108 protein-coding genes and 1 riboswitch (2 of these 109 cut by a window edge) are annotated in these 113,270 nt (G+C 67.2%); of the genes, 70 read left to right on the top strand and 38 right to left on the bottom strand.

From position 1 onward, the window contains the following. The 5 genes from MC380_RS00755 to MC380_RS00735 form a co-directional block, all read left to right on the top strand. On the top strand, nt 1–739 hold the 3' portion of the coding sequence (locus MC380_RS00755; RefSeq protein ID WP_242104571.1) for a cysteine desulfurase. 539 nt of this gene lie to the left of the window's left edge; 739 of the gene's 1,278 nt are visible here — the last part of the coding sequence; its start codon lies off the left edge, out of view; its stop codon occupies nt 737–739. 27 nt (nt 740–766) lie between these two features. Next, nucleotides 767–1,021: a hypothetical protein gene (locus MC380_RS00750; protein WP_242162462.1), complete on the top strand. Its 255-nt coding sequence runs from the start codon at nt 767–769 to the stop codon at nt 1,019–1,021. Beyond that, nucleotides 1,018–1,545, top strand: a complete 528-nt coding sequence (locus tag MC380_RS00745; RefSeq protein WP_242104573.1) for a GNAT family N-acetyltransferase — start codon at nt 1,018–1,020, stop codon at nt 1,543–1,545. Before MC380_RS00750 ends, MC380_RS00745 begins: the two co-directional genes overlap by 4 nt. Nucleotides 1,546–1,565: 20 nt before the next feature. After that, the gene (locus MC380_RS00740; protein WP_242162460.1) at nt 1,566–1,889 is read left to right on the top strand and encodes a non-heme iron oxygenase ferredoxin subunit; all 324 of its coding nucleotides are present in this window, start codon (nt 1,566–1,568) and stop codon (nt 1,887–1,889) included. Nucleotides 1,890–2,010: 121 nt separating this feature from the next. Next, nucleotides 2,011–4,176: a TonB-dependent siderophore receptor gene (locus tag MC380_RS00735; protein WP_242162459.1), complete on the top strand. Its 2,166-nt coding sequence runs from the start codon at nt 2,011–2,013 to the stop codon at nt 4,174–4,176. 278 nt (nt 4,177–4,454) lie between these two features. Here the strand turns inward: MC380_RS00735 and MC380_RS00730 are convergent, their stop codons facing one another. Further along, nucleotides 4,455–5,051 carry a HutD family protein gene (locus tag MC380_RS00730; protein WP_242162457.1) on the bottom strand — a complete coding sequence of 199 codons (597 nt, stop codon included), beginning with the start codon at nt 5,049–5,051 and terminating at the stop codon, nt 4,455–4,457. A 145-nt stretch (nt 5,052–5,196) separates the two neighbouring features. Then, nucleotides 5,197–5,526 (bottom strand): ComEA family DNA-binding protein, encoded by a 330-nt coding sequence (locus MC380_RS00725; protein WP_242162455.1) that lies wholly within the window; start codon nt 5,524–5,526, stop codon nt 5,197–5,199. A 211-nt stretch (nt 5,527–5,737) separates the two neighbouring features. On the opposite strand from MC380_RS00725, the gene MC380_RS00720 reads away from it, so the two are divergent. Next, nucleotides 5,738–7,261, top strand: a complete 1,524-nt coding sequence (locus MC380_RS00720; protein WP_242162453.1) for a M20 family metallopeptidase — start codon at nt 5,738–5,740, stop codon at nt 7,259–7,261. A gap of 140 nt (nt 7,262–7,401) precedes the next feature. Here the strand turns inward: MC380_RS00720 and MC380_RS00715 are convergent, their stop codons facing one another. Together MC380_RS00715 and MC380_RS00710 are read right to left on the bottom strand one after the other, a co-directional pair. Then, on the bottom strand, nt 7,402–9,291 hold the full coding sequence (locus tag MC380_RS00715; RefSeq protein ID WP_242162451.1) for a peptidoglycan-binding protein: 1,890 nt from the start codon (nt 9,289–9,291) through the stop codon (nt 7,402–7,404). Between the two features lie 105 nt (nt 9,292–9,396). After that, on the bottom strand, nt 9,397–10,353 hold the full coding sequence (locus tag MC380_RS00710; RefSeq protein ID WP_242162449.1) for a hypothetical protein: 957 nt from the start codon (nt 10,351–10,353) through the stop codon (nt 9,397–9,399). A 380-nt stretch (nt 10,354–10,733) separates the two neighbouring features. Between MC380_RS00710 and MC380_RS00705 the strand changes: the two genes are divergently transcribed. From MC380_RS00705 to MC380_RS00675, 7 genes are all read left to right on the top strand, one after another. Continuing rightward, entirely contained in the window at nt 10,734–11,024 is a 291-nt protein-coding gene (locus MC380_RS00705; RefSeq protein WP_242162447.1) for a GlsB/YeaQ/YmgE family stress response membrane protein, read from the top strand. 300 nt (nt 11,025–11,324) lie between these two features. After that, nucleotides 11,325–13,133: an assimilatory sulfite reductase (NADPH) flavoprotein subunit gene (locus MC380_RS00700; RefSeq protein ID WP_242162445.1), complete on the top strand. Its 1,809-nt coding sequence runs from the start codon at nt 11,325–11,327 to the stop codon at nt 13,131–13,133. 16 nt (nt 13,134–13,149) lie between these two features. Continuing rightward, nucleotides 13,150–14,886: an assimilatory sulfite reductase (NADPH) hemoprotein subunit gene (gene cysI / locus MC380_RS00695; RefSeq protein ID WP_242162443.1), complete on the top strand. Its 1,737-nt coding sequence runs from the start codon at nt 13,150–13,152 to the stop codon at nt 14,884–14,886. 15 nt (nt 14,887–14,901) lie between these two features. After that, nucleotides 14,902–15,642, top strand: coding sequence for a phosphoadenylyl-sulfate reductase (locus MC380_RS00690; RefSeq protein WP_242162441.1), 741 nt, complete (start codon nt 14,902–14,904; stop codon nt 15,640–15,642). Between the two features lie 247 nt (nt 15,643–15,889). Beyond that, complete coding sequence (locus MC380_RS00685) at nt 15,890–17,692, top strand: GMC family oxidoreductase (RefSeq protein ID WP_242104585.1); 1,803 nt, start codon at nt 15,890–15,892, stop codon at nt 17,690–17,692. Further along, on the top strand, nt 17,692–18,372 hold the full coding sequence (locus MC380_RS00680) for a gluconate 2-dehydrogenase subunit 3 family protein (protein ID WP_242162439.1): 681 nt from the start codon (nt 17,692–17,694) through the stop codon (nt 18,370–18,372). The genes MC380_RS00685 and MC380_RS00680 overlap by 1 nt, the downstream gene beginning before the upstream one ends. 35 nt (nt 18,373–18,407) lie before the next feature. Further along, a complete protein-coding gene (locus tag MC380_RS00675) occupies nt 18,408–19,157 on the top strand; it encodes a DUF1080 domain-containing protein (protein ID WP_242162437.1) in 750 nt (249 codons plus the stop codon). Nucleotides 19,158–19,215: 58 nt separating this feature from the next. On the opposite strand, the gene MC380_RS00670 is transcribed toward MC380_RS00675, so the two are convergent. Further along, on the bottom strand, nt 19,216–20,202 hold the full coding sequence (locus tag MC380_RS00670; protein WP_242104588.1) for a LysR family transcriptional regulator: 987 nt from the start codon (nt 20,200–20,202) through the stop codon (nt 19,216–19,218). A gap of 300 nt (nt 20,203–20,502) precedes the next feature. On the opposite strand from MC380_RS00670, the gene cysG reads away from it, so the two are divergent. Continuing rightward, nucleotides 20,503–21,960: a siroheme synthase CysG gene (cysG, locus tag MC380_RS00665; RefSeq protein WP_242104589.1), complete on the top strand. Its 1,458-nt coding sequence runs from the start codon at nt 20,503–20,505 to the stop codon at nt 21,958–21,960. A 17-nt stretch (nt 21,961–21,977) separates the two neighbouring features. Here the strand turns inward: cysG and MC380_RS00660 are convergent, their stop codons facing one another. After that, complete coding sequence (locus MC380_RS00660) at nt 21,978–23,393, bottom strand: mannose-1-phosphate guanylyltransferase/mannose-6-phosphate isomerase (RefSeq protein ID WP_242162435.1); 1,416 nt, start codon at nt 23,391–23,393, stop codon at nt 21,978–21,980. Between the two features lie 65 nt (nt 23,394–23,458). Here MC380_RS00660 and MC380_RS00655 point away from each other — a divergent pair, with 65 nt between their 5' ends. Continuing rightward, nucleotides 23,459–24,487 (top strand): phosphotransferase, encoded by a 1,029-nt coding sequence (locus MC380_RS00655; protein WP_242162433.1) that lies wholly within the window; start codon nt 23,459–23,461, stop codon nt 24,485–24,487. Continuing rightward, a complete protein-coding gene (murU, locus tag MC380_RS00650; protein ID WP_242162431.1) occupies nt 24,484–25,206 on the top strand; it encodes an N-acetylmuramate alpha-1-phosphate uridylyltransferase MurU in 723 nt (240 codons plus the stop codon). The genes MC380_RS00655 and murU overlap by 4 nt, the downstream gene beginning before the upstream one ends. 4 nt (nt 25,207–25,210) lie before the next feature. Here the strand turns inward: murU and hda are convergent, their stop codons facing one another. From hda to MC380_RS00635, 3 genes are read right to left on the bottom strand one after another with little or no spacing between them, the layout of a single operon-like run. Continuing rightward, on the bottom strand, nt 25,211–25,921 hold the full coding sequence (gene hda / locus MC380_RS00645; protein ID WP_242162429.1) for a DnaA regulatory inactivator Hda: 711 nt from the start codon (nt 25,919–25,921) through the stop codon (nt 25,211–25,213). Further along, the gene (locus tag MC380_RS00640) at nt 25,918–27,111 is read right to left on the bottom strand and encodes an AI-2E family transporter (RefSeq protein ID WP_242104652.1); all 1,194 of its coding nucleotides are present in this window, start codon (nt 27,109–27,111) and stop codon (nt 25,918–25,920) included. The genes hda and MC380_RS00640 overlap by 4 nt, the downstream gene beginning before the upstream one ends. Before the next feature lie 8 nt (nt 27,112–27,119). Next, entirely contained in the window at nt 27,120–28,178 is a 1,059-nt protein-coding gene (locus MC380_RS00635) for a DUF2066 domain-containing protein (protein ID WP_242162482.1), read from the bottom strand. 233 nt (nt 28,179–28,411) lie between these two features. Here MC380_RS00635 and purM point away from each other — a divergent pair, with 233 nt between their 5' ends. From purM to MC380_RS00610, 5 genes are read left to right on the top strand one after another with little or no spacing between them, the layout of a single operon-like run. Beyond that, complete coding sequence (gene purM, locus MC380_RS00630) at nt 28,412–29,437, top strand: phosphoribosylformylglycinamidine cyclo-ligase (protein ID WP_242162480.1); 1,026 nt, start codon at nt 28,412–28,414, stop codon at nt 29,435–29,437. Further along, the gene (locus MC380_RS00625; protein ID WP_242104594.1) at nt 29,437–29,751 is read left to right on the top strand and encodes a hypothetical protein; all 315 of its coding nucleotides are present in this window, start codon (nt 29,437–29,439) and stop codon (nt 29,749–29,751) included. Before purM ends, MC380_RS00625 begins: the two co-directional genes overlap by 1 nt. Further along, a complete protein-coding gene (purN, locus tag MC380_RS00620; protein WP_242162427.1) occupies nt 29,748–30,407 on the top strand; it encodes a phosphoribosylglycinamide formyltransferase in 660 nt (219 codons plus the stop codon). Before MC380_RS00625 ends, purN begins: the two co-directional genes overlap by 4 nt. Nucleotides 30,408–30,459: 52 nt before the next feature. Then, nucleotides 30,460–31,236 carry a DUF3108 domain-containing protein gene (locus MC380_RS00615; protein WP_242104596.1) on the top strand — a complete coding sequence of 259 codons (777 nt, stop codon included), beginning with the start codon at nt 30,460–30,462 and terminating at the stop codon, nt 31,234–31,236. Nucleotides 31,237–31,269: 33 nt separating this feature from the next. Beyond that, the gene (locus tag MC380_RS00610; protein ID WP_242104597.1) at nt 31,270–31,956 is read left to right on the top strand and encodes a DUF3108 domain-containing protein; all 687 of its coding nucleotides are present in this window, start codon (nt 31,270–31,272) and stop codon (nt 31,954–31,956) included. 918 nt (nt 31,957–32,874) lie between these two features. Here the strand turns inward: MC380_RS00610 and murA are convergent. Further along, nucleotides 32,875–34,128 (bottom strand): UDP-N-acetylglucosamine 1-carboxyvinyltransferase, encoded by a 1,254-nt coding sequence (gene murA, locus MC380_RS00605; RefSeq protein ID WP_242104598.1) that lies wholly within the window; start codon nt 34,126–34,128, stop codon nt 32,875–32,877. Next, nucleotides 34,128–34,370 (bottom strand): BolA/IbaG family iron-sulfur metabolism protein, encoded by a 243-nt coding sequence (locus MC380_RS00600; RefSeq protein WP_242104599.1) that lies wholly within the window; start codon nt 34,368–34,370, stop codon nt 34,128–34,130. Before MC380_RS00600 ends, murA begins: the two co-directional genes overlap by 1 nt. A 105-nt stretch (nt 34,371–34,475) precedes the next feature. Here MC380_RS00600 and MC380_RS00595 point away from each other — a divergent pair, with 105 nt between their 5' ends. The 16 genes from MC380_RS00595 to MC380_RS00520 all read left to right on the top strand — a co-directional run bounded on the left by MC380_RS00595 (nt 34,476) and on the right by MC380_RS00520 (nt 47,610). Further along, nucleotides 34,476–35,471, top strand: a complete 996-nt coding sequence (locus MC380_RS00595) for a KpsF/GutQ family sugar-phosphate isomerase (RefSeq protein WP_242104600.1) — start codon at nt 34,476–34,478, stop codon at nt 35,469–35,471. Nucleotides 35,472–35,632: 161 nt separating this feature from the next. Then, on the top strand, nt 35,633–36,226 hold the full coding sequence (locus MC380_RS00590) for an HAD hydrolase family protein (RefSeq protein ID WP_242162425.1): 594 nt from the start codon (nt 35,633–35,635) through the stop codon (nt 36,224–36,226). A gap of 8 nt (nt 36,227–36,234) precedes the next feature. After that, a complete protein-coding gene (lptC, locus tag MC380_RS00585; RefSeq protein ID WP_242104602.1) occupies nt 36,235–36,783 on the top strand; it encodes an LPS export ABC transporter periplasmic protein LptC in 549 nt (182 codons plus the stop codon). Nucleotides 36,784–36,793: 10 nt separating this feature from the next. Next, entirely contained in the window at nt 36,794–37,282 is a 489-nt protein-coding gene (gene lptA, locus MC380_RS00580) for a lipopolysaccharide transport periplasmic protein LptA (RefSeq protein WP_242162423.1), read from the top strand. Next, nucleotides 37,282–38,001, top strand: coding sequence for an LPS export ABC transporter ATP-binding protein (lptB, locus tag MC380_RS00575; protein ID WP_242104604.1), 720 nt, complete (start codon nt 37,282–37,284; stop codon nt 37,999–38,001). The genes lptA and lptB overlap by 1 nt, the downstream gene beginning before the upstream one ends. 45 nt (nt 38,002–38,046) lie before the next feature. Next, nucleotides 38,047–39,465, top strand: a complete 1,419-nt coding sequence (locus MC380_RS00570) for an RNA polymerase factor sigma-54 (RefSeq protein WP_242104605.1) — start codon at nt 38,047–38,049, stop codon at nt 39,463–39,465. A gap of 121 nt (nt 39,466–39,586) precedes the next feature. After that, on the top strand, nt 39,587–39,910 hold the full coding sequence (gene raiA, locus MC380_RS00565; protein ID WP_242104606.1) for a ribosome-associated translation inhibitor RaiA: 324 nt from the start codon (nt 39,587–39,589) through the stop codon (nt 39,908–39,910). 26 nt (nt 39,911–39,936) lie between these two features. After that, the gene (locus MC380_RS00560; protein WP_242104607.1) at nt 39,937–40,398 is read left to right on the top strand and encodes a PTS sugar transporter subunit IIA; all 462 of its coding nucleotides are present in this window, start codon (nt 39,937–39,939) and stop codon (nt 40,396–40,398) included. Continuing rightward, a complete protein-coding gene (hprK, locus tag MC380_RS00555) occupies nt 40,398–41,345 on the top strand; it encodes an HPr(Ser) kinase/phosphatase (protein WP_242104608.1) in 948 nt (315 codons plus the stop codon). The genes MC380_RS00560 and hprK overlap by 1 nt, the downstream gene beginning before the upstream one ends. After that, nucleotides 41,342–42,214, top strand: coding sequence for an RNase adapter RapZ (gene rapZ, locus MC380_RS00550; protein ID WP_343223508.1), 873 nt, complete (start codon nt 41,342–41,344; stop codon nt 42,212–42,214). The genes hprK and rapZ overlap by 4 nt, the downstream gene beginning before the upstream one ends. Before the next feature lie 162 nt (nt 42,215–42,376). Then, on the top strand, nt 42,377–42,694 hold the full coding sequence (locus MC380_RS00545; protein WP_242162420.1) for a hypothetical protein: 318 nt from the start codon (nt 42,377–42,379) through the stop codon (nt 42,692–42,694). 134 nt (nt 42,695–42,828) lie between these two features. After that, on the top strand, nt 42,829–43,221 hold the full coding sequence (locus MC380_RS00540) for a PTS sugar transporter subunit IIA (RefSeq protein ID WP_242104610.1): 393 nt from the start codon (nt 42,829–42,831) through the stop codon (nt 43,219–43,221). A gap of 11 nt (nt 43,222–43,232) precedes the next feature. Continuing rightward, on the top strand, nt 43,233–43,502 hold the full coding sequence (locus tag MC380_RS00535; RefSeq protein ID WP_242104611.1) for an HPr family phosphocarrier protein: 270 nt from the start codon (nt 43,233–43,235) through the stop codon (nt 43,500–43,502). Beyond that, complete coding sequence (gene ptsP, locus MC380_RS00530; RefSeq protein ID WP_242104612.1) at nt 43,502–45,229, top strand: phosphoenolpyruvate--protein phosphotransferase; 1,728 nt, start codon at nt 43,502–43,504, stop codon at nt 45,227–45,229. Before MC380_RS00535 ends, ptsP begins: the two co-directional genes overlap by 1 nt. Nucleotides 45,230–45,434: 205 nt before the next feature. After that, nucleotides 45,435–46,796: a magnesium transporter gene (gene mgtE / locus MC380_RS00525; protein ID WP_242104613.1), complete on the top strand. Its 1,362-nt coding sequence runs from the start codon at nt 45,435–45,437 to the stop codon at nt 46,794–46,796. Between the two features lie 19 nt (nt 46,797–46,815). After that, the gene (locus tag MC380_RS00520; RefSeq protein WP_242104614.1) at nt 46,816–47,610 is read left to right on the top strand and encodes an alpha/beta hydrolase-fold protein; all 795 of its coding nucleotides are present in this window, start codon (nt 46,816–46,818) and stop codon (nt 47,608–47,610) included. A 29-nt stretch (nt 47,611–47,639) separates the two neighbouring features. Here MC380_RS00520 and MC380_RS00515 read toward each other — a convergent pair whose 3' ends face one another. The 3 genes from MC380_RS00515 to MC380_RS00505 all read right to left on the bottom strand — a co-directional run bounded on the left by MC380_RS00515 (nt 47,640) and on the right by MC380_RS00505 (nt 49,738). Continuing rightward, on the bottom strand, nt 47,640–48,581 hold the full coding sequence (locus MC380_RS00515) for an aspartate carbamoyltransferase catalytic subunit (protein WP_242162418.1): 942 nt from the start codon (nt 48,579–48,581) through the stop codon (nt 47,640–47,642). Nucleotides 48,582–48,697: 116 nt separating this feature from the next. Beyond that, nucleotides 48,698–49,171 (bottom strand): Holliday junction resolvase RuvX, encoded by a 474-nt coding sequence (ruvX, locus tag MC380_RS00510; protein WP_242162416.1) that lies wholly within the window; start codon nt 49,169–49,171, stop codon nt 48,698–48,700. Nucleotides 49,172–49,174: 3 nt separating this feature from the next. Continuing rightward, nucleotides 49,175–49,738 carry a YqgE/AlgH family protein gene (locus tag MC380_RS00505; RefSeq protein ID WP_242104617.1) on the bottom strand — a complete coding sequence of 188 codons (564 nt, stop codon included), beginning with the start codon at nt 49,736–49,738 and terminating at the stop codon, nt 49,175–49,177. Between the two features lie 60 nt (nt 49,739–49,798). Between MC380_RS00505 and MC380_RS00500 the strand changes: the two genes are divergently transcribed. After that, nucleotides 49,799–50,356, top strand: a complete 558-nt coding sequence (locus MC380_RS00500; RefSeq protein WP_242162414.1) for a DNA-3-methyladenine glycosylase I — start codon at nt 49,799–49,801, stop codon at nt 50,354–50,356. A gap of 56 nt (nt 50,357–50,412) precedes the next feature. Here the strand turns inward: MC380_RS00500 and MC380_RS00495 are convergent, their stop codons facing one another. The 3 genes from MC380_RS00495 to MC380_RS00485 form a co-directional block, all read right to left on the bottom strand. Then, the gene (locus tag MC380_RS00495) at nt 50,413–50,871 is read right to left on the bottom strand and encodes a peptidylprolyl isomerase (protein ID WP_242162412.1); all 459 of its coding nucleotides are present in this window, start codon (nt 50,869–50,871) and stop codon (nt 50,413–50,415) included. A gap of 133 nt (nt 50,872–51,004) precedes the next feature. Further along, nucleotides 51,005–52,135 (bottom strand): PilT/PilU family type 4a pilus ATPase, encoded by a 1,131-nt coding sequence (locus MC380_RS00490; RefSeq protein ID WP_242104620.1) that lies wholly within the window; start codon nt 52,133–52,135, stop codon nt 51,005–51,007. 21 nt (nt 52,136–52,156) lie between these two features. Further along, on the bottom strand, nt 52,157–53,194 hold the full coding sequence (locus tag MC380_RS00485) for a type IV pilus twitching motility protein PilT (protein WP_242104621.1): 1,038 nt from the start codon (nt 53,192–53,194) through the stop codon (nt 52,157–52,159). Between the two features lie 144 nt (nt 53,195–53,338). Here MC380_RS00485 and MC380_RS00480 point away from each other — a divergent pair, with 144 nt between their 5' ends. The 3 genes from MC380_RS00480 (at nt 53,339) to MC380_RS00470 (ending at nt 55,376) form a co-directional block, all read left to right on the top strand. Further along, nucleotides 53,339–54,028: a YggS family pyridoxal phosphate-dependent enzyme gene (locus tag MC380_RS00480; RefSeq protein ID WP_242162476.1), complete on the top strand. Its 690-nt coding sequence runs from the start codon at nt 53,339–53,341 to the stop codon at nt 54,026–54,028. Nucleotides 54,029–54,049: 21 nt separating this feature from the next. Then, nucleotides 54,050–54,892, top strand: coding sequence for a pyrroline-5-carboxylate reductase (gene proC, locus MC380_RS00475; protein WP_242162410.1), 843 nt, complete (start codon nt 54,050–54,052; stop codon nt 54,890–54,892). Nucleotides 54,893–54,980: 88 nt separating this feature from the next. After that, a complete protein-coding gene (locus MC380_RS00470; RefSeq protein WP_242104622.1) occupies nt 54,981–55,376 on the top strand; it encodes a DUF4426 domain-containing protein in 396 nt (131 codons plus the stop codon). Between the two features lie 157 nt (nt 55,377–55,533). On the opposite strand, the gene MC380_RS00465 is transcribed toward MC380_RS00470, so the two are convergent. Genes MC380_RS00465 through pdxH form a run of 3 tightly spaced genes read right to left on the bottom strand, consistent with a single transcriptional unit; the run spans nt 55,534 to nt 57,412 of the window. Continuing rightward, nucleotides 55,534–56,325: an ABC transporter substrate-binding protein gene (locus MC380_RS00465; RefSeq protein WP_242104623.1), complete on the bottom strand. Its 792-nt coding sequence runs from the start codon at nt 56,323–56,325 to the stop codon at nt 55,534–55,536. Between the two features lie 5 nt (nt 56,326–56,330). Further along, the gene (gene aac(6'), locus MC380_RS00460; protein ID WP_343223511.1) at nt 56,331–56,777 is read right to left on the bottom strand and encodes an aminoglycoside 6'-N-acetyltransferase; all 447 of its coding nucleotides are present in this window, start codon (nt 56,775–56,777) and stop codon (nt 56,331–56,333) included. Nucleotides 56,778–56,815: 38 nt separating this feature from the next. Further along, a complete protein-coding gene (pdxH, locus tag MC380_RS00455; RefSeq protein WP_242162407.1) occupies nt 56,816–57,412 on the bottom strand; it encodes a pyridoxamine 5'-phosphate oxidase in 597 nt (198 codons plus the stop codon). 62 nt (nt 57,413–57,474) lie between these two features. Between pdxH and MC380_RS00450 the strand changes: the two genes are divergently transcribed. Together MC380_RS00450 and MC380_RS00445 are read left to right on the top strand one after the other, a co-directional pair. Continuing rightward, nucleotides 57,475–58,299 carry a kinase gene (locus MC380_RS00450; protein WP_242162405.1) on the top strand — a complete coding sequence of 275 codons (825 nt, stop codon included), beginning with the start codon at nt 57,475–57,477 and terminating at the stop codon, nt 58,297–58,299. A 246-nt stretch (nt 58,300–58,545) separates the two neighbouring features. After that, nucleotides 58,546–58,959, top strand: coding sequence for a hypothetical protein (locus MC380_RS00445; protein ID WP_242162403.1), 414 nt, complete (start codon nt 58,546–58,548; stop codon nt 58,957–58,959). 224 nt (nt 58,960–59,183) lie between these two features. Here the strand turns inward: MC380_RS00445 and MC380_RS00440 are convergent, their stop codons facing one another. Beyond that, the gene (locus MC380_RS00440; protein ID WP_242101239.1) at nt 59,184–59,387 is read right to left on the bottom strand and encodes a dodecin family protein; all 204 of its coding nucleotides are present in this window, start codon (nt 59,385–59,387) and stop codon (nt 59,184–59,186) included. A gap of 90 nt (nt 59,388–59,477) precedes the next feature. Between MC380_RS00440 and MC380_RS00435 the strand changes: the two genes are divergently transcribed. The 4 genes from MC380_RS00435 to hemE all read left to right on the top strand — a co-directional run bounded on the left by MC380_RS00435 (nt 59,478) and on the right by hemE (nt 62,775). Further along, nucleotides 59,478–60,029 (top strand): shikimate kinase, encoded by a 552-nt coding sequence (locus MC380_RS00435; protein WP_242101240.1) that lies wholly within the window; start codon nt 59,478–59,480, stop codon nt 60,027–60,029. Next, the gene (gene aroB, locus MC380_RS00430; protein ID WP_242162401.1) at nt 60,029–61,126 is read left to right on the top strand and encodes a 3-dehydroquinate synthase; all 1,098 of its coding nucleotides are present in this window, start codon (nt 60,029–60,031) and stop codon (nt 61,124–61,126) included. The genes MC380_RS00435 and aroB overlap by 1 nt, the downstream gene beginning before the upstream one ends. A gap of 121 nt (nt 61,127–61,247) precedes the next feature. Next, complete coding sequence (locus tag MC380_RS00425) at nt 61,248–61,505, top strand: WGR domain-containing protein (protein WP_242162399.1); 258 nt, start codon at nt 61,248–61,250, stop codon at nt 61,503–61,505. 208 nt (nt 61,506–61,713) lie between these two features. After that, entirely contained in the window at nt 61,714–62,775 is a 1,062-nt protein-coding gene (gene hemE / locus MC380_RS00420; protein ID WP_242162473.1) for a uroporphyrinogen decarboxylase, read from the top strand. Nucleotides 62,776–62,892: 117 nt separating this feature from the next. Here hemE and MC380_RS00415 read toward each other — a convergent pair whose 3' ends face one another. After that, complete coding sequence (locus MC380_RS00415; RefSeq protein ID WP_242162397.1) at nt 62,893–66,429, bottom strand: two-component regulator propeller domain-containing protein; 3,537 nt, start codon at nt 66,427–66,429, stop codon at nt 62,893–62,895. 117 nt (nt 66,430–66,546) lie between these two features. On the opposite strand from MC380_RS00415, the gene MC380_RS00410 reads away from it, so the two are divergent. The 3 genes from MC380_RS00410 to MC380_RS00400 are packed head-to-tail and all read left to right on the top strand — an operon-like array spanning nt 66,547 to nt 68,427. Beyond that, complete coding sequence (locus MC380_RS00410; RefSeq protein WP_242101244.1) at nt 66,547–67,290, top strand: YceI family protein; 744 nt, start codon at nt 66,547–66,549, stop codon at nt 67,288–67,290. Continuing rightward, nucleotides 67,287–67,883, top strand: a complete 597-nt coding sequence (locus MC380_RS00405) for a cytochrome b (protein WP_242101245.1) — start codon at nt 67,287–67,289, stop codon at nt 67,881–67,883. Before MC380_RS00410 ends, MC380_RS00405 begins: the two co-directional genes overlap by 4 nt. Further along, a complete protein-coding gene (locus MC380_RS00400; protein WP_242101246.1) occupies nt 67,876–68,427 on the top strand; it encodes a YceI family protein in 552 nt (183 codons plus the stop codon). The genes MC380_RS00405 and MC380_RS00400 overlap by 8 nt, the downstream gene beginning before the upstream one ends. Before the next feature lie 28 nt (nt 68,428–68,455). Here the strand turns inward: MC380_RS00400 and MC380_RS00395 are convergent, their stop codons facing one another. Then, on the bottom strand, nt 68,456–68,689 hold the full coding sequence (locus tag MC380_RS00395; protein ID WP_242101247.1) for a glutaredoxin family protein: 234 nt from the start codon (nt 68,687–68,689) through the stop codon (nt 68,456–68,458). 42 nt (nt 68,690–68,731) lie between these two features. Here MC380_RS00395 and MC380_RS00390 point away from each other — a divergent pair, with 42 nt between their 5' ends. The 3 genes from MC380_RS00390 to MC380_RS00380 all read left to right on the top strand — a co-directional run bounded on the left by MC380_RS00390 (nt 68,732) and on the right by MC380_RS00380 (nt 73,485). After that, on the top strand, nt 68,732–70,114 hold the full coding sequence (locus MC380_RS00390; protein WP_242101248.1) for an L-serine ammonia-lyase: 1,383 nt from the start codon (nt 68,732–68,734) through the stop codon (nt 70,112–70,114). 178 nt (nt 70,115–70,292) lie between these two features. Then, nucleotides 70,293–71,840 (top strand): sulfatase, encoded by a 1,548-nt coding sequence (locus MC380_RS00385; RefSeq protein ID WP_242101249.1) that lies wholly within the window; start codon nt 70,293–70,295, stop codon nt 71,838–71,840. Between the two features lie 124 nt (nt 71,841–71,964). Further along, nucleotides 71,965–73,485, top strand: a complete 1,521-nt coding sequence (locus MC380_RS00380) for a sulfatase (protein ID WP_242162395.1) — start codon at nt 71,965–71,967, stop codon at nt 73,483–73,485. A gap of 221 nt (nt 73,486–73,706) precedes the next feature. Here MC380_RS00380 and MC380_RS00375 read toward each other — a convergent pair whose 3' ends face one another. After that, nucleotides 73,707–76,091: a TonB-dependent receptor gene (locus MC380_RS00375; RefSeq protein ID WP_242162393.1), complete on the bottom strand. Its 2,385-nt coding sequence runs from the start codon at nt 76,089–76,091 to the stop codon at nt 73,707–73,709. A 171-nt stretch (nt 76,092–76,262) separates the two neighbouring features. On the opposite strand from MC380_RS00375, the gene MC380_RS00370 reads away from it, so the two are divergent. After that, nucleotides 76,263–77,408, top strand: a complete 1,146-nt coding sequence (locus MC380_RS00370) for a phytase (RefSeq protein ID WP_242101252.1) — start codon at nt 76,263–76,265, stop codon at nt 77,406–77,408. Between the two features lie 16 nt (nt 77,409–77,424). Here the strand turns inward: MC380_RS00370 and MC380_RS00365 are convergent, their stop codons facing one another. Genes MC380_RS00365 through MC380_RS00355 form a run of 3 tightly spaced genes read right to left on the bottom strand, consistent with a single transcriptional unit; the run spans nt 77,425 to nt 80,872 of the window. Beyond that, nucleotides 77,425–78,549, bottom strand: coding sequence for a homoserine dehydrogenase (locus tag MC380_RS00365; RefSeq protein ID WP_242101253.1), 1,125 nt, complete (start codon nt 78,547–78,549; stop codon nt 77,425–77,427). Further along, nucleotides 78,546–79,820, bottom strand: a complete 1,275-nt coding sequence (locus tag MC380_RS00360) for an O-succinylhomoserine (thiol)-lyase (RefSeq protein WP_242162391.1) — start codon at nt 79,818–79,820, stop codon at nt 78,546–78,548. Before MC380_RS00360 ends, MC380_RS00365 begins: the two co-directional genes overlap by 4 nt. Further along, entirely contained in the window at nt 79,817–80,872 is a 1,056-nt protein-coding gene (locus MC380_RS00355; protein WP_242162390.1) for a homoserine O-succinyltransferase, read from the bottom strand. Before MC380_RS00355 ends, MC380_RS00360 begins: the two co-directional genes overlap by 4 nt. A 97-nt stretch (nt 80,873–80,969) precedes the next feature. After that, a riboswitch (SAM riboswitch) is annotated at nt 80,970–81,099 on the bottom strand. A gap of 237 nt (nt 81,100–81,336) precedes the next feature. On the opposite strand from MC380_RS00355, the gene MC380_RS00350 reads away from it, so the two are divergent. From MC380_RS00350 to MC380_RS00325, 6 genes are all read left to right on the top strand, one after another. Then, on the top strand, nt 81,337–82,323 hold the full coding sequence (locus MC380_RS00350; RefSeq protein ID WP_242101256.1) for a phytase: 987 nt from the start codon (nt 81,337–81,339) through the stop codon (nt 82,321–82,323). A gap of 5 nt (nt 82,324–82,328) precedes the next feature. After that, nucleotides 82,329–83,261, top strand: coding sequence for a M23 family metallopeptidase (locus MC380_RS00345; RefSeq protein ID WP_242162388.1), 933 nt, complete (start codon nt 82,329–82,331; stop codon nt 83,259–83,261). A 125-nt stretch (nt 83,262–83,386) separates the two neighbouring features. Next, the gene (locus MC380_RS00340; RefSeq protein ID WP_242162386.1) at nt 83,387–85,006 is read left to right on the top strand and encodes a peptide chain release factor 3; all 1,620 of its coding nucleotides are present in this window, start codon (nt 83,387–83,389) and stop codon (nt 85,004–85,006) included. A 45-nt stretch (nt 85,007–85,051) separates the two neighbouring features. Continuing rightward, the gene (locus MC380_RS00335) at nt 85,052–85,729 is read left to right on the top strand and encodes a hemolysin III family protein (protein WP_343223507.1); all 678 of its coding nucleotides are present in this window, start codon (nt 85,052–85,054) and stop codon (nt 85,727–85,729) included. Nucleotides 85,730–85,835: 106 nt separating this feature from the next. After that, the gene (locus MC380_RS00330; RefSeq protein WP_242162471.1) at nt 85,836–87,767 is read left to right on the top strand and encodes an AsmA family protein; all 1,932 of its coding nucleotides are present in this window, start codon (nt 85,836–85,838) and stop codon (nt 87,765–87,767) included. Then, the gene (locus MC380_RS00325) at nt 87,757–88,158 is read left to right on the top strand and encodes a hypothetical protein (RefSeq protein ID WP_242101259.1); all 402 of its coding nucleotides are present in this window, start codon (nt 87,757–87,759) and stop codon (nt 88,156–88,158) included. Before MC380_RS00330 ends, MC380_RS00325 begins: the two co-directional genes overlap by 11 nt. Before the next feature lie 542 nt (nt 88,159–88,700). Here the strand turns inward: MC380_RS00325 and MC380_RS00320 are convergent. From MC380_RS00320 to mtgA, 3 genes are read right to left on the bottom strand one after another with little or no spacing between them, the layout of a single operon-like run. Further along, nucleotides 88,701–89,129 carry a CBS domain-containing protein gene (locus MC380_RS00320; RefSeq protein WP_242101260.1) on the bottom strand — a complete coding sequence of 143 codons (429 nt, stop codon included), beginning with the start codon at nt 89,127–89,129 and terminating at the stop codon, nt 88,701–88,703. Continuing rightward, complete coding sequence (locus MC380_RS00315) at nt 89,089–90,105, bottom strand: glycosyltransferase family 2 protein (RefSeq protein WP_242101261.1); 1,017 nt, start codon at nt 90,103–90,105, stop codon at nt 89,089–89,091. The genes MC380_RS00320 and MC380_RS00315 overlap by 41 nt, the downstream gene beginning before the upstream one ends. An 18-nt stretch (nt 90,106–90,123) precedes the next feature. After that, nucleotides 90,124–90,843 carry a monofunctional biosynthetic peptidoglycan transglycosylase gene (mtgA, locus tag MC380_RS00310; RefSeq protein WP_343223510.1) on the bottom strand — a complete coding sequence of 240 codons (720 nt, stop codon included), beginning with the start codon at nt 90,841–90,843 and terminating at the stop codon, nt 90,124–90,126. Between the two features lie 95 nt (nt 90,844–90,938). Here mtgA and MC380_RS00305 point away from each other — a divergent pair, with 95 nt between their 5' ends. The 3 genes from MC380_RS00305 (at nt 90,939) to MC380_RS00295 (ending at nt 95,961) form a co-directional block, all read left to right on the top strand. Then, entirely contained in the window at nt 90,939–91,853 is a 915-nt protein-coding gene (locus MC380_RS00305; protein ID WP_242101263.1) for an Hsp33 family molecular chaperone HslO, read from the top strand. 152 nt (nt 91,854–92,005) lie between these two features. Beyond that, nucleotides 92,006–92,839, top strand: coding sequence for a hypothetical protein (locus tag MC380_RS00300; RefSeq protein WP_242102912.1), 834 nt, complete (start codon nt 92,006–92,008; stop codon nt 92,837–92,839). 227 nt (nt 92,840–93,066) lie between these two features. Continuing rightward, nucleotides 93,067–95,961, top strand: coding sequence for a TonB-dependent receptor (locus MC380_RS00295; protein ID WP_242101264.1), 2,895 nt, complete (start codon nt 93,067–93,069; stop codon nt 95,959–95,961). Nucleotides 95,962–96,080: 119 nt separating this feature from the next. Here the strand turns inward: MC380_RS00295 and MC380_RS00290 are convergent, their stop codons facing one another. Genes MC380_RS00290 through MC380_RS00275 form a run of 4 tightly spaced genes read right to left on the bottom strand, consistent with a single transcriptional unit; the run spans nt 96,081 to nt 101,388 of the window. After that, nucleotides 96,081–97,685, bottom strand: a complete 1,605-nt coding sequence (locus tag MC380_RS00290) for a sulfotransferase (RefSeq protein WP_242101265.1) — start codon at nt 97,683–97,685, stop codon at nt 96,081–96,083. A gap of 30 nt (nt 97,686–97,715) precedes the next feature. After that, nucleotides 97,716–98,975, bottom strand: coding sequence for an aspartyl/asparaginyl beta-hydroxylase domain-containing protein (locus tag MC380_RS17985; protein ID WP_242101266.1), 1,260 nt, complete (start codon nt 98,973–98,975; stop codon nt 97,716–97,718). 49 nt (nt 98,976–99,024) lie between these two features. Next, a complete protein-coding gene (locus MC380_RS00280) occupies nt 99,025–100,878 on the bottom strand; it encodes a tetratricopeptide repeat protein (protein WP_242162384.1) in 1,854 nt (617 codons plus the stop codon). Nucleotides 100,879–100,887: 9 nt separating this feature from the next. Beyond that, nucleotides 100,888–101,388 (bottom strand): hypothetical protein, encoded by a 501-nt coding sequence (locus tag MC380_RS00275; RefSeq protein WP_242162382.1) that lies wholly within the window; start codon nt 101,386–101,388, stop codon nt 100,888–100,890. A 103-nt stretch (nt 101,389–101,491) separates the two neighbouring features. Here MC380_RS00275 and MC380_RS00270 point away from each other — a divergent pair, with 103 nt between their 5' ends. The 5 genes from MC380_RS00270 to MC380_RS00250 all read left to right on the top strand — a co-directional run bounded on the left by MC380_RS00270 (nt 101,492) and on the right by MC380_RS00250 (nt 106,930). After that, entirely contained in the window at nt 101,492–102,433 is a 942-nt protein-coding gene (locus MC380_RS00270; protein WP_242162380.1) for a class I SAM-dependent methyltransferase, read from the top strand. Further along, on the top strand, nt 102,430–103,983 hold the full coding sequence (locus MC380_RS00265; protein WP_242162378.1) for a sulfotransferase: 1,554 nt from the start codon (nt 102,430–102,432) through the stop codon (nt 103,981–103,983). Before MC380_RS00270 ends, MC380_RS00265 begins: the two co-directional genes overlap by 4 nt. A gap of 93 nt (nt 103,984–104,076) precedes the next feature. Further along, nucleotides 104,077–104,613, top strand: a complete 537-nt coding sequence (locus MC380_RS00260; protein ID WP_242101271.1) for a hypothetical protein — start codon at nt 104,077–104,079, stop codon at nt 104,611–104,613. Nucleotides 104,614–104,858: 245 nt separating this feature from the next. Continuing rightward, the gene (locus tag MC380_RS00255; RefSeq protein WP_242162376.1) at nt 104,859–105,389 is read left to right on the top strand and encodes a hypothetical protein; all 531 of its coding nucleotides are present in this window, start codon (nt 104,859–104,861) and stop codon (nt 105,387–105,389) included. Nucleotides 105,390–105,826: 437 nt separating this feature from the next. After that, nucleotides 105,827–106,930: a tetratricopeptide repeat protein gene (locus MC380_RS00250; RefSeq protein ID WP_242162374.1), complete on the top strand. Its 1,104-nt coding sequence runs from the start codon at nt 105,827–105,829 to the stop codon at nt 106,928–106,930. A gap of 60 nt (nt 106,931–106,990) precedes the next feature. Here the strand turns inward: MC380_RS00250 and MC380_RS00245 are convergent, their stop codons facing one another. After that, the gene (locus MC380_RS00245; protein WP_242162372.1) at nt 106,991–108,766 is read right to left on the bottom strand and encodes a phosphoenolpyruvate carboxykinase (GTP); all 1,776 of its coding nucleotides are present in this window, start codon (nt 108,764–108,766) and stop codon (nt 106,991–106,993) included. A 10-nt stretch (nt 108,767–108,776) separates the two neighbouring features. After that, the gene (locus MC380_RS00240) at nt 108,777–109,394 is read right to left on the bottom strand and encodes a TetR/AcrR family transcriptional regulator (protein WP_242101275.1); all 618 of its coding nucleotides are present in this window, start codon (nt 109,392–109,394) and stop codon (nt 108,777–108,779) included. A 229-nt stretch (nt 109,395–109,623) separates the two neighbouring features. On the opposite strand from MC380_RS00240, the gene MC380_RS00235 reads away from it, so the two are divergent. Continuing rightward, the gene (locus tag MC380_RS00235) at nt 109,624–112,104 is read left to right on the top strand and encodes an acyl-CoA dehydrogenase (RefSeq protein WP_242162371.1); all 2,481 of its coding nucleotides are present in this window, start codon (nt 109,624–109,626) and stop codon (nt 112,102–112,104) included. A 28-nt stretch (nt 112,105–112,132) separates the two neighbouring features. Next, nucleotides 112,133–112,615: a hotdog fold domain-containing protein gene (locus MC380_RS00230; RefSeq protein WP_242162368.1), complete on the top strand. Its 483-nt coding sequence runs from the start codon at nt 112,133–112,135 to the stop codon at nt 112,613–112,615. 42 nt (nt 112,616–112,657) lie between these two features. Here the strand turns inward: MC380_RS00230 and MC380_RS00225 are convergent, their stop codons facing one another. Further along, nucleotides 112,658–113,008 (bottom strand): DUF1304 domain-containing protein, encoded by a 351-nt coding sequence (locus MC380_RS00225; protein WP_242162366.1) that lies wholly within the window; start codon nt 113,006–113,008, stop codon nt 112,658–112,660. 71 nt (nt 113,009–113,079) lie between these two features. Further along, a protein-coding gene (locus MC380_RS00220) for a DUF4097 family beta strand repeat-containing protein (protein ID WP_242162364.1) crosses the window boundary here: on the bottom strand, nt 113,080–113,270 show its 3' end. The gene runs 715 nt beyond the window's last position; only the last 191 of its 906 coding nucleotides appear in the window; its start codon lies off the right edge, out of view — the gene reads right to left on this strand; the stop codon is at nt 113,080–113,082.

Below are 113,270 nucleotides of genomic sequence, written 5' to 3'. Positions count from 1 at the left end.
GACCCCCGATGTGAAGCTGCTCGGCCTGGCGCATGTCTCCAACGTGCTCGGCACCGTCAACCCGGTGCGCGAGATCTGCCGCGAAGCCAGGCGCCGCGGCATCGTCACGGTGGTCGACGGTTCGCAGGCGCTGCCGCATATGCCCGTGGATATCGCCGCGATCGGCAGCGACTTCTACGCCTTCACCGGGCACAAGATGTGCGGTCCGACCGGGACGGGCGTGCTGTGGGCGCGGCGCGAGCACCTCGACGCGATGCCTCCGTTCTTGGGCGGCGGCGAGATGATCAAGGAGGTGCGCTTCGATGGCACCGTGTTCAACGATGCACCGCACAAGTTCGAGGCCGGAACGCCGAACATCGCCGGGCACATTGGCCTGGGGGCGGCGGTCGACTATCTGTCGTCGCTCGGGATGGCCAACGTCGCCGCGCGCGAGGCCGAGCTGCTCGCCCACTTCCAGGAGGAGCTGCGTGCGGTGGAGGGCCTGCGCATCATCGGCACCGCGCCGGCCAAGGCGGCGGTGGTCAGCTTCCTGCTCGAGGGCACGCACGCGCACGACCTGGCCACCCTGCTCGATCTGGAGGGCGTGGCGGTCCGCTCGGGACACCACTGCGCGCACCCGCTCATGCAGTTCTTCGGCGTGGCGGCCACCTGCCGGGCTTCGCTGGCCTTCTACAATACGCATGAGGAAGTCGAGCGCTTCATCGCCGCCCTGCACAAGGTGCGCAAGCTGCTAGGCTGACACGGACCGCACCGGGGAACGGCCGCCATGACCGATGCAACCGAACTGGATCTGCTGCGCGAGATCCGCGACAACCAGCGCGAGGCGTTGCGCCTGCAGCAGGAGCACATCGATCTGTACCAGCGACATCTGGAACGCGCCGAACGCATCAACGCCCGCGCCGAGGCGTTGCAGCAGCGCGCCGGCAAGGCGCTGCGGTTCATCCTCGTGGTCGCGATTCCGCTGGTGGTCCTGCTGCTGGCACTGATGCTCTGGCCTTATATGTCCGCTCTGATCCGATGACCGCTCCGCTTTCCTTTCGTGCCGCCACCGCCGGCGACGTCCCCATACTTGTCGCGCTGGTGACTTCCGCCTACCGCGGCGAAACCAGCCGTCAGGGCTGGACCACCGAAGCCAATATCCTCGACGGCGAACGCATCGATCCGGACGTGTTGCTGCGCGACATCGAGCGCCCGCGCAGCCGGGTGATCGTGGCCGAACGCGACGGACGGATGCTGGCCTGCGTCCACGTGGCCGACGAAGGCGGCGCCGGCTACCTAGGCATGTTCTCGGTGCAGCCCGAGCTGCAGGGCGGCGGGCTCGGCAAGCAGCTCATGGCCGAGGCCGAACGCGTGGTGCGGGACGAGTGGGGATTGCCGGTCATGCGCATGACCGTGATCGACCTGCGCGAGGAACTGATCGCCTTCTACGAGCGGCGCGGCTACCACCGCACCGGAATCACCAAGCCGTTTCCCTATGGCGATCCGCGTTTCGGCATCCCCAGACGCGACGACCTGCGTTTCGAAATCCTCGAAAAACCGCTCTAGGACTGTCCGCCCCATCCGCCATGCCCGACTGGATCCGCGTCTGCGCCACCTCCGAACTGTTTCCGGGCGAAACCAAAGTCGCCTGGGATGGGGACACGCCGATCCTGGTGTTCAACTACGACGGCGACTACTACGCGCTGGAAGACCGCTGCAGCCACGAGGACTTCGAACTGTCCTCTGGCCCGTTCGATGCGGAGGAAGCGACCATCGAATGCGTATTGCACGGGTCGAAGTTCGACGTGCGGGACGGCCGCGCCCTCAATGCGCCTGCCTATGCGCCGGTAGCGAAGTTTCCGGTGCGGGTCGAAGACGGCGTCGTCTGGACGCGCGACGACCGGGGTTAATACAGCCTGGCCCGCAGAAAGCAAGGAAAATTGGCGTATTCATGTTGTAACTGCGAATAGTTCTCATTAGTATTTCCGGTGCTGCAGCCCTGCTGCCCTATCGAATCGACCGGAACCATCTATGCGTCCATCCGCCCTATCGGCCGCCCCGCTCGCGGCCGCCCTCGCCTCCCTGCTCGCCGCCCCCGTCTTCGCGCAAACCGGTCCCGCCGCATCCGCCGCGACGCCGGCCGCCGATAGCGCCGACCCGCAGCGCGAACCGACCGATCTGGACGGTGTCGAGGTCATCGGCAAGGTCGACTACGGTTACGTGCAGAAGCGCAGCCGGTCCGCCACGAAGACCGATACCGACCTGCAGGACGTTCCGCAGGCAGTGACGGTCGTGACCCAGGACCTGATCAGGGACCAGGCGATGCAGAACCTGGCCGACGTGGTCCGCTACGTTCCTGGCGCGACGATGGCGCAGGGTGAAGGCAATCGCGACACTCCCGTGCTGCGCGGCAACGCGTCCACCGCCGACATGTTCGTCGATGGCATCCGCGACGACACCCAGTATTTCCGCGATCTCTACAACATCGAACGCGTCGAGGCGCTGAAAGGCCCAAACGCAATGATCTTTGGGCGCGGCGGCAGCGGCGGCGTGCTCAACCGGGTAAGCAAGCAGGCCGACTGGGAAACCGTGCGCGGACTCGACCTGCAGTTCGGCTCCTGGAACAAGCGCCGCATCGCCGGCGACTTCGGTCAGGCGATGAGCGACGGGGCCGCATTCCGTGTAACCGGCATGTTCGAGGACTCGGAGAGCTACCGCGACGGTTACCAGGCGCAGCGCTGGGGTATCAATCCAACGTTCGCCTTCGCCCCCGGCGAAAACACGACGATCAAGCTGGGCTACGAGCATTTCGAGGACGAGCGCGTGGCCGACCGCGGCGTACCGTCTTCGCCGACGATGTTCAACGGCCGCCGCTTGCCGGTCGAAACCGATCCGTCCACCTTCTTCGGCGACCCGGATCGCAGCCCGGTCACCGCCGACGTCGATGCCTTCAGCGCGCTGGTCGACCACGACTTCGGCAACGGCCTCAGCCTGCGCAACAGCACCCGCATCGCCGATTACGACAAGTTCTACCAGAACGTGTATGCCGGTGGGCCGATTTCCTTCGACGCCAGCGGCGCGCCTCTGGCAGATATCCGCGCGTACAACAACGCCACCGTGCGCGAGAACGTTTTCAACCAGACCGACTTCGTCTGGAAGGTCGACGGCGGCGTCAAGCATACGCTGCTGTTCGGCGCCGAGCTGGGCCGGCAGGAGACCGACAATCTGCGCCAGACCGGGTATTTCGGCGCCACGGGATCGACGGTCACGTCGGTGCTGGTGCCCTTCGCCAATCCACGCTACACCGGCCCGCTCGAGTTTCGACAGAGCGACACCGACGCCGACAACCATACTGTTGCCAAGGTCGCTGCCGTCTATCTGCAGGACCAGATCGAACTCACGCCGCATTGGCAGGCCGTGATCGGCGTGCGCTACGACCGCTTCGACATCGATTTCCGCAACAACCGCAGCGGCGAGACGCTGGCGGCCACGGACAACCTGTTCTCGCCGCGCGTCGGCCTGGTTTACAAGCCGGTCGAGCCCGTATCGCTGTATGCGAGCTACAGCATGACCCACCTGCCCCGCTCTGGGGAGCAGATGACATCGCTCAGCGAGAGCAACCGCGCCTTCGACCCCGAGGAGTTCCGCAACTACGAGATTGGCGCGAAATGGGAAGTCGTTCCCGGCCTTTCGCTGACCGCTGCGGCCTACCGCCTGCAACGCAAGAACGTCATCGCACCGGATCCCGACGACGCGACCCGCTCGATCCTGATCGACGGCCAGCGCATCAGGGGGCTGGAAATCGGCCTGGCCGGCAACATCACCGAAGCCTGGAGCGTGATGGGCGGCTACGCCTGGCAGGAAGGCGACATCCCCGACAGCGACCTGGAGCCCGCGCAGCTGCCCAAACAAACCGCTTCGCTCTGGAACCGCTACGACTTCAATCAGCGTTGGGGGATCGGCCTGGGCGCGTTCTATCGTGGCGACATCTTCGCGTCCACCAGCAATGAGGTCGTGGTCAAGGGTTACACCCGCTACGACGCGGCGGTGTTCTTCGACATCAGTCCGACCATCGGCCTGCAGCTCAATCTGGAGAACGTGTTCGACAAGGAGTATTTCGTCTCGGCGCACAACGACAACAACATCACGCCAGGATCGCCGCGCGCAGCCTACCTGAGCGCACGCTTCAGGTTCTGAGCGCCATCCGATCGTTGGCCGCCGATCCGCAACGGGGGTCCGTGCGATCGGCGGCCTTGTTCGTCATGGGTGAGTCGCCCATGTCTGCAACATCGCCGCTTCCACCTGGCCTGCTTCGGCCCCCCTTTCCCGGCATCACCGCCGGAATGCGCCGGCGCTTGTGTGCTTTACCGACCGCGCGCCGGTTGCACGGGCGCAGGGCGGGATCGCGCGCATCGACCTGGCGTTTTCCCCGACGGCGACGGCCCGCACTACGTCAGGTCATCGCACGATCGGCGCTACGTCCTCGACCGCAACCGGATCAGCAGCGCCTCGCCTGCCCCCTCCAGCACACAGCGCCGGCGTATGTCGCGAGCCTGCAGCAGCGCGGTGTCGCCGGCCTGCAGGTGGACCCCGTCATCACGTCCATCGAATCCGGCGTGTCCTGACAGCATATGCACCGCCCAGGTTTCGCCAGGATCGATGAACACCACCATCGCGCCGACCATCGGCCGATGCCAGAGCTGGGCGTCGACCGCGTCGCGGCGCCACATCAGATTGAAGTCCGTCGTCGGCCCGTCGATCAGCTCACCCGTCACCCCGGCTTGGCCTTCGAAGCGGATGCTGGCATGCGGGGGCAGCAGTTCGCGAACCTCCCCTGATTCGAACCGCAGACACAGCCCGTTGCCGCTGAGCAGCACCAGCTCGCGATCCACGCCAGGGAATCGGGAGAACGCCGCATCCCGTTCGATCTCGGCGATCGACAACCGCCATATCCACGCGTCGTTGTCGGGAAATCGCACGATCTCCCGGGTCCAGCCCAATCCGTTCTTCCAGCGCACGCGCTGGTACTCGTTGGCGGCGATCACGCGGATGTCGGCGTGCTGCGTCTGCATATCGAAAGTGTAGCGGGGTGCCGCCCGGCCGCGCTTCCCTGCCGGCCGGACAGCGTACTTCCCTGTCGGGCCCTCCGGCCCCTCTCCTGTGAAGCATCCTGCTTCGCAACGGCCGGGCCGCCTCCGTGCGTCCGGCCGAAGTCGGTCAGCGGCCAGCGACCTTCTTGACCGGCGCGCGGGTGGCCGGGGTACGGGTGGCCGGTGCGCCACCGACGGCGATGCGGTCGCGGTTCTTCTCGACCGTCTTCAGGCCGATGCCCTTGACCTGCGCGAGTTGCTCGGGGCTCTTGAACGCGCCGTTCTGCTTGCGGTAGGCGACGATGGCTTCGGCCTTGGCCGGGCCGACGTTCAGCAGCACCCGATCGATGGTGGCCGCGTCGGCGGTGTTGATGTTGACCTTCTCGGCCGCGAAGGCGCTGCCGGCCAGGGCCAGTGCAAGCAGCAGCGAATGGGTCATCAGCTTGATCGATTTCATGACGGTGTCCTTGTCGTTGGTGGATTCATGTCCTGGGTTGGCCGGCTGCCACGTTGTGGGCCGGCATGCGCAGTGTGCTGCGCGCACCAGGTCCGGGGCATCGGTTCACATGGCGGATTTGGCAGGAAAAGTCCGCGGGGCGGCCTAGGAAAACTCCGAGCAAACGGGGCCGGCGCTAGAATCGGCAACCAACGTCATGCAGGAACGCCCCTTGGACGCCAGCAAGATCGACCGCTACGTGGCCGAGAAATGGGACGACGACATCGTCCCGCAGCTCGTCGAGTACATCCGTATCCCCAACAAGTCTCCGATGTTCGATGCCGATTGGGTCAAGCACGGCTACATGGACGACGCGGTCAAGCTGATGGAATCCTGGGCGCGCGCGCAGCCGATCCCCGGCATGCAGCTGGAAGTGGTGCGGCTTGAAAACCGCACGCCGCTGATCTTCATCGACATCCCCGCCAGTGGGCCCGCCGCCGATGCCTCGGCATCGGCGACAAGCACGCTCGGCGACGACTGCGTGCTGCTGTACGGCCACCTCGACAAGCAGCCGGAGATGACCGGCTGGGACGACGACTTAGGTCCCTGGAAGCCGGTCATTAAGGGCGACAAGCTGTTCGGCCGCGGTGGCGCGGACGACGGCTACGCCATCTTCGGTTCGCTGGCCGCGATCCAGGCGCTGCAGCAGCAAGGCGCGCCGCACGCGCGCTGCGTGGTGCTGATCGAAGCCTGCGAAGAATCGGGCAGCTACGACCTGCCCGCCTACGTCGATCATCTGGCCGATCGCATCGGGAAGCCCTCGCTGGTGGTCTGCCTGGACTCTGGCTGCGGCAATTACGAACAACTGTGGTGCACCACCTCGCTGCGTGGCATGGCCGGCGGCAACTTCACGGTGAAGGTGCTGGAGGAAGGCGTGCATTCGGGCGACGCGTCCGGCATCGTCCCGTCGAGCTTTCGCTTGCTGCGCCAGCTGCTTTCGCGGATCGAGGACGAGAACACCGGCCGCATCCTGGTGGACGGCCTGCACGTCGATATTCCCGCCGACCGCCTGGCACAGGCGAAGAAAGTGGCCGAGGTGCTCGGCGACGAGGTCTACGACAAGTTTCCATTCCTGCCAGGCATGACGCCGATGGCCGACGACCTGACCGAACTGGTGCTCAATCGCACCTGGCGTCCGGCCTTGTCGGTCACCGGCGCCGACGGCATGCCGCCGCTATCGTCGGCGGGCAACGTCCTGCGTCCGTTCACGTCGGTGAAGCTCAGCCTGCGGCTGCCTCCGACCCTGGAAGGCAAGCGCGGAGGCGAGTTGCTGCAGGAAACGCTGCTGCGTGACCCGCCCAATGGCGCGGAGGTATCGCTGGCGCTGGAGAAGGCTTCGACCGGCTGGAACGCACCGGCGATGGCGCCATGGCTGGAGCGGGCGATCGACATCGCCAGCGAGGAATTCTTCGGCAAGCCCGCCATGTACATGGGCGAAGGCGGCACGATTCCGTTCATGGGCATGCTGGGCGAGAAGTTTCCCGGCGCGCAATTCATGATCACCGGCGTGCTCGGCCCGCATTCCAACGCGCACGGCCCGAACGAATTCCTGCACATTCCGATGGGCAAGAAGGTCACCGCCTCGGTCGCTCGGGTCATCGCGGAACACCATTCCGCCAGCGTGCGTGGCGAGACCACCGGTGCTACGGTCGCGGCCGACAGCGGGGACCGCCAGGGCGATCACGGCTGCTGTTGAACCGGTTTTCGATTCGCAAAGCCAGGCAGGACATTCCCCGCGCCGGAACCTCGCAGAACGGCGGCAACGCGCAGGAGCAGCCGTTGGCATCTGACACGAGGCCCGCCGAAGCGGGCCTCTGCAGCCCATGACAGTCGCGTTCAGGTGATCATGGAGGGCGACGCCTGGACCTGCTGGCGCTGCCGCTCCTGAACCTGCTGTTCCTGCGCCTGCCGGCCGATGTGCTCGCTCATCGCCTGCAAGTCCGGTGTCGGGGCGTTGAGGTCGACCCGGACCCGATCGCCCGGGGTCTGCCCGATGACCCAGACATCGCTCTTGCTGGCAGGATCCGGCTTCACGCTCTGCAGCTTGTCGACGCCCGTGATTCCGTTTTCCTGCGCCTGCAGGGTGACGTTCGCCACGACCTCCGGCCTGGTCCCTGCCGGGAGCTGCCGGGCGATCGCTTCGTAAAGCGCGTTGCCCGGATGCCGCGCGTCCGTGATCGAAACCTGGGCGCGCTGCTCGCTGGCATCGGTACGCACGTCGGTGATGCGCGCATCGGCGGTCACCCTGCCGTCGGGCAGCTTCTTGCCGATCGCCTCGAGGGTGGCCTTGTCGGCGGTACCGGTCGGCTCCAGGCCGTTGGCGCGCTGGAAGTTGGCGACGACTTCCCGGGTCTTGTCGCCGTAGTAGCCCGTTCCCTGGAGCAACGTGCCATCGTTGGCCCGGACGCCCAATGCGGTCAGGCTCTGTTGCAGGCCCTTCACGTCGGCCCCCCGTTCGCCATGACCGAGCTTGCCATCGTCCAGCGCCTGCGCGCCGACGCTCTGCTGCCGGTCCTGGAGCAGATCGCGCGCCTTCGCCAGCGGGTCGGACGCGTATAGCGTGGCGCCGCTGTACCTGGACAGGAAATCGTCGACCGGGATCATCCGCACGCCGCGGTCGGACTTTCCGCCTTTCGATTCGGTCACCATGAGCGCGCCGCTCTGCGGGTCGCGCACGACCATGGCGACGTGGTCGATTCCCTTCCATTTGTCGTGCGGCGCCGGCCCCGTATCCAGCCCGATCACCATGCCTTCCTTGAGCGTGTCGGCATTGACCTGCCTGCCTTCGAGCAGTGCGCCGGAACGCGCAGCCGCTTTCTGGACGATGGTGCCCGATCCGTCCCAGCCGGGCTTGAACAGATCTTCCCGCCCGAACACGGGAGGCGTACGGCCGGCCTGGCGGTTGATCTCCTCCATGGTCCGGTTCTGCAGCGCTACCACCCAGCCGGAGCAGTCGACGACGCCGCTTTCGACGTTCTTGGCGCCCATCCTGTAGCCCACGGCGTCGTACTTGACCGCCATCGCGTGGGCGGCCGTGAGATGGATGCCGGACGGCGCCTGCGAATCGGCGCGCGTTTGCGGCGTGGGCTGTTGCGTGTCCGGGCGTTGCGTCGTACGGCCGTCGACGACCAGTTCGATGCCCTTCTCGGGGATGCGCACCCGATCGAACTTGGTGTCCCAATACCGGACGAAGGTTTCCGCCATCTGCTTGTCGGACATCGACCGGAATTCTTCCATCGACACGCCGGTCACGGCGCGCATGTCCCGCGCACTGACGTTGTTGAGGATCTTGCTGCGCGTATCGTCGCGACTGAACTCGCCGGTGGCGATCGCGGTCTGGATCGACCGGTATCCTGCGGCCCCCTGCTGGTGCGCCAGGTACATATCGAGCCCGCCCGGTTCCTGCGCACCCGAGAGATAGACCCGGCCGTCCTGCGTATGTCGCCGCACGAGTTGCCGCTGGTTGTCCAGGTACAGCCGGGCCGCAGCGTCGGTATTGGCGACCGGATCGAGTTCCCTGCCGCGGATGCCGTACTGATCGGCGGTCCCGGGCACGAACTGGAACAGCCCTTTCGCGCCGTTGGGCCCCCGGCTGACGCTTTCGTCGAACGTTCCGCCCGTTTCGATGTAGGCGAAGCGCATGAAATCATCGCGCGGGATGTTCCGTTCCTGCGCTTCGCGTTCGATGATGTCCAGGACCTCCGCCCTGCTGTAATCGCGTGCCATGATCATTCCTTTGGGTTGATGGGTTGCGGGTTACCGCGATTCGTCAACCGGACTCCTCCGTGAGTCTCCTGTTCTCGGTCAACCTCCTGCACGAGTGGCTTGCGCCTAGCTGCCTGACTTGGCTACGTACTCCTTCTTCCTGGGGTCATAGGTATAGGTGGAGCGGTCCTCGGGGCCCAACGTGCGCGTCTTGCCCGGGGACGCAATCGTCGTTCCTTGTGGCGTCACCAAGATATCGGGCAGCGCCTGGCCACCTGGCTTGAACGCAAGCGTGCCGGAACTCGCAGCGCAGGGCATGACTTCGCCTTCGTCGCACGCCGCCGAATTGTCCTCTCCGGTCCAGATCGTTCCCAGGTAGCGCCAATGGTGATCGTCGATGTCCTCGAGTTCGCCTGGCTGGAAGCGCAGGACCGCATAACCAGTCAACTCGCTCCCCGACTGCAGCGACGTCGTCGGCACCGCGAGCACGAACTGTCCGTCCCCGGTTTCATAGCTCACCGCATTGCGCTTGGGGTCGACTTCGTCGCCCTTCTCATAGGCGCCGAACTCGCCGCTGTAGGGCTCGGCTCCGACCAGCGACCACGGCTTCTCGGTGCCCGGCTTGCTCAGCACGAACGTGGCGTTGGCCAGCGTGACCTTGCTGCCCGGAGCGGGATTTGGCTCGTCTTCGGCCGCCCCGAACTTTTCTGGCGTGCTGTACGCGAAGCCGGCGAAGTAATGCTTGCCGCGCAGGTCGAACTGGTGCCCGTACCAGTACGTGGCGACGCTGCCGTTCTCGATCTCGTACGAAGTCGCGCCGTCGCCGTCCTTGTTGTAGATGAAATAGAGCACGGCATCCGGTGCAGGCGGGGTCGCGCTCTGCTTTTCATATGCATGGTCGGCCACTTTGCTGTCTTCCTTCTCGTTGATCTCTGGCGTAGGGGTGGCTCGCGATTCTGCAGATTGCGCGGCGTCCTGGGTCGCCGGTGCCGGGCTGCCCTGCCTGCAGGCGGACAGCAGTGCAAGCAGCAGCAGGCACCCCGCCGCACCCGCCAGGGATCGCAGGCTGTCGAGCTGTTTCATGGATGGTTTCCTGGTTGGAGACGAGATGGCCGCGAGGCTCGCGCGTCATCGCGCAACGCACAGTCCGGGACGCAAGCAGCTGCACGGGCTTGCGCTGGCGGGTTCTGGGCGGGGAGTAGGTGCAACGACAATCCTCCTTGAGTCTCGTCCGGTCCTTCCGTGATCCGGGTATTGCGCCATCGAAGTGTTGCGGATCGGCGATTTCGTGAAGTTAATTAATTGTTAAATCAGCTGAGAAGCTGGGCGGCGGACCCCCTGCGCACGCACGCCTGTCCAGCAATTCTTCGCCTGCGATCCGCTGTGCGGCCGTGCTCTTCAAGCTCCGTCCTCGCACGAAGCCACTGCGCTAAGCTCATCGCAACTTTCCAGCGGAGGGCGGCATGGAACTGTTCGGCAGCAGCAACTGGCTTGTCATCATCCTGATCGGTTTCGTCGTGGGGCTGCTCGCCCGGTTCCTGAAGCCAGGCGACGACGGCATGGGAATCATCATGACCACGCTGGTCGGCATCGCGGGCGCGCTCCTTGCGGGCTGGGCCGGACAGAAAATGGGCTGGTACTCGCCCGGACAGCCAGCGGGCTTTGTCGGCGCACTGCTCGGCGCGATCGTGGTCCTGATCGTCGTGGCCCTGTTCCGGCGCAAGCGGCCGACGCGCGACGTGGCCCGCCGCTGACGATCACGGAATCCCACTAGAGGAAGGCGGAGAGCTGCGACTTTCCTGCGTCCGGTGTCGGCCAAGGTCAGGCCCAGGCAATCGACCCCACGGCCATCGCGTGCACTGAGGCCCCAATCGTGCTCCTCGGATACGCCTAGAGGCGCTTCGCAGCGGGCATGTACCGCGCTTGCGTTCCTGGCAGACAGGATGACTCGCGCCAGAGACAACACGCAAAAGGCATGAGCGCATAACCATGCGTCCTTTCCGCCTGGGCACGGGTCTGCCTAGGCTGGAGTTCCCCCCACTCGCCGGTTGCCCATGTCCGCCCGCGCGTCCAGTCCCGCTGCCGCCCTGCCTCTGACCGAAGGCCAGCTGGCACGTGTGCACGAGATCGCCGACGAACTCGACGGAACCGGTCTGGCCTGGCTGTCCGGTTATGCGGCCGGGATCGCACGCGGGCGCATCGCGCCAGGCTCCCGGATCGCGGCGCACCCCGCCGAAACGGTTGCGACGACGCACACGCTGAGCATCGTCTACGGCAGCCAGACCGGAAACGCCAAGCGGGTTGCCGAACAGCTCGCCGCCGAAGCGGAAGCCGCCGGCATCGCAGTGCGGCTGTTGCGCGCAGATGCCTATCCGCTGCGCGAGCTCAAGAACGAGCGCCATCTGTACCTGGTGATCAGCACCCAGGGGGACGGCGACCCGCCGGAGGACGCGCGCGAGCTGTTCGATCATCTGGGCGGAAAGCGCGCGCCGCGCCTGGAGCAGCTGCGCTACGCGGTCCTCGGGCTGGGCGATTCGAGCTATCCGAAGTTCTGTGCCGTGGGCGAACGACTCGACGCGCGCCTGGCCGAACTGGGCGCCACCCGCCTGCTGCCGCGCGCCGACGCCGATCTGGACATCGGCACGGTCGCCGACCCCTGGCGCGCGCAGGCGCTGGCGAAGGCTCGGGAATCGATCAAGCCCACCGCGACCGTCACCCCGCTGCGTCCGCCCGCGGTCACCCCGGCGGCGACGGTGCATTCGCGCGAGCAACCCTTCCAGGCCGAAGTGCTCGCCAACCAGCGCATCACCGCGCACGACAGCGGCAAGGATGTGCGCCACATCGAACTGGCGCTGGCCGGATCGGGCCTGCATTACGAACCGGGCGATGCGCTGGGCGTCTGGCCGCGCAATGCCCCGCCCCTGGTAGAGGCGGTGATCGACGCCCTCGGCTTGGATGGCGACACGCCGGTGCAGCACCGGGAAATGACCCTGCCCCTGCACCAATGGCTGGGCACGCATCGCGAACTGACGAGACTCTCGCGCCCCTTCATCGCCGCGCATGCCGAACGCTCCGGGGCGGCGGGACTGCGCGAGCTGCTCGTTCCCGGCAATCCGGCGCTGGGCGAATGGCTGGGCGAGCGCCAGGTGATCGACCTGCTGCGCCAGCATCCGGGCGCATGGACAGCCGAAGACCTGGTGGCGCAGCTGCGACCGCTGCAGCCGCGGCTGTACTCGATCGCCTCCAGCCAGAAGGCCGTCGGCGAAGAAGTGCACCTCACCGTGGCCCACGTGGACTATCTGCGCGATGGCGACCCGCGCTGGGGCGTCGCCTCGCATTTCCTCGCCACGCGCGATGAAGGCGATGCGCTGCCGCTGTATATCGAGGCCAACGAGCGCTTCCGTCTGCCCGGCGACCCATCGCGCGACGTGATCATGATCGGCCCCGGCACGGGCGTGGCCCCGTTCCGCGCATTCGTCCAGGAACGCCAGACGATAGGTGCGCCCGGCCGCAACTGGTTGTTCTTCGGAAACCCGCATTTCCGCAGCGATTTCCTGTACCAGCTGGAATGGCAGCGGGCGCTGAAGGAAGGCGCGCTCGATCGCATCGACCTCGCCTTCTCGCGCGACCGCGCACCCAAGACCTACGTGCAGCATCGCATCGCCGAACGCGCGCGCGATCTGTACGACTGGCTGCAGAACGGCGCGCATCTGTACGTGTGCGGCGCCATTGCGATGGGTAAGGACGTGCATACCGCCCTGCTGGACACGGTCGCCTCGCACAACGGCGGCAACCGCGAGGCCGCCGAAGCTTATCTCGACGAACTGTCGCGCCAGGGGCGCTACGCGCGGGACGTGTACTGATGTCCGGGTCATTCCCATGAGCGCGCATTCGGTCGAAGACATCAAGGCGCAGAGCGCGCGCCTGCGCGGTTCGTTGCTGGACTCGCTGGCCGATCCGGTCACCGGTAGCCTGCGCGAGGACGACCAGACCCTGATCAAGTACCACGGCAGCTACCAGCAGGACGACCGCGACGTGCGCGACGCACGGCGCCAGGCGAAGCTGGAACCGGCCTACGCCTTCATGATCCGCACGCGCACGCCCGGGGGCGTGGTCTCTCCCGAGCAGTGGCTCAAGCTCGACGCCATCGCCACCGGCTACGCCGAGCGCGGCCTGCGCATCACCACGCGCCAGGCGTTCCAGTTCCACGGCGTGATCAAGACCGAGCTCAAGGCGACCATGCAGGCGATCAACGCCGCGCTGATCGACACGCTGGCCGCCTGCGGCGACGTCAACCGCAATATCGCGGTCGCGGCCAACCCGCATGTCTCGGCCGCGCACGCACAGGTGCAGGCGCAGGCCGCGGCGCTGTCGCGGCATCTGCTGCCCAATACCCGCGCCTACTACGAAATCTGGCTGGACGAGGAACGCGTCGCCGGCAGCGGCGAGGAAAGCGAGCCGATCTACGGCGATCGCTACCTGCCGCGCAAGTTCAAGATCGGCTTCGCCATCCCGCCCACCAACGACGTGGACGTGTTCGCGCAGGACCTGGGCTTCATCGCCATCCTCGACGATCGCGGCGTGCTGCAAGGCTACAACGTCAGCGTCGGTGGCGGCATGGGCGCCAGCCATGGCGACCCGGAGACCTATCCGCGACTGGGCAACGTCGTCGGTTTCGTGATCCCGGAACAGGTGACTGCGGTGGCCGAAGCGGTGGTCACCACCCAACGCGATTTCGGCAACCGCGATGTGCGCAAACGCGCGCGGCTGAAGTACACCATCGATGATCGCGGTCTCGACTGGTTCAAGCATGAAGTCGAACGGCGTGCCGGGTTCTCTCTCCCCCCGGCACGGCCGTTCGGCTTCGATCACAACGGCGACCGCTTCGGCTGGGTCGAAGGCCATGACGGGCGCCTCCATCTCACCCTGAGGATCCCGGCCGGGCGCATCATCGACGGTAAGCTCGATGGACGCGGCGACGAGGTCCTGCATCTGAGCGGCCTGCGCCGCATTGCCGAGCTGCTGCTGCCCGATCCCCGCGCCGAATTTCGGATGACGCCGAACCAGAACCTGGTCGTTGCCGGGATACCACCGTCGCTGCGCGCATCGGTCGACGCGCTGGTGGATACGTATGGCCTGGCTGGCTATCGCGATGCCACGCCGCTGCGCCGCGATGCACTGGCCTGCGTGGCGCTGCCGACCTGCGGCCTGGCCATGGCCGAGGCCGAGCGTTACCTGCCCGATTTCGTGGGCAAGGTCGAAGCGCTGCTCGATGCGCGCGGCATCGGCGACGCTCCGATCCACCTGCGCCTGAGCGGCTGCCCGAATGGCTGCTCGCGCCCGTACCTGGGCGAGATCGCCCTGGTCGGCAAGGCGCCGGGCCGCTACAACCTAATGCTCGGCGCCGATCACCGCGGCCAGAGGCTCAACGCCCTGTACCGCGAGAACATCGACGAAACCCAGATCCTCGCCGCGCTCGATCCACTGTTCGAAGCCTATGCACGCGACCGCGATGCCGGCGAAGGCTTCGGCGATTTCCTCGTCCGCACCTGCGTAGTCGCGATTCCCGGGAAGGACGCGCGCCCCGCGATTCCCGTCGAACTCGTTGCCGCCTGAGCATCAGGTCCTGAAATGAGCCCGCCCGACCCCATCACCGCCGCCGAATCCGCCCAGAGCCTGCGAGAGCTGAACCGCTGGCTCGCCATGCGCAGCGCCGAGGAACGCGTCGCCTGGGCGCTGGAGAACACCGCCGGATCGCACGCGCTTTCGTCCAGCTTCGGCGCACAGGCGGCGGCATCGCTGCACCTGGTGTCGCGGCAGAAGCCGGACATCCCGGTGATCCTGATCGATACCGGTTATCTGTTCCCGGAAACCTACCGCTTCGTCGATGCCATGACCGAGCGGTTGCGGCTCAACCTCAAGGTCTACCGCCCGCAGATCGGCGCCGCCTGGATGGAGGCGCGGATGGGCCGACTCTGGGAAAAGGGCGTCGAAGGCATCGATCGCTACAACAGGCTGCGCAAGGTGGAACCCATGCAGCGCGCGCTCGACGAACTGGGCGTACGCACCTGGATCGCCGGCCTGCGCCGCGATCAGGCCCGCACGCGCACCGGCATCGACTTCCTGGAACTGCGCGACGGCCGCTGGAAACTGCATCCGATCGCCGACTGGACCGATCGTGACGTCTGGAACTATCTGCAACGACACGGTCTGCCCTACCACCCGCTGTGGGACCAGGGCTACGTGTCGATCGGCGACGTGCACACGACCAGGCCGTTGCAGGCGGGCATGGAGCTCGAGGACACCCGCTTCTTCGGCCTGAAACGCGAATGCGGGCTGCATTTCGACGACGAGCCCGGCATCGCGGCATAGTCGGTGCCTGTGGGAGCGAGCTCGCTCGCGATTGCTTCCGACCATCCATACGGCATCAGGAAAATCAAGAGCATTCGCGGCCAAGGCCGCTCCCACGAGCACTGCGTGGGATGTGAGTGGCGTCCTGTTTCTGGCAGGAACGTGTTCGCATTCGGCGATTCTGCGCCCGCGTCGGGCGCGCGCCTGCGTTTGTCACGCGGTGGCGCAACCTGAGACACTCTGCTCCCCGCCCTTTGCCACGCCGGCCATGCCCTTTCTCGATGCCGCAGCGCTGAAGTCCGACTATGACGTGATTGTGGTGGGCTCCGGCGCCGCCGGCGGCCAGACGGCCTATACGCTGTGCATGGAAGGCGCGCGCGTGCTGATGCTGGAGGCCGGCCGCCGCTATACGCCGGAGCAGGAAACGCCGATGTTCCAGACTCCGGACATGGCGCCGCTGGGCGGCAGCAGCACGCCCGACAAACCCTTCGGCTTTCACGACGCCACGGTCGACGGCGGCTGGGACGTGCCCGGCGAACCGTACACGCTGGCCAGCAATGAACGCGGGCGCGATTTCAAGTGGTACCGCGCGCGCATGCTTGGCGGGCGCACGAACCACTGGGGGCGGCTGTCGTTCCGCAACGGCCCGTACGACTTCAAGCCCCGGCGTCGGGACGGGCTGGGCTTCGACTGGCCCCTCGGGTACGAGGACCTGGCGCCCTATTACGACAAAGTCGAAATGCTGATCGGCGTCTACGGCAGCCGCGATGGCCTGGAAAACACGCCCGATTCGCCGCCGGGAGTGCTGATGCCGCCGCCGGCGCCGCGGGTCAGCGATCGCCTGGTCCAGCAGCGCGCCGCCAAGCTGGGGATTCCGGTAGTGGCCGCGCATCGCGCCGTGCTGACCCAGCGGCTGGATGCGGAGAACATTCCCGCGAAGCTGCATCCGGGCAACGCGCACGCGCAGGCGATCCTGCGCAAGGCCATGCAGCGCCGCGCCGCCTGCTTCTGGGCCACGCCCTGCGGCCGCGGTTGCTCGATCGGCGCCAACTACCAGTCGACCACCGTGCACCTGCCGCCTGCGCTGGACACCGGCCGGCTGGACATCGTCTGCGACGCGATGGTGCACGAAGTGGAACTGGGCACCGACGGCAAGGCGCGCGGCGTGCGTTTCATCGACAAGACCAGCGGCGAGCAGCACCGCGTCCGCGCGCGCGCGGTGGTGCTGGCCGCCAGCGCCTGCGAGACGGTGCGGATCCTGCTCAATTCCAAGTCGCCCTCGTTCCCGGACGGGCTGGCCAATTCCAGCGGCAAGGTCGGGCGCTACCTGATGGACACGGTGGGCGCCGGCCTGTCGGGGCAGATCCCGATCCTGGAGGACCTGCCGCCGCACAACGAGGACGGCGCCGACGGCGGGCACATGTACGTGCCGTGGTGGCTGTACCAGGAGCAGGCGGCGGGCAAGCTCGACTTCGCGCGCGGCTACCACATCGAATTCGGCGGCGGCCGCACCATGCCCGGCGTTGGCACCGCTGCCGGGTTGGAATGGCTCACCGGCGGCAGCTACGGCCGCAGCTTCAAGCAGGACATGCGCCGTTACTACGGCTCGTTCGTGGGCTTTGCCGGTCGCGGCGAGATGATTCCCAACGAGCACTCGTACTGCGAGATCGATCCCGCGGTCCGCGACAAGTGGGGCATCCCGGTGCTGCGCTTCCACTGGCAGTTCTCCGAGCACGAGACCCGCCAGGCCGCGCACATGCAGAAGACCTTCGCCCAGATCATCGAAGCGATGGGCGGCAAGGTACGCGGCGAGGTGCAGGCCGACGGGGCCAAGGCTATCGAGCCCGGCGGCTACATCATCCACGAGGTCGGCGGCGCGATCATGGGCGACGATCCCAAGACATCCGTCACCGACCAGTGGTGCCGGACCTGGGACGTGGACAACCTCTACCTCACCGATGGCGCGGTGTTCCCGTCCAACGCGGACAAGAACCCGACCCTGACCATCATGGCCGTGGCCTGGCGCGCCGCCGACCGGATCCTCGAGCGCATGCGCGCAAGGGAGTTGTGATGAGCCCACCCGTCGACCGCCGCACCACGCTCAAGTGGATGCTGTCCGCCGCCGCCACCCTGCCGGTGCTGTCGCTGGCCGGCTGTGATTCGGAGCCGGCATCGCCCGGCGGCGCGGCATCGTCCGCCGATCCGTGGGCCGCGCCCCCGGATGTCACCGCCGACGGCTACGGCAAGGACGCGGACCTGCTGAAAGACTACAAGCCCGGCGACACCTGGCCGCTGACATTCGACCAGGCGCAGCGCGCCACTGCCACCACGCTCAGTGCGCTGATACTTCCCGCCGACGAAGACGGCCCCGGCGCGGTGGAGGTGGGCGTGGTCGACTTCATCGACGAGTGGATCAGCGCACCGTATCCGGTGCAACGGCGCGACCGTGCTCTGGTGCTGCCCGGCCTGGCCTGGATCGATGCCGAAGCGAAGCGGCGCTTCGGCGCTGGCTTCGCCGCGCTGAAGCCAGCGCAGCAGACCGCGATCTGCGACGACATCCGCTATCTGCCCAAGGCGAAGGCCGAGCACCGGCAGGCGGCCGAGTTCTTCGCGCGCTACCGCGATCTGACCGCTGGCGGCTTCTGCACTTCGCCCCAGGGCCGCACCTATCTGCGATACGTCGGCAACACGCCGCTGCCGCGCTTCGACGGGCCGCCGCCGGAGGTCCTCAAGCGTGTTGGCTTGGGCTGATGAAGGGATCCAGTTTCGCAACAGTGGGAGGCGTCATGAAGAATACGGCTGGCTTGTTCGGATGGATGCGTGACGCGCGCCAAAGTCGCGACGCGCGCATTGGCCGCATCGCGCGCGGCGCACACCTCGCCCTGGCCTTGCTGTGTCTGGCGCTCGGCGCCTGCGCCACCGCGACCCCGGCCGCGCCGGCCGCCAACACGCTGACGCAGGCCGAGCGCGACGCGGGCTGGCAGCTACTGTTCGACGGCAAGACGCTCGATGGCTGGCGGGCAAGCGAACAGCCGGGGAGTTTCCAGGTGCGCGATGGCAGCATCGTCGTGCGCGGTCCGCGCTCGCACCTGTTTTATGTCGGGCCGGTGCAGCAGCACGATTTCCGCGACTTCGAGCTGCGACTGGAGGTGATGACCTTCCCCGGCGCCAACTCAGGGGTGTACTTCCACACCGCCTGGCAGGACGAAGGCTGGCCGGCCAAGGGCTACGAGGTGCAGGTCAACAACACCCAGTCCGACCCCAAGCGTACCGGCGGGCTGTACGCGGTGGAAGACAACTTCGAGGCCCCGGCCGCCGACCGGCAATGGTTCGAAATGACGGTGCGCGTGGAAGGCAAGCACGTCACCACGTTCGTCGACGGCAAGCCGATCGCGGACTACACCGAACCGGCCGATCCGCAACGACCGGCCGAGATGGCCGGCCGCGTGCTCGGCAGCGGCACCATCGCGCTGCAGGCGCACGACCCGGACAGCGAGGTGCATTACCGCAACATCCGCATTCGCGCCCTGCCGTAGGTCGGCCCTGCGCGGCCGACGGGCGAATGCCGTGGTATGTCGGGGACCTAGCCCCGACCTACACCGTAATCGGCTGCGACAGTTCGGTCCAGGTCGGCGGCGTGGGCCAGTCTGCTTCCAGATTGCCTTCCAGCACCCGGCGCAGGTCGCGCCGGTCGATCTGCGGGGCGAGCGCGTGCAGTAGAGCGAGCGCGTATTCGCGCAGCACGCGGCCGCGCGGGATCACCGCCCATGTGATGCATTCGGGCAGCGCCTCGGGCGCGGGGAGCAGGCGCAGGTCGGCGTCCTCGCGACTGCCGATGGCCATCTCGGCCAGCAGCCCCGCGCCGAGACCTGCACGCACGTAGGTCTTGATCAGATTCGCGTCGCGCGCGGTCATCGCCACCTGCGGCGCCACGCCCGCGGACGCGAACGTGCGCTGCAGGGATGAATCGGCATTGGTCGAGGATTCGTAGCTGATCAGCGGATGCCGCGCCAGTTCGGCGAGCGTCGGCGCGCGCCCCAGCGAAGCGAGCGGATGCGCGCTGGGTACCAGCAGGACCCGCCGCCAACGGTACAGCGGCACCGCCAGACCACCGGTCGGCACCGCGCCAGCGCTGCTGATCAGGGCAAGGTCGGCATCGTCGTGGGCGAGTTTCTGCAGCACCTCGGCATCGCCCGCGGCTTGCAGGTCCACGCTCACCTGCGGGAATTCGCGCTTGATCGCCGCAATCACCGGCGGCAGGACATAGCGCGCCTGGGTATGGGTAGTGGCCAGCAGCAGGCGGCCGACATGCTCGCCGCGCTCGTTGGCGGCGTAGCTGCGGATGTTGGCGGCCTCCGCCAGGATCCGGCGCGCATGTTCGATCACCTTGGCGCCGGCGGGCGCGATGGCCTCGAGGCTGCGGCCCTTGCGCACGAACAGCTGGAAACCGAGTTCGTCCTCGAGCTGCTTGAGCTGCTTGGACAGCCCCGGCTGGGTCGCATGCACGCGTTCGGCTGCCAGCGTGATGTTGAGGCTGGAATCCGCGATCGCGACGAGGTAGCGCAGCTGGGTCAGGGTCATGTGGAGAGATGCCGGGCGAACGCCACTTCACGAGATTCGGAGGGCAATCGGAGTCCGCCACCCGCCGCAGTGTCGCATCGGCTCAGACGCGCGGCACCGCCATGGCGGGAATGCACCGTCCGGAGGGCGGCACCGATAACGCCGTTTCAACATATCGCTATATGCGTATGAAGGGATAAATATAACGGTGGCCACTCGCCGGTGTCCATCGGCCGCGCGGACCTGGACATGCCCGATCGGCATAAGGACAGGCTTCGCCGCCATTTCCCGGCATGCGCGGGAGGACCTAGCGTCGACACCATGGCTGCCCCTACTGCCCCGCTCTATCCCTTGTTCGCCGACCTGCGCGGCCGCCGCGTGGTGGTGGTGGGAGGCGGCGCGGTCGCGCGGCGCAAGGTCGAGGCCCTGCTGGAAGCCGGCGCCCATGTCGCCCTGGTCGCGACCGAACTGCGCGATGCCACGCTGCGGCGGTGGGTAAGGGACCGCCGCATCGCACGGCGCGTCGGCCGATTCACACGCGGTTCGATCGATGCCGGCCTGCTCGACGGCGCCTGGCTGGTCATCGCCGCCACCGACGATGTCGCCACCAACCGCGCCGTGGTCGAAGCCGCCGACGCACGCCGGATCTGGGCCAATGCGGTCGACGATGCCGAGCATTCGCGGTTCCACGTACCCGCGCGGGTGGAGCGCGGGCCGCTGCAGATCGCCATCTCCAGCGGCGGCGGCGTGCCGATGCTGGCGCGTCTGGTGCGCGAGCGCCTGGAGGTCGAATTCGACGCCTCGTTGGGCGCGCTGGCGCAGTTCCTGGGCGAGCGACGCCAGCGGATCCGCGCACGCTGGCCCGACCTTGGCCAGCGTCGACGCGTGTTTGCCCGGCTGCTGTCGGGCCCGCTTCAGGGCCTGTTGCGCAAAGACAACCGGTTTGCCGCCGAACGCGCGTTCGACCAGGTCATGAACGATGCCAGTGACACCGCTCCGGCGCGCGGCTCGGTGGCCCTGGTCGGCGCCGGGCCCGGCGATCCAGGCCTGCTGACGCTGCGCGCGTTGCGCGTGCTGAACGAAGCCGACGTGATCCTGCACGACCGCTTGGTAAGCGAACAGGTGCTGCAGTTGGCGCGTCGGGACGCCGAACGCATCGAGGTCGGCAAGCAGGCGGGAAATCATCACACCAGCCAAGCCCAGATCCACGACCTGCTGATCCGACACGCGCAGGCGGGCCGGCGGGTGGTACGGCTCAAGGGTGGCGATCCGTTCGTGTTCGGACGCGGTGGCGAGGAGCTCGAAGTGCTGCGCGCGCACCGCATCGACTATGAAGTCGTGCCCGGCATTACCGCTGCGATCGCCTGCGCCGCCTATGCCGGCATTCCGCTTACGCATCGCGAGCATGCGCAATCCGTGCGGCTGGTGACCGTCCACTGCAAGGATTCTGCGGATACCGTCGATTGGGCCACGCTGGCACAGGAGAGGCAGACGCTGGCCGTGTACATGGGCGTGGCGATGCTCGAAACCCTGCAGGCACGGCTGATCGCGCACGGCCGCGAGGCCACCACGCCGTTCGCCCTGGTCGAGAACGGCTCGCGCCCGGAGCAGCGCGTGATCACCGGCACGCTCGCACAGCTGGCGACCGCCGCCCGGGCTCACGGTGTGCAGTCGCCAGCGCTGCTGATCGTGGGCGAAGTCGCAGCCTTCGCACAGACGCTGCACTGGTTCGGCACGCCACCCCTGGCCCCGGTGGCGGAGCTGCCCGCTGCCGCCTGATCGCGCTGCGGCGCCCGCTAGGACCGTCCGTAAACGTCCTCGTAGCGGACGATATCGTCTTCGCCCAGATAGTCGCCCGACTGGACCTCGATCAACTCGAGCGTTTCCGTCCCCGGGTTCTCCAGGCGGTGCTTGGCCCCGATCGGGATATAGGTCGACTGGTTGGCATACAGCTCGAACACGTCGTTGTCGCGCGTGACCCGGGCTGTGCCGCTGACCACGATCCAGTGCTCGGCGCGTTTGGTGTGCGACTGCAGCGAGAGCCGCGCGCCGGGCTTGACCTTGATCCGCTTGACCTGGAAGCGTTCGCCCATGTCGACCGAGTCGTAGCTGCCCCAGGGCCGGTGCACCTCGCGGTGCAGGGCCGCCTGGCTGCGCTGACCGGCCTTGAGCTGCGCGACCACGTCCTTGACCTGCTGCACCTTGTCCTTGCGCGCCACCAGGACCGCGTCGTCGGTTTCAACCACCACCAGGTCGTCCACGCCGACCAGCGCCACCAGGCGCCGCGCGTAGGCATAGTTGTTGCGGCTATCCACCGAAATCACGTCACCGTGGTGCGCGTTGCCGCCGCCGTCCTGTTCGCTCACGTCCCACAACGCCGACCAGGAACCGACGTCGTTCCAGCCGATGTCAACCGGCAGGACCATCGCCGCATCGGTCTTTTCCATGACTGCGTAGTCGATGGAATCCGAGGGGCAGGCGCCAAACGCGTCCTTGTCGAGACGAATGAAATCTCCGTCGCGTTTGCCCTCCAGCAGCGCGGTGCGCACCGCGGCGAGCATCTGCGGATGAAATCGCCCCAGTTCTTCCAGATAGCGTGAGGCGCGGAACAGGAACATGCCGCTGTTCCAGTAGTAACCGCCGATATCGATGTACCCCTTCGCCGTGGCCGCATCGGGCTTCTCGACGAAGCGCAGCACGCGCCGCGGCTCCGTAGCCTCGCCATGGGCGTGATCGGACTGGATGTAGCCGAAGCCCGTTTCCGGCGCGCTGGGCACGATGCCGAAGGTCACCAGGGCGCCGCGATCCGCTGCCGGCATCGCAATCCTGACCGCGTCGCGAAATGCGTCTTCGTTGGCGACCACGTGATCCGACGGCAACACCAGCAACACAGGGTCTGCGCCGTCGCGCATCGCCTGCAGGGCAGCGGCAGCGATGGCCGGTGCGGTATTGCGGCCTACCGGCTCCAGCAGTATCGCCGGATGCTCGACCCCCACCAGGCGCAACTGTTCGGCGGCGAGGAATCGGTGATCGTCGTTGGCGACGACGATCGGCGGCAGGTCGGCGATCGGCGCGATACGCCGCCAGGTCGCCTGGAGCATGGTGTCTTCGCCGACCAGCGGCAGGAACTGCTTGGGATATCCCTCGCGCGAGAGTGGCCAGAGCCGGGTGCCGGCACCTCCCGAAAGCAGTACAGGCTGGAGCAGCGCCATGGACACCTCGTTAAACCGGGTGCTGCAGTTTACCCTGTCATTTCTTTACGCTTTCGGACAGAACTGTGGCACCCGACCCGGATTCGCGCAGTGCGGAGCGGCTGAAGTGGACGAGGGCCGCGCTCGGCGATGCGCGCGTGCAACTCGTCCGCGCCTCCATCGACGCCGGTTTCCGCAGCTACTGGCGCACGCAGGGCGCGGACGGAACATGGATCGTGATGGATTCGCCGCCCGCCCTGGAAGATGTCGGGCCATGGCTGCGCATGCGCGAATTGCTCGTGGCCGGCAACGTGCGCGTTCCCGGGGTGCTTGCGCAAGACGTGGATCACGGTTTCCTGCTACTGGAGGATCTGGGCGGGCCGACCCTTGCCCAGATCCTCGACGCGGACAACGCCGACGCTTATTTCGATGCCGCCATTGCGCAGCTGATCCGGCTGCAGTCGATCCCGGTCCCGCCTGGCACGGCGCATTTCGGCGAGGCGCTGCTGCAGCGCGATGCCGGCCTGTTCGAGGAATGGTTCCTGGGCACGCACCTTGGCCTGGCGTTGGACTGCGGCGAGGCGGAACAGTGGCAACTGGTGCAGCGGCGGTTGATGGACAGCGCGCTATCGCAACCCCAGGTGCTGACCCACCGCGACTTCATGCCGCGCAATCTGATGCCGGTCGCCGATGGTCCGGCGGTCCTGGACTTCCAGGACCTGGTGCTCGGTCCCATCGCCTATGACCCGATCAGCCTGTTCAAGGACGCTTTCCTGAGCTGGCCGCTGGCACGCGTGGATGGCTGGCTTGCGCGCTACCACGCGCGCGCCCTAGACGCGGGCCTGCCGGTTCCCGAATGGCCGAGGTTCCTGCGCGATGCCGACTGGCTCGGCGTGCAGCGACACCTCAAGATCCTCGGCATCTTCGCCCGTCTGCATCATCGCGATGGGAAACCGCGCTACCTCGCCGATGCCCCCAGATTCATCGGCTACCTGGAAGAAGTCCTGCCGCGTCACGCCGAACTGTCGCCATTGCACGAACTGCTCGAGCGCAAGCTGAAACCCGCGCTCGCAGCGCGATCCACATCGACGAAGCCGCGGCGACCGGTGCGATGAAGGCCCTGATCTTCGCAGCGGGCCTGGGCGAACGCATGCGCCCGCTCACCGAACACACTCCCAAGCCACTGCTGCATGCCGGCGGCAAAGCCCTGATCGTGTGGCACCTGGAGAAGCTCGCGGGATGCGGTATCCGGGACGTGGTGATCAACACCTCATGGCTCGCCGGGCAGTTCCCGGCAGATCTCGGCGATGGCGCGCGCTGGAACCTGCGGATCCGCTACAGCCATGAAGGCCCGACTCCGCTGGAAACGGGCGGCGGCATGCTGCATGCACTGCCGCTGCTGGGCGAAGACCCATTCGTGCTGGTGAACGGCGACATCTGGACCGATTACGACTTCGCACGGCTGCCGCGCGAGCCGGCTGGGTTCGCCCATCTGGTGATGGTCGACCGCCCGCAACACGCGACCCACGGCGATTTCGCCCTGGACGACAGCGGTCATGTGCGCGCGGACGGCGCCAACAGGCTCACCTACGCCGGCTTGGGCGTCTACCGTCCGCAGCTGCTCGATGATTGGCGCGGCAGCGTCGGCGACGAGCCCGGCGCGGCGCAGAACCCGCCGCGATTCAAGCTGGCGCCCATCCTCAAGGCCCACATGGCGGCGAGTGCGATCACCGGCGAACACCACCGCGGCCGCTGGACCGATGTCGGCACCCCGCAGCGGCTGAGGGAATTGGATGCAGCCCTGCAGGGGAGCAACGCGACCGAGCCGCGCTGATTCGTCAGCCAAGATCGCCCAGCGTGTCGCGCAGGAACGGCACCGTCACCCGCCGCTGCGCGGCCAGCGATGCACGGTCGAGGCGCTCGAACAGCGCGGCCAGGCTACCCAGGTCGCGATCCACGCGCCGCAACAGCCAGTCGATCGCCGCCGGATCGAATTGCAGGCCACGCCGCCGCGCGCGCAGCTGCAGCATCTCCCGGCGTCCGGCGTCGTCCAGCGGCGCCAGCGCGATGCGCAGGCATTGCGACAGGCGCGAGCGCAGATCGGGTAGCTGCAATGGCAGGTCGGCGGGCCATTCCCGTGCGGTGTACAGCAGCGCCTTGCCGGCATCGCGCGCGCGGTTGTGGAAGTCGAACAAGGCCACTTCGTCGTCGCGACGCCCGGCGATCGCCTCGACTCCGTCCAGCGCGATGAGGTCGCGTTCCTCCATCGCTTCCAGCGCCGCGCGCAGCCGCCCTGCAGCGCTTGCCAACGGCAGATAGGCCGCGGCGATGCCTCGGGCGCCGGCCTCGGCACAGACGGCGATCGCCAGGTGGGTCTTGCCGGTGTTGGCACCCCCGGCCACCAGCACGCATTGCGCCGGCGACGAAACGACCAGTGCGCGCAGCTGCGGCAACACGACCGGATCGGTCGCCACGAAGGTGTCCAGGCGCTGATCCGGCGGGAAACGCAGCGCCAGCGGCAGCTGGCCGGAACCGGTTGCGCCGCTCACGCCGGCGGCGAGCCCTGGTCTGGTTTGGCGTGCCCCCCCGCGTTCCCGGGCAGGATCAGCCCCGACTGCTCGACGTGCTCATCGCCAAGCACGATCGCCGGCCCATCGCCAACGTAGGCGCGACTGGCGCGATAGTGTTCGACCGCAAAGCGCAGCAGCACGTTGGCCACGGCCGCAACCGGAAGTGCGAGCAGCATGCCGAGGAACCCGAACAGCTGGCCTCCGGCCAGGACCGCGAAGATCACCGCGACCGGATGCAGGCCGATACGGTCGCCGACCAGTTTCGGGGTGAGCCAGTAGCTCTCGATCACCTGGCCGATGCCGAACACCGCCAGCACACCCGCCAGATGCTGCCAGTCGCCGAACTGCACCAGCGCGGCGATGCCGCCGAGCACGACCACCGTCGCCGGCCCCAGATAGGGTACGAAGGTCAGCAGGCCGGCGATGATCCCGATCAGGATGCCCAGGTCCAGACCGACCAGCCACAGGCCGAGACCATAGAGCACGCCCAGGATCAGCATCACCAGAAACTGCCCGCGGAGAAAACCGCTGAGCATTTCGCTCGATTCCCTGGCCAGACGAGTCACCGTCGCCTCCTGATTGCGCGGCACCAGGGCGGCGATGCGCTCGACGAAGACGTCCCAGTCGCGCAGGAAGAAGAACGTCAGCACCGGTAGCAGCACCAGGTTGGCGATCCAGCCCAGCACCGCGAAGCCCGAGCGCGACAGGTAACCCAGCAGGGTAGCCGCAAAGCCGCCCGCCTCCTGCCAGTGCGCGCGCACCGTGTCGATGATGCGCCCAGTGTCGAACCAGGCGAGCAACTGCAGTCCAGTGCGGTGCTCCAGCCACGGCAGCGCCGTGCCGATGAACCAGTCGCGATAGCGCGGCATCGATTCGATCAGGGTCAACAGCTGGCGCTCGATCAGCGGCACCAGGATCAGCAGCGCCAGCACCAACAGCAGCAGCATCAGCGAGAAGACCAGGATCACGGCGGTGTTGCGCGAACGACCCGCGGCTTCGAGCCGATCCACCATGGGATCGCCGAGCCAGCCCAGCATGCCCGCGAACACGAACGGAGTCAGGATCGGCGCCAACAGCCACACCAGCGACAGCACCGCGATCGCGACCGCGGATCCCTGCAGACGGCGGTAGAAGCGGGCGATCTCGTGCAGCGATTGCTGCGTCTGCATCTCGGCCATCAGCGCAGCTGGAACACCTGAGGCACCGCATCGCTATCGCCCGATACCAGCACGTCGTCGTCGATCAGGCGCTTGAACCCGGACATGCCCGTGGACAGTTCCAGCATCAGCTCCAGGCCATCGGGCGTTGCGCGCACCGGCACAAACCGCTTCACCACCGATACCTTCTGCAGCTGCGCCGAGAGCCGGATGTAATCATCGGCGCTATCGATGCCCGTGACCAGCACCGCGTAAGTACCGGGCGTCCCGGTTCCTGGGCTCTGCTTGGCGTAGCGCCGCACCAGGGCGTCGGCGGCGCCGTCGGCGCCGCCCTGCATCGCGCGACGGGCATCGCTGTTCTCGGTCGACCAGCGCGACAGCACGCGGCCGCGATCGACGAAGATCCAATCCGCTTTCCAGCCGCCCTTGTTGCGATAGAGCTTGCCGAGCAGTTGCATCGGCGGCTGGTAGCGCGAGGACAGGCGCGCGATCGCCGCGGTATCGCCGCGCCAGATCGCACCGGCCGCGGCCATCTCTGCGGCGCTGCCCGCCGGCAACCCGAGACGATAGCCGCGGGCCTGGGCGCGATCGAGCGCCGCGCGCGCCGCCGCACCCTGTTGCAGCCCGACCAGGCGCGGACCCTTGCCATCGTCGATGGCCAGCCACAGGACCGGCTTGGGTCTGGGCGAAGGCCAGATCGGCAGACCGAGCGCCGACATGATGCCGTCGACCTTGTCCTGGTCGAAGCGCACGATCAGCGTGGTCTGGTAGCTCGGGGCGCCGGACACATCGGAAATGCCCTCGTCCTGGCGGTAATCGTAGCTGCGCACGTATTCGCTGGCGCGGCGCATTTCCTCGCCAACGCCGGGCCGCGCTGCGGCGCTGCGATCACCGGAAATCTTGCCAAGTACCTGCGACAGCGCCCGCGCGAAGGCGGTGTTGCGCTCCGCGGCGCCCTGGTTGCGCACGGGGACTTCGACCTCGTAGGCGCCCTCGGCACGTGCCACGTCGCCTTCCACGCGCTGCGCGGTCGCCACGCCCGCGGCCAGCAGGCACGCCAGCGCCAGCCCGACGCGCAGGCCCGCGTTCCGCACCCTCGAGAATCGCAGTCCCTCGCTCCGCGCTTCTGGCCGCATCGCACATCCCTAATCGCTGGCGAATTGTGAAATGGTGCCGCAGGCGCGCTCCCGCGTCCATGCGAACGCGCGCGCGCTGCTAAAATCGCCGCTCGCCGCGCCCCAGACGCGCTGCCGGACTGCCCGTGAGCCATCCCGCTACCCCCGACCCCGCCGGCCCCGCGTCTTCCAGCGGGATGACCTACCGGGATGCGGGCGTCGACATCGATGCCGGCAACGAGCTCGTCGAACGCATCAAGCCGCTGGTCAGGCGCAGCTTCCGGCCCGAAGTCATGGGCGGCCTGGGCGGGTTTGGCGCCCTGTTCGACCTGACCGGCAAGTACCGTGAACCCGTACTGGTCTCGGGCACCGATGGCGTGGGCACCAAGCTCAAGCTTGCGCAGCAGCTCGGCCGCCACGACACCATCGGCATCGACCTGGTGGCGATGTGCGTGAACGACGTGCTGGTGCAGGGCGCCGAGCCGCTGTTTTTCCTCGATTACTTCGCCACCGGCAAGCTCGATGTCGACACCGCCGTCGCCGTGGTCGGCGGCATCGCCCGCGGCTGCGAGCTGTCCGGCTGCGCGCTGATCGGCGGCGAGACCGCCGAAATGCCCGACATGTACCCGCCGGGCGAATACGACCTGGCCGGCTTCTGCGTGGCCGCGGTGGAGAAATCCCAGCTGCGCGACGGCGCCCGCGTGCGCGCCGGCGACCTGTTGCTGGGGATCGCTTCCAGCGGGCCGCATTCCAACGGCTACTCGTTGATCCGCCGCATCTTCGAGCGCGCTGGGCGCCCGGGCGAACTCGACCTCGGCGGAACCTGCCTGGTCGACGCGCTGATGGCGCCCACCGCGCTGTACGTAAAGCCGGTGCTTGAACTCCTGCGCGGTGCGCAGGGCGATGCCATCCATGCCATGGCCCACATCACCGGCGGCGGCCTGAGCGAGAACATCATTCGCGTCGTACCTGAGGCCCTGGGCCTGGACATCGATGCCGGCACACTGGCATTGCCCCCGGTGTTCGAGTGGCTGCAGCACGAAGGCGGTGTCGCCGACGCGGAAATGTGGCGCACCTTCAACTGCGGGATCGGATTCGTACTGGTGGTCGCGCCCGATGCCGCGGGCGCGGTGGAAGCGGAGTTGTCCGCCCTGCAGCTGTCGCACCGGCGTATCGGCCAGGTGGTGCCCGCCGGGAGCGGCGGTCGCGTGCGCATCGGCTGATGCTGATCGGCATCCAGCTATCCGATCTCAGCCGGCGCAGCCGCTGGCTGCTGGCGGGCGCCAGTGTCGCCTTCCTGGCCTGCCTGACTTTGTTGTTCGTCGCACCCGAACCGGCGATCCGGCTGATGCGGATCGCCCTGCTTGCGGTGGTGGCGCTGGGCGCCTACTGGGTGTCGTTCCTGCTGGATTTCCGCGGCCGCCTCAACCGGTCGCAGGTGATCGTGGCCACGTTGTTCGCGCTGCTGCCCTGGATCCTGGTGATCGTGATCGTGGTGGGCTTTCCGCAGATCCTGATGCCGACGCACGCGGCATGAGGTCGGCGGATTCGACTTCGCGCCGGATCGCGGTCCTGGCCTCGGGCCGCGGCAGCAATCTGCAGGCGATCCTGGATGCGATCGCCGAGGGCCGGCTGGCGGCCGAAATAGCCGGCGTGTTTTCCGACAAGCCCGGCGCGCACGCACTGGAACGCGTGCCCGAACGCTTGCGCTGGAGCGCGGACGCCAAGTCGTTTCCGTTCCGCGAAGCCTTCGATGCCGCCCTGGCCGATGCCGTGGATGCGGTGCAGCCCGACTGGATCGTATGCGCCGGCTACATGCGCATCCTCGGCGCCGATTTCGTGCGCCGGTTCCGCGGCAGGCTGCTCAACATCCATCCCTCGCTGCTGCCGAAATACCGTGGCCTGCACACCCATCGGCGCGCGCTCGAGGCCGGCGACACCGAACATGGCGCGAGCGTGCATTTCGTGGTGCCCGAACTGGACGCCGGCGCGGTGATCGCGCAGGTGCGCATCCCGGTCCTGCCCGACGATTCCCCGGAAACGCTGGCCGAGCGCCTGCTTCCTCGCGAACACCGGCTGCTGATCGATGTCCTGGCGCTGTGCCTTTCAGGTCGCGTGGCTGAACAGGGCGAGGGTGTGCTGCTCGACGGTCATCCCCTGTTTACGCCGCTGCAGCTAGATTGCGGCGCCTAACCGATTGATTCCACGAGATTTGTGGCAACGCCACCCAGGACCTCGCAAGCCCATGCTTCGCCCGTTCGCCCTCACCGCCTGCGCCGGCCTGTTGCTGCTGCTCGCGGGCACCGCCATCGCGCAATCCCAGCCAGCGCCCGCGCCCGGGATGGAAGGCGCGCAGGAGCCGCCGCGGCCGCTCGAACCGTTCGTGGCCAGCTATGAAGTCCACAACAACGGTCGCGCGCTGGGGAATGCGACGATGCAGGCCGTACCGCTGGGCGGCGCGCGCTGGCGCGTCGACCTGAACCTGAAGGGCGGTGGCCTGATGCGCCTGACCGGACTCAATCTGCAGCAGAGCACGCTGTTCGACAACGTGGGCAACCAGTACCGTCCGCTCAGCCAGGCCCTGGTCAAACGGGTGTTCCTGTCCAACCGCAAGACCATCGGTACCTACGACTGGAACGCGCACAGCGCGCGCTGGACCGGCGACGTCAAGAAGACGCGGCAGCGGCCCGTGCCGCTGCAACCGGGCGACATGAGCGGGCTGCTGATCAACCTTGCCGTGATCCGCGACGCCCAACCGGGCAAGACCCTGCAGTACCGTTTCGTCGACGACGGCCGCGTGCGCGACCACTTCTACCAGGTGGCTCCGCAGACCGAACTGGTCCAGGTCGGCGAACTGAGCTACGACGCGATGCGCGTCGAGCGCGTCCAGCCAGCCGGTTCGGCGCCGTCCAGCGAGCAGACCGTGATCTGGGTCGCCGCCGGCGTACCGACGCCGATCCGCATCCTGCAGCGCGAGGATGGCAAGGACACGACCGACCTGCGCCTGACCGAATATCACTGACCCGCACAACAGCTTTCGAGCCTGGAGTACCCCATGGACCTGAAGAAATCCACTCCCCTGCTGATCGGCGCAGCCCTACTGGCCCTGACCGCAAGTGCGTCGGCGCTTGCGGTCAAGCCCTTCACGGCCGACTACACCGCCAGCTACATGGGCCTGCAGGGCGCCGGGCAGATGCGGATCGAACCTGCGGGCAGCAACCGCTGGAAATACACCATGAGCATCCGCAGCAACGTGGCCCAGCTCGTCCAGAGCACCACATTCGAAGACAAGGGCGGTGAGTTCCGGCCGCTCTCGGGAACCGACTCATCGCTGCTGCTGATCAAGAAGTCGAACAAGACCGCCAGCTACGACTGGGCCAAGGGCGAGGCGCGCTGGAGCGGCGACGTCAAGGCCGAGCGCGCCGGGCCGGTGAAGCTGCAGGACGGCGACCTCGACGCGATGCTGGTGAACCTGGCGGTGGCGCGCGACGCCGCGGCGGGCAAGCCCATGAACTACCGCATGGTCGACGACGGCCGGGTCAAGCGCATGACCTACACGGTGAGCGGCAAGGAAACGATCGAGATCGGCGGCAGGCAGCGCGAGGCCACCAAGGTCACCCATACCGACGGCAACAAGCAGTATCTGGCCTGGGTGGTGGACGGATTGCCGGTGCCGGCGCGCATCCTGCAGCGCAAGGACGGCAAGGACCAGATCGACCTAAAGATCAAGTCGCTGAACTGAGCGTCGTGTACCAGATCAAAAAAGCCCGCCGATGGCGGGCTTTTTTCGTTTCGGTGATGCGTTCTCAAGCTCGGCGAGGCTGCTGCAAACATCCGAAGAACGCGTCCTCCCAAGCCCGATTAACGGAGGTCCCAAGGCAGTAACTCTTGTGCATCTGAAGCCAAAACCATGCGCCCTTCGGGCGTAGAGCTTTCGCCTGAATGCGGGTTACTTTCTTTCCTGGTGCGCTCTGCAGCGAATGCTCGCAAGCGCGAATGGCCCACTGATCTCGTCATCCCCGCGTAGGCGGGGACCCAAGGACGCTGCCCCTGCCTTTCGGTGTCTGGATGTCATGCCATTAGGAGCAGAGCTTTCGCCTGCCGGCGAGTTACTTTCTTTGCTGGTGCAAAGAAAGTAACCAAAGAAAGCACCTCAATGGATCCAGATCGCTCAAGGAATGCGGATGCCGAAGCAATTTTCGGACTCGCCATCCATGGCTCGATCCGAAAACGGCGGCCATCCATGGCCGCCGCCCCTTCGGGGTTTCCGGACGCAGGTGGCTACTGGCGGAGAAAGAAAGTCAATGGCGGATGCCACCAACCCACCGATCGCGCTAGCGGCTGATGGCTCGAGCCCTTGACGTTCCCCACTCTGCGTATGCGACTCGTATCCGGGCACCCGGAGGGCGGCCGGCATGGATGCCGGCCGTTTTCGGAGCGGACACGGATGTCCGCTGCGAAAATGGCGACGACACCGCAGATCCCATGAGCGGGTTTGACGTCACGAGGAAGGTGCTTTCTTTTGGTTACTTTTCTTTGCACCAGCAAAGAAAGTAACTCGCCGGCAGGCGAAAGCTCTGTGCCCGAATGGATGGTTTTGCCTCGAAACCACAACGGAGACGTCCACGGGTTCCCGCGGGGACGACGGATCAGCGATTCGCTAATCCAGCCGCCGGATCTTCGCCCCCAACCCCGACAGCTTGGCCTCGATATTCTCGTACCCACGATCGAGGTGGTAGATGCGGTCGATCAGAGTGTCGCCGTCGGCGGCCAGACCGGCCAGGATCAGCGAGGCGGACGCGCGCAGGTCGGTGGCCATCACCGGCGCGCCGCTGAGGCGCTCGATGCCGCGCACCACTGCGGTATGCCCGTCGACCCGGATATCGGCGCCCAACCGCAGCAGCTCCTGCACGTGCATGAAGCGGTTCTCGAAAATCGTCTCGTGGATGATCCCGGTCCCCTCGGCAATGCAGTTCATGGCCATGAACTGCGCCTGCATGTCGGTGGGAAACCCCGGGTGCGGAGCAGTGACGATGTCGACCGCGCGCGGCCTGCGTCCGCGCATGTCCAGGGCGATGCTGTCGCCTTCGACCATGACGTCCGCGCCGGCTTCGCGCAGCTTGTCCAATACGGCGTCGAGCGTGTCCGGCCGCGCATTGCGCGCGACCACGCGGCCGCCGGTCATCGCCGCAGCGACCAGGAAGGTGCCGGTTTCGATCCGGTCGGCCACCACCGCATGGCTTCCTCCACGCAGCGTGTCGACGCCTTCGATGGTGATGCGCGGGGTGCCGGCACCGCTGATCCGCGCACCCAGCGCCCGCAGGCAGTCGGCCAGGTCGACGATCTCCGGCTCCATCGCCGCGTTCTCGAGCACGGTGGTGCCCTCGGCCAGGGTCGCGGCCATCAGCACATTCTCGGTGGCGCCGACGCTGACCATCTCGAAGACATGGCGCGCGCCGCGCAGCCGCTTCGCGCTGGCCTTGATGAAGCCGTGATCGACGCTGATGTCCGCACCCAGCGCTTGCAGGCCCTTGAGGTGCAGGTCGACCGGGCGCGAGCCGATGGCGCAGCCGCCGGGCAACGACACTTCCGCGTCGCCGAAGCGCGCCAGCAGCGGGCCCAGCACCAGCACCGAGGCACGCATCGTCTTGACCAGATCGTATGGCGCCACGTGGCTGTTGACGCCGCGCGGATCGATGGTCATGGCGCCTTCGCTGCGCTCGACGCCGGCGCCGAGCTGCTGCAGCAGCTTCGCCGTGGTCAGCACGTCGTGCAGCTTCGGCACATTGCGCACCTCCACCGGCCCATCGGCCAGCAGCGTGGCGCACAGGATCGGCAGGACCGCGTTCTTCGCGCCTGAAATGCGGACCTCGCCCGTGAGGCTCGGGCCGCCTGTGACCAGGATCTTCTGCATCAGCCGGACGCCTGTGCGGCTTCTTCCGGTGTCAGCGTCCTGAGCGCCAGGGCATGGATCTCGCCTCCCATGCGCTCGCCGAGGGTGGCGTAGACCATGCGGTGGCGCGCCAGTGGCAGCTTGCCGGCGAACTGGGCGCAGACCACGCGGGCCTCGAAGTGCACCCCGTCCTCCCCCTGGACCTCGACCCGGGCCCCGGGCAGCCCCTGTTCGATCAATTGGCGGATGGATTCTGCGTTCATGGGCATCCGGTGGTGGCGCCGGCCGGCAACGACCCGCGTGAAAGACGGGGTGCAGCCTCGTGCGCGTAAAATGAATAGCTCAGTCTAGCGGAAGCCGTCCCTCGCATGTCCTCGCAAGCGATCCCCGAGCCAGGGTTCGATTTCGCCGCCAGCGGGCGCCGCGTGTTCGAGATCGAAACCCAGGGCTTGCAGGCCGTATCGGCGCGCATCGACGGGGCGTTTTCGGCTGCCTGCGAGTTGCTGCTGGCCTGCCGCGGGCGCGTGGTCTGCACCGGCATGGGCAAGTCGGGCCATATCGCGCGCAAGATCGCGGCGACCCTGGCCTCTACCGGCACCCCGGCCTTTTACATGCATCCGGGCGAAGCCGGGCACGGAGACCTGGGTATGGTCACCGATACCGACGTGCTGCTGGCACTGTCGTACTCGGGCGAAAACGACGAGCTGCTGATGCTGCTGCCGGTCCTGCGCCGCCAGGGCAACCGCGTGATCGCGATGACCGGCCGCCCCGCCTCGGCGCTCGCGCGCGAGGCCGACGTGCATCTGGACGTCAGCGTGCCTGCCGAGGCCTGCCCGCTGGACCTGGCCCCGACCGCCAGCACCACCGCATCGCTGGCGCTGGGCGATGCGCTCGCGGTGACGCTGCTGGAGGCGCGCGGCTTCACCGCCGATGATTTCGCCCGATCGCATCCGGCCGGCGCGCTCGGGCGGCGCCTGCTGCTGCATATCACCGACGTGATGCATAGCGGCGACGCGGTTCCGCGCGTCGCCTCGGACACCAGCCTGAGCGATGCGCTGGTGGAGATGAGCCGCAAGCGCCTGGGCATGACCGCGGTGGTCGATGCCGACGGCCGACTGCTCGGTCTGTACACGGACGGCGACCTGCGCCGCACGCTTGACGACCGCAGCGTGGACCTGCGCACGACCCGCATCGACGATGTCATGACCCGCGCGCCCAAGACGATCGCCTCCGACGCGCTGGCGGTCGAAGCCGCACGGATGATGGAGGCACACCAGATCAACGCCTTGCTGGTGCTGGACGACCAGCGCCGGGTGGTGGGCGCGCTCAACATCCACGATCTGCTGCGCGCGCGGGTGGTGTGACTGCGGCGCGTCCCTGCTCCGCGATTGATGCTCGGTAAAGGCAGGTTGCCCGGTTTCCTGTCATTCTGGCCCTGCTTCGATCTGCAGCTGTCCGGCACTGTGCAGGCGTGTCGCGCCACGATCCCGAACCAACCTCGAATCGATCCACAATCCAGAATCCCGTGCGCTATTCCCACACCAGCGATTACCCGTCCGACATCCTCGCGCGCGCCGCGAAGGTGAAGCTCGCATGCTTCGACGTGGACGGCACCCTGACCGACGGGCGCCTGATCTACGACGGCGAAGGGCGGGAATTCAAGGCCTTCCATGCGACCGACGGACTGGGCCTGAAGCTGCTGCAGTCGGCGGGAATCGCGGTGGCGTTCATCACCGCACGCCGCAGCCCGGTGGCCGAACTCAGGGCGAAGGAACTGGGCGTGGCCTCGCACACGTTCGTCCACGACAAGCTGGCCAAGGTGCGCGAGATCGCCGGCGCGATGGGCATCGGCCTGGACCAGGTGGCTTTCATGGGCGATGACCTGGCCGATCTGTCCGCGCTCACGGCCGCCGGGCTGGCGGTGGCACCGGCCAATGCGCATGCGTGGACCCGCGAACGCGTGCATTGGCGCACCGTCGCGCACGGCGGCGCAGGCGCGGCACGCGAACTGTGCGACCTGATCCTGGCGGCGCAGGGGCATGTCGACGCGCTGATCGAACAGGCCACGCAGGGCAGCGGCCTGCTCGACGCCGCCCTGAAACATGGGGCGCAGGCATGAGTCCGCGCATGATCCTGGGCGTTGTGCTGCTGATCGCCGCGGCGCTGTCGGGCTGGTCGCTTTGGCGCGATCGCGTCGTGGAGGAACAAGCGCACGCGGCGTCCGGACGCTCGGGTTACGTGCTGCACGACTTCGAACTGATCGCGCTCGACAACTCGGGCAAGGAATCGTTCACCTTGCGCGCGCCGCTGCTGCAGCAGACTCCGGGGGCTAAGACGATGGATCTCACGACGCCGCTGTTCCTGCTGCCCGACAAGCAGGGCGGCTACTGGGAGGTGCGCTCGAAGACCGGCTGGGTCAGCGACAATCGCGAGGAAATCCGCCTGCGCGGTAACGTCGAGGCCCGGAGCCCCGAAGGGGACGCACGGCCGGTCAACATGAAGACCGAGCAACTGAACGTATTCCCGGATGCGAACCGCGCCACGTCCGCCAGCGCCGTGACCATCACCCAGCCCGGCTCTATACTGCGCGGCCGTGGCCTGGAAGCCGATCTGGCCGACAAGCGCTACACACTCCTTTCGCAGGTGCGTTCCCGCTATGTTCGATCGAACCGCTAATTTTCTGGCGATGGCGCTCGTCGCCGTCCTGGGCGGGCTGGTCGCAACCGACGCCGCCGCGAAGACCTCCGACCGTGGCCAGCCGATGGATATCGACGCCGGCCGCCAGGAAGGCACGCTCGACGACCGCTCGCCCACGATCCTGTCCGAAGGCGTGACCATCCGCCAGGGCAGCCTCGACATCCGTTCGGACCGTGCCGAGATCTCGCTGTCGAAGAACGGCAATCCGCAGCGCGCCGTGCTCACCGGGGGGCCGGTGGTGCTCAAGCAGCAGATGGACGACGGCACGCCGATGACCGCGCGCGCCAGCAAGGTCGACTACAACCTGCAGACCGAAATCGTGGTGTTCACCGGCAACGTGTCCATCGAACAGCCGCGCGGCACCATGAGCGGCGAGCGCGTGGTCTACAACCTCAAGACCGGACAGGTGAACAGCGGCGGCGAGGGCGCGGGACGGGTCAAGATGCGGATCCAGCCGAAGTCGCAGGGACAGGGCTGATGCTGGTCGCGCAGGGCCTGCGCAAACGCTACCGCTCGCGCGAGGTCGTCAAGGATTTCGGCCTGACCCTGGACGCCGGCGAAGTGGTCGGCCTGCTCGGCCCCAATGGCGCCGGCAAGACCACCTGCTTCTACATGATCGTTGGCCTGGTGCCGGCGGACGCCGGCAGCATCACCCTGGACGGGCGCGACATCACCGCCGACCCGATGTACAGCCGGGCCAAGCTCGGCGTCGGCTATCTGCCACAGGAGCCTTCGGTCTTCCGCAAGCTCAGCGTGGCCGACAATCTGCGCCTGGTCCTGGAGCTGCGCAGCGACCTGGACAAGGCAGGCGCCGAGCGCGAACTGGCCGGCTTGATGGACGAACTCCAGGTCGCGCACGTCGCCGACCAGATCGGCGCCAGCCTCTCCGGTGGCGAGCGCCGCCGGGTGGAAATCGCGCGCGCCTTGGCGGCGCGGCCCAGGTTGATGCTGCTGGACGAGCCCTTCGCCGGCGTCGACCCGATTTCGGTCGGCGAGATCCAGCGGATCGTGGGCCACCTCAAGGCCCGCGGCATCGGGGTGCTGATCACCGACCACAACGTGCGCGAAACCCTTGGCATCTGCGACCGTGCGTATATCCTGAGCGAAGGCAGCGTGCTCGCGCAGGGAGCTCCGGACGCGTTGCTGGCCAATCCCGACGTGCGGCGCGTATACCTGGGCGAGTCGTTCCGCCTGTAGCGGTTCGCGGCCGACGTCCTCCCCTGGGGCCGTTGTCGTACGCGAATGAAAGCCAGACTGCAGACATCGCTGGGCCAGCATCTGGTGCTGACGCCCCAGCTTCGCCAGGCGATCCACCTGCTGCAGCTGTCGACCCTGGAACTGGAAGCCGAGATCGCCGAAGCGGTCGAGTCCAATCCGCTGCTCGACTGGTCCGAACCCGAGCCAATCCAGGTCGGTGGTGAAGACCACCCGGAACAGGAGCGCGAGGTGGAGAGCGTTCCGGACCAGGCCGAGCCCTGGGACCGTCTGGGCGAGCCCTGGGAAGAGCGACGCGGCCCGGCGATGGACGGCGACGACAGCGAGGGCGATCCCGCCGAACGGGTGGCCGAGAGCGAGAGCCTGCGCGACCACCTGCTGTGGCAGCTGCACCTCACCCATCTGTCGCCGCGCGACCGCCGCATCGGCGCCGCGCTGATCGACGCGCTAGACGACGACGGCTATCTGCGCGAAACGCCCGCAGCCATTGCCGAGAGCCTGGCACCCGACCTCACCGTGGACGAGGCCCAGGTGCTGGTCGTGCTGCACCAGATCCAGCGGCTCGACCCGGCCGGCGTCGGCGCCCGCGATCTGGGGGAATGCCTGCAGCTGCAGCTGGCGGCCTTGCCGGAGGCGACTATCGGCCGCGAGCTCGCCCTGCGGATCGCTGCCGGGCAGATCGAGCGCCTGCCCAAGCTGGGGATCGACGCGCTGGCGCGCGAGCTGCACTGCAGCCCGGACGCGGCAACCGCCGCGCTGCACCTGTTGCGCACGCTCGACCCCCGCCCGGGCGCCCAGGTCGGGGCCTTGCCTCCGGACACCTACATCACCCCGGACTGCGTGATCTGGCGTCAGCAGGGCGTATGGCGGGTCGCCCTGGCCGCGAACCACCGACCGAGGCCGGTGATCCACCGCGGCTATGAGCAGATGCTCAACGACGGCAGCGCCGGTACCCATGCGGCCTACCTGCGTGGACACCTGCAGGAGGCGCGCTGGCTGCTGAAGAACATCGAAGCCCGCGGCGAGACCCTGCTCAAGGTAGTGCGCTGCCTGGTGCGCGAGCAATCCGGATTCCTGGAATTCGGCGCCCAGGCGCTGCGCCCGCTCACCCTGCGCGAAGTCGCCGCCGCGGTCGGATTGCACGAATCCACCGTTTCGCGCGCGATCTCGCGCAAATACGTGCGCACACCACGCGGCACCCTGCCCTTGCGTGGCTTCTTCGCCTCGGGCATCGACACCGAGGGCGGCGGTGAAGCCTCCAGCACCGCGATCCAGGCCATGATCCGGCGCCTGATCGATGCGGAGAATCCCCGAAAACCGCTTTCCGACGCGCGCCTGGCCGAAACGCTCAAGGCCACCGGCGTGCCGGTGGCGCGGCGCACCGTGGCAAAATACCGCGAAGCCATGAACATTCCCTCGTCGCATGATCGGGTTCGCCTGGAGTGATCACAGTACCGGTTGCCCAGCCTGCGCAACGTTTTTTTCACTCCGACCGGTCCGCCGACGCGCCATGCTTCAGACACAGCCCCTCGCCCATCCGGGCCCGGGCACCCGCAGGAGGAATGCGATGCGCATCGAAACCCATGGCCAGCAGATCGAAGTCACCCCGGCACTGCGCGATTACGTCGAAAGCAAGCTTTCGCGGCTGGGCCGACACTACGAGCATCCCTTGGAGGTGCGCACACTGCTGACCATGGACAAGCCGAATCACCGGGCCGAGGCGACGATCAGCATTTCCGGCAAGGCCCTGCACGCCGATGCCAGCGCCATCGACATGTACGCGGCGATCGACCTGCTCGCCGACAAGCTCGACCGGCTGCTGATGAAGCACAAGGAAAAGTTGACCACCAGCCGCCAGCGCGCCGCCGGCGTCGCGCGCGACTTCGGCTGACCTGCAGGTCAGGGCCTGTCCCTAGCATGCCGCTTTCCGATCTGCTGTCTGCCGACCGCATCGGCCTGCTGGCCGAGCCTGGAGACCGTGACACGGTGCTTGACGCCGCGGCACGCCTGCTCGCGGACGCATCGCCGACCCACACTTCGATCATCGCCGACGCGCTGCGCCAGCGCGAACGCCTGGGCAGTACCGCGATCGGACACGGCGTGGCCATTCCGCATGGCCGCAGCGGCGCCTACGACGACGTACGGGCGGCTTTTCTGCGCCTGGGTCGCCCGGTGGAGTTCGCCGCCGGCGACGACCAGCCGGTGGACCTCGTCTTCGCCATGGCCGTGCCCGAGCATTTCACCCAGCAGCACCTGCAATGGCTGGCGGAACTGGCCGAGCGCTTCGCCGATGCCGGGTTCCGCGCCGCGCTGCGCGCCGCACCGGATACCGACACGCTGCGCGCCCTGCTGCTGTCGCGGCCTGCCGCCGCAGCGTGATGACCCAGAGCATCAGCGCCCAGACCCTGTTCGACCAGCTCGGCGAGCGCCTCGGACTTCGCTGGCTGGCCGGACTGCGCGGTGCGGAGCGAGTGCTCGAATCGGTCGATACCGTGGCCCGCCGGCCCTCGCTGGCCGGATATCTCAATGCGATCTATCCCAACAAGGTTCAGATCCTGGGTACCGAGGAACTGGCCTGGCTCGACGGGCTGGATTCGCGCCAGCGCTGGGAAACGATCGAACGGATCATGCAGTTCCGGCCACTCGCACTGGTGGTGAGCAAGGACCAGGCCTGTCCCGAAGACCTGCGCATCGCCGCCGAGGAATCCGATACCCCGCTGTGGCGCTCGCCGCGCCGCGGGCACGAGTTGCTCAACCACCTGCAATACCACCTGGCACGCACCCTCGCGCCGCGGGTCACGCTGCACGGCGTGTTCATGGAGATCTATTCGATCGGCGTGCTGATCACCGGCGAATCGGGCTCGGGCAAGAGCGAACTGGCGCTGGAACTGGTGACCCGCGGACACCGCCTGGTCGCCGATGACGCCCCGGAGTTCACCCAGATTGCACCCGACGTGCTCGACGGCACCTGCCCGGAGATGCTGCAGGACATGCTCGAGCTGCGCGGCCTGGGCGTGCTCAACATCCGCCAGATGTTCGGCGACACTGCGGTGAAACGGAACAAGTACCTGCGCCTGATCGTGCACCTCACCCGGCCGCACCTGGAGCCCAAGCCCGCCGGGATCGAACGCCTGACCGGCGACCTGGGCACGCGCCACGTGCTCGACCTCGACGTGCCCCTGATCACCCTGCCGGTGATGCCCGGCCGCAACCTGGCGGTGCTCACAGAAGCGGCGACGCGCATGCACATCCTCCGCGCGAAGGGCGTCGACCCGGCAGCGGCCTTCATGGCCCGGCACAGCCATTTCCTGGAACGTTCGACGTGAGCGGCAACGGCACTTCGACCCTGGTCGTGGTCAGCGGCATGTCCGGGTCGGGCAAGACGGTCGCGCTCAACACCCTCGAGGACCTGGACTTCTACTGCGTCGACAACCTGCCGGCGGAACTGCTGCCCGACTTCATCCGCACTGCGACCCATCCGGACCGGGCTTCGCAGAAGCTGGCGGTGGGCATCGACGTGCGCAGCCGCGGGGACCTGGCCAACCTGCCGAAGTCGCTCGCCAGAGTCGGTGCACTGGGCCTGGATCCGCGGCTGGTGTTCTTCGACACCAACGACGACGTGCTGCTCAAGCGTTATGCCGACACGCGTCGGCGCCATCCGCTCAGTCACCTGGGATTGGCGCTGGCCGACGCGATCTCGCTCGAGCGCAAGGTGCTCAAGTCGCTGCGCGCGATCGCCGACGTGGTCATCGACACCAGCGCGCTCAACGTGCACCAGCTGCGGCGTGAAGTGATCACCGGATTCGGCCTGGTCGACGACAGCACCCTGTCGCTGCTGTTCGAATCCTTCGCCTACCGGCGCGGCGTGCCGGCCGATGCCGACTTCGTGTTCGACGCCCGGGTCCTGCCCAACCCGCACTGGGATCCGCAGCTGCGTCCGCTATCGGGTCGCGATGCCGACGTGCGCGACTTCCTCGACGCCCAGGAGGATGTCGCCGAGTATGTGCGACACGTCTCCGATTTCCTCGATGCGTGGCTGCCCAAGCTCAAATCGAGCACCCGGAGCTACGCCACCATCGCCTTCGGCTGCACAGGCGGACGCCACCGTTCGGTGTATCTGGCCGAAAAGCTGGCGGAATTCGCGCGCGCGCGCGGCTGGCCCGAAGTGGCCGTGCATCACCGCGAACTCGATTGACGCAACACGTCGCCCCGGCGAACCCCGGGCCGCACCTGCGACACAGGGCACGCGCAACTTACGCAATTTTTCTGTTGCGATAGCGTTCGCTTTCCATCCACGCGCTTAGTCTCCTGTTGGATCAACCGCCCGGTTGTCATCGCAACAAAGGAGAGTTTTCGCATGAACATGAGAGGATCCACCGGCCTTCGGCTGGCCCTGCCGCTGCTGGCGTTGCTCGCACTCGCCGGCTGCAACAAGCCGGCCGACGATGCCGCCCCGGCGCCGGAAACGATGGAACCGGAGGCCGCGCCGGCCGATACCGCCCCGCCGCCGGAAACCGCCCCTCCCAGCGACACCACGACACCACCTCCCAGCGACGGCACCGATCCTGGCACCAGCAACGAAGCACCGATGCCGCCCCCGGCCGACGCTACCGGCGAGCCGGAAACGCCGCCCGAGAGTCCCGAGGCCAACCCCAGCACGCCTCCGAGCCAGTAAGCCACGCAGGCGTCCCTGCCTGCATCGTGCGGGCAGGCGCCATGTCGCACCCCGCGCTGCGGACCGCACCACGGTCCGCAGCGTTTTTCTTTGGACGCTTCCGGGGCGTCACCCGGCTCTGCTAAGTTGCTGGCATGGCCGTTGGCGTTCTCCTCCTGACCCACGAAGGGCTCGGCACCGCACTGCTGGCGGTGGCCACGCGCCTGTTGCGGCAATTGCCGCTGAAGACCGAGGCGTTCGAGCTGCCGTTCGATGCCGACCCCGACCTGTTGCTACCCCAGGCCAGCAGCGCACTGCGCCGCGTCGACAGCGGCGACGGCGTGCTGGTGCTCACCGATCTGTACGGCGCCTCGCCCAGCAACCTGGCGGCCAAACTCGCCCGCATCGGCACGCCCGTACGGCGCGTGTCGGCGGTGAACCTGCCGATGCTGCTGCGGGTGATGAACTACGCCGAACTCGGCCTGGAAGAATTGCCTGCAGTGGCCGCGGCCGGCGCGCGCAACGGAGTCATCCATGGCGACGCCTAGGGACCGCAACGATGCTTGAACGCGAGTTCATCGTGAGCAACCGCCTGGGGCTGCATGCACGCGCGACCGCCAAACTGGTGCAGGCGCTGTCGTCGTTCCGGTGCAATGCCACGCTCTCGGCCAAGGGACGCGAGGTCAACGCCAAGAGCATCATGGGGGTGATGCTGCTGGCCGCCGGGGCCGGGACCCCGGTGCTGCTGCGGGTGGACGGCGAGGACGAAGCTGCTGCCGCAGCAGCGGTCGCCGCGCTGTTCGACCGCCGTTTCGACGAGGACGGCTGATGAGGCTCGAGCTGCAGGGACATGGGGCCTCGCGCGGGGCGGCGCTGGGCCGCGCGCGCGTGCGCCAGCCGCATGCGCTCGACGTCGCCGAAGAGCTCATCGACGACGTCGACGCCGAGATCGCGCGCCTGCATGCGGCGATCGCCGACGTGCGCGGCGAAATGCGCTCGCTGCGCGACCGCCTGCACGGCGCGCTGGCACACGAAGTCGGCGAATTCCTCGATCTGCACGCCCTGCTCCTCGACGATCCCGAGCTCCTCCAGGGCCTGGACGAGCTGATCAGGAAGGGCCGCTACTCGGCCGACTATGCCCTGCGCCTGCAGCGCGATCGCATCGCCGCCGTGTTCGAAGGCATGGACGATGCCTATCTGCGCAGCCGGATCGACGACATCGACCAGGTCATCGGCCGTATCCATGCCGCCTTGCACAGCCACGACGCCGAACTTCAGGGTGTCGCCGGCGAGATCCTGATCGTCAACGACGTGGCGCCGGCGGAACTGGCGCACCTGCAGTCGCAGGGGGTCATGGCCGTGGTCACCGCCGCCGGCAGCGCGCTCTCGCACAGCGCGATCCTGGCGCGCAGCCTGCACCTGCCGCTGATCGTCGGTGCGGCCGACGCGCTGCTGAAGATCAACGACGGCGATGTCCTGGCAGTGGACGGCGGCAGCGGCCTGATCGTGCGCGAACCCGGGCCTGCCGACCTGCGCGCGCACCGCGCACGGCTGAAGGAGCAGGCACGCGAGCGTCGCCAGCTCAACCGCCTGCGACGCGAACCCTCGCGCACCCTCGATGGCGTCGACATCAAGCTGTATGCCAACGCCGAATCCCTGGTCGACGTGGCCGAGGCCCACGCGTTGGGGTCGGCCGGAGTGGGTCTGTACCGTACCGAATTCCTGTTCCTCAAACGCAACGAGCTGCCCGACGAGGAAGAGCAATTCCGTGCCTATCGCGACCTGGTGCTGGGCATGACCGGTCGCACCGTCACCATCCGCACACTGGATCTGGGTGCCGACAAGGCGGACGGTACCGGCCTGGCGCTGCGGGACGAACCCAATCCCGCGCTCGGCCTGAGAGGCGTGCGTCTGTCGCTGTCGCGGGCGGACCTGTTCGAAACCCAGCTGCGCGCCATGGTCCGCGCGTCCGGCTATGGTCCGGTGCGGATCCTGCTGCCCATGATCAGCACGCGCGAGGAAATCCTCGCGGTCCGCGCCCTGCTCAAGCGCGTGACCCGCGACCTGCGCAGCCAGGGGCACGAGATCGCCGAGTCCATCCCGCTGGGGGCGATGATCGAGGTGCCCGCCGCCGCGATCGCGCTGTCGGGCTTCATCGGCGACATCGATTTCATTTCCATCGGCACCAACGACCTGGTGCAGTACCTGCTGGCGGCCGACCGCAACAACGAGGCACTGGGCGCGCTGTACACGCCGTTGCATCCGGCCATGCTGCGCCTGCTGCACGACGTGATCCGCACCGCGCGGCGACGCGGCAAACCAGCGGCAGTGTGCGGCGAGATGGCAGGCGACGCGACGCTCGTGCCCATCCTGCTGGCGCTGGGCCTGGACGAACTGAGCCTGCATCCGGCAACACTGCTGGAGGTGCGACGCGCCATCCGCGCCTGCGATCACTCCGCGCTTCGCGCGCGGGTAGCCCCGTTGCTGCGCGCACGCAACCGGGACGCGATCGAAAAGTGGCTGAAGTCCAACGGTCCGGCAATGCCTCTGGTCTAGCGCGCCGCGGGCCGGGCGCGACCCGCTCACCACGACCCTTGCTGTCTGCCCCATCGGCACGAGGCGTGGTCGAGCTCGCACGATCCGCCATGCAGGGTGGGCATTCCGCGCAGCAGGGGCGATAATGCGCGCATGAACGCCTGACCCTGTCGCGCCCTCTGTCGTTGCGACGCGACCATGCTTCTTTGAATCCTGGAAGCCCTCCATGGCCGAAGCCGTCCGCCACGACAAGACCGCGCGCCAGCTGCGTCTGCTTTCCGACGCGCTGGACAGCGGGCGTCTCGGACCCGTGCGGCGGCACGTCAACACGCTGTCTCCCGCAGAGATCGGCAACCTGCTCGAATCGCTGCCGCCGGGCAAACGCGAGATCGTGTGGGGACTGGTCGATCCGGAGGACGACGGCGAGGTCCTGGTCCACGTCGGCGACGAGGTGCGCGAAAGCCTGATCGCGGACATGGACCCCGACGAGCTGGTCGCCGCGGTCGAGGACCTCGACATCGACGATCTCGCCGACCTGGTCGAGGATCTGCCCGATACGGTCATCGACGAAGTCCTCAAGTCGATGGACCGCGAGAACCGCGAGCGCCTGGAACAGGTGTTGTCCTACGACGAGGACACCGCCGGCCGCCTGATGAACCCCGACGTGGTCACGGTGCGCGCCGACACCACCGTCGACGTGGTGCTGCGCTACCTGCGCCTGCGCGGCGAGCTGCCCGAGCACACCGACCACCTGTACGTGGTCAACCGCCGTCACCAGCTGATGGGCTGGGTGGCGATCCAGGACCTGGTGACGAGCGACCCGAGCACGCCGATCAACAAGCTGATCGACGAGGAACTCGAGTCGATCCATGTCGACGAATCCAACGAGAACGTCGCCCGCGAATTCTCCGACAACGACTGGGTCTCGGCGCCGGTGGTGGACGAAGGCAATGTGCTGCTCGGCCGCATCACCATCGACGACGTGGTCGACATCATCCGCGAACAGGCCGAACACCAGGCGCTGGGCGCGGCCGGCCTGAACGAGGACGAGGACCTGTTCAGCCCGGTGCCGCGCGCGGCCAAGCGACGCGCGATCTGGCTGGGCATCAACCTGGCGACGGCGTTCCTGGCCTCGTGGGTGATCGGCCGGTTCGAGGGCACTCTCGAGCGGATCGTGGCGCTGGCGGTACTGATGCCGATCGTGGCCAGCATGGGCGGCGTGGCCGGCACCCAGACGCTGACCCTGATGGTGCGCGGCCTGGCCCTGGGCCAGGTGGCGCGCGGCAACCTGCGTCCGATCCTGCGCAAGGAAGTGCTGGTCGGCCTGCTCAACGGCGTGGTCTGGGCGGTGGTGGTCGGCATCGTTGCCGCGCTGTGGTTCCAGGACGCCCCGCTCGGGATGGTGATCGCCGCGGCGATGGTGATCAACCTGGCCGTAGCCGCGCTGGCCGGCGTGCTGGTACCGCTTACCCTAAAGCGCATGGACATCGACCCGGCCCTCGCCGGGGGCGTGGTCCTGACTACGGTGACCGACGTGGTCGGCTTCCTGAGCTTCCTTGGCCTGGCGACCCTGATCCTGTTGCGTTGATGTTCGACGGAGAGATGACATGCCCCTGCCCCGCAAGATCCTTGTCGCGCTGTCGCTGGCGTTCCTGTGCCTGCTGGCGGCCTGCATGAGCGCGCCGCAGCGCAGCGTCGGCGAGTTCGTGGAGCGCAGCGTCGACGTCGACGGCAGCACCTACCGTTACCAGGTGTTCGTCCCGTCCAGCGCCGCTGGCGGGAAGCGGCCGCCGGTGATCCTGTTCCTGCACGGCTCCGGAGAACGCGGCAGCGACAACCACAAGCAGGTGGACGTGGGCATCGGCGGTTACGTGCGCGCGCACCTGTCGGACTTCCCGGCCATCGTGGTGTTTCCGCAGGCGCCGGAGAACATGGAATGGAACCAGGTCGCGGACATGGCCTTCGCACAGCTCGACGCCGCCACGCGCGAATTCAACGGCGATCCGGACCGCACCTACCTGACCGGCCTGTCGATGGGTGGGTACGGCACCTGGGACTACGCCCTGCGCTCGCCGCAGCGGTTCGCGGCACTGGTGCCGATCTGCGGCGGGCTGACCCATCCGGAACGCCCATCGATGAATGTGCAGGGCATCGCCGGCCTGGCCGATCCCTACGCGGCGGTCGCCGCGAAACTGCACGAAATCCCGGTCTGGATCTTCCACGGCGCGAAGGACGACACGGTTCCGCCGGAATTTTCGCGCCGCATGGATGCCGCACTGAAGGCGGCGGGCGCGAAGGACGCGCGCCATACCGAGTTTCCCGATGCCAGCCACAACAGCTGGGATCCCGCCTACCAGGAAACGCCGGCGCTGTGGCCCTGGCTGTTCGCGCAACGGAAGTAGGGTCCGCTCGAGGCGACAGCAGCCCGAACTCAGGAGCCCCCGCGCCCCATTAGCGCTTCGAGCACGGCCATCCGCACCGCCACGCCATTGCGTACCTGGCGCAGGATCAGCGACTGCGGGCCATCGGCCACGGCGTCGTCGATCTCCACGCCCCGGTTCATCGGTCCCGGATGCAGCACCACTGCATCGGGCGCTGCCCTGCGCAGGCGTTGCGGAGTCAGGCCGTAGTCGCGGTGGTAGTCCTCGAGCGAGTCGACCAGGCCTTCGGTCATGCGCTCGCGCTGCAGACGCAGCATCATCACCGCGTCCACGTGCTCCAGCGCGGCTTCGAAATCCTGGGTGACGATGCATCCCGCCAGGGTGTCGTCTTCCGGCAGCAGCGAGGCCGGTCCGCAGACGCGGATCTCGCCCGCGCCCAAGGCACGCAACGCATGCAGATCGGAGCGCGCGACCCGCGAGTGGCGCACGTCGCCGACGATCAGCACCTTCAGCTCGCGGAAATCCGTCCCTTTCGCCTGGCGCAGGGTCAGCATGTCGAGCAGACCCTGGGTGGGATGCGCGCTGCGCCCGTCGCCGGCATTGAGCAGGGCGGTTCCGGGCGCGGCGCTTGCCGCCAGTTCGGCCACCGCGCCATCGTGGGCATGTCGCACCACGAAGCCACGCACCCCCATCGCCTCGATGTTGCGCAGCGTGTCGAGCGCGGTCTCGCCCTTGGTCGTGGAGGACGTGGACGCATCGAAGCCCAGCACGTCCGCGCCAAGGCGCTGCGCGGCACGCTGGAAGCTCAGGCGCGTGCGCGTGGAGGGTTCGAAGAACAGCGTGCAGACCGCGACGCCTTCCAGCGTGGAGCGGTCGTCGATGCCGTCGAGCATCGCCTGCGCCCGGTCGAGCAGGGCCGTCAGCGTCGCCGGCGACAGGCCATCGAGCGTCAGCAGGTGGCGCAGGCGTCCATCTTGATCGACCTGGGGCATCGGAACGTCTCGTTGAAGACTCGTTGCAAACCCCTCTTCCCGGGGCAGGGTTGGGCGGACGCGCCTGTTCGCACGGCCACCACGTGTACCGCCGGCGCCGATGCGGCCGCGCCGCTTCAGACCACCTCGACGCCCTCGTTCGGCGACGCCAGCCAGCGCTCCACGATCACCGCCGCGGCTACCGCATCCAGCGCTGCAGCATCGCGGCGGCGGCGACGGCCTTCGGCACGGTCCAGCGCGAAACGCTGCGCCGCCTCGATCGAACTGGCGCGCTCATCCACCAGCACCACCGGCAGCGCGTAGCGCGCCTGCAGTTCGCGGGCGAAGGCATGCGCACGCCGCCGGATCGGCTGGTCGCCCCCGTCCAGGGTCATGGGATCGCCCACCACCAGCCCGTCGGGGCGCCATTCGCTGCGCAGCCGGTCGATCGCCGTCCAGTCCGGCTTGTCGTGATGCACGTCGATCACCGCCAGTGCGCGTGCACCGTGGCCGAAGGCGCTGCCCACCGCCACGCCGATGCGCCTGGCACCCACGTCGAAACCCAGCACGGTGCCGTCGTGGCGGATCCGGCCCGGTGTGGTCGCGACCATGGCTCAGGCATGCCCCGAATAATCCGCCATCCGCGACAGATCCACGCCGATGCGCCCGGCGGCGCTTTGCCAGCGATGCCCCACCGGCGTAGCGAACAGCAGCTCGGCATCCGCAGGCGCGGTCAGCCAGCTGTTCTCGCCCAGTTCGTATTCCAGCTGGCCGGCGCCCCAGCCGGCGCAGCCGAGCGCGACGGTGGCGTTGGGCGGACCTTCGCCGCGCGCCATGGCCTCGAGGATGTCGCGCGACGTGGTGACATACAGGCCGTCGGCGATCGCCATGCTCGAGTCCCAGGCGCGACCGCCATCGTGCAGCACGAAACCGCGCTCCGGATGCACCGGGCCGCCCGCCAGCACCGCCTGCGCGCACAGGCGCTCGTCGTCGCTGGCGATCTGCATCTGCTGCAGCACGTCGCCCAGGGTGTATTCGGAAGTGCGGTTGACCACGATGCCCATCGCGCCGTCGGCATCGTGCTGGCAGATCAGGGTCACGCTGCGCGCGAAGTTGGGATCGGCCAGCGCGGGCAGCGCGATGAGCAGCTGGTTGGCGAAGGACACTTCCCCGTTCATGACCCCCATTCTACCGGCTAGGATGGTGGCCGGCTTCCCGCCGTCACTGCCGGAACTCCCATGTCGGGTTACTGCGACTTCGCCCCCGGGCACCCCGTCCACGCCTCCTACCATGCGACCGAATACGGATTCCCGCAGCGCGAGGAGTCGGCCCTGTTCGAGCGCCTGCTGCTGGAGATCAACCAGGCCGGCCTGAGCTGGGAAACCATCCTGAAGAAGCGGGACGGTTTCCGGCGCGCCTACCACGACTTCGACGTCGACACGGTCGCGGGCTATGGCGAGCGCGATCGTGCACGGCTGCTGGCCGACCCCGGCATCATCCGCAACCGGCTCAAGGTGGATGCGGCGATCCACAACGCGCAGGTGGTGCGGGGGCTGCGCGACTCGCATGGCGGCTTCGCCGAATGGCTCGACGCGCATGCCCGCAACGATGGACAGACGCGCAGCAAGGCAGACTGGGTCAAGCTGTTCCGCAAGACCTTCCGCTTCACCGGCGGCGAGATCACTGGCGAATTCCTGATGAGCCTGGGCTACCTGCCCGGCGCGCACCATGAGGCGTGCCCCGTCCAGCGCAAGCTCGCGAAGCTGCGGCCACGACCGATGTGGATGCGCCCATAGGGTGCCCCCTGGCGCACCATCGATCGATCGACGGCAGCGGTGCGCACGGGGGCGACTTATTTCACGCCGAACTGGATCTCGTCGGGTGTGGCAAGGCGCACGTCCACGACTTCCACATCGAGCTTGAAGGTCTTGCCCGCCAGCGGATGGTTGCCGTCCACGCCGATGCTGTCCTCGTCGACCGAGGTCACCATCACGTCCAGCGGGCCGCGCGCGGTCCGGGCCTGCAGCCTGCTTCCCACCACCGGCGCCGTCGTACCGTTGAAGGCCGAACGCGGCAGGGTCTGCACCAGCTCAGGATGATGCGGGCCGAACCCATGCTGCGGCTCGACGGTCACCTCGAAGCGGTCGCCAGCCTTGCGGCCTTCGAGCGCCCGCTCCAGCGCCGGGATGATGCCGCCGCCGCCCTGCAGATGCAGCAGCGGTGCATGGCCCTGGGTACTTGCGAGGGTGTTGCCGCTGTCGTCCGTCAGGGTGAAATGGACGGTGGCGACACGGCGATCGGCGATTTCCATGGAACGTCCCTGGTTGCATGCGAAGCCGCGATCATGCGGCCGGCGACGTAAAAGATTCGCATATGCGGAGCTGGCTGCGCAAAAAAAAAGGGGCGCCATGCGCCCCTTTCGACGTCGGGTGCGGCGCGGGGAATCAGCGCACCTCTGCGACCTCGACCCCATCCATGCCCTGGGCCAGGGTCTGCGCGTCGCCGCCCTGGGCCAGTTTGATCCGCAGGCGCACCTCGTTCTGCGAATCGGCGTAGCGCAGCGCGTCCTCGTAGCTGATCTCGCCGGCCTGGTACAGCTCGAACAGGCTCTGGTCGAAGGTCTTCATGCCCAGTTGCACCGAGTCCTTCATCACTTCCTTGAGCTTGTGGATCTCGCCGTCGCGGATGTAGTCCTGGACCAGCGGCGTGCCGAGCAGGATCTCCATCGCCACCCGCCGCCCCTTGCCGTCCGGCGTCGGGATCAGCTGCTGCGCGACCACGCCCTTCAGGTTCAGCGACAGGTCCATCAGCAGCTGGCCGCGGCGGTCTTCGGGAAAGAAGTTGATGATCCGGTCCATCGCCTGGTTGGCATTGTTGGCGTGCAGGGTGCACAGCACCAGGTGGCCGGTTTCGGCGAAGGCGATGGCATGGTCCATGCCCTCGCGGGTGCGCACCTCGCCGATCATGATCACGTCGGGCGCCTGGCGCAGGGTGTTCTTCAGCGCGTTGTCCCAGCTGTCGGTGTCGATCCCGACCTCGCGCTGCGTGATGATGCAGCCTTCGTGCTTGTGCACGAATTCGATCGGATCCTCGATCGTGATGATGTGCCCGGTCGAGTTCAGGTTGCGGTAGCCGATCATCGCCGCGAGCGAGGTCGATTTGCCGGTGCCGGTGGCGCCGACGAAGATGATGATCCCGCGCTTGGTCATCGCCAGGGTCTTGACGATCGGCGGCAGGTTCAGCTCCTCGACGCTCGGAATCTTGGTCTCGATCCGGCGCAGCACCATGCCCACCTGGTTGCGCTGGTAGAAGCAGCTGATGCGGAAGCGTCCCACCCCGGCCACGCCGATCGCGAAGTTGCATTCGTGGGTGCGCTCGAATTCCTCGCGCTGCGGCGGGCTCATGACGTTCAGCACCAGGTCGCGGCTCTGCTGCGGCGTCAACGGCTCCTGGGTGATGGGCGAGATCTTGCCGTGGACCTTCATCGACGGCGGCATGCCCGCGGTGATGAACAGATCCGACGCCTTCTGATGCGCCATCAGCTTGAGGAACGAGGTGAAATCGATGGTGCTCATGGCTGTGCTCCGGTCGCGCCGTCACTCGAACAGGCGCTTGTCCTTGGCGTATTCACGGGCCTGCTGCTTGGCCACCTGGCCGCGCTTGACCAGGTCCTGCAGGTGCTGGTCCAGGGTCATCATGCCGTGCTGCTGGCCGGTCTGGATCGACGAATACATCTGCGCGACCTTGTCCTCGCGGATCAGGTTGCGGATCGCCGGGGTGCCGACCATGATCTCCCACGCCGCGGTGCGGCCGCCGCCGATCTTCTTCAGCAGCGCCTGGCTGATCACCGCGCGCAGCGATTCGGACAGCATCGAGCGCACCATCGGCTTCTCGCCGGCCGGGAACACGTCGATGATGCGGTCGATGGTCTTGGCCGCGCTCGAGGTATGCAGGGTGGCGAACACCAGGTGGCCGGTCTCCGCGGCGGTCAGCGCCAGGCGGATGGTCTCGATGTCGCGCATTTCGCCGACCAGGATGTAGTCCGGGTCTTCGCGCAGCGCCGAGCGCAGAGCCTCATTGAAGCCGTGGGTGTCGCGGTGCACCTCGCGCTGGTTGATCAGGCACTTCTGCGAGGTATGCACGAATTCGATCGGATCCTCGATCGAGAGGATGTGCGCGTATTCGCTCTTGTTGACGTGGTCGAGCATCGCCGCCAGCGTGGTCGACTTGCCCGAGCCGGTCGGTCCGGTCACCAGGATCAGGCCCTGCGGCTGGTCGATCAGGTCGCGGAAGATCGCAGGGCAGCCCAGGTCCTCCAGGGTCAGCACCTGCGAGGGAATGGTGCGGAACACCGCGCCCGCGCCGCGGTTCTGGTTGAAGGCATTGACGCGGAACCGCGCCAGCCCGGGAATCTCGAATGAGAAGTCCACTTCGAGGAACTCCTCGAAGTCGCGGCGCTGCTTGTCCGACATGATGTCGTAGACCAGCGCATGGACCTGCTTGTGGTCGAAGGCCGGGACGTTGATCCGGCGCACGTCGCCGTCCACCCGGATCATCGGCGGCAGCCCCGCGGACAGATGCAGGTCCGAGGCCTTGTTCTTGACCGAAAACGCCAACAGTTCGGCGATATCCATGCGTGCTCCCCTGCACTCGAATGGAACGGCAGCTGATATTTGGGTTGTGTGCCCCCTCGGGCCAGTATAGCGCCGCCACCCCAGCACCAAACTGCCAACTCCATCGTACTCCCAACAGGATGTCCCGACTTGCTCGCGAACGATCTGCACGAGGTCCTGCAAGCTCTTGATAACGCGGCACGGCAGCTGGATCGGCCAGCGCCGCGCCTGCTCGCGGTCTCCAAGACCCAGCCGCCCGAGGCGATCCGCGCCCTTGCCGGACTGGGTCAGCGCGCCTTCGGCGAAAACTATGTGCAGGAAGCACTGCGCAAGCAGGCGGCGCTGGCCGGGCTCGAACTGGAGTGGCACCTGATCGGGCACCTGCAGTCGAACAAGGCCGCCGACGCGGCGCGGGCCTTCGACTGGGTCCAGAGCGTCGACCGGGCCAAGCTGGTGGACGCGCTGGCCCGGCACCGGCCCTCGGACCTACCGCCGCTGAACATGCTGGTCCAGGTGAACATCGATGATGAAACCAGCAAGCACGGCTGCCGGCCGGATGAGGTCGATGCACTGGCCGCCGCCATCGCCTTGCAGCCGCGGCTGACCCTGCGTGGACTGATGGCGATTCCGTCCCCGGGGCCGGACCTGCGCCGGCGTCGGCAGGCCTTCGCCGCGATGAAACGCCTGTTCGATGCGCTTGCGGGGCGCTTCCCGACCATCGACACCCTGTCGATGGGCATGAGCGAGGATTACCTGGCGGCCTTCGAGGAAGGCGCCACCATGGTGCGGATCGGCACCGCGCTGTTCGGCGCCCGCAAAAGACCCGTGTCGGGCCAACCCGATATGCTCGGCTGAATCCAGGCACCATCCGGCACCATGACTCCCAACACCCGACCCGAGGCATCCGGAACCATCGCTTTCATCGGCGGCGGCAACATGGCGCGCAGCCTGGTCGGCGGACTGATTGCGCGCGGGGCCGACCCCGGCGCGATCCGCGTCGCCGAACCGATGGCCGCGCTTCGCGAAGCGCTGGCGGCGGATTTCGGTGTGCGCGCGTTCGACACCGGCTCGCAGGCCGTGGCGGATGCCGCGACCTGGGTGTTCGCCGTGAAGCCGCAGGTGATGCGCGAGGTCTGCGAAACGCTGGCACCCCAGGCCCAGGCTACAAAGCCCCTGGTGGTGTCGATCGCAGCCGGCATCACTGCGGCCCAGCTCGACCGCTGGCTCGGCGGCGGCCTCGCCGTGGTGCGGACGATGCCGAATACCCCCGCCCTTCTCGGCGCGGGCGTCACCGGCCTGTTCGCAAACGCGCGGGTCGATGCGGCGCAACGACTGGCCGCCGAACGCCTGCTCTCCAGCGCCGGCGCGACCGTCTGGATCGAGGATGAAGCGCTGATGGACGCGGTCACGGCCGTGTCCGGCAGCGGCCCGGCCTATGTCTTCCTGCTGGCCGAGGCGATGCAGGCCGCGGGCCAGACGCAGGGACTGCCGCCGGAAGTCGCCAGCACCCTGACCCTGCACACGCTGCTCGGCGCCGCGCGCATGCTCACCGAAGGCGATGCCAATGCGACCGAACTGCGCCGGCGTGTGACTTCCCCCGGGGGCACGACCCAGGCCGCGATCGAAACCTTCGAGGCAGGCGGCTTCCGGGAACTCGTCGCCCGCGCGATCGCCCACGCCGCCGCGCGCGGAGGCGAGCTGTCGCGTGCCAACGACTGACATGCCGACTGGCGGGCCTGCGCGGTTTTCCGTCTTACTGGCGGGCGCGTGCCTGGCCATCCTGGCCGGCTGCGGCAGCGAGCGGACGATGCCGGCGTCCAACGAGGCGGACGCACCCGCCGAGCTGCGCACCGGCGAGGTCACGGTGCGCGCGACGACCCTGCCCACCGCGCGGCTCAACCCGGCCATGGCTCGCCAATACGCGATTGCGCCCGATGCCGACAGCGTGCTGCTGGTGATTGGCATGCGCCGCGGCCCACAATCGCAGGAAGCCTCGGTCGCCGGGCGCGTGAGCGCATCGGCCAGCGATCTGCTGGGCAACCGGCAGACGATCGAGCTGCGCGAGATCCGCAGCGAGGATTTCATCGATTACGTCGGAACGGCGCGGGTGTCGATGCCGGACACCTTGCGGTTCGAGATTGTGGCCAAGCCGGATGGCGCGCCCGTGGCGACCCTGCGCTTCCATCGCGACTTCTTTCCCTGACCTGTAGGAGCGGGGGGGGGGGGGGGGGCGGAAAACCGGAGGTTGAGGAGAGGCCGCCCGGCGGGCCCAACACACATAAACCCGTCCGCGGCCTCGCTCTTCTCCTCACCCCCCCGTTTGTTTTCCCGCCCCCCCCCCCCCCCCGCTCCTACAAGAGTTACCGCGTTGCCCAGGCCCGCACGACCTTGGCGATTTCCTGCACTCCATCGGTCAGCGCCGCCGGTCCGGGCTGCAGGATCAGCGGGGACTTCACCTCGTGCAGCTCGCCGTCGCGCACCGCGGGAATCGCCTGCCAGCCCAGGCGGGCGGCGACCTTGTCGGGACGGAATTTCTTGCCGCACCAGGAGCCCAGGATCAGGTCGGGCGCGCGGCGGATCACCTCGTCCGGGTCTTCAAGGATCCGCGCCTTGGCCAGCGGTTCGAGCGCACGTTCGGGAAAGATGTCGTCCCCGCCGGCGATCCGGATCAGCTCCGCCACCCAGCGGATACCCGTGATCGGCGGTTCGTCCCATTCCTCGAAGTACACCTTCGGCCGGCGCGGCAGGGCCGCGCTTGCGCGTTCGATGTCGTCCAGCCCCGCCCGCAGTCCGTCCGCATAGGCCTGCGCGCGCGGCCCGGCGCCCACCAGCGCGCCGAGCCGCACCACGTAATCCAGGATGCCCGCCACGCTGCGGTGGTTGCTGATCCACACTTCGACCCCGTTGCGGATCAGCTCGGCGGCGATGTCGGCCTGGATATCGGAGAAGCCGACCACGAAATCCGGCTGCAGCTTCAGGATCTCACCGATCTTCGCGCTGGTGAACGCGCTGACCTTGGGTTTTTCCCGGCGCGCGATCGCTGGCCGCACGGTGAAGCCGCTGATGCCGACGATGCGCTGCTGCTCGCCGAGCGCGTACAGCACCTCGGTGGGTTCCTCTGTGAGGCAGACGATCCGCTGCGGACCGGACATCCCGGTCAGTCCGATGCCAGCGGCTTGCGGAAATACACCACGCGTTCGGTTTCCTCGAACCCGCAGGCCGCGTGCGCGGCATGCGATGCGGCATTATCGAGCAGCGCATCGGATGCCAGTTCGCTGCAGCCGCGCTCCTGCGACCAGCATTCCACCGCCGCCACCAGGGCACGGCCGACACCGCGCCCGCGCCATTCCGGCGCCACGTACCACCCCTCCAGAAACCCCACCGGCGAGCTGCCGGTGCCGTTGACGTAATCGTGGCGCAAGGTCGCCTCGGCAAACCCGATGGCGCTGCCGCCGGCATCGCAGGCCAGGAACGCCACTGCGTCGCGCGCGGCGTCAATCTGGCGCGCCATCTCCGCCGTGGCGGCCACATCCGCTTCGTCCGGCCACAGCGCCACGCGCATCGCGCTCCAGGCCGGCGCGTCGGCGAGCGTGGCCGGACGCACGTCGAACCCCGCGTGCGCCCGGGGCGTGCCTTCCGCGCTCACGGAAACAGCATCCGCTTGGTCCACACGCTGGCCGCGTCGCGCTCGTAGAGCCAGCGCTCGTGCAGGCGGAATTGCGCGCCGTACCAGAATTCGATCCGGCGCGGGCGCACACGCAGGCCGGTCCAGCGCGGCGGACGCGGAATCTCGCGGCCTTGGAAGTCGGCTTCCACGCGCTGGCAGCGTTGCTCGAACGTCTCGGCGGATTCCAGGGTCTCGGACTGCTTCGATGCCCACGCGCCGACCTGGCTGCCGCGCGGACGCGAGGCGAAATAGGCATCGGCTTCATCGGCCGGCACTTCATGCACCCGGCCCTCGATGCGCACCTGCACGCCATCGCGCACCCGCGGCCAGTGGAACAGCAGGGCGGCGTGGGGATTGGCCTGCAGTTCGCGGCCCTTGCGGCCATCGAGGTGGGTGTAGAAGGCGAAACCGCGCGCGTCGTGCGACTTGAGCAGCACCATCCGTACCGACGGCCGCGCGTCCAGGGTCGAGGTGGCGACGGCCATCGCGGTGCGGTCGGGCTCGCCCGCGGCCAGCGCTTCGTCGAACAGGCGATCGAACGTGTCCAGCGCTTCGGCGTAAAGGTCGGTCATCGAATCGCGATCCAGTCGTTTTCGGGGCCGCGCACGGCGGCGACGTGGGCTATTGTCGCGCGATGGACCCGACCACGCACCCGACTTGCGGCCATGGCTTCGCACCGGCCTTCGTGGAACGCGTGCTCGTAGACGCGCTGCTGGCCACCCGGAGCGATGCCGCGGCCTGCTACGGCATCACCGGCCTGCAGGGCAGCGGCAAGACCACGCTGGCCCACCAGGTCGCCGCGCTGGCAGCGCTGCGTGGGCGCAGCGTGACGGTGCTGTCGATCGACGACTTCTACCTGGACCAGCCCGAACGCGAATCGCTCGCACGCGAGGTGCACCCACTGCTCGCCACGCGCGGCCCACCGGGCACGCACGACCTCGCACTGGCCTGCGCCACGATCGACGCACTGTGCGCGGGCGAAAGCGTGCCCCTGCCACGATTCGACAAGCTCACCGATCGCCGGATACCGCAATCCGGATGGCCAAACTCCGGGCGTACGGACCTGGTGATCCTGGAAGGCTGGTTCAACCAGGTGCCGCCCCAGACCGACACGGAGCTGGCCCCGCCGGTCAACGCGCTCGAACGCGACGAGGATGCGCAGGGCACCTGGCGGCGCTACTGCAACACTGCGCTGGGCCGCGACTACCCCGCGCTGTGGCGGCGCATCGACCGGTCGCTGTTCCTGCAGGGACCGGGCTTCGAGGTCGTGCCGGCCTGGCGCTGGCAACAGGAACAGACCCTGCAGGCGGCGAACCCGGGGCGCCACGCAATGACCCAGGCGCAGGTGCTGCGTTTCGTGCAGTTCTTCGAGCGGGTCAGCCGGCAGGCGCTGGCGACGCTGCCGGGAATCGCCGATGTGGTGGTGCGGCTAGATGGGATGCGGCGGGTACAGAGCTGAACGTCGCCACGCGCGCCTTGGCTCCTTCGCTGGCCCACCCTGCGGCGTGCGGCCGCGTTGGTTGATGGTTCCCTGGTGCCGTCGTTCCTGCGCAGGCGGGGACCCAAGGACGTTGTCGCTGCGTTGCGGGGCCCGACATTTCGCTCTTAGGAGCAGAGCTTTCGCCTGCGGCGAGTTACTTTCTTTGCTGGTGCAAAGAAAGTAACCAAAGAAAGCACCTCAGTGGATCCACATCGCTCAAGGGATATGGATGCCGAAGCAATTTTCGGACTCGCCATCCATGGCTCGATCCGAAAACGGCGGCCATCCATGGCCGCCGCCCCTTCGGGGTTTCCGGGTACTTGTAGCTACTGGTGGAACAAGAAGGTCAAAGACTTGCGCCAGCAATTCACCGATCGCGCCTGGAGCCAATGGCTCGACCAAGCCTTTGACGTTCCCGACCCTGCGCATGCGACCTGCATCCGGACACCCGGAGGGCGGCCGGCATGGATGCCGGCCGTTTTCGGAGCGGACAGGGATGTCCGCTGCGAAAATGGCAATGACACCGCACACCCCTTGAGCGGGTTTGATCTCACGAGAAAGGTGCTTTCTTTTGGTTACTTTTCTTTGCACCAGCAAAGAAAAGTAACTCGCCGGCAGGCGAAAGCTCTGCTCTTATAGCTGCTGATGCGTCCAGACTTGCGGAACTCAGGCCCAACGTCCTTGGACCTCGTCTTCCACTCGGGCAGGCTCTGCGCGACGACGAGGAAATCAAGGAGTCATCGGGGGCTTGCGGCCACTCGCTGTAGGGCGAACTCGCGAAGATCAACAACGCCCCGTTGGCGCCAGATCACTCCCCAGGCCGCGATGCAGATGCATCGCGGCCGTTGCTGTCGACTCGGCGCCTAGTGCACGATGAAACTGATCTTCATGTTGACCCGCCACTCCTGGATGCTGCCATCCCCATTGGTGACCACCTTGATCTCGTTGACCCAGGCCCCCTGGATGTTCTTGACGGTCTCGGCGCACTTGGCCAGGCCGCCCTTGACCGCATCCTCGACGCTGGTTTTCGACGATGCGCTCAGCTCGATCACTTTCACTACCGACATCCGGGATTCTCCTTGCGGCTGGCGCACTGGCGCCGGAACCGGCAGCGTAGGCGCGCGCGTGTTAATCCCCGGTTGTTAAGATCGCGGCGCATGAATCCCTCCGCCAATCTCGTCCTCGTCGGCCCCATGGGAGCCGGCAAGACCTCCATCGGCAGGCGCCTGGCCGGGCGCTTCGCCCTGCCGTTCGTGGATGCCGACCGCGAGATCGAGGCGCATACCGGCGCCACCGTCGCCACCATCTTCGAGTGCGAGGGCGAGAGCGGGTTTCGCCTGCGCGAACGCACCCTGCTCGCGGAACTGCTGCAGGGTTCCGGCCATGTGATCGCCACCGGCGGCGGCGCGGTGCTCGATCCGGACAATCGCCGGCTGCTGCGCGAACACGGCTTCGTGGTGCACCTGCACGCCGACGTCGCCGCCCAGCTCGCCCGCCTGGCGCGCGACCGCACCCGACCGCTGCTGCAGCGCGAGGACCGCGAGGAGGTCCTGCAGGCATTGGCCCGGAATCGCGCGCCCTTGTACGCGGAGGTCGCCGACCTGTACTACGACACCAGCCACCAGTCCTGCAGCGAAGCCGCTGGCCAGCTCGCCGTGCTGCTGTCCGCACAATGGCAGCGTCGCGCGGCGCCGCAGGATGCCGCCTGATGGGCGCGTCGATCGCAACGGTCGAGGTCGACGGCGCCCAGCCCTACCGGATCGACATCGGCGGCGGCCTGCTGGCGGACAGCGCACGGCTCGGCCGGCATTGGCGCGGGCGCCACGCACTGGTGGTCAGCGACGACCAGGTGGCGCCGCGGTACGCCGACGCTCTGGAAGCCGCCCTTGCGCGTGCAAAGCCGCAGGCGCGCATCGCCCGCTTCGTGCTGCCGGCGGGTGAGGCATCGAAGACGCTGGACACCTTCGCCGGCTGCATCGATGCCCTGGCCGCGCTGGGGGCGACCCGCGATGCCTGCGTGTTCGCCCTGGGCGGCGGCGTGGTCGGCGACCTCGCCGGGTTCGCGGCGGCGTGCTGGATGCGCGGCATCGACTGCGTGCAGCTGCCCACCACGCTACTGGCGATGGTCGATTCCTCGGTGGGCGGCAAGACCGCGATCGACATCCCGGCTGGCAAGAACCTGCTCGGCGCGTTTCATCCCCCGCGCGCGGTGCTGGCCGATACCGACACCCTGCGCACCCTGCCCGCGCGCGAACTGCGCGCGGGGCTCGCGGAAGTGGTGAAGTACGGCGCGATCGTCGACGCGCCGTTCCTCGACTGGCTCGAGGCCAACGCCGACGCATTGCTGGCCATGGACGCCGCTGCGCTGGCCGAGGCCATCGCCCGCAGCTGTGCGCACAAGGCGGCGATCGTGGCGCGCGACCCCCTGGAACATGGCGAACGCGCCCTGCTCAACTTCGGCCACACCTTCGGCCATGCAGTCGAGGCCGAGCAAGGCTATGGCGAAGGCCTCAACCATGGCGAGGCCGTCGCGGTAGGCATGGTGCTGGCCGCGCGCCTGTCCACGCGGCTGGGCATGGCCGACGAGCACGATGCGCTGCGCCTGCAGGCACTGCTGGAACGCTTCGGCCTGCCCACGCGGATGCCGCCCGGGCTCGACCCGCAGGCGCTGGTGGCGCGCATGCGTCTGGACAAGAAGGCCGTCGGCGACGGGCTGCGCTTCATCCTGTGGGATGGCGCGGGCCGGGCCCGCATCGTCGCAGGAGTGGACGAAGCGGCGGTCGCGCAGCTGCTCGCCACGACCTAGCCAACAGGCGCGTCCCCACGCACCCGTCGATGCTGTCGGGCGCGTGCGGCGCAGGCCATGGTCGATCAGCTTCGCCAGCCGCCCAAGCGCCGGAGCCGGGCCAGCCCTACAATATTTCCCCATGCGCCTGCTGCTGCAACAACGTCCCGACGGCCGCGAAGCCCCGCGCTTCGTGCAGCTGATGCTCGAGCCGGACCTGCTCGGCGGCTGGGCGCTGGTGCGCGAAACCGGCCAGATCGGCGGCCGGAGCACCCTGCGTCGCGAGCAGTATCTGGACCAGGCCAGCGCAATGGCGGCGCTGGAACATGCGCGCGATGCACAGCTAAAAAGGGGATTCCAGCTGATGTTCGCGCAGGGTGTCGATGCGCCGAAAAGCTAGGAACCATCGCCTCGCCCCTCCACTCCGTTCGTCCTGAGCGTAGGCGCGCAGCGCCGAAGTCGAAGGGCGCCTTTCGCCGAACCGATCGACCAGCTCGAAATCCTGTACCCAGGAAGTCACATGCAAAGAGCGTCCTTCGACTCCGCTTCGCTACGCTCAGGACGACCGGTTTATTGATGTACAGAGAACGCATTTGAACGTTGACCGCTTGAAGAACGACCGCTTCCTCCGCGCCCTGCGCCGCGAGCCCGTGGACCGCACGCCCATCTGGCTGATGCGCCAGGCCGGCCGCTACCTGCCCGAATACCGCGAGACGCGGCGCAGGGCCGGCAGCTTCCTGGCGATGGCGCAGAACCCCGACATCGCCTGCGAAATCACCCTGCAACCGCTGGCCCGCTTCGACCTGGATGCGGCGATCCTGTTTTCCGACATCCTCACCATCCCCGATGCCATGGGCCTGGGGCTGTATTTCGTGGAGGGCGAAGGGCCGAAATTCCGCGATCCGGTGCGCGACGCCGCAGCGATCGCCAAACTGGGCGTGCCCGACATGGAACGCGAACTGCGCTACGTGATGGACGCGGTGCGCACCATCCGCGCCGAGTTGGACGGCAAGGTTCCGCTGATCGGCTTCTCGGGCAGTCCCTGGACCCTGGCCTGCTACATGGTCGAAGGCGGCGGCAGCAAGGATTTCGCGCGGATCAAGGCGATGGCGCTGAACGATCCGCAGGCGCTGCATGCGCTGCTGTCGGTGAACACCGACGCGGTGATCGCGTACCTGTCGGCGCAGCGCGCGGCCGGCGCGCAGGCGCTGCAGGTGTTCGATACCTGGGGCGGCGTGCTCAGCCCGGCGATGTACCGCGAATTCTCGCTGCCCTACCTGACCCGCATCGCCGCGGAACTCGAGCGCGGCGCGGGCGTCGAACGCACCCCACTGATCCTGTTCGGCAAGGGCAACAGCGCCCATCTCGAAGCCCTGGCCGACTGCGGCACCGACGCCGTGGGAGTGGACTGGCTGGTGGAACTGGGCGAGGCCGCGCGCCGGACCGGCGGCAAGGTCGCGCTGCAGGGCAACCTCGATCCGGCCGCGCTGTACGGCTCGCCCGAGGCGATCCGCCGCGAGGCACGTCGCGCACTCGACAGCTATCGCGACGGCAACGCCGGTTCGCGCGAGGGCCATGTGTTCAATCTGGGCCACGGCATGTCGCCGGACATGGACCCCGAACATGTCGCGGTGCTGGTGGACGAGGTGCATCGCTACAGCGCACGCTGACTTGCCGAGTGGGAGCGGCTTCCGCCGCGAATGCTCTTTGTTGCCCGTGGCAATGACCGGTGCGTCCAGCTTCCTTGAAAGCAATCGCGGCCGAGGCCGCTCCCACTGGCTGCCCGATCAGGCCATCGCCGCCTCGATCGCGCGCGCCAGCATCGCGCCGGTCAGCGGCTTGCGCAGGAAGCCGTCGAAACCGGCAGCGCGCGCCAGCGGCTCGGCTTCGGCGTCGGCACGGGCAGTCACCGCCACCAGCGGCTTGGCGAAGCCCTGCGCGCGCAGCTGGCGCGCCAAGGCCAACCCATCGATACCGGGCAGGTCCAGGTCCAGCAAGCCGAGATCGAAGGCCCGACCGGATACTTCGGCCAGCGCCGCCAAGCCATGGGGGACGTGCACGACCTGGTGCCCCTGCGCCTGCAGCAGGCCCACCAGGACTTCGGCGACCGTGGGGTCGTCCTCCACCAGCAGCAGGCACAGCGGCCCGGTGGAGGCCGTTTCGCCGGACGCGGTTTCGCCGCCGTGCCCGACGCTTACTTCCACTGCGGCGGGCAGGGGCAGGTCCACGATGAAGCGGGTGCCCTTGCCCGGCGTGCTTTCCACGTCGATACGCCCGCCCATCGCCGCGGCGAGCTCCTGGCTGATCGCAAGCCCAAGCCCGCTGCCGCCGTAGCGGGCCGCGGTGCGTGCGCCTTCGGCCTGCTCGAACCTGCGGAACAGGCGTTGCTGCTGCTCCTCGTTGAGCCCCGGGCCGCTGTCGGTCACCGCGAAGCGCACGCCGCCGCCGGCCAGCGGCATGGCTTCGAGCGCGACGAATCCGCGTTCGGTGAACTTGATCGCATTGCCGAGCAGATTCATCAGGATCTGGGCCACACGCGTCCGGTCGCCGCGCAGGGCACGCGGCGCGCTGCCATCGATGGCATCGCTGAACTGCAGGCCGCGTCGCTCGGCGAGCGGCGCCATCAGGCCGACCACGTCGTGCATCAGGGCGGACAGCGAAAACTCCCCGCTTTCCAGCTGCAGCTTGCCGGCTTCGATCCGGGCCAGGTCCAGGGCATCGTTGACCAGACGCAGGAGATGCTCGCCAGCGCGTCGGATCGAGGTCACGTGGCTGCGCTGCTCCGCGTCCAGGTCGGTCGCGAGCAGCAATTCGCTCATGCCCAGCACGCCGGTCATCGGGGTGCGGACTTCGTGTCCGAGCATGGCCAGGAAACGCGTCTTGGCTTCGGACGCCTGCTCGGCCACGGCCCGCTGGTGCTTGGCCAGCTGCCAGGCATGGCGACGCTTCAAGCGCAGGCGATAGGCGTGCGCCGCCCACCACAGCAGCGAGAGCAGGGTCAGTCCGAAGACCGCATAAGCCCAGGGCGTGCGCCACCACGGCGGCGGCATGCGCAAGTCCAGGAACTGCGATGGGCTCCATTCCCCGTCCACGGTGCGCGCCTGTACCGCCAGGCGATAGCTACCCGGCGCAAGCGTGGCGAACAGGCGCTCGCCGGTGGCATCGGCGTCGACCCACCCGGGATCGTAGCCCTGCAAACGGAAACGGTAGCGATGGGCGTGCACGTCGGTGAACGAGAGCAGGCGCGCCACGATGCGCAGGTCGCGATCGCCCGGCTTGAGCACGATCGCGCCCGAACGCGGCAGCTCGACCCGCCGCTCGCCGCGGCGCACGCCAACGGAGGCAATGGCCAGCGTCGGCACCCGATCGCTCCACTGGATCTGCTGCGGATGGAACAGCAGCAGGCCGTCCGCGGTTCCGACCGCGAGATAGCCCAGGGGCGAGAGCTGGATCGGGCTGTCGCTGAACTCCTGGCTCGGCAGTCCGTCGCGCACTCCGAAGACGCGTACGCGCTTGCGCTGCGGGTCGTAGCGGACCAGTCCGCGCATGCTGGTCATCCACAGCGTCCCGACGCCGTCCACGGTGACGCCGCTCGGCGCGACCATCGGCAGACCCTGTTCCGCGCCGACGCTGGCGGCTTGGACCAGGCGCGCACCGTCCCAGCGCCAAGCCGAGAGGGTGCCCATGCCGGTCAGCCAGACCATGTCGCGCCCGGCCACGGTGAAGGCCGACAGCGGCCGGCGCGGCGCGCCTGGCACCGGCTCGATCCGGCGCGCGCCGTCGTTCCACATCCACAGCCCGTCGCTGGTCGCCAGCCACAGCCCGCCGTCGGGCGCGATCGCGAGCTGGCTCACCAGCGCATCGGCGCGCAGGCCACGCCCGTCGCCGGCCACGAGTTGTTCAAGCACACGTCCGGCGGTGCTGCGCAACTGCAGCACGTTGCCGTCGGTCAGCCACAGGGCACCGTCACCGCGTTCGGTCATTGCCGAAATCAAACCCGCGGGCGGCGCATCGATCGAGTCCCCAGCCCGCCAGCGCGTGGCTGCGCGGCTGCCGGGGTCCACCCGCACCAGTTCGCCACGGCAGCCGATCCAGACACTCCCATCGCCGGTCTGCAGCACGGATTGCGCGCGCACTTCGCCGCAGACATTGCGCAGCACGTGTTCGATGCGGCCGGTCTGCGGGTCGAGGCGATCGAGCACCCCGCCGCTGCCCACCAGCCACAGCCCGTTGTCGTGCGCCGGCGCGACGCCGTGCACGAAGGCATTGGCGGGCGTGCCCGGATCGTCCACGCGCCGGGTGAGCAGGCTGAAATCGCGCCAGTTGGACGGCAGGTGCCACAGGCCCGAATCGCTGCTGCCGAACCACAGGCCGCCTTCCCGATCCTCGTAGGCCGCGCTCCACGCCGGGCGCACCAGCCCGCGGCTGGTGGTGCTGTACAGGGGCACGTCCTGCACCAGGCCGCGGCGCTCGCGCGCCAGCCCGCTGCGGGTATCCAGCCAACGCGCGCCCTGCCGGTCCTGCAGCAGGACCTGCAAGGCTGGCCCTCCCAGTACCGGATCGGAGAACGGCATGCGCTCGATGCGGCCGGTGCGCCGGCGCACCTGGCCTTCGCCGCTGACGCCCATCCACAGGTCGCCGGCGTCGTCCACGGTCAGCGAGTCCACCCGGTGCACGCTGCCGAGCATCGCCAAACTGGCAAAGCCGCTGCCGGTCCAGAGCGCGACCCCACCGGTCGTCGCCACCCACAGGCTGCCGGTGTCATCGACTCTCAGTGCCGTGACGCTGTCGGCGGGCAGGCTCGCCGCATCGCCCGGCCGGTGCACGAAACGCCGGATGCGTCCGTCCGCTCCCAGCCTATGCAAGCCGCCTCCCGCGGTACCGAACCACAGCGCACCGTCGCGCGTGCGTTCCAGGCTCCAGACCTCGTTGCTACCGATGGCTGGATGCGAGGTCCGGTCGAAATGGCGGAAGCTGCGCCGTTCGGCATCCAGCACCGACAGTCCCGCATTGCGGGTGCCGATCCAGACCCGATCCTGCGCATCAACGCGCACGCTCCAGACGAAGTTGTCGCGCAGGCCGTTGCCGACCCGCCAGACACGGAAGCCCACGCCGTCATAGCGCGCCAGCCCGTCGCGGGTGGCGATCCACAGATAACCCTGGCGATCTTCCGCAATCGCGTTGACGCGATTCGACGGCATGCCGTCGAGCACGCTCAGCTGGCGCGGCTGCGGCGTATCGGGTATGGCCGCACGGCCCACGCCCGCCAGCAGCAGGCATGTCCACGCAGCCACGATTCCGAGCCGGCCCGCCCCTCGCCGCATCCGAACCTCCTTGCCCGAGCCCCGCCGCATGCTCGCAATGGACCGTTGCGCGCGCAAGCGGCACGGTTCACCCGCCCACGCCTAGAATCGCTGCGATTCCCTTCCTGGCTTTGCTCGATGCGCGCATCCGGCCTGCTCCTGGCCTTCCTGCTGTCGACCTCACCCCTGGTCGCCCAGGCCGAGGCCGTGCGCTACGAACTGGATCCGGTCCACACCCGGGTCCTGTTCGCGGTGAGCCACGCCGGGTTCTCGCACGCGCTCGGCACCGTCTCCGGCAGCACCGGCGAGCTGTGGTTCGACCCGGACGACTGGTCGAGTGCCCGCCTGCAGGCCAGCGTGCCGATGACGCGCCTCGATCTGGGCGACCCGAAATGGAACCGCGCGGCGCTGGCGAAGAATCTGCTCGATGCCGACGACCATCCGGTGGCGACCTTCGTGTCCACCCGCGTCGAGCCCATCGATGCGACCCATGCCGCGGTCTTCGGCACGCTGACGCTGCATGGCGTGTCGAAGGAGGTGAAGCTGGATGTGACCCTCAACGCCGCGAGGCGTCATCCGATGCCGCCCTTCCGGCGAACGGTGGGTTTTTCGGCGACCGCTGCCCTCAGCCGCAAGGACTTCAGTATCGACGCCTGGCCGAGCGTGATCGGCGACGCGGTGGAGCTGCGGATCGAAGCCGAGGCGACGCGCGCAAGGCAACCCGACGACGAACCAGCCGACGAGATCGAAGCCACGGATCCCGCGACGAACCCGGTCGATACCCCAACGCCACCGGAAGCCGAACAACCGCCGGCGGGACCACCCGCGCCGTCCGGCATTCCGGACACGACCGTACCCGCGATACCGGAGCCGGCGCCGTGAGCCTGAAGAACACCGCAACCGAATGGGGCTGGCTCAGCAAACTGTTCCACTGGCTGATCGTGCTGCTGATCCTGGGCCAGGGGAGCGTCGGCCTGTGGATGGTGACCCTGCGCAACAGCCCGGACAAGATCCAGCTCTACGCGCTGCACAAGTCGTTCGGCCTGACCATTCTCGCGCTGGCGCTGCTGCGGCTCCTGTGGCGCCTGTATTCGGGCGTACCGCGCCCGGTCCCCGGCATGCCGCGCTGGCAGGAGCGCATTGCCGACCTGTCGCACTGGGGCCTGTATGTCCTGCTGTTCGCGATCCCGATCAGCGGCTGGGTCCTGAATTCCGCCGCCGGCTTTCCGCTGCAGTGGTTCGGCCTGTTCAACCTGCCGCGAATCGCCGGCAAGGACGAGGGCCTGCACGAATTCGCCGAGCAGGCGCACGAACTGCTGTTCTGGACCCTCGTCGGCGTGGCGCTCGTGCATGTCGCCGCAGCGTTCTACCACCACCTGTTCCAGCGCGATGCCACGCTCGCGCGCATGCTGCCCAAAGGCTGGTTGCGTCTGGAGCAACCGCTCGACCCGATCGAGGATTCACGCAATGCGTAAGACCCTGTTCGCCGCTGCGCTCGTGCTTGTTTCGTCCACCAGCGCCTTCGCCGCCGATTACGCGCAGGCACCCGGTTCGCGTCTGACGTTCGCCGGCACCTACCAGGGCGAAGTGTTCACCGGGTATTTCCCTGGCTTCGCGACCCGGCTCTCGTTCGACCCGAAACAACTGGCGGGCGCGAAGCTGGATGTCGTGATCCCGATGGCGAGCGCGACGACCGAGAATGCCGACTACGACGGCGAGTTGCGTGGCAGCGCGTTCTTCGATGCCGGCAAGTTCGCGCAGGCACGCTATACGGCGACCCGGTTCCGTGCGCTCGGCGGCAACCAGTACGCGGCCGACGGTACCCTCGCCCTGCGCGGCGTGAGCAAGCCCGTCACCCTGACCTTCACCTGGACGCCGGGCGCCAGGCCGGTGCTGGCCGGCAAGGCCACGGTCCGCCGTCTCGACTTCGGCGTCGGCGGCGGCGAGTGGGCCGATACATCACTGATCCCGAACGCGATCGCCATCAGCACCAAGGTCGTGTTCGAACCCGCACCGTGAGTTCGCGGAAGCTTCCGCGGGCGTCTGACTAACCGGCTGCGCCGATCGCCGCCAGCGCGGCTGGATCGAACGGCCAATCCAGCTCGACTCCATTCGCGTCGTCGCGAAATACCGGCACCCGTTCCCCATAGCGCGCTTCCAGCGCATCATCGCCGTCGATCCATACGCTCTCGAACTCCGGCACCCGGGCGGCCGCCAGTACGCCCAGCGCCTGGTCGCATAGCGGGCAGTCGTCACGCTGGTACAGGATCAGCCGCGGCATCGCTCGCCCGGTTCATTCGGAGGCAGGGCGTAGAATCTTCGCATGGCCGTCAGCACCTTCGACCTTTACAAGATCGGCATCGGACCGAGCTCATCGCATACGGTCGGTCCGATGCGCGCGGCTGCGCGTTTCGTCGAACGCTGGCTGGTGGAACCGGGGCGGCTATCGGACGTGGCCCGGGTCCGCGCCGAAGTGTTCGGCTCGCTGGCGCTGACCGGTCGCGGCCACGGTACCGACAAGGCGGTGCTGATGGGGCTCGAAGGCCAATGGCCGAACCTGATCGATCCCGACGTCATTCCCAAGGCCCTGGAACGCATCCGCAGCGAGCGCAGGATCCGGCTGCACGGCAGGCACGAAGTCGACTTCGACGAGAAGCGCGACCTGGTGATGAACAAGCGCCAGAAGCTGCCCTACCATACCAACGGCATGCGCTTCGCGGCCTATGACGCCGACGGCAACGAGCTCGCCACGCGCGACTACTACTCGGTCGGTGGCGGTTTCGTCGTCAACCAGGACGAAGCCGCCGAGGACCGCATCGTCGCCGACACCACGCCGCTGCCGTATCCGTTTTCCAGCGGCGACGAGCTGCTCGCCCAGGCCCAGCGCAGCGGCCTGACCATCGCCCAGCTGATGTTCGAGAACGAGCAGGCCTGGCGCAGCCCGGACGAGATCCGTGCAGGACTGCGCGAATTGTGGTCGGCGATGCAGAGCTGCGTGCAGCGCGGCATCCGCCAGACCGGCACCCTGCCCGGCGGGCTGCACGTGTCGCGCCGCGCGCCGGCCCTGTTCGCCGAACTCTCGTCCAAACCCGAGGCGGCGATGCGCGATCCGCTGACCGTGCTCGACTGGGTCAACCTGTACGCACTCGCGGTGAACGAGGAGAACGCCGCTGGCGGCCGCGTCGTCACCGCGCCTACCAACGGTGCGGCCGGCATCCTGCCCGCCGTGCTGCATTACTACGACCGCTTCTGCCCCGGTGCGAACGAACAGGGCCTCTTCGATTTCCTGCTGACTGCATCGGCCATCGGCATCCTCTACAAGGAGAACGCATCGATCAGCGGCGCGGAAGTCGGCTGCCAGGGCGAGGTCGGCGTGGCCTGCTCGATGGCCGCCGGTGGCCTGGTCGCCGCGCTCGGCGGCACGCCGGGGCAGATCGAGAACGCCGCCGAGATCGGCATGGAGCACAACCTCGGCCTCACCTGCGATCCCATCGGCGGCCTGGTGCAGATCCCGTGCATCGAGCGCAATGCCATGGGCGCGGTCAAGGCGATCAATGCCGCGCGCATGGCTGTGCGCGGCGACGGCAAGCATAAGGTCAGCCTGGACAAGGTGATCAGGACCATGCGCGACACCGGTCGCGACATGCAGGACAAATACAAGGAAACCAGCCGCGGCGGGCTGGCGGTGAATGTCATCGAGTGCTGAGCCCGGGCCGGCGGCCCAACGGTAATCGCACGATCACGCCGTGGCCGGCAGGCACGCGAGAAGGCCGCATTGCGATTACGGTGCGCCCCACGACGCGGGGCGCAATGGTGCACTGCCTCATGAAAACGGTTACACAGGCCGCTAGCATGCGCCAGGTCCTTGCTCGTTCCGGAACCGCATGCCCCGCCTCGACCGCCGCCGCGCCCTGCAGCTGCTCGGAGTTGGCGCTGCCGGCCTGTCGTTGCCGCCTGCGCTCGCCCGCATCGCCCAGGAGGGCGCGGGAGCGATCGGCAAGGCGCGCAAGGACGCGCCCAACATCGTCTTGATCATGCCCGACGACCAGGCCCGGGCCGCGCTCAGCATCTACGGCAACCAGATCCTGAAGACGCCGAACATGGACCGCGTCGGCAACGAAGGCCTGCGCTTCGACCAGGCCTTTGTCACCACCTCGGTCTGCGCGCCCAGCCGCGCCAGTTTCCTCACCGGGCTGTACGCGCACAGCCATGGCGTGACCAGCAACGGCGAGGAACCGGGCTGGTATGAGCAGATGGGCCTGGCCCACGACCAGATCACCTATCCGATCCTGCTACGGCAGGCCGGCTACCACACCGCGATGGTCGGCAAGTGGCACATCAAGTCCGAGCCGACCGGCTTCGACCACTGGGCGATGCTGCGCGGCCAGGGCAGCTATTTTGATCCGGAGTTCATCGTCAACGGCGCGCCGGTCAAGTTCCTCGGCCACACCGACGACGTGATTGGCGACCAGGCGTTGGCCTACCTGCGCCAACGGCCGAAGGACAGGCCGTTCTGTCTGTGCTACCAGTTCAAGGCGCCGCACGGACCGTGGGAACCGCACCCGCGCTTCTACGACGCTTTCAAGGACGTTGAGATCCCGCTGCCATCGGGCTTCGGCGAGCCGCAACCGGAAGACGCCCCGATCGCATTCTCCCGGACCACGCAGGAGATCGCCGACATGGGCGATTTCTTCCGCGACAACGAGCGCCGCAAGGCGCAGGTGGACAAGAACCTGCCCGAAGACGAACGCCTGCGCGCGGTGTTCCAGGCCTACGTGAAGGCCTACTACCAGGTGCTGCTGGGCGTGGACGAGAACGTCGGCCGCGTGCTCGATTACCTGGACCAGGAGGGACTGGCCGAGAACACCATCGTCGTCTATACCTCGGACAATGGCGCCTTCCTGGGCGAACACGGCTTCTACGACAAGCGGCTGATGCTGGAGCCGTCGATCCGCGTGCCGATGCTGATCCGCTGGCCCGGCCATATCGAAGCAGGCCGTGTCGACACCGACAACATGGTGCTGAACATCGATGTCGCGCCTACCTTCCTGGAGCTGGCCGGCGTCGAGGTGCCGGACTGGATGCAGGGGCGCAGCTGGAAGCCGCTGCTGGAAAACAAGAAGGCGGACTGGCGCGATGACTTCCTCTACGAGTGGTACGAATATCCGGCCGTGCATTGCGCGCGCAAGCACCATGGCGTGCGCAGCGAACGCTGGAAGCTGATCCACTTCTGGCAGGAGCCGGACGAGTGGGCGCTTTACGACCTGCACAACGACCCGGGCGAGACGGACAACCTGGTCGAGGATCCGCAGCACGCCGACACCGTCGCGCGGCTGAAGCGCCGCATCGACACGTTGCGCGCCGAGACCGGCGACACCGGCGAGCCGGGTGAAGTCCTGCCGAAGCTGGAACCGGGCAAGTGCCCGGCATGACCATGATCCCTCGTAGGAGCGACGTCAGTCACGATCTCTCGCCTTGCTTGGTAATCAAGGAACATCGCGACGAAGCCTGCCGCGGACCCGATCCGGGGTCGCTCCTACCGATACCGGGGGCCGCATGACCACATGCAATGACCGCCGTAACGCGCTGAAGCGACTCGCCGGCGCCTCGCTCGGCCTATCGCTGGCGCCGCTGTTCGGCGGCTGCGCACCGGGCGTGGTGCGGTCGCGCAGCGCGCGCCGGCCCAACATCGTCTTCATCATGACCGACGACCATGCGCGCTCGGCGATGAGCCTGTACGGCAATGCGATCCTGCAGACGCCCAACCTGGATCGGATCGGCAACGAAGGCCTGCGTTTTGACCAGGCCTTCGTCACCAACGCGCTGTGCCTGCCCAGCCGCGCGAGCTTCCTTACCGGCCAGTATTCGCATACCCACGGCATGCGCACCAACGGCGAGGAAGCCGGCTTCACCCGCGAGCCGCCGTTGCGCAACGCGCAGACTTGGCCGCTGCTGCTGCGCACGGCCGGTTACCACACCGGCATGGTCGGCAAGTGGCATATCAACACCCTGCCGGAAGGCTACGACTATACGGCCATGATCCGCGGCCAGGGCAGCTACTTCGATCCCGAGATGTGGGTGCAGGGCCAATGGCGGGCACAGCGCGGGCATACCGACGATGTGATCGGCGGGCACGCCCTGCGCTTCGTGAAGGAGGCGCCGCGCGACCGTCCCTTCGCCCTGCTCTACCAGTTCAAGGCGCCGCATCGCGACTGGAACCCGGCGCCGCGCTTCCGCGACCGCTTCGAAGACGTCGAGATTCCGCTGCCGCCAAGCTTCGAGGAATCACTGGAGGCGCGCTCCCGGGCCGTGCGGGGCACGATGATGCGCATCGCCGAGATGCCGGACTTCCGCAAGGGCAAGATCGGCGAGCCCGCGGGGGAAGCCCTTGCGAAAGCCAACTTCCAGCAGTTCATGCGCAATTACTACCGCGTGCTGCTGGGCGTGGACGAGAACATCGGCCGCTTCCTGGACCATCTCGCGCACAGCGGCATGGCCGAGGACACGCTGGTGGTCTACACCACCGACAACGGCTTCTTCCTCGGCGAACACGGGCTGTTCGACAAGCGGCTGATGTACGAGCCGTCGATCCGCATCCCGTTGCTGCTGCGCTGGCCCGGCGGCATGGAAGCGGGCCGCGTCGACGATGCCCATTTCGCGCTCAATATCGACCTGGCGCCGACCCTGCTGGACCTGGGCGGCGCCACAATTCCCCATGCGATGCAGGGCGAAAGCTGGAGGCCACTGATCGAACGGCGCGCGACCGACTGGCGCCAGGACTTCCTGTACGAGTACTACGAATATCCGGGCGTGCATTGCGTGCGGCCCCATCGCGGCGTGCGCAACGCGCGCTGGAAGCTGATCGAGTTCTGGCGCGAACCGAGCGAGTACGAACTGTACGACCTGCAGGCCGACCCGCAGGAACGCAACAACCTGGCGCACGACCCCGCGCACGCGCAGACTCTCTCGCAACTACGCGCGCGCCTGGCCGAGCTGCGCGCCCGGTACGACGACCACGATCCACCGGATTACCTGCCCGAACAGCAGCAGCCACAGCAGTGCCATTACGGCGGCTGAGCCCCCCACGACGCGACGCAAAAATGGCGCGCTGAAGTCGCTCCGGAACCTCTGAATTTGATCGTCATTGCCGCGAAAGCGGAAGCGCTTTTCAACAGCCCGAAGGGCTGGTCAACCCGGCGTCTTGGATTTCTCCGGCTTGAAGACACTGGCTCCCGTTTTCGCGGGGATGACAGCAGTTATTCAAACCTTAGCCACAGGCCACAGGTGCAGTGGCGGGATCAGAACGCCCAGCGCATGACCAACTGGTAGCTCGGGCCGGCTTCTTCGGTTTCCAGTTCGTACTCGTCGTAGTCGCGGTCGAGTTGGTCTTCCAGCGTGTCGAACTTGTCGAAGAATTCGTCCTTCGAGGCATCCAACAGGTTGTTGGCAGACAGGCGCGCCGAGAAGCTGTCGCCGAAGCGCTTCTCGACGAACACGTCCAGTTCCTCGCCATAGCGGACGATGGCTTCCTCGCCCAGGATGCGGCTGTAGGCGTCGCCCTGCTTGCGATAGGTCACGCCAAAGCTGGCGGCCAGGTTCGGCAGGTCCTGGATGAAGCCGATGTTGTAGACGCTCTTGGCCTGGTCGTTGAAGCGACGGGTGCCCATGAAGTCTTCGACTTCTGACTTCACCCACGAGTAGTTCACGAACACGCCGGTGTCGTCCAGTCCGAACGCGGACAGCGGGGTGGACAGGTCGAATTCGAAGCCCCAGACCTTGCCGTCGCCAACGTTGGCCGAGGTATACAGCCAGCTTTCCGCGGGCTCCTGCGCCATCGCGTCGGCCAAATCGACGGCGTCACCGTCCTCGATCATTTCTTCCCAGGTGTCCTGCATTTCTTCGCTCGGCTCGCCGGTGTTGACGAGTTCGATCAGGTCCTTGACGTCGCGGTAGAAGAAGTTCAGGCCGACCACGCCCTTGCGGCCGAGGCGGTGTTCGAAGCCAAGGTCGAGGCCGTTGGCGGTTTCCGGTTCCAATTCCGGATTGCCGATGTAGTCGTTGTCGCCGAACTCGCCGTCCAGCACGGCCGGGATCAGTTCGTTGAAGTTCGGGCGCTTGACGGTCCTGGCCAGCGACAGGTTGATGCGGTCGGCGTCGGTCACGTCCCAGCGCAGGCTCGCCGACGGCAGCAATTCGTCGTACTCCTTGTCGACGCGGCCTTCGCTTTCCTCGTCCTCGATGTATTCCACTTCGGACTTGGTGGTTTCATAACGCAGACCGGCTTCCCACGAGAACACCTCGCCCTTGCTGCTGAGCATGATGTACGGGTCCAGGCGCTTTTCCTCGATTACCGAGGCGACGCTGCCGTCCAGCTCGTAGTCGGCCGGCCAGGCCGGGGTCTGGCCCTCTTCGTCGGCTTCCCACTCGTAGCTGGTGACGAGGCTTTCGCGCTTCTTGCTGCGGTGGTCCACGCCGAATTCCAGCTCGGCGGCGCCCACCGGGCGCATGTGGGCGAGCTTGAGGCCGGTTTCGGCGTCCTTTGCTTCGATGGCATCCGCCTCATACGCCGTTTCTTCCCACTCGGCGCCGTCGATGCTCCAGGTCTCATCCCAGTTTTCCGGACCGCTGACGTAGACGTGTTCGCCTTCGGTGGTCGCTTCGTTGTCGTCGAAGCGGGCGTGGTCGAGTTCCAGCTTGGTGGTGCCGCCGGCCATGTCGAACCTGTATTCGGCGGCGATGCCGTAGTTCTTCTGGTCGTACGGGTTGAGGCCGGGGACGCGCGCGTTAATGGTCTCGTCGTCGTCCAGCTCTTCCTCGAACGACACCTCGGTCACATCGCGATCGGTCTTGACGTAAAAGCCGTCGATGCTGAAGCGGCCGCTGTCGCCAACGTCGGCGGTGTAACTCAGGTTGGCCGAATAGTCGCGGCCGTCCTTCACTTCGGTCTGGTCTTCCCAGCTAACCTTCTCCGTCATGGTGTTGTCGGTGAAGCGGTCGGAACGCTTTTCCTTGCGGCGGTAGCGGTCCTGCACGTTGATGCCGGCCAGCATGCGGCCGCCGAAGGCGTCGAACGAAGTCACCGCGCCGAAGGTCGGGTTCACTTCGCCGTCGTACCAACGGTTCACGCCGACCCGGATATAGCCGCCAGTGAATTCGTAGGCATCGCGCAGCACGATGTTGATCGCGCCGGCCATCGCATCGCCGCTGCGGTTGGCGCTGGCACTGCGCTTGATCTCGATGTGGTCGACCATTTCCGCTGGGATGCGGTCGACGAAGAACGAGCGATCGTCACCGGCGCCCGGCACCTTCTTGCCGTTGATCAGCACCTGAGTGTAGCCGCCGCCGAGGCCGCGCAATTGCGCGCCGTCGTATTCCATGATGTCCGAACCAACGAAGCCGACGCCCGGAACGCGCTTGAGCATGTCGCCGACGGTGGAGGGTTCGAAGCGCTGGAAGTATTCGAGGTCGTAGGACAGCACCGGCGCGATATCGTCGGTGCGGTTGCGGTAGACGATCTCGGGCATCACCACGATGCGGTCGAGCTCCTTGGCCTCGGCCGCAGCGGGATCGGCGGTCATGGATCCCGACGGCGAATCCAGCGCCAACGCCGGCGAAAGTGTGGACAGCAGCGCTGCGGCAGCCAGTGCGCGCGTCAGCGCAGCCGCGAGACGGGTCTTGTGCATGGTGATTCACCCCTTGAGACCGGAGTGTTTTACGCGGCGCAGATAACGGAAATATGACGTGCGGCGCCATGTGTCGGAATTGCTTCCGGCAGATGCCCGCAACGCGACTTGTCACGCAAGAAACATATTCGTCATGTACAAGCCTGCGCCGACCCACCACGATCCGACGACATGACTTTGCGCCCGCTGCTGCCCGCTTTGCTGCCCACCCTGCTGGTGTTCCTTGCCGCCTGCGCCTCGGCGCCGGTGACCGACCGCGAACCAGACGAGGGTGCCGAGCACGAGCCGCTGCTGGCCGACGCCGGCATCGCGCACGTGGTGGTGCCGGAGGCGTTCGTCACCGCATCGACGCCCGCGGACAACATCGACTCGCCCGCCAGCTGGCTGGCGCCGGACGGCGGGCGCTGGCTGCTGGCCACCGCCAAGGCGACCGACCTGCTGATCGTCTACGACGGCGCCAGCGGCGCGCGTCTGCGCACGGTCGGCGGACCTGGCGCAGGCCCGGGCCAGCTGCAGCGTCCCAACGGTATCGCCGTGGTCGAAGACCCCGGCGCCGGCGCCGGGCACGCGCTGGCGCTGGTGGTGGAGCGCGACAACCACCGTGTGCAGGCCTTCGCCCTGCCCGCGCTGGAATCGGTGGCGATCTTCGGCAGCGAAGACCTGGTGCAGCCCTACGGCCTGTGGGTGCGACCGCTCGACGGTGCCTTCGAAGTCATCGTCAGCGACAACTACATGTCGTCGCAGGACGAGGACCTGCCGCCACCTGACGTCGAACTCGACCGCCGTTTCAAGCGCTATCGGCTGCGACGCGACGGCGGGGCCTGGTCGGCCGACCTTCTCGGCAGCTTTGGTGAGACCGGCGAAGGCGCAATCCGTATCGCCGAATCGGTGTTCGGCGATATCAGCAACGACCGTCTGCTGCTCGCCGAAGAAGACGTGGCCAGCGGCACGCGCCTGCGCGAATACGGACTGGACGGGCGCTATCGCGGCCGCGACATTGGCGCCGGATTGTTCAAGGCGCAGGCAGAAGGCCTAGCGCTGTGGCGCTGCGGCAACGACGGCTACTGGATCGCTACCGACCAGTTCAAGGATCGCAGCCTGTTCCACATCTTCGACCGCGACACCCTTGCGCACGTCGGCGCCTTTGCCGGCGAACGCACTGCCAACACCGATGGCATCTGGCTCGACCAGGCGCCCGACGCGCGTTTCCCCGAAGGCGTGTTCTATGCGGTCGACGACGACCAGGCCGTGGCCGCCTTCGACTGGCGCGACGTGGCCAAGGCACTCGGACTGCAGGAAACCTGCAAGACCCCGTAGTCCGTAGAGCGGAGCTCTACCGCTGGCCGGGTTGGCCGGCGATCGCGATCACATCGTCAAGCAAGGCGGCCGCGGTCACGTCCGCCCCCGCACCGGGTCCCTGGATCACCAGCGGCTGCGCGTCGTAACGACAGCTGCGGATCGCGACGCGGTTGTCGGTGCCGCCGCCGCCGCATAGCGCGTGCGTGTCGGGAAGCGCGTGCAGGCCGACGCTGGCGCTGACGCTGCCGGCGTCGTCGATGCGGAAACGGCCGACGAAGCGAAGTTTTGCGCCGGCGCGATACGCCTGCTGGTAACGCTCGCGCAAATCCGTGTCGAGCGATGGCAGCTGCGCATCCACGTGTTCCGGCTGCGCCTGGGCCAGCGCCTCGGGCACCAGCGAGTCGACCCGGACGTCCTCGGCGGCCAGCGCCACGCCTGCGGCGCGCGCCAGGATCAGCAGCTTGCGGCGTACGTCCTCTCCCGACAGGTCGATGCGCGGATCGGGTTCGGTGTAGCCGGCAGTGCGCGCCTCGCGCACGAAGCGGGAAAACGGACGAATGCCATCGTAATGGTTGAACAGCCACGCCAGCGAGCCCGAGAGCACCCCCTCGACTGCGTGGATCCGGTCCCCACCGCGGGTGAGTTCCCGGATCGAACGGATCAGCGGCAGGCCGGCACCGACGGTGGCCGCATCGCCGTAATGCGTGCGTCCCTCGCGCTGGGCCGCGGTAATGTCCTGCGCGCGCCGCAACGATGCGCCCATGCCCAGCTTGTTGGCAGTCACCACGTGCACGCCGCGACGCAGCCACTGCGCATGGCGTTCGGCGACCTGTTCGCTGGCGCTGGCATCCACCACGATGTCGCCGCGCACGAATGCGTCTGGGTCCAGTTCCACCGTACCGTGACGCCGGGCGGAACTGGCGAGGCTCCGCAGCACCTGATGGACATCGCCATTGCAACCCTGTGCGTCGCGCGAATTGGCGATCAGGGTGAGCGGCGGCAGCCGGACATCGTCGCCCAGGCGCAGGTAGCGCTGCACGAAGGCCGTACCCACCGTGCCCGTACCCAGAAGCGCGAGCCTGGCCTGTCGCGGCGCCGACAACGGGCGCAGCACGGTGACCTTGCCCGGAACGGCGGCGTCCGGAACAGCGGCGCTCATGCGTCGGCCAGGACCGCGTTCGCGCGTTTGCGGCTCCCGCACTCGATGACCTGCTGCGCCCGCTCCAGGGCTGCGGCAAGGTCCGCCCTCAGGTCCTCCAACGCCTCGATGCCCACCGACAGGCGCAGCAGTCCGTCGGAAATGCCGGCTGCCGCACGCGCCTCCGGCGTCATCGCCGCGTGGGTCATCGTGGCCGGATGCGCGATCAAGCTTTCCACGCCGCCGAGCGATTCGGCCAGGGTGAAGCACTGCAGGCCTTCGACGAAGGCGCGCACCGCCTGCTCTTCGACAGCCGGCTCGCCGCCGCGCAATTCGACGCTCAGCATCGCACCAAAGCCGTGCTGCTGGCGCGCGGCCAGCGCATGCTGCGGATGCGAGGCCAGGCCCGGGAAGTAGACCTTCGCCACCGCCGGGTGCGCCTCGAGCTGCTGTGCGATCGCCGCGGCGTTTTCCTGATGCACGCGCAGGCGCGCGTCCAGGGTGCGCAGGCCGCGCAAGGTCAGGAAGGCGTCGAAAGGCGAGGCGGTCAGCCCGAGGCAGTTGGCCCACCAGGTGAACTGTTCGTGCAACTCCGCGGTCTTCGCCACCACCGCGCCGCCGACCACATCGCTATGCCCGTTGATGTACTTGGTGGTGGAGTGGACGACCACGTCCGCGTCGAAGTCGGCGATCGGCGCCTGCAACGCGGGCGAGAGGAAGGTGTTGTCCACCACCGCGAGCGCACCGGCCTTGTGCGCAGCGTCGATCACGAAGCGCAAGTCGGTGATGCGCAGCAGCGGATTGCTCGGGGTCTCGATCCACACCAGCTTGGGACCGCGGCCGTCATCGCCGGGGCGCAGCGCGGCGGCGAGTGCGCGCGGATCGGTGAGGTCGACGGTGACCAGCTCGAAGGCATCCTTGGCCGCGAGCGCGTTGAACAGCCGCCAGCTGCCGCCGTAGCAGTCGTGCGGCACCACCAGCCGGTCGCCCGGCTGCAGCAGTGCCTGCAGGATCAGGGTGATCGCGCCCATCCCGGTTGCGGTGACCACGCCGCCCACGCCGCCTTCCAGCTCGGCAAGGGCTTCGCCGAGCAGGTCGCGGGTGGGGTTGCCGCTGCGGGTGTAGTCGTACTGGCGCTTCTGGTTGAAGCCGGCGAAGCTGAAATTGCTCGACAGCACCAGTGGCGGCGTGACCGCGCCGAAGGCGGTGTCGCGGTCGATGCCGGCGCGCACCGCGCGTGTGGCGCGACGACAGTCGCCGGGGGCAGTCGTTCCGTTGGATCCAGGGCTCATGGGGCAACTCCAGCAGTGGTTTCGCGCAACGCGGCGCCGAGCAGCGCATCGATGCGATCGGTTTCCTTGAGAAAAGCGTCGTGTCCATAGCGCGAGCGCAGCACGCGCAGCCGGCCATGCAGGCCCAGGCCCTCGACCAGCGCCACCGCGTCGGACAGCGGCACCAGGCGATCGCCTTCCACCGCGATGACGGTCGTGGGAATGCGGATCTGGCGTGGATCGACCCGGTGCAGGTCGATCGATTCGGACAGACGCAGCCAGGCAGTGGCGGAGATCCGCGCCACGAAGCGTTCGCCGGCGGCTTCGAGATAGTCCTCCGCGGCGACGCGCACCCGGCCGTTTTCGAGTACCGGCGCGGCATCGAAGCGTTCGCCGAATTCCTCCGGCGTGCGGTAGCTGAGCATCGCGAACTGGCGCGCGAGCGACAGGCCATGCGCGTCGCCACCCTGGTGCTGGCCCAGACCCACCGCCTTGCGCTGCAGGGCACGCCACGCCGCCGCGTAGGGGTGCGCGCGATGCGCGCCGCTGACCGCCACCAGCCGCTGCAGGCGCGCAGGATGCCGGGCGGCGAACTGCAGGCCTACGAGCGCGCCATAGGAATAGCCCACGAACGCCCTGAGCCGCTCGATGCCGAGCGCGTCCAGCAGCAGGGCGATCGCGTCGGCCTGGTCGGCGGTGTCGATCGGTGCATCGAGACCGCCATCCGCGCCGACATAGTCGAAGGAAAGCAGGCGGAATGCGCGCGGGTCGAGCGCGCGCCCGGCATCGAGCAGCCCCTGCGCCCAGCCCGGCGCGGGATCGGCCGCATTCGCAGCGACGTGACGATGCGCGGAGATGCCGCCGGCAATCAGCAGTACCGGCGCATCCTCCGCTCCGACGATTTCATAGGCGATCTGCAGCCTGCGCCTGCCGGCATGACGTGTGGCCAGCTCTGCATCCACGCTGCCGCGGCGCACCCGAATGGCGTCGTTCTCGACCTGCGTCGCCCACGCAGGCACGTGCGGCTGCGGTTCGGCGTGGTGGAGCGCGGCAGTGGTGTCGACCAACGTCATGGCGGGTTCCCGGGGCTTGTGCGGCCATCGGGAAATCGCGGGGCTTGCCGGAAGTGCCCTCGCGGGGCGGAAGCGCCCGCCTGCAGCGCAGGCGTCGCAACCATCTTCCGGTGGACGCTCAGGTCCCCGCAGGATTTGGCACCGCGACGGAAGACGCACCTTGCGGTGGTCTCCATCAGGTTGCCCCGGCGTCTTCGGGCCTGTCCCTCAGCCGGTCTCGATGGATGGAGCGAGCTTGCCGGCGCTCGCAGCAAATGTCAATCGCTTCATGCGCATAAAGCGATGACCTTCCCAGACCGGTACCGTCTGCCCATCCGGCTGCGCATACTTGGCGCATGCCAAGACACCTACCAAGACGCCTGCACCCCCTCGTACTCGCCCTCGCCACCGTCGCGCTGATGTCGGCGTGCCGGACGGCGCCGCCCATTCAGCCGCCTGCGTCCGCACCATCGACCACGGTCACCGTGCCCGAGCGGTATGCCTCGCCTGCGTTCGCGGACGAGGAGCTCGACTCGCTGGCGACCTGGACGACCCCGGACGGCCAGACCTGGCTGATCGCCAGCGGCAAGTCGAGCGATCGCCTGTCGATTTTCGATGCCGACACCGGGACGCGGCTGCGCACGTTCGGTGGCCCGGGCAAGGCCGCCGGCCAGTTCGACCGCCCCAATGGCCTTGCCGTGTTCGGCGATCTGCTGTTTGTGGTGGAACGGGACAATCATCGCGTGCAGGCGCTGCGCCTGCCCGACTTCCGGCCGGCGGGCATGTTCGGCGAGAACATCCTGCGCAGCCCGTACGGGATCTGGCTGCACGAAACCGCGCCGGGCGAGCTGGATGCCTACATCACCGACAGTTTCATGTACGGCGAGCGCTTCGACGTGGTGCCGCCGCTGCCGGAACTGTCCCAGCGGGTACGCAGGTTCCGGTTGCAGACCGAGGGCGATGCGGTCGCGGCCGAACCGGCCGGCAGTTTCGGCGACACCACGCCCGATGGAGCGCTGCGCATGGTCGAGTCGCTGAGCGGCGATCCGGCCAACGACCGCCTGCTGATCGCGGACGAGGCGACCGCGCCCGGCAACCGCGGCTCCAACCTGCGCGAATACACCCTGGCCGGGCGTTTCACCGGCCGCAGCCTGCCCGAAGGCAGTTTCGATGCCGAGGCCGAAGGCGTGGCCCTGTGGAGCTGTCCGGACGGCAGCGGCTACTGGATCACCGTGGACCAGCTCACGCCGCTCACCCGTTTTCATGTCTTCGATCGCCGCAGCCTGCAGTGGCGTGCGACCTGGCAGGGCGAGACCACCGCAGATACCGACGGTATCGCCTTGCACGCTGCGCCAACCGGCGCGTTCCCGGGCGGCGCGCTGTTCGCCGTGCACCAGGACAAATCGGTCGTCGCCTTCGACCTGCAGGAGGTCGCGCGCGCATTGCGCCTGCCGGCCAACTGCGTGCATTGAACGCGATGCGCGCGCGCCTGCTGCCGCTGGTCCTGCTCCTGACCCTGTGCGCCGCCGGCGCCCAGGCTGGCAAGGTCTACAAGTGGAAGGACAGCAACGGCATCGTCCATTACGGCGACCGCCCGCCGGCCGCGAGCACGGCCGCACGCGAGCTCACGGTGATCCCCTTCCGCGCCGAACCTGGCGCCCTGGTGCGGCTGCGCCTGACCCAGGAAGGCGGCCAGTACCTTGCCTGGGTGGACAACGCGCTGGCCGGGCCGGTCGAGGTACGCCTGGACTTCGGCCGCAGCAGCAACGTCCGCGGCGAGCCGCAGCTGCCGGCGCGCGCCACGGTGCCCGGCAGCGGTAATGCGTTGGTGGCGCGGATCGTCGGCGTCGACCCGGCCCGCAATGGCGATTTCGAACTGCGGCTGGACGCGGTGCCCGGCAAGCCGGGGGCCACGCCGCGCGACGTCGAATACGTCTTCCCCCTGCTCACCCGCGACCTGCGCGTCGACCAGGGATACGGCGGCAGCTACAGCCACAACGACGCGCAGAACCACTACGCGGTCGACTTCGCCGCGCCGATCGGCACCGATGTGGTGGCCGCGCGCGACGGCGTCGTGATGCAGGTGGAGAACGACTTCGACCAGGCCGGCCTGAACCGCGAGAAGCTCGGCGGCCGCGCCAACTTCGTGCGCATCGTGCACGACGACGGCACCATGGCGCTGTATGCGCACCTGCGCGAGAACGGGGTGATGGTGCGCATGGGCCAGCGCGTGCGCGCCGGCCAGCTGATCGGGCGCTCGGGCAATACCGGCTTTACCAGCGGCCCGCACCTGCACTTCGCACTGCAGGTCAATCGCGGGATGCAGTTGGTATCCATCCCGTTCCGCATGTTCAGCCCGCACGGCATCCTGCGTTTTGGCGAGAGCCGTGCCGGGGCCGGGCATCGGTAGACGCCAAACCCGCGTCGCGAGCTGATAACGCCGTCGTCGATACGCCGGACGGGCGTCTGCCCGCGGCTCGCCTATAATTTCCGCCCTCTCCGCCCCCTTCCCGCGCCCGCCCGGGCGCCCTCGCCATGTCCGCTGCACTCAAATCAGACGTCGCCAGCGAAGCCGCGCGCCGCCGCACCTTCGCCATCATCTCGCACCCCGACGCCGGCAAGACCACGCTGACCGAGAAGCTGCTGCTGTTCGGAGGCGCCATCCAGATGGCCGGGTCCGTCAAGGGCCGCAAGGCCGCGCGCCACGCCACCTCGGACTGGATGGCGCTGGAAAAGGAACGCGGCATCTCGGTGACCAGCTCGGTGATGCAGTTCCCTTACGAGGGTCGCGTCGTCAATCTGCTCGACACCCCCGGCCATGCCGATTTCGGTGAGGACACCTATCGCGTGCTGACCGCGGTGGATTCAGCGCTGATGGTGATCGACGTGGCCAAGGGCGTGGAGGAACGCACGATCAAGCTGATGGAAGTGTGCCGCCTGCGCGATACGCCGATCATGAGCTTCATCAACAAGCTCGACCGCGAGGGCAAGCCGCCGATCGACCTGCTGGACGAAGTGGAAAGCGTGCTCGGCATCCAGTGCGCGCCGATCACCTGGCCCATCGGCATGGGCCAGCGGCTCAAGGGCGTGGTCCACCTGCTCACCGGCGAGGTGCATCTGTACGAGGCGGGCCGCAATTTCACCCGCCAGGACTCCACCATCTTCGCCTCGATCGACGATCCGGCTCTCGAGGCCAGGATCGGCGCCGACATGCTGGCCGAACTGCGCGACGAACTGGAGCTGGTCCAGGGCGCATCGCATCCGTTCGACAAGGCGAAATACCTGGCCGGCGAACAGACGCCGGTGTTCTTCGGCTCGGCGGTGAACAACTTCGGCGTGCAGCTGCTGCTCGACTTCTTCGTCGAACACGCGCCCGCGCCGCGGCCGCGCGAAACCACCACCCGCGATGTACACCCGGACGAGAACCGGCTGACCGGCTTCGTGTTCAAGATCCAGGCCAACATGGATCCGCAGCACCGCGACCGGGTCGCGTTCATGCGCGTGTGCTCTGGCCGCTTCAGCGCCGGAATGAAGGCGTTTCACGTGCGCAGCGGCAAGGAAGTCAAGCTGGCCAATGCGCTGACCTTCATGGCCAGCGACCGCGAGATCGCAGAGAGCGCCTGGCCCGGGGATGTGATCGGCATCCACAACCACGGCACCATCTCGATCGGCGATAGCTTCAGCGAAGGCGAGGTACTGAACTTCACCGGCATCCCCAACTTCGCCCCGGAACTGTTCCGGCGCGCGCGCCTGCGCGACCCGCTCAAGCTCAAGCAGCTGCAGAAGGGGCTGGCGCAGCTGAGCGAGGAAGGGGCCACCCAGTTCTTCAAGCCACTGATGTCCAACGACCTGATCCTGGGCGCGGTCGGAGTGCTGCAGTTCGACGTGGTCGCCTACCGGCTCAAGGACGAATACGGCGTGGACGCCAGCTTCGAACCCGTACAGGTGGCGACCGCGCGCTGGATCCGCTGCGACAACCCGAAGAAGCTCGAGGAATTCCGCGACAAGCACGCGATGAACCTGGCCATCGATGCCGCCGGCCAGCTGGTCTATCTCGCCCCGACGCGCGTCAATCTCCAGCTCGCGGAGGAACGTGCAGCGGACGTGCTGTTCCTGGCCACGCGCGAGCATGCGCATGCGGTGGCCGTGGACTGAAGCGATGGCCAGATTGAGACGGTGCGCGTTCCGAGCAAACACTCCGTGACGAACGGGCATGGTGCCGATGTGGACACATCCGCCGCATCCACTTCATTGGCCACGTCCGAGCGCGAGAACGCGGCGACCGCGGCCGCCGGTCTCGCCGCCGCCGCCCTCGCAGCGCTCGTGCTCATCGCGATCGGCCTGCGCCAGGCCGACGGCTGGCGGCTTGCGGCGGCGCTGGTGTTCGGCCTGTCGCTGTGCGCGCTGCACCTGGCTTCGACCCTGTACCACGCAGCGTCCGAGCCGGCCACCAAGGCACGGCTGAAGCTGTTCGATCACTGCGCGATCTACCTGCTGATCGCCGGAACCTACACCCCTTTCACCCTGATCGGCCTGCGCGGACCGCTGGGATGGAAACTGTTCGTCGCGATCTGGTCGCTGGCAGCACTGGGCGTGGTGTTCAAGCTGTTCTCGAAGGGCCGCCTGCGCCTGCTGTCGACCTTCATCTACGTGGCCATGGGCTGGCTGGTGATTCTGGCGATCAGGCCGGTCATGGCCGCACTCGATACCTGGACCTTCGGCTGGGTGCTCGCCGGCGGCATCGCCTATACCGCCGGAACACTGTTCTACCATCGTCCCCGGATGCCGCATTCGCATGCAATCTGGCATCTGTTCGTGATCGCCGGCGGCGTCTGCCATTTCGTCGCAGTGCTGGCGCAGGTCAGCGCGCCCAGCTGAATGCTCGCTTGAAGTTTCACCGGCGCTTTACCGCGCTGCGTCGAAGGTGGAGGTCTTCGCGAGCCTCCGAGCGCCCATGAACGACCCGACCGCCTCGCGCGCCCGCATGCAACTCGATGCGCTCCGGCGTCATCCGGTACGCACCGCATTCGGCCTGTTTCTGCTCGGCCTGCTGATCGTGATCCTGCTCTGGGACTGGAACTGGCTGCGCGGGCCGGTCGAGCGCATCGTGCAGGCGCGCACCGACCGCGAGTTCGACATCGGCGGCGACCTCGACGTGGACCTGGGCCGCGTCACCAGCGTGCGCATGGACGCGGTCCGCTTCGGCAATGCGCCATGGTCGACGCAGGGCGACATGGCCACCAGCGACCGGGTCGAGTTCAAGTTCGAACTCTTCCCCGCCCTCTTCCGCCGCGATTTCCGCATCCCCGACCTGCGGCTGAACCGGCCGCGGTTGCGGCTCGAACTCGGGCCCGATGGCAAGGGCAACTGGGTCTTCGGCGAACCGGGCGGCAGGCAACCGCAGTTCCGCAGCCTGTGGGTCGACGACGGCCGCCTGCAATACCTCGACGCCAAGGGCAAGACCGACATCGATATCGCGGTCGCGAGCAGGCCCGCGGGCAAGGCCGGTGGACGTCCGCCCATCGGGGTGGAGGGAAGCGGACGTTGGAAGGGCAATCCGTTCACTCTCGAAGGCACGGCGGAATCGCCGCTGGAACTGCGCGATCGCGAACAGCCCTATCGCATCGATCTGCGCGCCGCGGCGGGCGCCACCCGCGCGCACGCGCGCGGCAACCTGCTCGATCCGCTGCGCTTCCGGGACTTCGATCTCAAGCTCGCGCTGTCCGGCCAGAACATGGAGGATCTGTATCGGCTGATCGGCGTGGCCCTGCCCCCGACACCGCCCTACTCACTCGACGGCACGCTCACACGCGCCATCAACAGCCCGTCCAGCAGCACCTGGAAATACGATGGGTTCAGCGGCACGGTCGGCGACAGCGACATGGCCGGGTACGCGCATGTGACCACCGGCAAGCGGGTGTTCTTCAAGGGCGATTTCCGTTCGCAGCGGCTGGACTTCGACGACCTCGCGGGCTTCGTCGGCGCCGCACCGCAGGCCGGCGGCCAGGAAAATACCAACGCCGAACTGCAGGCACTGGCGGCGAAGCAGGCGGCCAGTCCCCGGATCCTGCCCGACACCCCCTACGAACTGGACAAACTGCGCGCCATGGACGCCGACGTCCGCCTGCGCGCGACGCGACTGAACGCGCCGTCGCTGCCACTCGACGACATGCACGCGCACCTATACCTGAAAGATGGCGTCCTGCGCCTGGAACCGCTCAATTTCGGCGTGGCCGGCGGCGACATCCGCTCGACCATCCGCATGAACGCCAGCGAGAGCCCGATCCGCACCGATGCCGACATCAAGCTGCGCGGACTCAACCTGGGCAAGCTGATCCCCGATGCGAAACTCACCCAGGACGCGATCGGCAAGATCGGCGGCGACCTCAACATCAATGGCACCGGCAATTCCATCGCGAAAATGCTCGGCAGCGCCAATGGCGACATCGCCGTGGGCATGGGCCGCGGCCAGATCAGCAACCTGCTGATGGAGCTGGCCGGCCTGGACATCGCCGAGGCGCTGAAATTCATGGTCACCAAGGACCGCAAGGTGCCGATCCGCTGCGCCTTCGGCGACTTCGCCGTGCGTGACGGCATCATGGATGCCCGCGCCATCGCCTTCGACACCACCGACACCATCATCGTCGGCAACGGCCGCATCAGCCTGCGCGACGAGACGCTCGACCTTCGACTGCGTCCGCGGCCGAAGGACCGTAGCCTGTTCGCGTTCCGCTCGCCACTGCTGGTCGGCGGCACGTTCAAGGATCCATCGTTCCGGCCGGACATGGCGCGCGTGGGGCTGCGCGGAGCGATCGCACTGACCCTGGGCAGTATCGCGCCGCCAGCCGCGCTCCTGGCTACACTGGAGCTGGGTCCTGGAGAGGACAGCACCTGTGGAGGCCGTTATGCCAAATGATCGTGTCACCCCCGTCACCGCGCGAATCGCGCTGCGATGCGCCTGTCTGCTGGTTGCCTGGGCTGCAGTGACTGCCTGCACACCCGGAGACGACACCGCAGCCACGGCGAACCCGCCGACCGATCCGGCCGCGACCATGAATCCGGCCGATCTCAAGGACGTCACCGCCAGCTACCGCTGCGACCAGGGCCATCGCATCGACATCGTCCGCGACAAGGTCGCGCGCGTGGCGTTGGCCGACGGCAGGGTGGTCAAGATCGAGGCGATCCAGGACAGCACGCCGCGTACCTTCATGGACAACGGGTTGACCTTCACGCTGTCGCCGCAGGGCGCCACGCTCGACGATGAAACCGGCCACACCCTGGCCTGCACGCCCGCACCCAAACCATAGCGCGGTGCCGGGCCTGGACTCGCGAAACATCCGACTCGGCGCCATTGCGCCAGCCGCTTGCATTTGCACAGAAAATCGCCGGATTCGACCGCAGCCTTGACTTCGGGCAGGTTCCTGTAACTGACGCCCGTCAACGAAATATTCGTTCCCGTCCCCACGCCTGCCAGGGCGATGCCGCAATAGGTGACTTCAGGATCGTCCATGTTCCGGTGCAGGAACCACCTGGTCCCGTCGGGCGCGGTTCCGCTGTCGAGATACACGCCGCCCCGGGTCTCTGGCCGTGTCATCAGGCCGAGGCCCGACACGTCTGCGCTGGTGCTTGCGCATTTGCTGTCGAGGATGCGTTTTTCGATCACCGTCCGGGCGGCGGAAACCGTGAACCACGGTGAGGTGGGGGGCGGCGAGAAGTATTCGGGCAGCAAGCCCGGCCTCCTGTCCGCAACCGAACTGCACGCCGCAGCGAAGACCGCACACACAAGGAGCAGGCACGTACCGGGAACCATCCGCACCAACGTGGAGCAGTGCGCTGGTTGGAACATGCGTCAACTCGCGATGTAGCGCTGCAGCTGGTCGAGCTCGAGCTGCTGATCCTCGATCACCGCCTTGACCAGATCGCCGATCGACACCACACCCACGACTTCGTCGCCTTCCCGCACCGGCAGGTGTCGGATCCGCTGATCGGTGACGATCTGCATGCAGGTGTCGGTCGTGTCGTCCAGCCGCACACCGATCACGTTGGCGGTCATGATGTCGCGAACCGGCGTGTCCTTCGAGGAGCGGCCTTCCAGCACGACCTTGCGCGCGTAGTCGCGTTCGGAAAGGATCCCGACCAGGCGGGTGCCTTCCATGACCAGCAGCGCGCCGATCCGCTTCTCGGCCATCAGCCGGATGGCGTCGATCACGGCCGCATCCGGGCCAATGGCATGGATTTCAGGCGCTTTCGCTGCGAGCAGTTGCCGGACGGTGCGCATGGACGTCTCCTGGCTCGAGGGACGGTTCGGAGGATAACCCCGCGCCGGGCCGCCAGGCGTCGACGAGGTAAAGCGGCCGCTGCTTGGCCTCGGCATACAGACGACCCAGGTACTCGCCGATCAGGCCCAGCGCCATCAGCTGCACGCCGCCCAGCAGCAGGATCACCGCCATCATCGTCGGCCAGCCCGCCACCGGATCCCCCCAGCGCAGCGCCTTGAACACCACCCATAGCGCATAGACGAAGGCGAGCAATGCAGTGCCCACGCCGAGGTAGGTGGCGATCCGCAGCGGTGCCGTGCTGAAGCTGGTAATCCCTTCCAGGGCGAAGTTCCACAGCCGCCAGAAGTTGAACTTGGTCTGCCCGGCGATGCGCGCGTCGCGCTGGTAGGCGATTGCAGTCTGATTGAAGCCGACCCAGCCGAACAGTCCCTTCATGAAGCGCTGGCGCTCGCGCAGCTGCCTGAGGGCGCTCAGCGCGCGCGGCGAGAGCAGGCGGAAATCGCCGGTATCCTGCGGGATCGGCGTCTTCGACAGCCGACCGATCACCCGATAGAAGCCGTGCGCGGTAGCCTTTTTCAACCAGCTTTCGCCTTCGCGTTCGATGCGCGTGCCGTGCACGTCGTCATAGCCTTCGCGCCACTTTTCGACGAACTGCGGAATCAGCTCCGGCGGATCCTGCCCGTCGGCGTCCAGGATCAGTGCCGCACCGGCGTCGATGTGGTCGAGCCCCGCGGTCAGCGCGGCTTCCTTGCCGAAGTTGCGGCTCAGGCGCAGCAGCGCAACGCGCGGGTCTTGTGCCGCCAACCGCTGCATGACCGGCCAGGTGCCATCGCTGCTGCCATCGTCGACATAGATCACCCGGCCATCGATGCCGGGCATGGCATCGAGCACCGCGACAATGCGCGGGTGCAGGCGCGGCAGCGCATCGGCTTCGTTGTATGCGGCAACGACGACGGTCAGGCGGTCAGCAGTCATCGCTCATCCTATGCCGGTTCAATCGAGCGCGCGCAAGTAGCCGGTGCCCCCGATCGCGCGCATCTGGCGCTCGATCGCACGTGTGCGCCGCTGCACGTACGGGCCGGGTCGCGCGGCACTGTAGCGCTTGGGGTTGGGCAGCACGGCGGCCAGCCGCGCCGCCTCGGCCGTACCGAGTCTGGCGGCGTCCTTGCGGAAATAGGTGCGTGCAGCCGCCTGCGCGCCGTACACCCCATCGCCGAACTCGGCGACGTTGGCGTAGACCTCCAGTATCCGCTGCTTCGGCCACAGGAGTTCGATCAGCAGCGTGTACCAGGCCTCGACGCCTTTGCGCAGCACCCGCGACCAGCCGCCACCGCCCCAGAGGAACAGGTTCTTTGCCGTCTGCTGGCTGATCGTGCTGCCGCCGCGCAAGCGGCGCCCGCGCGCGTTCGAGGTGCGCGCCTTCTCGATCGCCCGCAAGTCGAAGCCATTGTGCAACGCGAAACCCTGGTCTTCCGAGGCGACCAGCGCCACCGGCACGTTCCCGGAGACCTCCTCGAGATCGCGCCAGTCGTAGGCGACGCGGAATTTCCAGTCGCCTTGCGTCCACGCCTCGGCCTGGCGGATCAGCATGAAACTGGAGAACGGCGGATCGACGAAGCGCAGCACGATGACCTGGACCACGCTGAATGCGATCAGGTACAAGGGGCCCTTCCACCACCATCCACGCCAGCGTCGTGGCCGCGACGCGGGGATCGATTGCTCTTCGGCTTGCACTGCGCGTTCCCGCCCCAACCTGATGGGGTCTGTTCCCGATCCGCATTATCCGCCGTCGCGCGGCTTTGACCGACATGACCGATCCCGATCGACTGACCCGATTCCTGCTGCCGCGCGCCGGGGTGCGCGGCGTGCGTGTGCACCTGGACGACACCTGGCGACGGATCCGGGACAGCAGCGACTATGCCCCCGCGTTATCCGAACTGCTCGGCGAAGCCTGCGCAGCGGCTGCGCTGTTCACCGGCCATGCCAAGGTGCAGGGTCGGCTGTCGATCCAGCTGCGCGGTGAAGGCGCGCTGCGCACGTTGTTCGCCGAGTGCACCGCCGCCGGCACATTGCGCGGCATCGCCCGCACCCGCGAAGACGACGGCGGGGCCGGCGTCTCCCGCGACCTGCAGGCGCTGGGAGATGGCGCGATCCTGGCCATCACGATCGAGAATCCGGGAACCGGCGGCCGCGAGCCCTCGCGCTATCAAGGCTTGGTCCCGATCGAGTCCGATTCGCTGGTCGGCGCCTTCGAGGGTTACTTCGAACAGTCAGAGCAGCTGCCGACGCGGCTGCTGCTGGCCTGTGGCGATGACTCCGCGGCAGGCCTGATGCTGCAGCACCTGCCTTTCGACCGCCGGCCCGACGAGCTCGGCGGCGATGCCGACGGCTGGACCCGGGCAAGCGCCTTGTTCGAAACCCTGGAACCTATGGAACTGCTGGAACTGCCGGCCGATGCGCTGCTGCACCGGCTGTTCCACGAGGAGGACGTGCAGCTGCTCGGGGAACGCCCGCTTTCGTTCGCCTGCTCCTGCTCCCGCGAACGGGTCGGCGCGATGCTCGAATCCCTGGGCGCCGAGGAGGCCTACGCCGCCTTGTCCGACGAGCGGGCCTCCATCCGTTGCGAGTTCTGTGGCCAGACCTATATGTTTGACCGCGACGATCTGGACGCGATCTTTACGGGCGGGGCGCTCCAAGCGCCCGCGCCGGAGCAGCTTCAATAGGTCCAGCCTTTACATAAATTTAACATTATCGGTATTGTTAAAGAAACATAAATCCGATAGATTTCATGCTGAGGGAACCGGGAACTCGAACGCCCGGTGGGAGTCTGATTCGGGCCATGCGCCACCGCCTGCTGCCGCTGCTGTCCGCCGTCCTGCTCGCCCTTGGCGCCGCAGCGGATGCGCATGCGCAGACCGCGCCTGTTGAAGACACCGCGATCCTTCCGGTCTGGAACAACGCCAGCGGCAAGCTCGAAGCGTATCTGGTGCTCGAGCCATCCGACGTCGCGAGCGCGCGCGTGCGCAAGCGCTTCGGCATCAATTCGCTGGATGCGACTTTCGACCTGGATGCCGGCGATTCGCTGGCACTGCTGTGCGACCGCAAGAACGGCATTGCCGGCGCGATCGGCAACCTCGCCAACAACTGCATGCTCGCCACGCTCAGCGATGAGGTCGAAGGCGAGAACAGCCGCCGCGCCAGCGCGACCGCGGCGTTCAACCGCGGTGGCGGCCGGATCGGCCTGACCGCAGGCGTGGGCCGCGACAACCTGCCCGGCTGGCTGACGCCCGGGGCCGCAGCCAACAACCGCGTCGACATCAACGACCTGACCGTCTTCGCCCGCAAGTCGCTGCCTGGGGAGGGCTACGTCTCGATCGCCGGCACCGTGGCGAAAGCCCGGCTGCTTTCACCGGCCGCAGCCGAGGCATCGGGACTGGATCTGGACCGCTGGACCAGCAAGAGCCTGACCGTGGGCGGTGGCTTCGGCAATTTCGGGGCCAGCATTGTCGGTCACGTGGTCGACACCCCGGGTCAGCCGAAATGGGAAGGCCTGGGCCTCGGCGTCACCTGGCGGACCCCGTGGAGCGGCGAACTCAGCGTCGGCGCCGACAACGTGATCAGCCGTGGACGCAACCCCTTCGCCCCTGTCGGCGAGAACGGCGAGGAAGAGGGCACTGTGCCCTACGTCCGGTACGAGCAGGACCTCTAGAGCGCCCCCAGCGAGAGCGATCTCTTGACTGGATGAGACAAAAGGCCCCGCAACCGGGGCTTTTTTATCGCGTGGATCTGCCGGCAAAAGCCGGCTTTAACGACACTTTAATTTTTGGTGAAGGCTCGGTACTATCGACCCCGGCCTTACCCGACTTGGCGTCTTCCTTGACTCCGCGGGGCAGGTTCCCATGGGAAACACCCAAGACTCACTTGTGGAGAGAGAGAATGACCTTTAAGACCACCAAGCTCCGCGATGCGATTACCTTCGCACTCGCGGTCGGCCTGTCTGGCCCTGGCCTTGCGTTCGCGCAGGACGCGGCCGCGCAGCAGACCACGCCGCCTGCGGAATCGCAGGAAGCGACGGAACTCGACACCATCGTCGTTACCGGTACGCGTATCCAGAGTCAGACCGTTACATCATCCTCGCCGGTGACCGAGATCCAGCAGGAAGAGTTCAAGTACTCCGGCGCGACCCGTGCCGAGGATCTGGTCAACCAGTATCCGCAGGTGGCTCCCGCCTTCGACGCGTTCACCAACAACGGCTCGCTGGGCTATCCCACCGTCAACCTGCGCAACATGGGCGCTGACCGCACCCTGACCCTGGTGAACGGCTTCCGCCTGCCGCCGGGCGCCGGCGAAGTCCCCGACATCAGCATCGTGCCGGCCGCGCTGGTCAAGCGCGTTGACCTGCTCACCGGCGGTGCCTCGGCGGTGTATGGCTCCGACGCGATCGCGGGCGTGGTCAACTTCGTGCTCGACGACGAGTTCGAGGGTGTCTCCCTCAGCGCCGGCTATTCGGCCTATCAGCACAACAACGACAACGACTACATCCAGGGTCTGATGGATGCGCGTGATTTCGACTATCCGACCGGCGATTCCGGTTTCGACGGCGCGTCGCGCAACCTCGACCTCGCGGTCGGCAGCAGCTTCGCCGACGGCCGTGGCCACGCGGTGGCATGGCTCAACTGGCGCAAGAACGACCCCCTGTTCCAGGGCCAGCGCGACTACTCGTCCTGCGCCCTGACCGCGAGTGGTCTTGGCTGCGGTGGTTCGAACACCAATGCCGCCGGCAACTTCTACTGGGAGCAGGGCGGATTCGACACCTACGGTCCTGCAAGCCTGAACCCCGACGGCTCGTGGATCGGCGCTTACGGCGCACCGTACAACTACGCGCCGATCAACTACTACCAGCGTCCGGACGAGCGCTATACCGCCGGTGCGTCGATCAAGTACGAGATCAACGAGCATTTCCGTCCGTACATGGACTTGATGTTCATCAACAAGAGCGACTCGGTGCAGATCGCAGAATCGGGCGCGTTCTTCACCCGTCTGCCTGATCTGGCCTGCACAGATCCGCTGATCGGCACCATGTGCGCCGACCTCGGCCTGGATCCCGCCGTTCCGGTGGGCATCTACGTCGCCAAGCGCAACATCGAAGGTGGCCCGCGCATCTCCCAGACCGACAACACCCAGTGGCGCGTGGTCGCAGGCGTCGAAGGCGCGCTGGACGAAGCCTGGTCGTACAACGCCTCGTTCCTGCACGGCGAGGTGAGCAACACCACCATCGGCAAAAACGACTTCCTGTCCGACCGCATCGTCCAGGCGATCCTGGGCTGCCCGGATGGTTCGTTCGCCGGCTGCATTCCGTACGATGTGTTCACCCCGGGCGGCGTGACCGCCGAGGCAGCAGCCGCTCTGGCGGGCACCAGCTTGTCAAAGGTCGACACCGAGCTGAACCAGATCAACGCCTACATCACTGGCGACACCGGTCTGAGCCTGCCATGGGTTGACGAGAATGTCTCACTGGTGATGGGCGCCGAATGGCGCGAGAACAAGTTCTCCTTCGTCGCCGACACCAATAGCGAGACCGGCAACTTCGCCGGATCGGGCGGTTTCGCCACCCCGGTCAGCGGCAAGACCAGCGTGACCGAAGTCTTCCTGGAAAGCGCCGTGCCGTTGTTCCGTAGCGAAGGCCTCCTCAGGAGCCTGGACATGGACCTGGGTTTCCGCCACTCCGACTACAACCTGTCCGGTGGCGCGAATACCTGGAAGGCGGGCCTGGGTGCGAACTTCATCGACAAGTTCCGCGTCCGTACCGGCTACAACCATGCGATCCGCGCGCCCAGCGTGACCGAGCTGTTCACCCAGCAGACGGTTGGTCTGTTCGGCGGTTCCGATCCGTGCGCCGGCCCCACGCCGACCCTCACGCCCGAGCAGTGCCTCAACACCGGCGTTCCGCTGGACCGTTACGGTTCGATCGCGGCCAACCCGGCCGACCAGAACAACTTCCTGGGCGGCGGCAACCCGGATCTGGCTCCGGAAGTGGCTGATACCTTCACATTCGGCGTGGTGTATACGCCCACCAACAATCTGCAGTTCAACGTCGACTACTACGACATCAAGCTGGAAGATGCCATCGGTGGTATCGGCCCGACCAACATCCTGCAGATCTGCGGCCTGACCGGCGATCCGAGCATGTGTGACCGGATCCATCGTGGCCCGGCCGGCGACCTGTGGCGCGCTAACACGTCGTATGTCGAAGACACCCTGGCCAACGTCGGTGAACAGCATTTCCGCGGTATCGACCTTGGCGGTATGTACCGCTTCGATCTGGGTCCGGGCCGGCTGATGCTGTCGTTGAACGGCACCTACACGCTGGAACAGGAGTTCGTGCCCCTGCCGCAGGACAAGACCACCGCTTACGACTGCGCCGGTGTGATCAATCCATCGTGCCGGCAGGCAGAGTGGCGGCATATCGCCACTGCCCGCTACTCGCTGGATGACTACACCTTCAACCTGCGCTGGCGCTATATCGGTGCGCTGGACTATGAGCTGGAAGACGGCTCGCCTGGTATCGCCGACAAGCTGCTGTGCAAGAGCGACGGCACCACCGCCACGGCGACCTGCCTGGGCGATGGAGAGTTGGATGCCTATAACTACTTCGATGCTTCGGCGACTGCCTTCATCGGCGAGCACACCGAAGTCACGGTGGGCGTGAACAACATTGCCGACAAGGAGCCGCCGATGGTGGGCACTTCCTTGGCGACCAATGCCAACGCCCCGGGTGGTTACGACCAGGCCGGCCGCTTCTTCTTTGGCAGCATCACGTTCCGGTTCTGATCGCCTAGAGCCACCTTGCAAGTTATTCAGCGGCGGGCCTCGGCCCGCCGCTTTTTTTGTGCCCGTTCGCTACCCGGATCGGGGCCATGGCGGATCGTCCCGGCCGCGGCGCAAGGTTCTCAGAGTTGCAGGACACCGCCCGCTTGCAGCTGTCGCCTGAGCGGTTCCAAGCCAGCGGCGTAGCGGCGCCATTTGCCAACTGACGCGGCATGTACCGGCTCGCGCACCTGCGCGGCGCTGGCCGTGGTCACAGGCCGCGACTCGGAATGCGGCGCGAGCACGGCCGGATCCCAGTCCAGGCCACACCACGCCAGTAGCCGCCGCGCCTGCGATTCGGTGTCGGTCACCAGATCTTCGTAGCTCAGGTCCAGGATCCGGCCAGGCATGACCGCATGCCAGTGCGCCATCAGTCTGCGATAGGTCAGGTAGTACGCCGCGAGTTCGTCGAGGTCATTGGAAAAGAAGTAGGCCTTCTGGAACAGGGTCTTGTACACCGCATAACAGGTATCCATCGGATCCCGCACCACGTGGACGATCCGCGCGTTGGGCAAAGCTTTCCGGATCAGCCCGCAATACATGAAATTCACCGGCATCTTGTCGATGATCATGCCGGCGCCGGGCACCGCTTGACGCGCACCTTCCATGTAGGCGCGCCCCAGCGCGGCAAAGTCGATGCCCAGCGATGCCTCGACCATATTCGCCGCGGCGGAATCGCGCATGCGTCTCCGGGCTGCGGTGGCCAGCGCTCCGGCGAAATATGGCAGCTCGCCCGCGGACTCGACCTTGCTGTGACGACCGAGGATGCGCTCGACCAGGGTCGTTCCAGTTCGGGGCATTCCCACGATGAAGATGGCGCCGGCTTCCGAATGCCCGCCATCTTCGTCTCCAATCACATCCACCGGATAGGCGCTACGGATGCCATCGATCGCCGCCAGCTCGGCAGCCGCGTCGTATTGCAGGGAGCCGCGCTTGATCCTGGCCCCGTGGCTCAATGCCGAAAAGGCTTTGTCCCACTGCTCTAGGTCCTCATGTTCCTTGGCCAGGGAGTAGAGGCAGCCAGCCGCGTCGACGGGATTGCGGATGCCTGACTTGAGCCGCGCTTCCAGATCGGCGACGTTGTTGCGGGAGCGGGTCTGACGGCGCAGGGTGGAACGCAGGTACAACGCGTCGCCGGAGGTCGGCCGGCGCACCAGCAGCGCATCGAGATTGCGTTCGGCCTGTTCGAACTGGCCCAGGAAGAACCGCGATGACGCCAGGTCGTAGAGCAAGCCGGGATCATCGCAACCCGCCTGCAAGGCCCTTTCGTAGTACTCCACAGCGACCGCTGGATTCTCGCAACGGGCGTGGATCCTGCCCGCGGTCCAGAGCTGCCGGCCGTCTTCGCCTGCGAGGTCTGCTATGCGGGTCGCCACCTCACGTGCATCCGCACGCCGCATCAATGCCATTAGCACGTGCGCCTTGCGCGGCAGCAGCAGCTGCGGTTGCGGCGACAGCGCGATCGCCCGCTCGATCAGCTCCAGCGCGTCTTCCGGCTCGTCCTGCGCGAGCCGGAGCTCGCAGGCGAAGGCCAGCACATCGGTATCGTCGCCATACGAAGGCAGCAGCGTACCGGCGATGGCATCGGCCTGGTCGATCTCTCCGCGGCGTAACAGTTCCAGGCCGGCTTCCAGCTGCTGCCGTACCCCGGCTTCGGCCGGTACCGGCGGTGCATCCTCGTTCTGCATGCGTCTTCCTCTTGCGAATCGGCTTCGAGATTACCTGAAGTCGAATTCGCGCCTGGCCAAGGTGATCTCCCTGACCATCTCGCGCTCCCCCTCCGACAGCAGCGGGTTCCAGATGTCGAAGATCAGCACCACCCGCAGCTCGTCGCTGTCGTTGCGGGCTTCGTGCTCGATGCTGTCGTCAAAGATCAGCACTTCGCCGACCTTCCAGCGGCGCTGCTCGAAACCGACCCGATACAGGCAATTGTCCGGCACGATCAGCGGCAGATGTACCACTAGGCGCGCGTTGGTGTCGCCAGTGTGCGGAGGAATATGGGTATGCGGCGCCAGGGCCGAAAACATCGCATTCGGGCACATGCCATCGATGTCGACCTGACCCACCTGTTGCAGCGTTTGCACCGTGCGCGGACAGCGTTCCAGATGTTCCTTGACCGGGTCGCCGTTGTTCCACAGCGTGTAGCCGCTCCAGCGATTCGAGTGGTTGAGTTCCTGCCACTGGTTCACGGGAGTGCCAGGCGCATAGGCCACGTAAGGGCGGAACTCCTCCCCTTCCGCGGAAAGGGCGGTCCGCAGTTCTTCGGTGATCGCCTCGGTACTGGCCTCCACTGCCTCGACCCAATCGAACTGCGCGCGATCGAAGAACGGGATCGCCGGCAAGCGCGGCACGTAAAGCTGGTTGCAGATGGAGGGATAGGCCTGCGACTGTCCGCTAACGATGGCACCCGCCTCCCGCCAGCGTTCGGCCTCGAACGGCGAGAGCGCCGTCATCCTGCGATCAGTGCGATCGGCGAGGTAGGCAGAAAGCTCCATTCCGAAGCGCTGCACCAAGGCCTGACCATGGACGAGCTGATCACGCTGCGCTGGCGGCCAGCGCGATTCGGGTGGGGCTACCTTGAGCGCGTTGCGGTAAACACCTACGGCTGCCTTCGCCTGCCCCAGCCGCTCGAGCAACGCGGCCTTGGCAAGTAGTCCTGGGAGGAAATAGGGATCAGCGGCAAGCGAAGCCTCGATTGCCCTGCTCTCGGCATCGGAATTGCCCAGCTCGCGATGGACTGCGGCGATCGACAGCAATATCACCGGATCGCCCGGCGCTGCGGCACGCGCTGCGCGCAACGCCTGCAACGCCTCGTCCATGCGGCCACGTTGGAAGGCATGCACGCCCGCGCTGTACAGGGCTTGCGGATGCTTTGGATCCAACGCCAGCACTCTTCGCCAGGCCTGCTCGGCCTCCTGCCAGCGGCCCTCGTTGGCTGCGCGGGTGGCGGTTGCGACCCAGTGCCTGATGTCGTTCACTTGCGCTCCGCTTCGTTGATCATCATGCCGCGCCGTACCGCATCTGTGTTCACCGTTGTTCCCTTAGCGGAGTCATGTCGAAGGCGATTGTCATCCTTGGTGCGTCGTCATGGAACGGGACGGTACCGTGCCACATGAACGATGGAAACAGGGCCAGCTGTCCGACCCGGGGTGCGATCACCCGGCGCGGCGGTACCTCAAGGCCCAGCTCAACGGGAGGCTGCCCGAACTGAATTGCTCCCGCCTGCCCTTCATCGTCTTGATCCCGCACCGAAGGTGGCAGGGCAACGTAGAAGGCCGAACTCATCCAGCCTTCCGAATGAATATGGTTGGCGTGGCTGCCGGCAGACCAGAGTTTCACCGACCAGGAACCGCCGATGCGCACGCTGCCCAAGTTGCGCTGCAGGAATGGATGGGCGGCATCTGCCGGCAAGCTCGCCAGCCACTGCCTGACGCCACGCACGAGGACCTTGCGCGCAGCGGCGATCACTGGATCCGGGCGGCCGAACAGGCGTCCCGGCGTCTGCGAGCCACCGCGCAGGCTCTGCTCGAGCGGTTCGCGACGCGCCTGATGCAAGGGTTCGAGCACTTCGATCAGAGCCTCGAGGAACGCCTGACGGTTACCGAACCCCGGTGGTGGCTCAATCTCGACGACGCCGATCAGCTGTTCGTAGTCGCATAGCCAGAATTCGCGCTCGTCTCCGAGCATCCGCCAGGCCGTGGCGAGGTATGCCCAGGCCTGTTGATCCTGCGGCGCAATCCGCGTCACGCGCATCGCCATATCAGCCGCACGCGCATAGTCGCCGGCGCGCAGCAGGTGGCGACTGTAGGCATTGAGCAAGGTCGGCGAGGTATCGCCGTCCGCGCTTAGCAGCGCCGCATACCTCGCACCCGCTTCAATGGTCCTGCCCAAGGCGTCGTACGCATGCGCCTCCAGCAGGGTCAGTTGCGGGCTCTCGCCCTGCGCCCGCATTGCGAGCACCTGTTCCAATGCCTCTTCCGGATCCCCGCTCGACAGCAGGAAACGCACGTAGGCAGCCGCCAGGTCGCGATCCCTTGGACGCTTGGCGATGGCGTCGCAAAACACCGACCGGCCTGTATCGGAGCCGGCGTCCGATGGTGGATGTTCCCAAGCCAACTCGGCCAGAGTCGCCAGCGCGGGCACGAACTCCGGATGCGCGGCGACGATCCGCTGCGCCAGTTGCCTGGCGTCTTCCACCCTGCCCGCATCCAGCAACGCCCCCACCTTGGCATGGTCAAGCTGCGGGCTCGCCACACCCTGCCGGACCGCCTGGTCGTAACTGGACAGCGCGAGATCCGGACGCCCGGACAGGCGCTGCACGGCCCCCAGATTGATCCACGCCGTGTGTTGCCCGGGGTCCAGCTCCAGGACCTTGGAAAATGCCACGGCTGCAGTCCCCATATCTCCATCTGCGCGCGCTGCGGCTCCGAGGGCCTGCCATGCCAGCACCAATCCCGGCTGGAGTTCGACCGCGCGCTGCGCTGCTTCCACGGCCCTCGCGGTCATCCCGGCACCCCGCGCGGTGAATGCGAGCTCCGCCCATGCCTTTGCCGACGCGGGCGTCTGCTGCACCAGTTGCTCGGCCAGCGGCAGGGCGGCGGCGTGGCGACCACTCTTGCGCAGCATCGCCGCGTAGTTGGTCAGAATCAGGGGATGCCCCGGCGCCAGCCACAGGGCATGGTCGAACGCGGTCTTCGCGCCATCGACATCACCGCCGCTGGCGAGGCACATTGCCAGCAACTGCTGCGCATCTGGCGCCTGAGGAGCACGGACGGACAGCCGTCGCGCGATCTCGAGCGCCTCGTTCGCACGTCCGGCCTGCAGCAGACCGAATGCCCTGTGCAGTTCCCCGGCCAGCGGCCCGTCGAGACTGCGCGACACGGCTGTGTACTACCGCAGCCGTTTGGCCCGCAGCGCGACACCTGTCGACGTGACCAGCATATAGCTGCCCAAGGCGGCTTCGCGCAGCGTGACCTGGTCGCCTGTTTTCAGGCGACCGCGCGAGGTGACCTCGGTCAGCAGCCAGACCTGACCGCTTTCGAGGGTGACCACGCGTTCACCGGTCGCACGCACGAGCACGCCCTTGATGGTGCCCTGAATGCGATCGGGTTCGGTCTCGCGCAGCTGTTCTGGCAGGCGCTCGACCCGCTGCTGGCGGTTGAGACCGAAGTCCTCCACCGCTTGCTGGCGCCTGGCTTCCATGTCCGCCAGTATGGTGGCCCCACTGGACGGCGGGAACGCCTTGTCGTAACAGGCCAGTCGCGCCGATGCCTCCGCCACGGTCGCACAAGCGTGCGACTGGTCGGGTTCCGCAGCGGCGGCGGCGGCGCTCGCTGCGAGGAACAGCGCAAGGCCGGTGATAATTCGCCGGATCAGGATTTGCTCGAGCATGGCGTTCCGACTCCCCAAGTCATCATTGGCCAGCCGGTGCCTGGCTGGCAGATCTCAGGACCTATACTAAACGACTCCATCAGCGACTCCGGCAGGTTGAAACTTGAATTCGTCAGCCCAGGGACAGCAGCCCTCCAACGCCAGCCGTCCGCCCCCTGGCGACGGCGGCTATTCCGGCGAAGTGCGCCTCGCCTGGATCGAATTCCTGAACACGTTGCCCCCGGCTGCGCGGATCCTGGACATGAGCATCGGCAACCACGTGCCGGCGCTGATTGCCGCGGAACTGGCGGCTGCTCCAGGTCGGGACTGGCGCATCGACGCGATCGATCCCGCGGGCGCCGAGGCCGACCACCAGTCGAAGCACGGCCAACCGCTTGCAGAGCGCATCGTCTTCCATGCGGGTGCCACGTTCGCGCGCCTTCCGTTCGAGGACGCGAGTTTCGATGCAGTCTGCGGCCACCATGCGATCGAGTTCACCGACACCGGCAAGGCACTGACTGAAGTCCACCGCGTGCTCAAGCCTGGCGGCGATGCGCAGTTCACCTTGCACCATGCCGATTCACCGCTGCTGCGCGCTGCCCGACTGTCCCACCGCGAGGCGGACCTGGTCTTCGCCCAGACCAAGGCGTTCCGACGGCTGCACAAGCTGGTGACCATGAGCCAGATCATCCCGGACACCACCGAGCGCGCGACCAACGACGTGCGCAACGCGATCCGTACCCTCAAGCGCGGGCTGCAGGTCGCGCAGCAGCAGGGCGGCGGCCGGGTGCTGACGGTGGCCCTGGATGCCATCCAGAAGCTGCTGGCGGCACGCCGCGAAGCCAAGCCGGACGCGGCGGGACTGGCGGTGGACCGCGCCGAAGCCGAGCTGCGCGCTTCCGTGCGCCGTCTCGCTGACATGGTCTCGCACGCGCGCGCAGACGCGGACATGCGGCTCGTTGAACAGGCGGCGGCCGACCTGGGCTTTACCCAGATCGAACGCGCGGTGCAACTGCACGCCGGCACCGAACCCATGGCTTGGCAGCTGCTCGTGCATCGCCCGTGACCGTCTCGCAGAGCCGCACGCCAGACTCAGCGCAACTGCGTCTTCTGCAGCAGGCCCGAGAACTGCAGCGGCAAGGGCGGGGCGCCGAGGCGATCGCACGTTTCCGCGAAGCACTGGACACCGACCCGGCGAATGGTGAGGTCTGGTACGAACTCGGTTACCTGCTCAAGAGCGAAGGCCGCTACGAGGAATCGCTGCAGGCGTTCGGCCATGCACTGACCTGCGTGATTTCGCGTCCCGAGGAAGTACACCTCAACCGCGCGGTGCTGTTCTCCGATCACTTCCGTCGCGACGATGATGCCGAGCGCGAACTGCGCGCTGCGCTCGCGCTTGCCCCGCACTATGTTCCCGCCATGCTCAACCTCGGCAACCTGCAGGAGGAGCGCGGCCAGCGCGATCAGGCGCTGCAGACCTACGAGACGCTGCTCGCGCAGCCCGACGGACCGGATCCGGACAACAACCAGCTGCGGATGGAAGCCCTTGCGCGGATCGCGAACATGCGCCCCCCGGCCAGCCTGAACGACCCCCTGCTGCAGCGTGTGCGCGACGCTGCCGAGTCGCAGCCCGACAAGACGGTACGCGCCAACCTGCTCTTCGCCTTGGGAAACTCCTACGACCGGCTCGGCGTCTACGACCTTGCGTTTGACGCCTATGCCAAGGCCAACCGGTGGCTCGTGCGCCAGGCCGGGCAGCGCCACGACCGTGGCCACGTCGAGCGGTTGACCGACGCGCTGATCGATGCGTTCCCGTCAGGCGCCAAGGCCGATGCGGCGGGGGCGGCCGATCTGGGCCGGCCCGAACCGCTGTTCATTTGCGGCATGTTCCGGTCGGGTTCGACCCTGATTGAGCAGGTACTGGCTGCACATCCGCAGGTCTCCGCCGGCGGCGAGCTTGACTGGCTGCGTCGGCTTGCTTCGGTGCAGCTCGCACCGTTTCCCCAGACCATGGCGACGCTCGATGCTGAGCGTGTGCGGGAACTGGCCGCCGGATACCAGGCCCACCTGCGCAAACTTTTCCCACTCGCGGCGGCCGATGCGTTCATCACCGACAAGCGTCCGGACAATTTCCTGCTGATCGGGCTGATCAAGCGACTGTTTCCCAGCGCCCGAATTATCCACACTACCCGCGACCCCCTGGACAACGGCCTTTCGATCTTCGCCCACCATCTGCACCCGAAGATCGCCGGATACGCCTGCGACCTCAGCGACATCGGCCATTATTTCGGCCAGTACCGCCGGCTGATGGCGCACTGGCAGGCGTTGTACCCGGGCGACATCCTCGATTTCGACTACGACGCTTTCGTCGCCGACCCGAGGCCGGCGCTGGAGGCCCTGCTGGGGTTCCTCGACCTGCCGTGGGACGACCGCTGCCTGGACTTCCACCGCCTCGGCAACACGGTCAAGACCGCCAGCTACTGGCAGATCCGGCAGCCCCTGCACAGCCGGGCATCGGGTCGCTGGCGCAATTACGGCCCACATCTGGACCCGCTGCGCCGGGCATTGGCCGAGGCAGGGCTGAGCGCTGGGAATCAGCATAAGGTCGCGGGCTGACAGCCTCCAAGCCAGCCAAACCAGACAGTCGGGCGGGTCTTGCAATCGACATTTGGCAGGTGCAGGATCGGGTGGTCTATGGGAGGCATGCACATGAAATCGTCAATTGTCAAGTTCACGCCCGCTGTCCTCGCTGCTGCGCTTGGTGTGCTGGTCTCCAGCGTTGCCGCGGCCAACACCACTGAGGAACGTGCTCCCATTGCTGGCGAGGCAGCGCCCGCACCCCCCACCGATCCGATCAAGCAGATTCCGCACACGCTCAAGGCGCTGGAAGACGCAAAGACCGGGAAGTATGGCCAGTTGCGCGCTGATCACAAGCAGGCCCTCGACAAGGCGGACTACGACATCCAGCGGCTGATACAAGGCCATGAGGATCTGAACGAACTCAGTGCGCAAGAAAAGGTGGACCTGTTCAACGCACAGGAGACGATCCTCGGCATCGTTGACAAGGTCCAACTGACCAAACTCGTGTGTACCTACACGGCGCAGGCTGGCACGCGGTTCAAGAAGAAACGCTGCATGACCCGAGACGCGGCGGAAGCGATCAAGAAAGAGTCTCGCGACGCAACCCACTCGCTTCAGAATCCGCTGTGCGTCCCGGGAGAAGGCAATCCCTGCACCACTGATTAAGAAAAGGAGTTCGAAGGCAGGAGGCTCTGAGCAAAAGCAGGTCCCGGTCCGATTGCGATAGAGACCGAGCTGTCCTGGAGCGCCTCTGCACAATCGGAGCGCCTGAACCGGAAAGGGGTGGACCGGGCCTCTTATCACTGTAACGGAGGTGAAACTCCTCGGAGAGGCCCCCAGGCACTTGAAATCTCCAAGGCCGCAGGAGGACTATTCTCCACGTAACCAACCAATCAATGTGGAGCAGGGGCATGAAGGCAGTTTCTTGGAAGGTGGCCTGGGTCGGCATGGCCTTGGCCATCGGTATGGCGTCGCAAGCCGGCGCATCTGCTTCCACCTCTCCGGTGGATCAGCAGCAGGCTGCCGACGCACAAGTGGCGAAGATCGGGGATCCGGCGCGGTACCTGGCCAACCAGCGCGAAAAGGTCGCCGCCGCAAAATCGGGAAAGAACGGCAAGATCAGTTCTCACGATATCCGCCGCCTTGAGGCAGCCGAACGAGAGATCGAGCGACTGGTCTCTGGGCGCAACAATCTCAACGATCTAAACTCGGCCGAACGCGTCACCGTCTACAACGCCCAGGAAACCATCGCGGGCATCACCTCGGGTGAGGATCGCACACGGATGGTCTGCAAGCGTCGTCAGCTCGCCGGTACCCGGCTGCATACGACCGAATGCCTGACCAAGGAACAATCCGATGCGCGCGCCGCGGCTGCGAAGGAGGCAACCCGCAGCACGCAGAATCCCAGCTGTGTGCCGGGAGAAACATCCTCCTGTAACTGAAACCGCGCGAGCGGTTTCACCCTGAACACAGGACGATCCCGATCCGTCGAAAGGATGGGTGCTTAAACGCAGGCTAACCAGCGCTGTCAGCGTGTCTGGCAGCGCTGGTACGTGAGTTGGAATGAAGGCGCGCAAAGCGCCTCTGACGCGCGCCTTGCGTCCTCTCCTGAATAATTCGATGGTTGCCGCATAGAGCGCACAATGCGCAGGCCGCCGCCTGGAGTCCGTCATCCCAACAGCACGCTTCGTGCGGTGCACCATCGCCGCGCGGTGGGATGCGCGCCGCCACCGGAACGATCATGGCTTCCGCCCCCACGACCGCGCAGAAACGTGCCAAGTGGACCTTGAAAGACGGGAAATTCCGGAGCAGCATCCGCCTGCCGGGTAGGCGTAGTCACACCTGATTCGCGCGCCAAAGGGTGCGCAGGCTGGTTCCTATGAAGCTGTCCAGATTATCGATGGTGGCCGTGCTGCTGGCGCTGGCCACGGTGACCCCCGTGTGGGCCCAGGTCGAGCAGCCCGCGGCGGCAACGCCCCCAGATCCCGCAACCATCGTGGCCATCCCGCCCGAACTCGAGGCGCTGGTGCGCGAACGCGTCATCCGGACGACCACTTCGCACGAGCGGCGGCTGGACAAGCTTGTGGACCTGCTGTTCGGTCCGCAAGGCCTCGCCCTCGAATACGATGGCAGCCGGACCCGCACCATCAGCGAGGCGTTCACCGACCGCAAGGCCAACTGCCTGTCGTTCTCGCTCATGTTCGTCGCGCTGGCGCGGCGTGCTGGCATCGATGCCCACGTGCAGGAAACCGACCACGTGCTGGCTTGGCAGGGTGACGGCGTGCTGTATGGCAACGGGCATGTCAACGTCGCTGTGAAGGTCGGGCGCGCGCGCAAGACCGTCGACATCGACCGGAGCGTGGTGAGCATCCGCGGCACCCAGCGGGCGATCTCCGATGAGCGCGCACTTGCGCATTTCTACAACAATCGCGGCGCCGAGCTGATGGGCCAGGGACAATTGCCGGCCGCGGGCCTGCACATGGCCATGGCCATCCGGATGGAACCCGAATTCGTGGGCGCATGGAGCAATCTCGGCGTCCTGCACATGCGCGAGGGTTCCCTGCAGGAAGCCGAGCGTGCCTATCTGGCCGCTCTGGAACGCAACAAGAAGCACGCGCCGGCTTTGTCGAACCTGGTCAATCTGTACCGTCAAGCGGGCGACGATCGGCGTCGGGCCGAATTCGAACGGCGGCTCTATGAAGTGCAGCGCAGGGATCCCTTCCACCAGATCATCCTCGCGCTGAGCTACGAGAAGAGCCACAACTATGCTGCTGCGGTTGAGCACTTCCGCCGCGCGATCAGGCTCAAGGCAAGGGATCACTTCGTTTACTACGGGTTGGCGCGTTCGTACGCGCACCTGGGCGACACCCGGCGGGCCGCAGACGCACTGGTGCGGGCACGTGACGTCGCCGGCGACCAGGGCCACATGTACCAGGCGAAACTCGAACAACTGCGACGCAGCCACGCATCCCTGATGCATTAACGCATCGCCCGCCCTTCACGCGCATAGACGTCGCGCTGGCGATGCGGTCTGCCGACGGCCTCACCCCAACGCGGATTGGATGCGGCGCGCCTCTTCGCGCAACGCCTCCGGCATGCGCGGGCCGTACTCCTCCAGGCCAGCGCTGATCGCCTCGAACTCCCGGACCCAACTCGCCCGATCGATTCCGAACAGACTCGATTCGGCCTCGTCGGACAACTCGATGCCGTCAAGATTCAGATCGCAGGGACGCGGCATGATGCCGATCGGCGCCTCCTGCCCACCGGCCTGGCCCTGCACGCGGCCGATGATCCATTCCAGCACTCGCAGATTGTCGCCGAAGCCCGGCCACAGGAACCTGCCGTCGCTGCCCTTGCGGAACCAGTTGACGTGGAAGATCTTCGGCAACCGCGCAGCCGGCTGGTCGAACGAGAGCCAGTGGGCGAAGTAGTCGGCGAAGTTGTAGCCGCAGAAGGGCTTCATCGCCATTGGATCGCGGCGGACCACGCCCACCTGGCCGGTGGCCGCCGCGGTGGTTTCCGAACCCATCGCCGCGCCGACCAGCACGCCGTGGGTCCAGTCGCGCGCTTCGAACACTAGCGGCACCAGCGACGCGCGGCGGCCCCCGAACACGATCGCGGAAATCGGCACGCCCTGCGGATCCTCGGCACGCGGGGAATAGCTCGGGCACTGCGCCGCGCTGACCGTGAAACGCGAGTTCGGATGCGCCGCCGGACCGTTGGCCGGGTCGAAGTCGCGGCCACGCCAGTCCTGCGCCGGGGTCCGGTCGTCGAGCCCTTCCCACCACGGCTGTTCGTCGTGGGTTACGGCGACATTGGTATAGATCGTGTCGCGGCCGATGGTGGTCAATGCATTGGGATTCGAGTTCGCACTGGTTCCGGGCGCGACGCCGAAAAAGCCCGCTTCCGGATTGATCGCGTACAAGCGGCCATCGGGACCGGGCCGCATCCAGCAGATGTCGTCGCCGATGGTCCAGACCTTCCAGCCCGCCTCGCGGAAGGACTCTGGCGGGATGAGCATCGCCAGGTTGGTCTTGCCGCAGGCGCTGGGGAAGGCGGCCGCGATGTAGTGGGTTTCACCCTGCGGGTTCTCGATGCCGACGATCAGCATGTGCTCGGCCAGCCAGCCTTCGCTGCGCGCCTGGTGCGAGGCGATGCGCAGGGCGTGGCATTTCTTGCCGAGCAGGGCATTGCCGCCGTAGCCCGAGCCAAACGACTTGATCGTCAGCTCTTCCGGGAAATGCATGATGAAGCGGCGCTCCGGATCGAGTTCGCCGATCGAGTGCAGGCCCTTCACGAACGCGCCGCCCTCGCGCTCGATCCTCGCCAGCGCCGCATCGCCCATGCGGGTCATGATCCGCATGTTGGCCACCACGTAGGGCGAATCGGTGATCTCCACGCCGCAGCGCGAGATCGGCGAGTCGATCGGTCCCATGCAGTACGGGACCACGTACATCGTGCGCCCGCGCATGCAGCCGTCGAACAGCGCGTCCATCTTGGCGTGGGCCGAATCCGGCGCCATCCAATGGTTGTTGGGACCGGCGTCCTCGCGCTCGGGCGTGCAGACGTAGGTGAGATGCTCGACGCGTGCCACGTCGTCCGGGTCCGAGCGATGCAACCAGCAACCCGGATGTGTGTCGGCGTTGAGCGCCAGCAAGGTGTCGTCGGCCTGCATCTGCGCGACAAGGCTGTCGTATTCGGCCCGGGTGCCGTCGCACCAGTGGATGCGGTCGGGCCGGGTCAAGGCAGCCACTTCCGCAACCCACGCGTTCAAGGTCTCCAGCGCGGTCGGTGAGGAAGGTTTGCGGATCGCGTTCATGCGGGGAACCTCATGGCTGCGCCGCGGAATCCGCTGGCGCATCATTGGGAATCAGGGTGCTCATGACATGGTCGACGTAGCCTTCGAACTCGTCATGCTGCAGGCGCTGCTGGTGCAGCTGCATGTTGAGCTGGAGGAAGCCGACGTACGCCGCATATGCAAGGCGGGCGCGGTGTTGGGCGTCGGTGCGGCTCAGCCCAGCCTGGCGGAACGACGCGGCCAGCCAGTCGAAGCGGCGTTGGGAGACCCGGCCGATCACCGGACTCACGGTCGGGTGGTCGAGCGCCTTGAGCAGTTCGCTGTAGACGATGTGCGACTTGAATTCATGCGCGACCAGCTGGAACAGCGCGCGCAGGCGTTCGCGCGGATCCGATACGGCTTCGAGCTTGCCGAACACCATTTCCTGCTCGACTGCCTCCCAGCGTTCCAGCGCGGCCTGGAGCAGCGCATCGCGCGATGGAAAGTGCCAATAGAAGCTTCCCTTGGTCACGCCCAGGCGTCGCGCGAGCGGCTCGACCGCGACCGCAGCGACACCCTGCTCGGCGATCAGGTCCAGGGCGGCCTGGGCCCAGTCTTCTGCGCTCAGGCGGCCGTGGCGCTCGGCTTTGGTTGCAGCGGCAACAGTCATGGCACCCAGTGTAACCATACGCCCGTGTCCCCTACAGTATCGAAGTCACTGAAAACGCTTACAAATCCGTATGTTGCGGTGCGCAACGCGATTCAAACGCGTGATTGACAGGCGCGCGCGCGCCTGCCCATACTGCTACGTATGGTACGGGTTGCCGGTGCAGGGGCCGCCCCGCCTATAGTCCATTCCTACGTGTTCCTGGCCGCGCCACGGCCAGCCGGAGCTTCCAATGAGCGTCGCGATCCCGTTCCTGGCCTTCCTGTTCGCCGGCGCGTTCGCCGCTTATCACCGCCTGCGCCTGTGGCTCTGGGCAGCCCTGACCTTGCTGCTGCTGACCGTCTGCTGGTTCCTGGGTGCGGATCCGACCGCCACGCTGGCGGCGGCGGTCATCGTCGCGCTGATCGCGATCCCGCTGCTGCTGCCTTTCCTGCGCAAGCCGATGATCACCGCGCCGCTGCTCAAGTTCTATACCCGACTGCTTCCGCCCTTGTCGGATACCGAGCGCACCGCGCTGGAATCGGGCACGGTCGGTTTCGAGGGCGAACTGTTCTCGGGCAAACCCGACTGGGACAAGCTGCTCACGCTACCCAAGCCGCAACTGACGGCGGAGGAACAGGCCTATCTGGACGGTCCGTGCGAAGAGCTGTGCCGCATGGTCGATGACTGGGACATCACCCACGTGCGCGCCGACCTGCCGCCCGAACTGTGGGATTACGTGAAGCGCAACAAGTTCTTCGGACTCAATATCCCGAAGGAATACGGCGGCCTGGGCTTCTCGGCTCTGATGAACCACAAGGTCATCCAGAAACTCGCGTCGATCTCGACCGTGGTGAGTTCCACCGTCGGCGTGCCCAATTCACTCGGGCCGGCCGAGCTACTGATGCATTACGGCACCGAGGAACAGAAGCGCCACTACCTGCCGCGCCTGGCGGACGGGCGCGAGGTCCCGTGCTTCGCCCTGACCGGGCCGTTCGCCGGCTCGGATGCAACGTCGATCCCGGACTACGGCATCGTCTGCAAGGGCGTGTGGAACGGCGAGGAAACGCTCGGCTTCCGGCTCACGCTCAACAAGCGTTACATCACCCTGGCGCCGGTAGCGACGCTGATCGGCGTGGCGTTCCGAATGTACGACCCGGACGGGCTGCTTGGCGACAAGCGCGACATCGGCATTTCGCTGGCGTTGGTGCCGCGTGATGTTTCCGGCCTGGACATCGGGCGCCGCCACTTTCCGCTCAACTCGCCGTTCCAGAACGGGCCGATCCGTGGCAAGGGCATCTTCATTCCGCTCAGCCAGCTCATCGGCGGACGCGAGAAGGCCGGCCACGGCTGGCAGATGCTGATGGAATGCCTGTCGATCGGGCGCTCGATCACCCTGCCCTCGACCGCCAGCGGCGGCTCCAAGATCGGCGCGGTCGTGGTGGGCGCCTATGCGCGCATCCGCAAGCAGTTCGGCCTGTCCGTGGGCCGCTTCGAGGGCGTGGAGGAAGCGCTCGCACGCATCGCCGGCAAGGCCTACGCGATCAGCGCGCTGTCGCAGGCAACGGCGGCCGCCGTGGCGCGCGGCGAGAACCCGGCGGTTCCCTCGACCATCGCCAAATACCACTGCACCCAGATGGGGCGCGAAGTCGCCGTGGACATGATGGACATCCTCGGCGGCAAGGGAATCATCCTGGGACCGCGCAATTTCGCCGGGCGCGCCTGGCAGGCTTCGCCGATCGCGATCACGGTGGAAGGCGCCAACATCATGACCCGCAGCCTGATGATCTTCGGCCAGGGCGCGATCCTGTGCCACCCGTGGGTGCTCAAGGAGATGAAGGCCGCGCAACTCGCCGACCCAAAGCAGCGGATCGACGAATTCGACTGCAACCTGTTCGGCCATATCGGTTACGCGATCAGCAACGCAGTACGCAGCTGGTGGTATGGTTTGACCAGTTCCAAGCTCGGCGCCGCGCCCGGCGACGACTACACCCGCCGGTTCTTCCGCAAGCTCAACCGCTATTCGGCCGCGCTGTCGGTGATGGCCGACACCTCGATGTTGCTGCTCGGCGGCAAGCTCAAGTTCAAGGAATCGCTGTCCGGGCGCCTGGGCGATGTGCTCAGCCAGCTGTACATCGCCAGCGCCATGCTCAAGCGCTACCAGGACGAGGGCGCACCCGTGGGCGACCAGCCTTTGCTGGCCTGGGCCTTCCACGACGCGGTCAACAAGATCGAAACGGCCCTGTCGGGCGCGCTGCGCAACTTCCCGATCCGTCCGGTCGGCTGGCTGCTATGGCTGGTGATCTTTCCCTGGGGTCGTCGCGCACAAGCACCCAGCGATCGCCTGGGCCATCGCGCCGCCTCGCTGCTGATGACGCCCTGCGACGCGCGCGACCGCCTGGCCGAAGGCGTGTTCATCGCGCCGACCGCGCACAATCCCGCCGGCCGCATCAACAGCTATCTGCCCAAGGTCATCCTCGCCGACCCGGTCGAGCGCAAGTTCCTCAAGGCGCTGAAGAACAGCGACATCGAGGCCTGGGAGTTCACCGCCCAGCTCGACGAAGGAGTGAAGGAAGGCTGGATCACCGCCGATGAGCGCAAGCAGCTCGAAGAGCTGCGCGAGATCACCCTGGACGCGATCACCGTGGATGACTTCGATACGGAAGAACTGCGTTCGGCCGGCTACCGCGACCTGTACGGCGAAGGCGCGCGCGCGCCGCGGGCGGCAGCCTGATTCCCGGCCCATCGCGCGGGAAACGCCAGTGCCGGCTTCGGTCCTGACGCTCTACAACCGCCTTGCCCGCAATCCGGCCGGCCGCTGGCTGTTCTCGCGCCTAATCTGCCTGAAGGCGCCCTACTTCGCCACCATCGCCCCGCGCATCGAATCGCTCGAACCCGGTTGCGGCGTGGCGACGCTGCGGCACCGACGCCGTGTGACCAACCATATCGGCAGCGTGCACGCGATCGCGTTGTGCAACCTGGCCGAGTTCATCGGCGGTTTGACGACGGAAGTCAGCCTTCCGGCTTCGATGCGCTGGATCCCGAAAGGGATGACGGTCGAATATCTGAAGAAAGCGATGGGAACGATGCGTGCGGTCGCCACGCCGGAGTTTGCTCCGACTGCATCGGAAATCGGCTATGCGCTACCGGTGCGGGTGGACGTGACCAATACCCAGGGCGAGGCCGTGTTCCAGGCTCGCATCGCGATGTGGGTATCGCCGAAGCCGTCGCCCGGCGCCAGATAGCCGCGCCATGCGCGCATCGCGATCGTCCGGCCTGCGTGGACGCTACACGATTTGCCAGGCCGCAATCGCCAACAGTGCAGGCAACCCCTGCACGAAGAAGATCCGCCGGTTCACGGTCATCGCGCCGTAAACACCGGCGACCAGGACGCAGGCCAGGAAGAACAGCACGAACTCGCGCGCGCCGGTCGCGATCCCGTACAGCAGACCCACCGCGAGAAAACCGTTGTAGAGCCCCTGGTTGGCCGCAAGCACGCGGGTGGCTTCCGCCTTCTCGCGTGTATTGCGGAAAGTCTTCAATCCCAGCGGCCGAGTCCACAGGAACATTTCCAGGACCAGGAAGTACAGGTGCAGCAGCGCGACCAGCAGGGTCAGCACGGTGGCGACGACTGACATGGATTCCCCAGAACGCGAAGGCCCGCCGCGAGTGTACGCGGCGGGCACATGGACAGGCATTTTCCCGGCGCTCAGTCCAGGGAAAGGGTGAAATCGCCTGAGAAGGTTTCCACCCGGATCTCGCCGGCGCCGCTGCCGTAGCGGGTCCGCAGGCTGGACCCGGGGCCGAACTCTTCCTTGTCGACCTTTGCGCCGGGCGCCTTGAGACTGCCGCTGAAGCTTTCGACCTCGACTTCGGCGGACAGCGCGCGCGGCATGTGCA

The organism is Lysobacter sp. M15 (genome assembly GCF_022662515.1).
In the GTDB taxonomy this organism is placed as follows: domain Bacteria; phylum Pseudomonadota; class Gammaproteobacteria; order Xanthomonadales; family Xanthomonadaceae; genus JAKPBU01.
The sequence above is the reverse complement of the archived record's forward strand: the minus strand, read 5'-3'. Positions and strand labels throughout refer to the sequence as shown.

Excerpts from the sequence above, each read along its gene's own strand:
- MC380_RS00470 (WP_242104622.1), top strand. The coding sequence starts at position 54,981 with ATGCCGGCGTCCAACGAGGCGGACGCACCCGCCGAGCTGCGCACCGGC.
- MC380_RS00330 (WP_242162471.1), top strand. The coding sequence starts at position 85,836 with ATGCAACTCGATGCGCTCCGGCGTCATCCGGTACGCACCGCATTCGGC.
- murU (WP_242162431.1), top strand. The coding sequence starts at position 24,484 with ATGAAGGCCCTGATCTTCGCAGCGGGCCTGGGCGAACGCATGCGCCCG.
- ptsP (WP_242104612.1), top strand. The coding sequence starts at position 43,502 with ATGAGGCTCGAGCTGCAGGGACATGGGGCCTCGCGCGGGGCGGCGCTG.
- MC380_RS00345 (WP_242162388.1), top strand. The coding sequence starts at position 82,329 with ATGCGCGCGCGCCTGCTGCCGCTGGTCCTGCTCCTGACCCTGTGCGCC.
- MC380_RS00290 (WP_242101265.1), bottom strand. The coding sequence starts at position 97,685 with ATGCAGAACGAGGATGCACCGCCGGTACCGGCCGAAGCCGGGGTACGG.
- MC380_RS00520 (WP_242104614.1), top strand. The coding sequence starts at position 46,816 with ATGCCCCTGCCCCGCAAGATCCTTGTCGCGCTGTCGCTGGCGTTCCTG.
- MC380_RS00485 (WP_242104621.1), bottom strand. The coding sequence starts at position 53,194 with ATGGATATCGCCGAACTGTTGGCGTTTTCGGTCAAGAACAAGGCCTCG.
- MC380_RS00700 (WP_242162445.1), top strand. The coding sequence starts at position 11,325 with ATGTCCGCCCGCGCGTCCAGTCCCGCTGCCGCCCTGCCTCTGACCGAA.
- MC380_RS00640 (WP_242104652.1), bottom strand. The coding sequence starts at position 27,111 with ATGCAGACGCAGCAATCGCTGCACGAGATCGCCCGCTTCTACCGCCGT.
- MC380_RS00600 (WP_242104599.1), bottom strand. The coding sequence starts at position 34,370 with ATGAACGCAGAATCCATCCGCCAATTGATCGAACAGGGGCTGCCCGGG.
- MC380_RS00225 (WP_242162366.1), bottom strand. The coding sequence starts at position 113,008 with ATGTCAGTCGTCGCCACCGTGCTGACCCTGCTGGTCGCGCTGCTGCAC.
- MC380_RS00595 (WP_242104600.1), top strand. The coding sequence starts at position 34,476 with ATGTCCTCGCAAGCGATCCCCGAGCCAGGGTTCGATTTCGCCGCCAGC.
- MC380_RS00535 (WP_242104611.1), top strand. The coding sequence starts at position 43,233 with ATGCTTGAACGCGAGTTCATCGTGAGCAACCGCCTGGGGCTGCATGCA.
- cysG (WP_242104589.1), top strand. The coding sequence starts at position 20,503 with ATGGCTGCCCCTACTGCCCCGCTCTATCCCTTGTTCGCCGACCTGCGC.
- MC380_RS00400 (WP_242101246.1), top strand. The coding sequence starts at position 67,876 with ATGCGTAAGACCCTGTTCGCCGCTGCGCTCGTGCTTGTTTCGTCCACC.
- MC380_RS00615 (WP_242104596.1), top strand. The coding sequence starts at position 30,460 with ATGCTTCGCCCGTTCGCCCTCACCGCCTGCGCCGGCCTGTTGCTGCTG.
- MC380_RS00690 (WP_242162441.1), top strand. The coding sequence starts at position 14,902 with ATGAGCCCGCCCGACCCCATCACCGCCGCCGAATCCGCCCAGAGCCTG.
- MC380_RS00750 (WP_242162462.1), top strand. The coding sequence starts at position 767 with ATGACCGATGCAACCGAACTGGATCTGCTGCGCGAGATCCGCGACAAC.
- murA (WP_242104598.1), bottom strand. The coding sequence starts at position 34,128 with ATGCAGAAGATCCTGGTCACAGGCGGCCCGAGCCTCACGGGCGAGGTC.
- MC380_RS00495 (WP_242162412.1), bottom strand. The coding sequence starts at position 50,871 with ATGGAAATCGCCGATCGCCGTGTCGCCACCGTCCATTTCACCCTGACG.
- MC380_RS00355 (WP_242162390.1), bottom strand. The coding sequence starts at position 80,872 with ATGACGTTGGTCGACACCACTGCCGCGCTCCACCACGCCGAACCGCAG.
- cysI (WP_242162443.1), top strand. The coding sequence starts at position 13,150 with ATGAGCGCGCATTCGGTCGAAGACATCAAGGCGCAGAGCGCGCGCCTG.
- MC380_RS00315 (WP_242101261.1), bottom strand. The coding sequence starts at position 90,105 with ATGACTGCTGACCGCCTGACCGTCGTCGTTGCCGCATACAACGAAGCC.
- purN (WP_242162427.1), top strand. The coding sequence starts at position 29,748 with ATGAGGTCGGCGGATTCGACTTCGCGCCGGATCGCGGTCCTGGCCTCG.
- MC380_RS00415 (WP_242162397.1), bottom strand. The coding sequence starts at position 66,429 with ATGCGGCGAGGGGCGGGCCGGCTCGGAATCGTGGCTGCGTGGACATGC.
- MC380_RS00390 (WP_242101248.1), top strand. The coding sequence starts at position 68,732 with ATGGCCGTCAGCACCTTCGACCTTTACAAGATCGGCATCGGACCGAGC.
- MC380_RS00340 (WP_242162386.1), top strand. The coding sequence starts at position 83,387 with ATGTCCGCTGCACTCAAATCAGACGTCGCCAGCGAAGCCGCGCGCCGC.
- ruvX (WP_242162416.1), bottom strand. The coding sequence starts at position 49,171 with ATGGTCGCGACCACACCGGGCCGGATCCGCCACGACGGCACCGTGCTG.
- MC380_RS00240 (WP_242101275.1), bottom strand. The coding sequence starts at position 109,394 with ATGACTGTTGCCGCTGCAACCAAAGCCGAGCGCCACGGCCGCCTGAGC.
- MC380_RS00235 (WP_242162371.1), top strand. The coding sequence starts at position 109,624 with ATGAGCGTCGCGATCCCGTTCCTGGCCTTCCTGTTCGCCGGCGCGTTC.
- MC380_RS00465 (WP_242104623.1), bottom strand. The coding sequence starts at position 56,325 with ATGTCCGGTCCGCAGCGGATCGTCTGCCTCACAGAGGAACCCACCGAG.
- MC380_RS00425 (WP_242162399.1), top strand. The coding sequence starts at position 61,248 with ATGCGCCTGCTGCTGCAACAACGTCCCGACGGCCGCGAAGCCCCGCGC.
- lptC (WP_242104602.1), top strand. The coding sequence starts at position 36,235 with ATGATCCTGGGCGTTGTGCTGCTGATCGCCGCGGCGCTGTCGGGCTGG.
- hprK (WP_242104608.1), top strand. The coding sequence starts at position 40,398 with ATGACCCAGAGCATCAGCGCCCAGACCCTGTTCGACCAGCTCGGCGAG.
- MC380_RS00675 (WP_242162437.1), top strand. The coding sequence starts at position 18,408 with ATGAAGAATACGGCTGGCTTGTTCGGATGGATGCGTGACGCGCGCCAA.
- lptB (WP_242104604.1), top strand. The coding sequence starts at position 37,282 with ATGCTGGTCGCGCAGGGCCTGCGCAAACGCTACCGCTCGCGCGAGGTC.
- MC380_RS00725 (WP_242162455.1), bottom strand. The coding sequence starts at position 5,526 with ATGAAATCGATCAAGCTGATGACCCATTCGCTGCTGCTTGCACTGGCC.
- MC380_RS00500 (WP_242162414.1), top strand. The coding sequence starts at position 49,799 with ATGTCGGGTTACTGCGACTTCGCCCCCGGGCACCCCGTCCACGCCTCC.
- aroB (WP_242162401.1), top strand. The coding sequence starts at position 60,029 with ATGGGCGCGTCGATCGCAACGGTCGAGGTCGACGGCGCCCAGCCCTAC.
- MC380_RS00745 (WP_242104573.1), top strand. The coding sequence starts at position 1,018 with ATGACCGCTCCGCTTTCCTTTCGTGCCGCCACCGCCGGCGACGTCCCC.
- MC380_RS00325 (WP_242101259.1), top strand. The coding sequence starts at position 87,757 with ATGCCAAATGATCGTGTCACCCCCGTCACCGCGCGAATCGCGCTGCGA.
- MC380_RS00505 (WP_242104617.1), bottom strand. The coding sequence starts at position 49,738 with ATGAACGGGGAAGTGTCCTTCGCCAACCAGCTGCTCATCGCGCTGCCC.
- MC380_RS00540 (WP_242104610.1), top strand. The coding sequence starts at position 42,829 with ATGGCCGTTGGCGTTCTCCTCCTGACCCACGAAGGGCTCGGCACCGCA.
- MC380_RS00435 (WP_242101240.1), top strand. The coding sequence starts at position 59,478 with ATGAATCCCTCCGCCAATCTCGTCCTCGTCGGCCCCATGGGAGCCGGC.
- MC380_RS00365 (WP_242101253.1), bottom strand. The coding sequence starts at position 78,549 with ATGAGCGCCGCTGTTCCGGACGCCGCCGTTCCGGGCAAGGTCACCGTG.
- purM (WP_242162480.1), top strand. The coding sequence starts at position 28,412 with ATGACCTACCGGGATGCGGGCGTCGACATCGATGCCGGCAACGAGCTC.
- MC380_RS00360 (WP_242162391.1), bottom strand. The coding sequence starts at position 79,820 with ATGAGCCCTGGATCCAACGGAACGACTGCCCCCGGCGACTGTCGTCGC.
- MC380_RS00735 (WP_242162459.1), top strand. The coding sequence starts at position 2,011 with ATGCGTCCATCCGCCCTATCGGCCGCCCCGCTCGCGGCCGCCCTCGCC.
- MC380_RS00705 (WP_242162447.1), top strand. The coding sequence starts at position 10,734 with ATGGAACTGTTCGGCAGCAGCAACTGGCTTGTCATCATCCTGATCGGT.
- MC380_RS00545 (WP_242162420.1), top strand. The coding sequence starts at position 42,377 with ATGAACATGAGAGGATCCACCGGCCTTCGGCTGGCCCTGCCGCTGCTG.
- lptA (WP_242162423.1), top strand. The coding sequence starts at position 36,794 with ATGGCGCTCGTCGCCGTCCTGGGCGGGCTGGTCGCAACCGACGCCGCC.
- MC380_RS00260 (WP_242101271.1), top strand. The coding sequence starts at position 104,077 with ATGAAATCGTCAATTGTCAAGTTCACGCCCGCTGTCCTCGCTGCTGCG.
- MC380_RS00440 (WP_242101239.1), bottom strand. The coding sequence starts at position 59,387 with ATGTCGGTAGTGAAAGTGATCGAGCTGAGCGCATCGTCGAAAACCAGC.
- MC380_RS00250 (WP_242162374.1), top strand. The coding sequence starts at position 105,827 with ATGAAGCTGTCCAGATTATCGATGGTGGCCGTGCTGCTGGCGCTGGCC.
- MC380_RS00680 (WP_242162439.1), top strand. The coding sequence starts at position 17,692 with ATGAGCCCACCCGTCGACCGCCGCACCACGCTCAAGTGGATGCTGTCC.
- raiA (WP_242104606.1), top strand. The coding sequence starts at position 39,587 with ATGCGCATCGAAACCCATGGCCAGCAGATCGAAGTCACCCCGGCACTG.
- MC380_RS00625 (WP_242104594.1), top strand. The coding sequence starts at position 29,437 with ATGCTGATCGGCATCCAGCTATCCGATCTCAGCCGGCGCAGCCGCTGG.
- MC380_RS00410 (WP_242101244.1), top strand. The coding sequence starts at position 66,547 with ATGCGCGCATCCGGCCTGCTCCTGGCCTTCCTGCTGTCGACCTCACCC.
- MC380_RS00380 (WP_242162395.1), top strand. The coding sequence starts at position 71,965 with ATGACCACATGCAATGACCGCCGTAACGCGCTGAAGCGACTCGCCGGC.
- proC (WP_242162410.1), top strand. The coding sequence starts at position 54,050 with ATGACTCCCAACACCCGACCCGAGGCATCCGGAACCATCGCTTTCATC.
- mgtE (WP_242104613.1), top strand. The coding sequence starts at position 45,435 with ATGGCCGAAGCCGTCCGCCACGACAAGACCGCGCGCCAGCTGCGTCTG.
- MC380_RS00710 (WP_242162449.1), bottom strand. The coding sequence starts at position 10,353 with ATGAAACAGCTCGACAGCCTGCGATCCCTGGCGGGTGCGGCGGGGTGC.
- MC380_RS00395 (WP_242101247.1), bottom strand. The coding sequence starts at position 68,689 with ATGCCGCGGCTGATCCTGTACCAGCGTGACGACTGCCCGCTATGCGAC.
- MC380_RS00245 (WP_242162372.1), bottom strand. The coding sequence starts at position 108,766 with ATGAACGCGATCCGCAAACCTTCCTCACCGACCGCGCTGGAGACCTTG.
- MC380_RS00610 (WP_242104597.1), top strand. The coding sequence starts at position 31,270 with ATGGACCTGAAGAAATCCACTCCCCTGCTGATCGGCGCAGCCCTACTG.
- MC380_RS00445 (WP_242162403.1), top strand. The coding sequence starts at position 58,546 with ATGGATGCCGAAGCAATTTTCGGACTCGCCATCCATGGCTCGATCCGA.
- pdxH (WP_242162407.1), bottom strand. The coding sequence starts at position 57,412 with ATGACCGACCTTTACGCCGAAGCGCTGGACACGTTCGATCGCCTGTTC.
- MC380_RS00560 (WP_242104607.1), top strand. The coding sequence starts at position 39,937 with ATGCCGCTTTCCGATCTGCTGTCTGCCGACCGCATCGGCCTGCTGGCC.
- MC380_RS00375 (WP_242162393.1), bottom strand. The coding sequence starts at position 76,091 with ATGCACAAGACCCGTCTCGCGGCTGCGCTGACGCGCGCACTGGCTGCC.
- MC380_RS00730 (WP_242162457.1), bottom strand. The coding sequence starts at position 5,051 with ATGCAGACGCAGCACGCCGACATCCGCGTGATCGCCGCCAACGAGTAC.
- MC380_RS00320 (WP_242101260.1), bottom strand. The coding sequence starts at position 89,129 with ATGCGCACCGTCCGGCAACTGCTCGCAGCGAAAGCGCCTGAAATCCAT.
- MC380_RS00660 (WP_242162435.1), bottom strand. The coding sequence starts at position 23,393 with ATGGCGCTGCTCCAGCCTGTACTGCTTTCGGGAGGTGCCGGCACCCGG.
- MC380_RS00715 (WP_242162451.1), bottom strand. The coding sequence starts at position 9,291 with ATGGCACGCGATTACAGCAGGGCGGAGGTCCTGGACATCATCGAACGC.
- MC380_RS00305 (WP_242101263.1), top strand. The coding sequence starts at position 90,939 with ATGACCGATCCCGATCGACTGACCCGATTCCTGCTGCCGCGCGCCGGG.
- MC380_RS00275 (WP_242162382.1), bottom strand. The coding sequence starts at position 101,388 with ATGCTCGAGCAAATCCTGATCCGGCGAATTATCACCGGCCTTGCGCTG.
- MC380_RS00385 (WP_242101249.1), top strand. The coding sequence starts at position 70,293 with ATGCCCCGCCTCGACCGCCGCCGCGCCCTGCAGCTGCTCGGAGTTGGC.
- MC380_RS00740 (WP_242162460.1), top strand. The coding sequence starts at position 1,566 with ATGCCCGACTGGATCCGCGTCTGCGCCACCTCCGAACTGTTTCCGGGC.
- MC380_RS00570 (WP_242104605.1), top strand. The coding sequence starts at position 38,047 with ATGAAAGCCAGACTGCAGACATCGCTGGGCCAGCATCTGGTGCTGACG.
- MC380_RS00255 (WP_242162376.1), top strand. The coding sequence starts at position 104,859 with ATGAAGGCAGTTTCTTGGAAGGTGGCCTGGGTCGGCATGGCCTTGGCC.
- MC380_RS00515 (WP_242162418.1), bottom strand. The coding sequence starts at position 48,581 with ATGCCCCAGGTCGATCAAGATGGACGCCTGCGCCACCTGCTGACGCTC.
- MC380_RS00490 (WP_242104620.1), bottom strand. The coding sequence starts at position 52,135 with ATGAGCACCATCGATTTCACCTCGTTCCTCAAGCTGATGGCGCATCAG.
- MC380_RS00685 (WP_242104585.1), top strand. The coding sequence starts at position 15,890 with ATGCCCTTTCTCGATGCCGCAGCGCTGAAGTCCGACTATGACGTGATT.
- MC380_RS00370 (WP_242101252.1), top strand. The coding sequence starts at position 76,263 with ATGACTTTGCGCCCGCTGCTGCCCGCTTTGCTGCCCACCCTGCTGGTG.
- MC380_RS00295 (WP_242101264.1), top strand. The coding sequence starts at position 93,067 with ATGACCTTTAAGACCACCAAGCTCCGCGATGCGATTACCTTCGCACTC.
- MC380_RS00450 (WP_242162405.1), top strand. The coding sequence starts at position 57,475 with ATGGACCCGACCACGCACCCGACTTGCGGCCATGGCTTCGCACCGGCC.
- MC380_RS00670 (WP_242104588.1), bottom strand. The coding sequence starts at position 20,202 with ATGACCCTGACCCAGCTGCGCTACCTCGTCGCGATCGCGGATTCCAGC.